This window comes from Rhodopseudomonas sp. G2_2311 (genome assembly GCF_047501505.1).
GTDB classification, from domain to species: Bacteria; Pseudomonadota; Alphaproteobacteria; order Rhizobiales; family Xanthobacteraceae; genus Rhodopseudomonas; species Rhodopseudomonas palustris_H.
On the sequence record NZ_JAZDRK010000003.1, the window covers coordinates 280,143 to 395,485 of the forward strand.

The following is a 115,343-nucleotide window of genomic DNA, read 5'->3' on the forward strand; positions in this document are numbered from 1 at the left end:
TCGGCACCTACGACGTGCTCGACGGCGGCGTGCGCCTGCTCGAAGGCGGCGGCGCCAAGACCGGCGCGGCCGAGCAGATCACCATCGAGGAACTCGGCAAGCGCCACCCCAATCTCGACGTCGCCGCGGTCAAGGAGGAGCTCGAGCTCGCCACCGAAGCCTGCAAGCCGTTCGACCTCGAGGCGTTTCGCGAAGGCCATCTGACGCCGGTGTATTTCGGCTCGGCGCTGCGCAATTTCGGCGTCGGCGATTTGCTGCAGGGCCTCGGCCGTTACGCGCCGCCGCCGCGCGCGCAGGAGAGCAGCGCCCGCAAGGTCGAAGCCGACGAGCCGAAGATGAGTGCCTTCGTGTTCAAGATCCAAGCCAACATGGATCCGAACCACCGCGACCGCATCGCGTTCGCGCGGCTGTGCTCCGGCAAGCTGACCCGCGGCATGAAGGCCAAGCTGGTGCGCACCGGCAAGGCGATGCCGCTGTCCAGCCCGCAGTTCTTCTTCGCCCAGGATCGCTCGGTGGCCGACGAAGCGTTCGCCGGCGACGTCGTCGGCATTCCCAACCACGGTAGCTTGCGGATCGGCGATACGCTGACCGAGGGCGAGGACGTCACCTTCGTCGGCGTGCCTTCCTTTGCGCCGGAAATCGTCCGCCGCGTCCGGCTGACCGATGCGATGAAGGCCAAGAAGCTGAAAGAGGCACTGCAGCAGATGTCGGAAGAGGGCGTCGTGCAGGTGTTCCGCCCGCGCGACGGCGCTCCGGCGCTGGTCGGCGTCGTCGGCCCGCTGCAGCTCGACGTGCTGAAAGCGCGGCTCGCCGCCGAGTATCAGCTGCCGGTCGATTTCGAAGTCTCCGAATTCCAGCTCGCACGCTGGATCTCGTCCGACGACCGCAAGAAGCTCGACTCCTTCATCGCCAACAACGGCTCGTCGATCGCCGACGACGTCGACGGCGATCCGGTGTACCTCGCCAAGAACGAATTCTATCTCGGCTACACCCGCGACCGCGCCGAAGGGATCGTGTTCTCGGAAATCAAGGACGTGAAGAAGACGGGGTGAGGCGACGTACTACGCGACATCACGCTGCGTCATTGCCGGGCTTGCCCGGCAATCCATCCTCTTCGCTTAGTCGCTGTCTTTGTTGCGCGCTAAGCGCGCGATGGATGCGCGGGTCAAGCCCGCGCATGACGACTTTCATATAATCAACCCTGTCAAACAGCCACACCTCCGCACCCTCGCGGCGCGTCGCGCCCGAGCCTTGCCCGAAGAGCCGCCCCAAAGTGAGGGGCGGCGGCGCGCCGCAAGACGCGGCGTTGGGAGTGTCGCGATCCGGCCTTCGCCCGCGCGAGGGACGAAGATCGCGAACCGCGCGTCGCCTTGCGGCGCGCCACCCCGGCGGTTTTTGGCTGAAGGACCGCTCTTCCGGGACCGAGCGAGCTTGCGGGCTTTCCCCGGCCTCTACTCGACCCGTCCAGCCTCTGAAGCGGCGGCCGCTCGTAGTAGCGGCGGACGGTGACCCTCAACCTCCCGGGCGCGTGGGTGCGAGCCACGACGCGCAGGACGCCGTATCCCGCTCCGCCTCGCAAGCGCCCTCGAGAAGCGCCCCTCGCGAACGAGACGAATAGGAATATAATCTATGTCGGCGGGGGCGTCAATCCGGTCGTGCGGATTTGGCGGACCTTGGCGATCGAAGAACACGACGCGGGCGAGCTGCACGATCGGCACGTGCATCGGCGAGTGGCGAAGCCGCGCAGCCGATCAGAGGCCGATACGAGCAGCGAAGCGCAACTTTCGGGTCCGGAGAGTGTACTTAAGTCGATGTCAGGTAATGACCCAGAGCGGACTGGAGCCATTCGATCGGGTCGTTCGATCAAGACTTGAGGAAATTTCCGCCGGAACTGCCACGCCGCCCATGAGAGGTGTTCAAGGACGGTCCGCCCCGAGCCAGACGGCTGAAAGACGCGTTTTTCGTCTTTTCCAACAATGCGCTCAAGCCCCGACAAGCAAGTCGTGAGTGGGGAGCCGCTGCTTTCCAAGTTCACATCGCCGAGTCAAGCATCGCCGATTTCCTTTCCGGCGTGAAACCTAACGGACCGCCCCGGAAATCAGCGCTACGGAGCTGGTGGAATTCGATCAATCCCCGCGTCGAAAACAATGGCCTTATCCTCAAATCTCTCCCTCCATCTTTCGAAAGTGGAGGGCAGCTTTGATTGATATTCACGTTCGGTCGTGAAATAGCGAAGGACGTCATCGTCAATATACGCCGCCCAAAGCTGGCCACGCTCGCCACGCATAATAATTCCCTCCATTATGGTGTGCAGACCGCGTATGCCACCTAAGGTAACATGCGCCACGAAGTCGTCATAGTTTTCTCCGTCGCTCAATCCTTGGAAGCAATTCATCATGGGATCGAAGTATTGCCCTGCAATGCTATAAAGACGCTGCAGATCGATTTCATCCAGTATCCCGCCCTCGAACAGCGCTAAGTGCTTCCACGTGTACCGGCCTGAGAACGTAGCTCCCATTCCACGGAAAAGATGACAGTCTCCAAGCTCTTCAATTAGTATCTGCCGTCCATGTTCCGCAATTGTTCGTCGAAATGCCAGCTCACACAACTGGTCAGCTTCGCTTGCCGGCATGCGAGCATAAGCAATATCCGGCGACACGATTCGAGCGAACCCGGAGACGGCCCCTGTATGCGCCCCATTCGATGTCATGAGGTCAAATACGAAACCAGCGGAGCCAACCTCGCGGATAAACAGGTTGCCGTCTCGTGCACCGTAACCGCTCTCGATAGTCCAGTTTCCCCACCACAAAGGTATTTGCGGTCCGGCATAGGCCTGCGATGCCATGATGTCGCCTAGCGCGCCTCGAAGCTCTGCCTCCAATCGTCCCTGAAGCAACCTGCGAGTTTCCGATTTATCCGTCGCATTAGATGAACAATAGCAAACGGCCCGGCGGCCACGCAGGTCGAAGGGCAAGCTCTCCGGGCCTCCGAAGGCTGTGTTCTGGACCAAGAGAATTCGGTGCCAGCCGAGTTGAGAAATTGCGTAACCGAGCTCCACGAGAACGTTTGGATTCGGCGCCTTTCTTCCTCCCGCGCCAGAGTTGATAATCGAAACGTCGGCTACAAAGACATCTGCAGTAGCGATCTTATTAAAGATTGTATCCGCTATGGCAGGCGATCCAGGCATCCCACAGGTGTCGCGGTCTAGGATTGGCTCGATAATTGCCGAGTCATCCCTCTTGATAGCCTTTAAAGCTCGCTCAAGGGCGTCCTCGATTAGATTGCGATTAAACTTGGATTCTAGGTCTGACTGCCACGAATAGAATACTGTCCGTCGCATGATCGCGCACCTCGTTCCTGAAACGTCGCGTTAGAAGTTGTCACGTTACTACAGTCAAATACACGATCCCCAGTTGCGGTGTCCTGACTCTCTATGGCGGATCAGCTGAGACTTAGGACCTGTCATTGAGCGCAGGCACCAAACCTCCGTGCAAGAAGCTTGCATCAGCTTTGATGTGACCGAATGTCTGCGCCGGCTGGTGCTCGCTCGGCTACACGAGCGCCTAGTCGAAGCCGGCGGCACCATCCATTTCGAAAATTGCGATAGAACAACAAATTGAGCTTTACGAACACGACGCCTTCACAGTGCCAAATGAAGCTGTTCTTATCTAGCTGTCCTCCTTGGTCACTTTTCACACATAGTCCTTATCCTCGAATTACATGCTGCCAGTGTCCGCTCCTGGCCCATAGCGGCCATTGGCGGTGTCGACCCTGTTGGCCACCGCTTCTCCGGTCGGCTCACCGCCGCTCCACAATTCGCTTGATATTCCCCAATCCCAGCTCCGCCTCCGCGCTCATCCGCTCGACCATCTCCGCGGTCGGCGGTTTCGGCCTCGCCGGGTTGCGCAGGATGCGGGTGAAGCGGGTGCCGCCGTCCAGCGCCTCGAACGTGTAGTGCACCACCACCGGCCCCATGAAGCTGGTCTGGGTCAGGCCGATCCACAGCAGCGGCCGGTCGCAGGCGATCACCAGCCAGTCGAGATCGACCGGTCCGCTGCGGGTCGACCAGTGCTCGTGGAAGGTGTCGCCGAAGCCCATCGGGCGGTCGTCGCATTCGAGCGCGTGGGAGGAGGGCAGCCATTGCGGCCAGGATTTCGGATTGGTGACGTAGTCGAACACGGCCTCGGGCGGCGCTGCGATCGTTACCGCATGGCGGATTTCGAACGGCGAGGTCGGGCTGCGGGCGGGTGCATCGGCCATGGAGATTCCCTCGGGCTGTGTTGCTCTGTTGCCGCAGTCGGATGGGCGGCAGGCGGTTCCAGGGGCAGTATCTCCAGTCGCGAAGCTCAGTTCTTGCGTGAACTGTCGGTTCCGTTCTGTTTCGGGACGATCCACGTGGCAAAAAGGCCACGTCGGCGTGCAATTGCGGACCTTTCGCGCAAAAAAGGATACCGCCGGCCGAACGCGTCCCGCAAAATCCCGACCAATTAGCTCGGCCAACGAGCAATCGGTTTCCAGACAGATCATTTCGGGGTGCGGCGTGCGATTGAAGGCGACATGGTTATGCGCTGTGGCGGCGACGGTGATCGCCGGCTCGGCCGCGTCCGCGCAGGAGCCGAAGGCGACACCCGCCGCGGTTGTGCAGCAGGGCTACGACGCGCTGTTCAACCAGATGTATCAGCAGCCGGCCAACCTCGACGTCAGCTTCAAATTCGCCCATGCGGCGGTCGAGCGCGGCGACTACGAGGCCGCGATCGGCGCGCTGGAGCGGATGCTGTTCTTCAATCCCGATCTGCCGCGGGTGAAGCTCGAACTCGGCGTGCTGTACTTCAAGCTCGCCTCTTACGAGATCGCGCGCGGCTATCTGCTCGACGCGATCAAAGGCGGCAACGTTCCGGACGAAATCCGCGGCCAGGTGATGGCGTATCTGTCCGAGATCGACCGGCGGCTGTCCAAGCACGAATACAGCGTGTTCATGCAGGGCGGCATGCGCTACCAAACCAACGCCAATATCGGGCCGAACTCGCTGCAGGTGCGCGCGCTCGGCCAGGATGCGATCCTCGATCCGCGGTTCGGCCGCAAGCCGGACTGGAACGCATTCCAGAGCATCACCGCCGCCTACGCCTACAAGCTCAACATGCGCGGCGACGCGATCGAAACCACCTTCCTCGGCTACAATTCGCGGCAGTTCACGCAGAGCCAGTTCAACCTCGGCCTGCTCGAAGGCACCATCGGCCACCGCGTCGGGATCGGCCAGAACGCCTCGTTCAAATACTACGCGATCGGCGACAAGGTCTGGCTCGGCGACTACAGCTATTTCGGCGCGCTCGGCGGCGGTTTGTCGGCGCGCTCGACGATCGGCGACAACGGCCTGATCGAAGGCTATGTCGAGACCCGGCACCGCAAGTTCACCGACTCGACCTACTACCCGACCGCCGGCACCCAGACCGGCGATCTGACCACCGCAGCGATCACCACCGACTTCCGGTTTGGTGCGGTGCACTGGACCACCCGCGGCGGTTATGACGTCAACAAGGCGGTCGCCGACTACAACAGCTACAAGCGCTACTCGATCGACATGGCGTTCCCGGTCGAATTCGTCGTGCCGGTGTTCGGCCAACCGCATCAGTTCGTGGTGGCGCCGACGATCGGCTACAGCCGCTCGACCTACGATGCGCCGAACTTCATCGTCGACCCGACGCTGGCGCGGCGCGAGGACGAGTATCGCTATGGCGCCATCCTGGATGCGCAGATCGCCGGCAATGTCGGCGTGCGGACCCAGGTGATGTACACCAAGATCGACTCCAACCTGCCGAACTATCGCACCAACAACCTGTCGGCCTCGCTCGGGCCGACGGTGCGTTTCTGAGGAGGCTCGCGATGCGTCTGTCGGGATGGATGATCGGAGCCGCCGCGCTGCTCGCGGCCGGGAGCGGGACGAACCTCGCGGTGGCGCAGGAGGTCGGCAAGGCATCGGCCGTGAACCCCGCCGCGACGGCAAACTTGCGGACGATTTCGATCGGCGAGTCGATCGCTCACAAGGAGCGGATCAAGACCACCGACAAGGGCTCGGTGCAGATCCTGTTCATCGACAAGACCTCGATGACGGTCGGGCCGAACAGCGATCTGACGATCGACGAATACGTCTATGATCCGAATTCCGGCACCGGCAAGCTGGCAGCCCGGCTCGGCAAGGGCGCGCTGCGGTTCGTCGGCGGCCAAATCAGCCACACCGGCGATGCCGAGATCAAAACCGCCGCGGCGACCGTCGGCATCCGCGGCGGCGTCGCGATGATCGGAACCGGCTTCGTGTTCGCGGGCTACGGCTCCTCGACGGTGACGACGCCCGGCGGCACGGTGACGCTCGGCGCCGGCGAATTCACCCAGACCCCCGGCGCCGGCGAGCCGCCGTCACCTCCGGGACCGCCGCCGCCGAACTTCGTGCAGAATCTCATTCAGTCGTTCCAGAGTGCTCCCGGCCAGAGCGGCGGCGCCGGGCAGGGCACCGCTTCGCGCGGCAACGTGCAACGCGCCGAGGCCCGCGCGACCGGCACTCCCAACGGCTCGGTCGCCGGCTCGCTCACGCCGCAGCCTCCTCCTTCGCCGCTGCCGCCGATCAATCAGACCGCGTCGACCCTGAACCAGACGATCCAGACCTCGACCCAGCAGACCGCGGTGGAAAAGACCGTCACACAGCAGGCGTCTGGCACGCTGTTCGGTTTCATCGGCGGTCTGATGACCACGTGGCTTTTGGACCCGGGCAGCAACTATCAGAACGGCGCCTCGGTCGGCCGCTATACCGGGACGGCGCAGATCGGCATCGACGGCAGCAGACGCCGTATTCAGGCGAATTTCGACGGTACCGTGTCGCACGATCAGCAGGGCCCGGCTCTGCCGAGTTCGTTCAGCTATCAGTTCGGCTTCCTCGACCCGAATGAGGACCCGCAAAGCGGTTATCGTGACTCCTCGAATTTCGTCGCCTTTCCCGCGATCCGCAGGAACGGCCAGATCGTGTCCAAGATCGACGATGCGCCGATCACCAATCAGGACGGCGTGATGGTCACGATGTCGCGCGACATGGCGCAGTACTACGTTTCGCTGTACGGCATGGGCAACGTGACGCCCTGCGACTGCGACTACACCAAATGGGGCTTCTGGAGCAGCGGCAGCAACCAGGGGCCTTACTATGATGTCGCCCAGGGCTTCTGGGTCGCCGGCCGGCCGCCCAGCGCCGGCGAGGTGCCGCTCAGCGGGCAGGCGAGCTATGTCGGCCACGCCGTCGCAGCGATCCAGAACGACGGCAGCAGGTATTACGCGGCCGGCGTCTTCAACAACACGGTCAATTTCGGTGCCCGGACCGGACAGGTGAGCGTCACCGGTCTCGACGGCACCAACTACGCTGGCCAGGTCTCGCTGCTCTCGGGAACGACAGGCTTCGTCGGATCGCTCGCGGGCGACGTCGGTTCGCGCAACATGGCGCTGGCTGGATCGTTCTTCCGCGGCGTATCGAGCCCGGTCGGCGAGATGGGCGGCAGCCTCGCGGTCAGCGGCCCGGGCTATCTCGGCGCCGGCATCTTCGCGGCGAAGATGAAGTAACGGCCGACGATCGCCTACATATGGCCGGGCGGGCCGGCGCGGCGGCCGATCGCTGCCGACTGCTGATCGATGCGGCCCGAGCTCGGCGGCACGTAGCGTGCGCTCGATCGCACCCGTTGCTGGGTGGCAGGATCGACGACCTCGACCGAGACTTCGAGTTCGTCCGCGGACAGTCTGCTGGCCTGCACCGTTGCATCGCGGTCACCGAGCACGCGGCGGGCGGCCGCGGTCGAGACTGCGGTGCTGCGCTCCTGAGAGATGGCCGCGCTGGCGGCCAGCGCGGTGACGGCTTGCAGGGCGGCCTCGTCGGCCAGCCGCTGCAGCGGCGGATCGGCGGGGTGGATCAGCGGGACCGCATAGACGGCGCCAAGGCCGACCGGAATGGCGAGCAAGACGGCCAGCGGGGTGGCGATGCGCATGCGAGAGCTGTGCGGTCCCATCGGGGCGCTCCTCCTGGCCGGACGGGCGTGCTCCCGAACCGGCCTGCGATCTGCTAACGTCGGCGTAATGCGCCAGTTCCCCGTTCCCCCGGCCGTGCTATGGCCGCTGTCCCGTTCGATCCGCCCGTTTGCGGAGCGGGAGGCCGTGCCGTGCGGCTGCTGAGCCGGGGGACGCATCCGCTGCTTGGCCGCGCCGCGCGCGGCTGGGTTCGGCTGCGGCGGCTGTTTCGCGGCAAGTACATGCGGGCGGTGCTCGCCGCGCTGGCGACACTGATCGCGCTGACGGCGCTGCGGACCTACGAGCCGCGCATCGTCACCGAAACCAAGGAGCGCGCCTTCGACGCGTATCAGCGGCTGGCGCCCCGGCCGCCGGGCAACGACCTGCCGGTGCGGATCGTCGATATCGACGACGCCTCACTCGCCGCGTTCGGCCAGTGGCCATGGCCGCGCACGCGGCTGGCGGCGCTGACCAAGCGGCTCGGCGAACTCGGCGCCGGCGTGATCGCCTACGACATCATCTTCTCCGAGCCGGACCGCACCACGCCCGAGCGGCTGATTGCCGATCTGAATGCCTCCGATCTGCCGGATCGCGATCGCGCGGTGGCGTTGCTGAAGAGCCTGCCCGATCACGACACCAGTTTTGCCGAAGCGATGCAGCAGACGCCGACCGTGCTCGGCTTCGCCGCCAGCCAGCGCCCGAACGACACCCGGCCCTCGGTAAAGACCGGCCTGGCATTCGTCGGCGTGGCGCCGGCCAACGTGCTGCCGCCGTTCCGCGGCGCGGTCTCCAATCTGCCGCAGCTCGACGCCGTCGCGGCCGGGATCGGCGCGATCAATCTGTCGGCAAGCGATCGCGGCGGCGTGGTGCGGCGGCTGCCGATGCTGATGTCCGACGGCGCTCGGGTGTATCCGAGCCTCGCGGTCGAAGCGCTGCGGGTGGCGCAGGGCCAGAAGGGCGTCATCATCCGCGGCACCGGCGCGTCCGGCGACGACGACGTCGGCGATGCCGCGCTGGTGGATATGCGGATCGGCCAGTTCAAGCTGCCGCTGACCCACGACGGCGAAGCCTGGCTGTATTTCAATCGCGACCGCGCGGACCGCTACGTGTCGGCCAAGGACGTGCTCGATCCGGCCCAAACCGAGCAGATGCGCGACCGGCTCGAAGGCACCATCGTGCTGATCGGCACCTCCGCATCCGGTCTCGGCGACGTCCGCGCCACGCCGATCGGGCAGGTGATGCCGGGCGTCGCGATCCAGGCGCAGATGATCGAGCAGATCGTCTCGCAGGAGTTTCTCGAGCGGCCGGACTGGGCGAACGGCTTCGAGATCGTGATGACGCTGCTGCTCGGCTCGCTGGTCGCAGCGCTGGTGCTGATCGCCGGCGCGCGGTTCTCGCTGGTCGCCTGCGCGCTGGTGTTCGTCGGCGCGATCGGCGGCTCGTGGATCGCGTTCTCGCACTTCCGGCTGCTGATCGATCCGGTGTATCCGTCGCTGGCGACGCTCTTGACCTACATCGCGGTCGAGCGTGTGCTGCACACCGCATCGGACCGCGAGAAGAAGTTCGTGCGCCAGGCGTTCGGCCAGTATCTGGCGCCGGATCTGCTCGCCCAGCTCGAACGCACGCCGGACGGCCTGCGGCTCGGCGGCGAGCAGCGCGAGCTGAGCGTGATGTTCATGGACGTCCGCGGCTTCACCCCGATTTCCGAGGCGCTGAGCGCGACCGAGCTGGTGGATTTCATCAACACGCTGCTGTCGCCGCTGTCGGATGCGATCCAGGACGAGCTCGGCACCATCGACAAGTATATCGGCGACTCGATCATGGCGTTCTGGAATGCGCCGGTCGACGTGCCGGATCACGCGCTACGTGCCTGCCACGCCGCGTTGAAGATGCGCAGCATCGTCGAACAGCTCAACGACAGCGACGCGTTCGGGTTCGCCGCCCGCGGCTTCGCCGATCCTGTGGTGCGGATCGGCATCGGCCTCAACACCGGCACGGCCTGCGTCGGCAACATGGGCTCGTCGCGGCGTTTCAACTATTCGGCGATGGGCGATGTGGTGAACGTCGCGGCGCGGATTGAGAGCGCCTCGAAGGAATTCGGTACCGATCTGTTGGTGTCCGAAGAGGTCGCACGCGCCGCGCCGAAGCTGGCGCTGCTCGAAGCCGGCGAGATCAGGCTGAAAGGCAAATCGCAAACGGCACGGCTGTTTGCGCTTGCCGGCGACGAGGCGTTCGCTGCATCGGACGCCTTCACCGAATTGCAGCGGTTGCATCGCGATCTGCTCGATGCGCTCGCCGCTGGTGACGGAGCACGTGCGCAGACGATGTTGGCCGCGTGCCGCGCCTTGGCGCCTCCGGCAGTGACCGGCTTGTACGATCACTTCGCCCGGCGCGTTGCGGCGTTGGCCGACGTGGCTCGGCCGGTGCTGGACCGCGCCGGCGGTTAGCAACGAAACGGCAACTACTCCGCCGCAGGGCTGAACGAGATCTGCTGGCGGATCGGGTCGGCGCAGGGCAGGGTGAAGCGGAACAGCGTGCCGCCGCCCGGCGCTGGCTCGGCCTTGATCGAGCCGCCATGCGCCTGGATGATGGTCTGCGAGATCGATAGGCCGACGCCCATGCCGTCCGGCTTGGTGGTGGCGAACGGCTGGAAGATCCGCTCGGCGATCAGCGAGTCGAGGCCGGGACCGCTGTCGGCGACCACGACCTCGACCATGTCGTCTTCGACCAGGCGGCTGCCGATCGTCAGCTTGCGCTCACGCTGTTCGCGCATCGCTTCGAACGCGTTGCGGATCAGGTTGAGAAACACCTGCTGCACCTGGACCTTGTCGACCAGCACGCGGTCGAACGCAGGATCGAGCGACAGCGCGACATCGACCGGCCGGTCTCTGGTCAGCACCGAGGCCAGCGCAAGGGCGTCCTCGGCGATCGCGCGCAGGCTTTCGATGGTCTTGTCGGTCTCGCCGCGGCCGACGAATTCGCGCAGACGCTGGATCACCGCCCCTGCGCGCAGCGTCTGCTGCGCGGCCTTGTCGAGCGCGGTGCTGATCTTGCTCTTGTCCGGATGGCTGCTGGCTTCGATCAGTCGCCGCGAGCCTTGGACGTAGTTGGTGACGGCGGCGAGCGGCTGATTGAGTTCGTGCGCCAGTGCGCTCGACATCTCACCCATGGTGCTGAGCCGCGCGACCCGCAGCAGCTCGGCCTGCAGCGCCTGCAGCCGCTGGTCGGCCTCTTGCTGCCGCGTCACTGCACGCTGATGTTCGAGCAGGAAGGCGGCGATCGCCGCGCTCCCCACCGCGAGGATCAGCAGACAGGCAGTGATGAGTGCCGCGGCGAGGCTTTCACGGTCGTGTTTCGACAGCCGCTGGATCAGCAGCAGTTGCTCGGCGCGCGTCAGCACCGACAGGCTGGTCTCGATCCGCTCGGTCAGCCGGTCGACCCGCGCCTGTTCCAGAATGTCCAGCGCCTCCCGCATCCGGTCGGGGCCGAGTTCGACCACGCGGCCGAGCTGGGCCATGCGCATATCAGTCAGCAGCCTGAGTTCGTCGATATGGGCGATCTGCTCGGGATTATCAGCGAGCACCGCGCGCAGCCCATCGAGCCGGGTGGCGAGGGCGTCGCGGGCGCGGATGTAACTGTCGCGATAGGTCTCGATGCCGGTGAGCAGGAAGCCGCGCTCGCTGGTCTCAGCTTCGAGCACGGCCTGCTGGATGGCGGAGATCGCCAGCAGCGCTTTGTTGGTTTGTTGCACCCAGGCGAAGCTGTCCCGGAGCCGCACCAGGTTGAGCACCAGCGCGCCGGCGATGACGATGAACAACAGCAAGGTCGCGCCGAGCAGCCACGGCGCGAGAAATGTTCTTGATAACGAGTTTCGAGTCATCGGCACTCACGCAATCACGACCGGGATACCCTAAAGCAAATCCGGCGCGGATTGAATCGCATCAGACTTGTAGATTTGGTCTAGGGACGCAGTTCTGGTGTGCGATTTCGTCGCTGATAACCCTGAATTAGACGAAAGACGAAAGTATTTTGCCGGTGGCAGTGCTGATCAGGAGGTGACCGGGCTCATAGCTCGCTGAGCAGTTCTGCGACTCGGTCCCAAGTTTGGTCGTGCAGCGTCCGGGTCCGCTCGAAGCTCGCCTTGATGGTTTTCAGCGCCTTGTCGCTCGTGGTCGAGAAGGTGCCGAGCCGGACCTGCTCCGAGGCGATCCGGCTGACGGTGATGTCGAGGTCGCGCTTGGCCTGATCGATCGCAGCGCGCGATTCCTGACGCAGCCGCTCCAGCGACGCCTGGATGGCATCGCGCTGTTGAGCCCGCTCGTCGTCACGCTCGGCCGAGCTGGGGCATGTGCCGCAGCGGGCGAACAGGAACGAGCGGATCTCGTCGTCTGCCTTGGCCCATTCGTCCGATAGACGGGCGAGGGTGATCTCGGCGATCTGCGGCGGGATCGTCGGATGGGTCGAGAGCGCGTCCAAACGCTCGGCGAACACGGTGCGGATCGACAGCAGCTCCGCGACCGCCCGATGCGCATCGGTGCGGCCGTCACGGTCGAGGTGGGCGGCCCAGCGCCCGAGCGAGGAGGCGAGCAGATCGATCTCGTCGCGCTTTTGCCGGATCCAAATGACCTCGTCGCTTTCGCTCGCACTCATAGACATGCTGCAGACCTTCGACCTTCACGAAGACGTCCAACCGCGGGCGGGGAGGCCGCGACCGCGCCGGAACTCCATCAAACTGCCTAATAGAACGATAACGTTTTGTTTTGTGGAAGTCGATAGGGTGTTTCCTGACAAAGCGGCGATGGTCGTGTAGATATAGGGCAGGGGCAGGTCATAGTGTTCCCAATTCAAGGCCACCGGAGGCACCGCAAGCAATGTTGAAGTCCGCAGCGAAAAACACCGCTGCAAAGGAACGCACCACCAAATCCCGCGGAGGGCGCCCGACACGCACCGCCGCTCTCCAACGCGACCTCAGGCTGCTCGATGTGGCTACCCGCTTGTTCATGGAACGCGGGTTCGATGCCACCACGATCGATGCCGTCGCTGAGGAAGCGCGGGTGTCCAAGCTCACCGTCTATTCGCGCTACACCGACAAGCGTGGCCTGTTCGAAGCGGCGCTGCGGCGGGAGATCGAGCGCTGGATGGCGCCGCTGTCGCATGGTGTCGAAGAGCGTCGCAACAATCCGTCGAATGGATCGCTGGAGAACTGGTTCCTCAACATCGGACGCCAGGTACAGGAGATCGGCATCAGGCCGGAAGTTATCGCGATCATGCGCACGCTGTCGTTCCAGGCGGCGAATTTCCCTGATTTGACGCGGCTTGCGCATGAGGAAGGGTGGGGGCGGGCGGTCGCGACTCTGGCGCGCCTGTTCGACCACCTGATCGAACAGGGCCTCGTTCGCGTCCCCGACAGCATGGTGGCGGCCGAGACGTTCCTCAACATCGTCGTGGGTCCGCTGACGCGGCTGACGATGTTCGGCATCCCGATCGACGAGAAGTACCGCGAGCGTCAGCTCCGTCTCGCGGTCAAACTGTTCGTCAACGGCATCAAGCCGGTCGATCCGTAAGGCTGCGAAGTTCGCGACGTCCTTCAAGAGCGGTGATGCAGCGCTCTCGCGAACTATACTGAATTACCATCGAATGAAGCGCCTGCTGCAGCGCTCGCCGTGGTGCGACGCTGATCACGCGGACGTGTGAGCGCGATCGGTGATCGGCCAGCGCCGTCCCTCCAAACTACCTAATCGCTTGAGATCGCCTGCCGAATCTCCGCCGCTCTTGGAGATCGCGCCGCTCTGATCATCGCTGATCTCGTGACGTGGTCCACATCGTTCCTCGGTCCGGTGTTTGACAAAACGAAACGAACTGGTACCGTATCGTTGTGGCGCCCCAGCGCCTCGTGGCTTGCAAGATGGCCGTACTCCCGCCGCCGTCGAGTGGCCGCGCGCGACCGATCACCTGCCGCCCCATGTGATCGGTCGCGTTTCATTCTTTCGTCCCGGCGGGCGTCATTCCCTGTACGGCCTGAGGGCCGGAGTCGAATTCCATGCGTCCCGCGTTGATCTCCGCGTTTGGTCTCATCCTGTGCTTGGCGCAGCCGCCGGCGGCCGGTTGGGCCGCAGCGTCCAGCGCACCGATGGCCGGCCCTGAAGCCGGCGTGGCAACCTCCGAGGAGGTGCAGGACGGGCATAAGCTCGATCTGGTGCGCGCCGCGCCGGTGACGCTGCGCCAAGCGCTCGGCATTGCGGAGCAGCGCCATCCTGGCACCAAGAGCCTGCGGATCGAGACCGACCTTGCGGCCGAGGGGCTGATCTATCGGGTTAGGGCCGCGCGCGACGGCCAAGTGTGGGAAAGCGTGGTCTCCGCCGACTCCGGCATGATCGTCAGCGACCATCCGTCGCCGCCGCGGAAGGACGCCGATGGAGATGAGCGGGCCGAGATGGCGACGCTGGACGCGGTCGGACCTGGAATGTCCGACGCGGTTGCGGTCGCCGAGCGTTCGGCGCGCGGCCGGGCCGTGCTCGGCGAGCTGCAGATCGAGCGGGGTCGGCTCAAATTCGTCATCGTGGTGCTGGCCGGGGACGACTTCAAAGAAGTGGTGCTCGAACCGCCCGGAGCGCGGTTGCGCCGGCCGGGGCCGATCCGCCCGGGCAGCTCTGATCAACCGCACGCGTCGGGAGCCAAGCAGCCGTCATGACTGGCGCCTCGATCTCAGCCCTGGCCGCGCTCGCCGGCTCGGCGATCGGCGGGTTGGCCTCATTGGCCACGGCGTGGCTGACGCAGAGCCATCAGGAGCAGACCGCGCGGATCGCGCAGGAGAACACCCGCCGCGAACGGATCTTCGGCGAGTTCATCGACCAGGCGTCCAAGCTTTATGTCGATGCGCTGGTGCACTCGCTCGACGATCCAACCAAGATGATCGGCATCTACGCGGTGATCGGCAAGCTGCGGCTGTTCGCTGCGGCTGACACGATCCAGGAGGCGGAGCGGGTGATCGAAGCGATCGTCGAGATCTACTTCCGGCCGCCGCTGGATCTGCACGATCGCAAGACGCTGGACGTCGACAAATACGATCTGCTGCAGCCCTTCGCCGAGGCCTGCCGTCGAGAGTTGTTCCTTGCATCGCCAGCGCGGCGCCCGCCGACCCGAACGGCCCGCGCGGCGTACTGATTGGGTACGCAAAGCCCGAGCTGACGATCTCGGTAGACTGTCGCGTCGCCGCGATCATCGCACAGGCGCGTAACTCGTCGATCTTTCATCCGTCGCCGAACAAGCGGTGCATTGCTTCGCAGTCATGAGCGTTTCCGCTCTTCGCGAAGCTCGCTTCCGATTGCGCATTTGCGCTTCCGACATCTCAGTCCGAGCCGTGCGTCACCCGTAAATCTCAGCTTACCGCCCATACGTCCGAATGGGTGAAGGCGACGTCCATCTGGACGTTTGGCGGTTCAACGATCCTTTCCGGCGCGAATTTGAAGATGCAGGGCCGACAGAAAAGTTCGGCGCAACGACACGCCATTGCCCAGAAAGGCAAACGTCCATGTCCGGTATCGTTCTTTCCAACGCCGTCCGCCAAAATCTTTCTTCGCTCCAGGCCACGGCTGACTTGCTCGCCACCACCCAAAGCCGTCTCTCGTCCGGCAAGAAGGTGAACACGGCGCTCGATAATCCGACCAACTTCTTCACCGCTGCTTCGCTCGACAGCCGCGCCAGCGACATCAACAACCTCCTCGATGGCATCGGCAACGGCATTCAGATTATCCAGGCTGCCAACACCGGCATCACCTCGCTGACCAAGCTGGTCGACAGCGCCAAGTCGATCGCCAACCAGGCGCTGCAGTCGGTTGCCGGCTACAGCAGCAAGTCCAGCATCTCCACCACCATCGCCGGCGCCACCGCGGACGACCTGCGCGGTACCTCGACCTACACCAACGGCCTTGCCCAGAGCATCGGCCTGCAGGACGGTCAGGCGACCCCTGGCGTCGTCAGTTCGACCACGTTGCTCGGCGGTGTTGCCGGCAGCAACACCGGTGCGGCGGTCACTGGTATCACCGCCGGTACGGCGCTCAGCACGCTCGGCTCGAACAAGCCGGTCGCGGGTGACAGCCTGACGGTGAACGGCCACACCATCACCTTCTCGAACGGCGACGCCCCGGGCGCAGCCACCCTGCCGACCGGCTCGGGTGTCAGCGGTCAGCTCGTCACCGACGGCAAGGGTAACTCCACTGTTTACCTGAACAGCGGTACGGTGGGTGACGTGCTGAAGGCGATCGACCTCGCCAGCGGCGTGCAGAAGGCGGCGATCTCCGGTGGTAACGCGACGCTGTCGAACAGCTCGGGTACTAACGCGGCGGTCAACGGTACTGACCAGATCGTGCTCTCGACCTCGACGGGTTCGGATCTGTCGATCTCCGGCAACAACACCCTGCTGTCGGCGTTCGGCTTGAACTCGGGCGCGACCGGCACGGGCACCTTCAAGGCTGATCGTACCGCCGACACCACTGCTGGTGCGGGCGTGAGCCGCGCCAACATGATCCAGGCCGGTTCGACCCTGACCGTCAACGGCAAGACCATCACCTTCAAGGATGCCGCGATCCCCGCGGCTGCCGATTACGGCTTCGGTAAGGTCGGCTCCAAGAACGTGATCACCGACGGCAACGGCAACTCGACCGTCTTCCTGCAGGGCGGCAAGATCGATGACGTGCTCACCGCCATCGATATCGCCAGCGGCGCCCAGACCGCTCCGGTCAGCAACGGCTCCGCGACTCTTGCGGTGACCACGGGAAGTGAAGCCTCCAAGGTGCTGAGCGGCGGTCAGCTGCAGATCAGCTCCGGTCTGTCGGCCGACTTGAACATCACTGGCACGGGCAATGCGCTGTCGGCGCTTGGCCTCGCCGGTAACCAGGGTACAGCGACCAGCTTCTCGGTGGCGCGTACCGCGACTGCCGGCGGCATCACCGGCAAGACCCTGTCGTTCGAATCGTTCAACGGCGGCACCGCGGTGACGGTGACCATCGGTGACGGCACCAACGGCACCGTGAAGTCGCTCGCTGACCTGAACTCGAAGCTGTCGGCCAACAACATGACCGCTTCGATTGACACTACCGGCAAACTGACGATCTCGGCCTCCAACGACTACGCCTCCTCGACCATCGGTTCGACCGAGGCGGGCGGCAAGATCGGCGGCACCGCGGCGTCGTTGTTCTCGACCCCTACGGCTCCGGTGGCGGACGTGAACGCGCAGACCACCCGCGCCAACCTGGTGTCGCAGTACAACAACATCATCGAGCAGATCAAAACCACTGCTCAGGATGCCTCGTTCAATGGCGTCAACCTGCTGAACGGCGACACGCTGAAGCTGGTGTTCAACGAAACCGGCAAGTCGACGATCTCGATCCAGGGCGTCACCTTCGACCCGGCGGGCCTCGGCCTGTCGAGCCTGAAATCGGGCAAGGACTTCATCGACAACGCCAGCACCAACAAGGTGATCTCGGCTCTGAGCACCGCGTCGACCACGCTGCGTTCGCAGGCCTCCGCCTTGGGTTCCAACCTGTCGATCGTGCAGACCCGTCAGGACTTCTCGAAGAACCTGATCAACGTGCTGCAGACCGGCTCGTCGAACCTGACGTTGGCTGACACCAACGAGGAAGCGGCGAACAGCCAGGCGCTGTCGACCCGCCAGTCGATCGCGGTGTCGGCGCTGTCGCTGGCCAACCAGTCGCAGCAGGGCGTCCTGCAGTTGCTGCGCTAACGACAACGAACGGGCCGGCGGCGGAAACGTCGCCGGCCTGTTCTTCTTCTAAATCGAGGAGAGACCAGATGCCGTTGACCGAGATGACCGAAATCCTCGCCGCCAAGTCGCCGCGGCGGAAGGGGGCATCCGGATTGAAGATCACGCTGAAGCCGTTCGAGCGGATCGAGATCGGCGGTCTGACGCTGATCAACGGATGGACCGAATCGTCGACGTTCTCGATCGAAGGCACCGCGCCGGTGCTGCGCCAGGCCAATACGATTCAGGAAGACCGCGCCGACACCGCTCTGAGGCAGGTGTATCTGCGGCTTCAGAAGCTTTATCTGCGCCGCGATGGCGCAACCATCGAATCCTATTCAGAAGCGACCGAGCGCCTGCTGGCGGAGATGCCGGCGGCTGCGCAGGCCGTCGACAGGGCTGGCAAGGCGATCGCTGAAGATCGGCTCTATGCCGCGCTGAAGGTGTATCGCGATCTGCTCGACGAGACCGATCCTGGTTGGTCGGCAGACGAGTCTGAACCGGCTCCGATCAAGCAGGGCACGCGCGAGGTTCAGCCCTCGGTCGAATTCGTCCGCGATCGTCGTCGCTATCGCGCGGGGCAGTCGCGCAGCCATGCAGGGTAGCCCTGCATCACCAAAAGTGGGGATGACGACTCTCTCGGGCTCGCTCTAGCTTCCCGTAAATTTACGAGGTCTCGCGCGATTCGGTTGTGCGCTGAGACGTTTCAACATCCGGTCAGACATTCGCACATCATGTTGGGATCGCAGCTATCGAAGATCATCAAAGGGGTCGGCATCAGCGCCCTCGTGATCGATCGCGACGGCAAGATTCTCGAGTCCAGCGAAGAGACCGGCGCGCCTGCCACGTCGAAGGCGAAGAGCAAGCTCGGCAAGAGCTATTTCGACGCCTGCATCCGGCCGGATCGGCATTCGCTGGAGCTGCTGCGCGGCTTCAAGAGCCTCGCCGAGAAGAGCATCGACTTCTTCTCGACCGTCAGCTGGCGCGAGGAAGCCGGCGAGCGGAAGCATTTTCTGATCGTCGCGACGCCGAGCGAAGATGATCCCGACGCGATCGTGGTGCTGCACATCGACGTGTCGGTGCTGCTCGGCGGCCGGCAGGAGCTGTCGGCGCTGATGATCGGGCAGGGCGCCGCCGCCGCAGCGCAAGCGGAAGCTGCGATGATCGGGGCGGTGCGCGGTGCGATCGTCGAGGCGCTCGCGGCCTCGCATGACCGCACGCCGACACTGACGATCGCCAAGCCGCCGGTCGAAGAGCACGACGTGTTCAGCGAACTGACGCCGTCGCAACTGGAGCTGCTGCCTTATCTCGCCAGCGGCAAGAGTAATCGCCAGATCGCCAAAGAACGCGACATGAGCGAGTTCACCATCAAGTCGCAGGTGGCCGGCATCATCCAGAAGCTCAACGTCGCCAACCGGACCCAGGCGGCGCTGCTGGCGATGCGCAACAGTGAAGCGCTCGGCATGCGCCGGCGCGCCTGAGCGCGCGACGCAACAGGCGCAGGCGAGCAGCGCTCTTCGTCTGTTGTCGTACAATTCTTCTTCTCACACACATCGACGATTCGAAGCGGCGGATGTCGGCGAGTTCGCATGATGCGACGCCGAGTCCTGGGTGTGGCAAATCGTCCGAGTTGATTTTCAATCGCGTCAGATGTTGTTCAACCGCGGAGTGCGGGCAGGCGTCGGTGGCGCGGCCCGGCGCAGTGGGGACGTGGTGACGATCGTGAGTGATGCTTCTCGGATCGACGACGCTGTTCGCGTCATGGTCGAGACGCTCGATGCGGTGTCGGTCCACACCGTGGTGCTCGGCGGCGATGGCCGCTGCATCAGCATCTCACCCTGCGCCGAGACGCTGCTGTCGAACGGATCGCCGCTCACCGTGCAGATGGAGCGGCTGCGCCGCAGCAAGACCTCGAGCGCGGTTACCGAATGTCCGCGGCTCGGCAGTGCCGTCGACATCGACTTTGATCTGCAGCCGTGCATCGACTGCGTCACGCGCCGCAATGTCAGTGCGCCGTGCCACGGCAGTTGCGCGATTTCGATCTCCGGCCCAAACGATGCCGCCATCCATCTGCGGCTGACATCGATCGCTGCCGAGGACCGGCAGGCGCTGACCGGTGCGGCCGCGATGGCGGTGATCCGCCCGTTGACGGTGCAGCATTCGGCGGAGTTGCTGCCCGACATCGCCGTGCTACTCACCGCGGCGGAGCGCGACGTCGCAACCGAACTCCTCAGCGGCCGCCGTCCGGCCGAAATCGCGCAGCTTCGCGGCGTGTCGATCGGCACCATCCGGTCGCAGATCAAGCGCATCTACGCCAAGCTCGGCGTTTCCGGCCTCGTCGAATTCATCGCCCGCGCTCGGCGGTGACTCGGCCGCCAGTTAGACGATCTCTCACCCGGCGCGGGTTTCGCGGCGGAAGGCGCCGGGGCTACGCGCCATCCATTTCCGGAATGCGCGGTGGAACGCGCTGGGCTCGGCGAAACCGAGATCGGCCGCGATATCGCCGACCGGTTTTTCGTTCTCGGCGAGCCAGCGGATCGCGAGCGCGCGGCGGATCTCGTCCTTGATGGTCTGATAGGTCTGGCCCTCGGCGCGTAGCCGCCGGCGCAGCGTCGAGGCCGGGATCTTCATCTGCTTCGCCAGCGTCTCGAAGTTGGGCCACGCGGTCGGCGGCTTGGCGCGCAGCGTGGTGCGGATCGCGGCGGTGAGGGTGGCGTCGTGGCGATAGCGCACCAGGATGTTGGCCGGCGCCAGCCGTAGAAACTCTTTCAGCGCCCGCTCGGTGCGCGTGGTGGGCAGATCGAGATAGCTGGCGTCGAACGCCAGCGCGCTTTGCGGCTGACCGAACCGCACCGGCGCGCCGAAGAACGAGCGATAGTCGGCGGCCACGGCCGGCGGGCCGCAGGCGAAATCGACCCGGCGCAGCGGCAGCCGACGGCCGACCAGCCAGCAGGCGATGCCATGCACCACGATCCAGAAGGTGCGATACGCGAAGGCCGAACGCGGCGCGGCTTTATCGTGCAGCACGATGCGGGCGAGGTCGCCTTCGACCCGCAGCTCGCCGTAAGGATCGTCCAGCGCCACCTTCAGAAACCGCAGCGCGCGGTTCAGCGCCTGCCGCAGCGTGCCGGCGTTCAGCACCGCGTGGCACAGCAGTGTGAACGAGCCCGGCCGCATCGGCCGCCCGCCGAGGCCGAAGAACTCGTCGTCCATCGCCGCCGCCACCGCCAGCCACAGCGCGCCGAACTGCGCCGCTGAGACGCGCTCCCGCACCACCTCGGGCAGCCCGGCGGCCGCGAACACCGGCCCGGGCGCAACGCCGGCCCGGCGCAGGCAGTCGGCGACCTCTTCCACGAACAGGGGCGCGATCGTCCGCCGCTCCATTCGTCCGCTCCTTCCTGAAAAGTGGCAAAACCGATCACAAATCTAGGTCAGTTTGGTCCTAGAAAGCCACAGGGCTCCGCCGCTTAATCCGCGGCCGTGAATCCATTCGCGTCAGCCCCTCGTGCCAACAACGAGGGCAGGGGAAGAAACACCATGAGCAACGCCCATCCTGCGGTCGCAGCCACTGAAGATTATGCCGACGTCCTGGCGCGGTTTCGCCGCGAGGACCTCGAAGCCCTGTTCGACGGCAATTTCGCGACCGGCATCAACGTCTGCATCGAATGCTGCGACCGTCACGTCGCCGGCGGCGGCACGGCGCTGGATTGGGAAAGCCAGGACGGCCGCACCGCGTCCTTCAGCTTTGCTGCGATGAAGGACTATGCGGCGCGGGTGGCCAATCTGCTGGTCGCGCAGGGCGTGAAGCCCGGCGACGTGGTGGCCGGCATGCTGCCGCGCACGCCCGAGCTGCTGGCGCTGATCCTCGGCACCTGGCGCGCCGGTGCGGTGTATCAGCCGCTGTTCACCGCGTTTGGTCCCAAGGCGATCGAGCACCGCGTCAAGATGAGCGCCGCCAAGCTGGTGGTCACTGATCTGGCCAACCGCGCCAAGCTCGCCGACGTCGCCGATTGCCCGACCGTGGCGATCGTACTGCGGCCCGGCGAGACCGCGCCGCTCGGCGACCTCGATTTCCATGCCGAGATCGCGGCGCAATCGACCGAGTTCGCGCCGGTGCTGCGCAAGGGCACCGATCTGTTCCTGATGATGTCGACCTCCGGCACCACCGGCCTGCCGAAGGGCGTGCCGGTGCCGATCAACGCGCTGCCGGCGTTCTATTCGTACATCCGCGACGCGGTCGACCTGCGCGCGGGCGACATCTTCTGGAACATCGCCGATCCCGGCTGGGCCTACGGCCTGTACTACGCGGTGACCGGCCCGCTGCTGCACGGCCACGCCACCACCTTCTACGACGGTCCGTTCACCGCCGAGAGCACCTACGGCCTGATCAAGCGCCGCGGCATCACCAATCTGGCCGGCGCGCCGACTGCGTATCGGCTGCTGATCGCGGCGGGACCGGAAGCCGCAGCGCCGGTGAAGGGCCAGCTCCGCGTCGTCAGCAGCGCCGGCGAGCCGCTCAATCCGGAAGTGATCCGCTGGTTCGCGGAGCATCTCGCCGCGCCGATCCACGATCACTACGGCCAGACCGAGCTCGGCATGGTGGTGAACAATCACCACCGCCTGCGCCACGCCGTGCATCCGGGCTCCGCGGGTCTGGCGATGCCGGGCTTCCGCGTCGCCGTGCTCGACGAGCAGAGCAACGAACTGCCGCCGAACGTGCCGGGCGTGCTGAGCGTCGATCTGAAGCGCTCGCCGCTGATGTGGTTCTCCGGCTATTGGCAGCAGGAGACGCCGGCGATCGAAGGCGGTTACTACCGCACCGGCGACACCGTCGAGCTGGAGCCGGATGGGTCGATCAGCTTCGTCGGCCGCGCCGACGACGTCATCACCTCGTCGGGCTATCGGATCGGCCCGTTCGACGTCGAGAGCGCGCTGATCGAGCATGCCGCGGTGATCGAGGCGGCGGTGATCGGCAAGCCCGATCCCGAGCGCACCGAGATCGTCAAAGCTTACGTGGTGCTCGCCAAGGACGTGACGCCGAGCGAGGCGCTGGCCGAGGAACTGCGCCAATACGTCAAGAAGCGGCTTTCGGCGCATGCCTATCCGCGCGAGATCGAATTCCTGGAGCAACTGCCGAAAACGCCGAGCGGCAAGCTGCAGCGCTTCATCCTGCGCAAGCGCGACACCGAACCGGCGGGCGCGGCCCAGGGCACTTCTTCTGCAGCTTGAGAGACGGATTAAATCGTCATGATCATTACTGATCGCGTTTTCCTGGTCACCGGCGCCGCCTCCGGTCTCGGCGCCGCCACCGCCCGCACGCTGGTTGCCGGCGGTGCCAAGGTGGTCGGCCTCGATCTGAACGCCGAGGCCGGCGCCAAGCTCGAGCAGGAGCTCGGTGCGAGCTTCCGCTTTCTCGCCACCGACGTCACCAAGGCCGAGGATGCCGAGGCCGCGGTGAAGCTGGCCCAGGACGTGTTCGGCCACGTCAACGGACTGGTGAACTGCGCCGGCGTGGCGCCGGGCGAGAAGGTGCTCGGCCGCAACGGCCCGCACAAGCTCGACAGCTTCGCCCGGGCGATTACCATCAACCTCGTCGGCAGCTTCAACATGATCCGGCTCGCCGCCGAGGCGATGAGCAAGGAACAGCCGGACGCCGAAGGCGAGCGCGGGGTGATCATCAACACCGCCTCGGTCGCGGCGTTCGACGGCCAGATCGGGCAGGCGGCTTACTCGGCCTCCAAGGGCGGTGTCGCCGCGATGACACTGCCGATTGCGCGCGAGCTGGCGCAGCACGGCATTCGCGTGGTGACGATCGCACCCGGCATCTTCGAAACCCCGATGATGGCCGGGATGCCGCAGCCGGTGCAGGATGCGCTCGGCAAGAGCGTGCCGTTCCCGCCGCGGCTCGGCCGTCCGGCCGAATACGCCGCGCTGGTGAAGGCGATCTGCGAGAATACGATGCTGAACGGCGAGGTGATCCGCCTCGACGGTGCACTGCGGATGGCGCCGCGCTGAGGCGCGGCGGTTACTACTCATTCGATCAAACAACCAAAATCCAGGGAGAACTCCCATGACCCACGATCCTATCGTTATCGTCGGCTCCGCCCGCACCCCGATGGGCGGCTTTCAGGGCGAAATGAAAGACGCCACCGCATCCCAGCTCGGCTCCGCCGCGATCTCGGCCGCGGTCGAGCGCGCCGGCCTGAAGCCGGACGCGATCGATGAAGTCGTGTTCGGTTGTGTGCTGCCGGCCGGTCAGGGCCAGGCACCCGCCCGGCAGGCTTCGCTCGGCGCCGGCCTGCCGCTGTCGGCGGGCTGCACCACCGTGAACAAAATGTGCGGCTCCGGCATGAAGGCGGCGATGCTCGCGCATGATCTGTTGATCGCCGGCAGCGCCACCGTCGCGGTGGCCGGCGGCATGGAGAGCATGACCAACGCGCCGTATCTGCTCGACCGCGCCCGCGGCGGCTACCGCATGGGCCACGGCCGGGTGCTCGATCACATGTTCCTCGACGGCCTCGAAGACGCCTACGACAAGGGCCGGCTGATGGGCACCTTCGCCGAGGACTGCGCGCAAAGCTATCAGTTCACCCGCGAGACCCAGGACAACTTCGCCATCACCTCGCTGACCCGCGCCCAGGCCGCCATCAAGGACGGCTCGTTCGCGCGCGAGATCACGCCGGTGACGCTGAAAGCCGGCAAGTCGGACATCACTGTCACCACCGACGAGCAACCGCTGAAGGCCAAGCTCGACAAGATCCCGACGCTGAAGCCGGCGTTCCGCGAAGGCGGCACCGTGACGGCGGCGAACTCCTCGTCGATTTCCGACGGCGCCGCCGCGCTGGTGCTGATGCGCCGTTCCGAAGCCGACAAGCGTGGCCTGAAGCCGCTCGCGGCGATCGTCGGCCATTCCACTCACGCGCACGAGCCGGCGCTGTTCGCCACCGCGCCGATCGGCGCGATCCGCAAGCTCAGCGAACGCACCGGCTGGAATCTCGCCGACGTCGATCTGTTCGAAGTCAATGAGGCGTTCGCGGTGGTGGCGCTGGCGGCGATGCACGATCTCGGCCTGCCGCACGACAAGGTCAACGTCCATGGCGGCGCCTGCGCGCTCGGCCATCCGATCGGCGCCTCGGGTGCGCGCGTGCTGGTGACGCTGCTGGCGGCGCTGGAGAAGTACGACCTCAAGCGCGGCATCGCCTCGCTGTGCATCGGCGGCGGCGAAGCCACCGCCGTCGCGGTCGAGCGGCTGTCGTGAGCGCATCATGATCCTCAACGAACTGCAGACCCAGATCCGCGACACCGCCCGCGACTTCGCGCGCGAGCGGCTCGCCCCAACCGCGGCGGCGCGCGACGCCGCGCATGCGTTTCCGCGCGCCGAACTGACCGAGATGGGCCAGCTCGGCTTTCTCGGCATGCTGGTGCCGGAAGCCTTTGGCGGCTCCGACACCGGCATGGTGGCCTACACCCTGGCGCTGGAAGAGATCGCCGCCGGCGACGGCGCGTGCTCGACCATCGTCAGCGTGCATTCCTCGGTGGCGTGCATGCCGATCCTGAAATTCGGCACCGACGAGCAGAAGCAGCGCTTCCTGCCCAAGCTCGCCAGCGGCGAGTGGATCGGCGGCTTTGCGCTGACCGAGCCGCAGGCCGGCTCGGACGCCTCGAACCTGCGCACCACCGCGCGCCGCGACGGCGATGCCTACGTCATCAATGGCGCCAAGCAGTTCATCACCTCGGGGCAGAACGGCCAGCTGATCATCCTGTTCGCCGTCACCGATCCGTCGGCCGGCAAGAAGGGCATCACCGCCTTCATCGTGCCGACCGATACGCCCGGCTACGAGGTGGTGCGGGTCGAGGACAAGCTCGGTCAGCATTCGTCCGACACCTGCCAGCTCGCCTTCAATGATATGCGGATTCCCGCCGACCTCCGGCTCGGTGCCGAAGGCGAGGGGCTCAAGATCGCGCTCTCGAATCTCGAAGGCGGCCGGATCGGCATCGCCTCGCAGGCGGTCGGCATGGCGCGCGCTGCGTTCGAGGCGGCCCGCGACTACGCGCGCGACCGCGTCACCTTCGGCAAGCCGATCATCGAGCATCAGGCGGTGGCGTTCCGGCTCGCCGACATGGCGACCCGCATCGCCGCCGCGCGGCAGATGGTGCTGCACGCCGCCAGCCTGCGCGAAGCCGGGCTGCCGTGCCTCACCGAAGCCTCGATGGCCAAGCTGTTCGCCTCCGAGACCGCCGAGGCGGTGTGCTCCTCGGCGATCCAGACGCTCGGCGGCTACGGTTACTTGAAGGACTTCCCGGTCGAGCGGATCTATCGCGACGTTCGCGTCTGCCAGATCTATGAAGGCACCAGCGACGTCCAGCGCATCGTGATCGCGCGCAATCTGTAAAGTAGTTCTGTTTCTGCCGACTACGAGCGGCATTCGGGAGACCCGCAAAGGGGGCAACATCATGGGGAGGAGGCGCAAAGCGCCTTCTCGCACCATGTGCCGCGCGCGATCGTCTTTTCATTTCGGCAGGCAACCATCGCATCTTGGTGTCGGCGGTTCACCGGACGCGGCCTGAATTCCCGTCGTACAGCATGAATTGACACTCCCGCGGACCCGCGCTAAACACAATATCAATACCGTACGTACGGTATTGATATTGTGTGACGGATTGAGGACTGCGATGGAGACGACAGCAGCCGCGCAGGAGCGCTACACGCGTACGGCGATCTTTCTGCACTGGTGCATGACAGCAATGATCGTCGGGCTGATCGGCCTTGGCTTCTACATGGGACAGCAGCCGCCTTCGCCGGAGAAGTATGCGCTCTACGAGCTGCACAAGTCGCTCGGTGTCGTGACGGTGCTGCTGCTGTCGGCACGCTTCATCTGGCGCGCCGCCAATACGCCGCCGGAGTTGCCGACAGCCTATTCGCAGCTACTCCGCACCGCCAGCCATCTCGGGCACTTTGCACTTTACGTGCTGATGTTCGCCGTGCCGGTCAGCGGCTGGGTGATGAGCGCTGCCTATGGTCGACCGGCGTCGCTGTTCGGCGTGCCGATTCCGCCGCCGGTCGCCAAGAGCGAGGATCTCGCCGAACTCTGGGGCACGATCCACTTCGCTCTCGGATCGGCGCTGGCGCTGGTGATCGCGGGGCACACGATGTTCGCGCTCAAGCATCACTTCATCGACAAGGATGGGCTGCTGTGGCGAATGTGGGTCCGATGCCCCTGAGGACCCGCAGCGGAGACGGACCGTCCAACGCCGCCGGACGGTCCGCCTCCCATCAGACGCGCCTTGTCGTCAGAAGGTGTGGGTGAGCCGGGCGGTGAAGTTGCGGCCGGGTTCGAGCAGCGGGTTGTACATCGACTGGCTGTAGGACCGGTTCACATAGGTCGACGCGCTCGCATACGAGGTGTCGAAGATGTTCTGCAGGCTGAGGTGCAGCTTGGTGTCGCCGAGGCGGCGCGAGACCAGCACGCCGAGATCGAACGAGGCGTAGATGCTCGGCACCGCATAGCCACCGGTCGGGTATTCCTGCGTGGTGTTGATGCGGGTCTTGGCCGACGCCCAATCCACCGCGGCACCGACCGCGTAGCCGGAGCCGACCGGCGCGTACTGCACGCCGACGCGTCCTTTCCAGGGCGCGATGAATGGCAGCGGCGCATCGGTGTCGGTGTTGGTCGCCTGTAGCCACGCGGCATTGCCGTGCAGGTTGAACGACGACGTCGCCTGCCAGCGCCACTCGGCCTCGACGCCATTCACGGTGGCATGGCCGACGTTCTGGCTCTGCGTCACCGAGGCGCCGTTATAGGTGACGAACACTGACTGCAGAAAATTCGCGTAGTGGCTGTCGAACGCCGTCAGCTTGAAGGTCGCGGTCGGGAAGTTGAGCTGGAATCCGTCCTCATAGGTGAGACCGGTCTCCGGCTTCAGCTCCGGATTTGGGATCGAGGTCGCCGAGAACGCGAACAGCTCGGAATTGGTCGGATAGCGATACGAGGTGCCGACCGAGGCGAGCAGATCGAGGATCGGCGTCACGTGAACGGTGGCGCCGATGCTTCCGGTCGGCGCGGTGGCGGTGACGTCGCTGTTCTGCCGAAGCACCGCGAGGGCGCGGGCCGAACTCACCGGAGATAGCTCCGATGTGGTGTTGAACCAGTCGAACCGGCCGCCGGCCGACAGCGTCAACAGATCAATCGGCTTCCACTCGTGCAGCATGAAGGCGCCGGCATTGGCCTGGGTGTTGTCTGGGCCGGTCTTGAACTCGGGCGTGATCGTCGAACTGGTCGCGGTCTGCCGAACCGACCACGACGTGCTGCCCGGCCGCCATTCCTGGAAACCGTCGAAGCCGAACGTCGTCTTGAGCAGGCCCCACGGCGCCGGATCCCACGGAATCACGCCTTGCACCCGGCCGCCGATCACCAGCGGGCCGCCCACGTGGCTGACCGAGGAGGTGACGACGCCCGGCGTCGCGGTGTTCACGGTGGAAAGCTTGGTGTCGAAGTAATTGGCGTAGAACGAGCCTTCGACGTGCTGGACCAGCTGATCGGTGAAGTCGCCGGCATAGGACAGCTTCGCCATGTGCACCTGGTTCGGCTGCTGCCGCACCTGCATATAGGGCCAGCCCGGTGCGCCGCCGACGCCGCCGGCGCGGCCGTCTTCTTCCCAATAGTCGCGCAGCGTCAATTCGAAGCGCTGGTTGCTGGTCGGCGACCAGCCGAGCCGTAGATTGCCGCCGATGCTCTCGTAGTCGCTGTTCAGCGCCGGTCCGCTCGGCGTGTGATAATTGCCGCCCTTGCGATAGCTGACGCCGCCGAGCACGTCGAAGCCCATGCCGGCCGCCTGCGCCCATTCATAAGTGCTGAAGCCGTTGTCGACCGAACTGTAACCGGCCGAAAAACCGCCATGGGTGACGCGCCACGGGCCGAACGGATCGACCTGGGGACGGCGGGTGACGACGTTGACGAGTCCGGTCATCGCCTCGGAACCGTAAACGACCGAGGCGGGGCCGCGCACCACCTCGACCCGTTCGATCTCTTCGGGAGCGAAGTAGTTGAGCTGCAGCGTGTTGCGGCCGCGGAAGCGGTCGCCGTCGATATACATCGGCGAGCGCCAGTTGTTCGACGAGAATCCGCGCAGATATATCTGGCCACCGATGCCGCCGGCGCGCGCGATCGACACACCCGGCACGTTCTGCAGGATATCGAGCAGGCTGGTCGGACTGGTCTGTTCGATCTGCGCGCGATCGACCACGGTGATGCTTTGCTGCGCGGTGTGTGGAATTCCGGGTTGCGGAAGCTTGCCACCCATCGGCTTGAGCGAATGATCTGAGGTCGCTACTGCGGCCTGCTGAGCCGGCGCAGGCTTGGGAGCTTGCGCCGCGGTGCGGCGGGCGCCGCGGCCATCGCTCGGCCGTGTTGCGCGCTGCGGCTTCGGTGGATTCGCCGATTCCACGCGCACTTCCGGCAACACATGGCGCGCGCGCGGCGTCGATGTGTCGGCGGTCTGCGCCCGCGTCGCAGTGCTCGATCCCGCCGTCATCGCGCAGGCCAGTGCAACGCTCAGTCCGCAGCTGGAAGCAAGAAGTCGGCTCCGTGCGGATTCGCGCGTGAATGCCCGTTGAATCATTTGGTGGCGTCCCCCAGTTCACGATTAGTGAACGGGTCCTTATCGAGTCGTCACTTCGATCACCACCATCCCCACGTTAGCGTCGCGCGTGATTACCACCGTGTGCAGGCAAACTTCGACACATTACAAAATGGGATGTCTGTTTCGTTACGCGCGCGATTAGTAACGCGCGCAACCGTACCAACCTAATCTTGAGAGATTCTAGTCTCGAAGACGTCGTTGCGCGCGTCATCGCGGTGTTTTGGTTTTGCGTTCTGAGATCGGCCGCCTATGAACGGCATGCCGTGTAGAGGCAGATCGGGAGGAGCGCAGTGAGGTCGTCAACGTGATGCTGTCGTCATTGCGAGGGATGAGACCGGCGATCGCCGTGGTGATTGGCGTCGCGGCAATGGCCGGTTCGTCTAGGGCCGCTGAGTTGACCGACCAGCGCGGACGGACCGTTGCCGTCACCACACCGGCGCAGCGTGTGGTGTTCTTGCCGATGCCGGCGCCGTCGACCTACATGGCGATCGATCGTTCGGCCGCGCATGTCGCCGGGATGAATCCGGCATCGGCCACAGCGATGCGCGCCGGGATTCTCAGCCGGATCTTTCCGTCGTTCGATCAGATCCCGACCGGGATTACGCGCGGTGCCGGCGTGGTGCCGAATGTCGAGGCGATCATGGCGCTGCATCCGGACGCGGTGCTGCAATGGGCGACGTCGGGCGACGAGCCGATTGCGATGCTCGATCGCGCCGGCCTCACGGTGCTGGGCCTGCGCTACGGCGGCCAGGACGAGGTCGAGGGCGCGATCCTGATGATGGGACGGCTCGCAGGGCAGGAGGCACGTGCGGACAGAATCGTCGAGCGATTGCGGCAGCGCCAGGACGTGCTCGCGACAACGTTCAGGGCAACGCCGGATGCTGAACGGCCGCGGGTGCTGCATTTGTCACGCGCCTCGGATTCGTTCGCTGTCGCCGGTCGCGACACCTATACGGACTTCGTCATCCGCACCGCCGGCGGACGCAATGCGGCCGGGGAGGTCGGCGGCAGCCGCACGGTGACGCTGGAGCAGCTGCTGGTGTGGAATCCGGATGTCATCCTGCTCGGCAATTTCGACACCGCGATGCCGGCCGACCTCTATGGCGATCCGCGTCTGCAGGGCATCGCCGCGATCAAGCAGCGCCGCGTGTATCGTGTACCGCTCGGCGGCTATCGCTGGGATCCGCCGAGCCACGAGTCGGCGCTGGCGTGGACATGGCTCGCGAAACTGCTGCACCCGGATCGGCTCACGACCGATCTGCGCACCGAGATGCGGGACTGGTACAGCTTCCTCTACAATCACATGCTGGCCGATGCGGAGATCGACGCCATTCTGCAGACACCGCAGAACAGCGGGTCTGCCGGCTACGCGCGGTTTGCGGCTGCGCGATGAGTACGCTCGACACTGCCGCCGTGCGGCCCGGACATCCTACCGCGACATCTTTGATAGCCGCCGCGCTCGTTGTGCTGCCGATCGTGACGGCGCTGCTCTGTCTGTCGGCGGGCCGCTACCACGTGCCGGCCGCGCATGTATTTGGCATTCTGCTGCACGAGCTGTTCGCTTCGTTCGGTTTCGATGCAGCGAACTGGCTGCCGGCGGGGTGGGGTACCGCGAGTTGGACGCCGACGGAGCGGATCGTCGTCACCACGGTGCGGCTGCCGCGGGTGCTGATGGCCGGCATTGCCGGGGCGGGGCTGGCGCTGTCCGGCGCGGTGCTGCAGGGCATGTTCCGCAACCTGCTGGTCGGTCCGCAAACCATCGGCGCCGCATCCGGCGCGTCACTCGGCGGCGTGGTTGCGATCCTGTTGTTCGGCTTCGGCCTGCCGGTGCATCTCGGCGCGTTCGCCGGTGCCGCGATCGCGCTCGCGGCGGTGCTGATCGTTCACCGCGGCGGCGGCGTCTCGCCGGTGCTGACGCTGGTGCTCGCCGGCGTGGTGATCGGGGCGTTCTGCAGCGCGCTGGTCGGGTTCGTGACCTTCATCGCCGATCCTGAAGTAAAACTGCCCGGCATCGTGTTCTGGCTGCTTGGCAGCTTTGCAGCGTCGAGCTGGCCGAACCTGGCGCTGCTGGCGACGTGTACCATCCTGGGCGGCGGCGTGATGCTGGCGATGCGCTGGCGCGTCAACGTGCTGTCGCTCGGCGACGAGGAGGCGCGAACGCTGGGCGTCGAGCCCGGACGCGACCGCGTGATCCTGCTCGGCGCTACGTGCCTCGCGGTCTCGGCGCAGGTCGCGGTCTCCGGAACGATCGGCTGGGTCGGCTTGGTGATCCCCAATCTGGTGCGCATGGTGGTTGGGGCTGATCATCGCCGGCTGCTGCCGGTGTCGGCGGTCGCGGGCGCCGCCTTCCTGATGGCGGCCGACACGCTGGCGCGCGACCTGTCGGCAGCGGAAATTCCGGTCGGCATAGTCACCGCGATTGTCGGCACGCCGGTGTTCGCCTGGCTGCTCCGCCGGCACGCAAGAGGACAGACGGCATGATCCAAGTGGAGCAGGCGGGGCATTGGTTTCGCCCGGAGCAATGGCTGTTTCGCAATCTGTCATTCGCGATCGCGGAAGGTGAAGCCGCCGCGATCCTCGGGCCGAACGGCTGCGGCAAGACCACGTTGCTGCGCGCGCTCGCGGCGACGCTGGCGTTGAAGCACGGCCGGATCAACGTCGACGGCATCGTCGGCGTGGTGCCGCAGGCGCTGCGCGGCGATGTCGGCTACCGGGTGATCGACATGGTGCTGCTGGGGCGCAGCCGTTATCTCGGCCGCTTCGGCGCGCCGGGTCGCCGCGATCTCGCCCGCGCCGAAGCCTGTCTCGAGGCTGTCGGCATCGCCGATCTCGCCGAACGTCGCTACGACCGGCTCAGCGGCGGCCAGCGCCAGCTCGTGCTGTTCGCCCGCGCGCTCGCTGGTGATTGCCGGGTGCTGCTGCTCGACGAGCCGGCGTCGGCGCTGGATCTTGCCAATCAGGGCGTGGTGCTGCGGCTGATCCGCCGCCTGGTGCGCGACGAAGGCATGACCGTGGTGTTCACCACGCATCATCCCGATCATGCGCTCGCGGTTGCCGACAAGGTACTGATGATGGCCGGCGAGCCGGTGTTCGGCCCCGCCGATCGCGTGCTCGACGAGGCCAATCTGGCGCGGCTTTACGGCGTGCCGGTGCGCCGCGTCACGATCGAAGCGGATGGCGAGCGCATCGAGGCGACCGTGCCGGTGCACCGGCTGACGGGCGTCGATGCGCCGCCTCCGCGGCTATGATCGCGCGGTGGCTTGCGCCCAACGCAGGAAGCCGTCGAGAAACCGCGTCGTCGCCGGCATGAACCGGCTGCCGTGGTGATAGAACGGGTCAAGCGTTGAGACGATCAGCCGGCCCGGCGTGGTGACGCGATCATCATAGAGCAGCGCGCCGCCGGGATCACGGCCGTCGCGATCGTCCGGCACGGTGACCAGCGGCTGCGCGCCGTCCGGCGGAAACAGCACGCCGTGGATGTGCCAGATCGTCGATTCCGCCGGGACGTAGCTGAAGATCTCGTGATTGGGCGCCGCGATCTGGTGCGGCGGCTTCTGCGCAGGATCAAGCCACCACCAGAAGTTGGTTGGCCGTCCGGCGCTGCGCACGCCCGGCGCCCAGGTCTCGGCCTCGCTCTCGCCGAGCACCACCAGCGTGTTGCCGCGGGCGAGAAAGTCGGTGAGCAGCGGCTGGTGACGGCGCATCACATCGGGATTGGTCCGATCGGGGATGATCAGCAGGGTCGGTTCGGCGAGATCGGCGGCGGTCAGCGCCGGCGCGTAGATCGCCCGGTCGAAGCGGTCGCGGAAACGGTCGCCGAAGATCGTCTCGTGATGATAGTACGTGCCGCTATCGAGCACTGCGACGGTCATGAGCGTGCCTCCACCAGCCAGGACATCAGCTGCGGCAGCAGGCGACGGCTCGAGTCGTCGCCGCCGAAGCTCCACAGATCATTGCCGCCGTGCATCAGCACCTCGCCGCGGCCGTGGCGATAGATGAAGTCGAGCGGACGAGCCTCCGGCCCCATCGTGTGGATCACGGTCGCGCCCTCCGGTGGGCTATGCCAGGCATGGCCGTAGAAGCCGGCGACGCCACGTCGGAAGATGAGATCCTCGAGCGCCACGCCGTCCCAGATCGGATGCGGCTGGGCGCGGGCGATGGTCAGATCAGCGAGGCTGCCGCCGCCGAGCGGCTGCACCGGCGACAGGCCGGGCAGGAACGGGTGGGCGATATGGCCGCTGACGACGGCGATGCCGCCGGCGGCGATGTAATCGCCGAGCAGCGCCGCGTTGGCCTGCAGGAAGCGCTGGTCCATATGCATGCCGATCAGCAGCGCGTCAGCGCCGTTCAGCAGCTCGGCGTCGAGCGCGTAGAGGTCGACGTCGCGAATGGCGCAGGGCAGGCCGGCGAGCCGTTCGGCCCAGCTTGCCGACGAGGTCTTGTGACCGCAGGAGAACCGGATGATGGTTTTCATCGCGTGGTCCGATCACAGCCGGTCGAACAGCGCATCGGGCGACGTGGCCAGAACGTCCGCCGCGACGCTGCGCTTCAGCGCGGAGAGCTCCACATTCTCTGCATCGGTCCGCGCCGCACCGCGGCCGATCAGCTCGAAGAACCGCTCAGGCACCACGCCCTGACGCAGCGCGACGCCGACAGTCTGCTCACCCGCCGAAACCCGCCAGCTGTAAGACATGTCGGCGCCCGGACACAGCCGCGCCTGCGGCAGCGAGCGGTCGACGGTGTAGACGCCGCGCGTCACCGCGCGGGTGACGAATTCGAAAGCGTCGCGTACGCCCGGGCCGGGATGACCGCTGATCACGCTGAGCTCGGAGCGTCGCAGCGGGCGCTGCGGCGACAGCGCCGGCAGTATCAGGCGCAACGCCTGAAACGTCACTGCGAGCATCGCTAGCGCGCTCTGGCCATGATACGCGGCGACCATATCGAAGTGAATGTCGATGAGATCTTCCTCGCCCTCGATGCTCAGCATCGGGCGGATCTCGGCAGGTGTCGTCATGATGAGGCTGTCTTCTCCGGCGTAAGTCACGCGAGATATCGCTTCGCGTAACAACAACGCCCGAGGGGCGGCAATCGCTGTCGCTCGCGCGCCGCGTGCACCGACGTCTGCGAACGAGCCTAACTACTTCGCCGGACACAACTCTTCGGCGCATTTAGAATTGCCAGAAAGTCGCAAGTGTCGAGAGCCGAGCGGCGTGTGTTGGTGCGTTACGTACCAAATGCGTGAATGTGCTCGACCTCGAGCGGCGCACGCCTGCGACAATGACGCACATGTGATCGTCGGATCAAAAGATCGACCGGGTTAGCGTAGTCTGATCGCGTGGGCTGCTGTCCCAATCTTTAGCCATTGCGTCCATGTCAGGGCAGGTGTTCGCAGTTGGTTCTTCCCGATCGTTTGCGGCGGCGATGTTGCATCGGCTAAGAGATCGGGTGGGGGCAGGAGAATCGCGGTCGCTGCACTCCCGGCTCTGTGACGTTGTCACCGCAACGTCAGGTTGATTGTGGGAGAACAGCCGCGATGGAAGCGACTCACCAGGATGGGTGAAGCTGCCGGTCGGCGCCTGCGGCGACCGGAACGATCGAAAGGACCTGCAAAGATGAAATTGAGAATTGCTACTATCGCCGGACTGGTTGTGCTGGGCAGCGGTTTCGCGGTCGCGCAGACCGACGCCATCGCGCAGCGCAAGGCGATCCTGAAGCAGATGGGCGAGGCCACCAAGCCGATCGCCGCGATGCTGAAGGGCGAGGCGAAGTTCGACCAGGCGGTGGTGCAGAAGTCGCTGGCCGCGATCGCAGACGACTCGAAGAAGCTGCCGGCGCTGTTCCCGGCCGATTCCAAGACCGGTGGCGACACCGCGGCGCTGCCGAAGATCTGGGAAGACAAGGCGAAGTTCGACGACCTGTTCGCCAAGCTGGCCGCTGCGGCCACCGCGGCGCAGGGCACGATCAAGGATGAAGCCTCGCTCAAGGCGAACATCGGCGGCGTGCTCGGCAACTGCAAGTCGTGCCACGACGACTTCCGCGCCAAGAAGAGCTAAGACATGAACGAAGCGAGCGTCGTCGCCTGGGACGGGCCCACGCGCGTCTTCAAGTGGGCGCTCGTCTTCGTCGTCCTCGATGGCTGGATCAGCAACACCTATGGCGGGGCCTATCCCGCCTGGCACAAGCTCAACGGCTATACCGCGCTGGTGCTGATCGTCTTCCGCATCCTGTGGGGCTTCGTCGGCGGCTCGACCGCACGGTTCGGCAGCTTCGTCGCGATGCCGGGCAAGGTGCTGGCCTACATCGCCGACAAGAAGAAGTTTCTCGGCCACAATCCGCTCGGCGGATGGATGGTGGTGGCGCTGCTGGCGCTGGTGTTCGCGATGGCGATCAGCGGGCTGTTCTCGGCCGATGAAGATCGTCTGATCATCGAAGGACCGCTCGCCAAGACCGTGGCTGATGCCACTGTCGACACCGCCGCGCTGTGGCACCGGCGGATCTTCACCGCGATCGAGGTGTTTGTCGCGGTCCACGTCGCCGCCAACGTGATCTACGCGGTCACCAGCCGAGAGCCGCTGATCCAGGCGATGATCACCGGCCGCAAGCCCGCCGACAGCTATGCGGATATGCCGGCCGCCGAGCCCGGCCCCTGGGGCAGAGCATTCGCCTGCCTGCTGGTGGCAGCGTTCGTGGTGCTGGCACCGATCTACGTGATCGCAGGACGGCTGCTGTAACGCGTGCGGAGCTTAAGCTCCGCGACGTCTCACCGCCCGCACCACACCGGCTGGCGCTTCCCAAGGAAGGCATCGATGCCTTCCTTGGCGTCTTCGGCCTGAAGGTTCTTCGCCATCACCTGACTGGTGTAAGCATAGGCATCCGCCAGCGACAGCTCCGCCTGGCGGTAGAACGCTTCTTTGCCGATCGCCAGCGTCAGCGGGGACTTGCTCGCGATCTGCCGCGCGAAGGCGAGGGTGCGCTGTTCGAGCTCGGCAGCGGGCACGACCTCGTTGATCAGGCCGAAGCGGAATGCGGTGTCAGCGTCGATCAGATCGCCCGACAGCAGCATCTGCATGGCGTGCTTGCGCGTCAGATTCCGCGACAGCGCCACCATCGGGGTCGAGCAGAACAGGCCGATGTTGACGCCCGGGGTTGCGAACCGCGCATCGTCCGCGGCGAAGGCGAGGTCGGCGCTGGCGACCAGCTGGGCGCCCGCAGCGGTGGCGACGCCGTGAACGCGCGCGATCACCGGCTTCGGCAAATGAACGATCGCCTGCATCACCTCGGCGCAGGCGGCGAACAGGCTGTCGACATAACCGGGGTCGTAGTTGCCAGCGCGCAGCTCTTTCAGGTCATGACCGGCGCAGAACGCCGGGCCCGAGCCGGCGATGATCAGCACCTGCACGCTGGCGTCGGCGGCGATCTCCGCCAGCGCCGCGCGCAGCGCCTCCAGCATGCCCTGCGACAGCGCGTTGCGCGCCTGCGGCCGGTTCAGCGTCAGCGTGGTGACGCCGTCATCGTCGGCGCGCAGCACGTAAGAAGTCTCAGTCATCGGAAGTCCTCGTTATCGCACGCGCTAGTGCTTGCGCAGCGCGCCGGTCTCATCGACCTTGCGCAGGTTCGCTAGCTCTTCGGCCGTCGGCTCGTCGATCATGTGGGCGGTGGGCGACACCTTCAGGTCCCAGCCGGTGTGAGCCTTGATCTCGTCGACGCTGGAAAACGCGAACCAGCCGTCGAGTTGGAATTCCTTGGTCTCCGGATCGGGACGCAGGATGCCCAGCGTGGTGATGATCGCCGATGGTCCGCCGCCGACAAAGCCGAACCGCTCGCGCGCGTTGCCGCCGTCGAGATAGCCCGGCGAACTCAGATAGGTGACCTTCTCGGCAAAGCGCTTGGGTTCGTGCGTCACCATGATGATGAAGCGCTTGGCGCCGCAGGCGATGTCATTGGCGCCGCCGGCTCCGGGCAGGCGGATCTTGGGCGGCCGATAGTGGGGGCCGATGTCGTCGTCCCAGATGCCGGTGGTGTTGACGTTGCCGAACTTGTCGACCTGCGCCGCGCCGATCACACCGACGTCGCATCGCCCGGAGGCGACCAGGAAGCCGAGCGCGTCGATCGCCGAGGTGAAGCTGGTCGCATTGGTCGAGATGCGGTTGCACTCGATGCCCCAGGGCAGGCCGCCGATCGGCGTCGCGCCATAGACGCCGCCTTCGGTCATGGTCCGCAGATGCGGCGCATGATTGGCCTGGGCGAAGTAACCGGCCAGCATCGACAGCCCGACGCCGAAGATCGCCAGCTCGCCGTCCTTCACTTCGCGCCCCGTGGCGATCGCCATCATCTCCTGGCGGGAATAGTCCAGTGTCTCGCTCATGCTGCGACCTCCTGGGCGGACAACGCGGCCACCTCGTCGGGCGGCAAGATCCAGCGCCGATACGGATCGAGCAGGAAGCTGGTGGTGCTGTTGCGCAGCTCCGCGATCTTGTCGCGGCCGATCATGTCGAGATAGCTGTCGATGTCGTGATAGCTGGTGACGAAATCCCGGATGTAGGCGGCGGTGCCGTCTTCGCTGCCGAGCGCCTTGTTCATGGACTTCATGTGTGCTTCGTCGACGTCGTACATGCCGGGCGAGCTCTGCGGCCAGGCCGCGAACGGCCAATGTACCACGGCCTCGACCACGAGGTCCGGAATTCGCACCAGGTTCGGATATTGCCGGATGCAAGCGGTGTCGACGATCGCATCCGCAATGATGATCACCTTCTTGGCTGCGCGGGACAGCTCGACCCGGCTCCATTCGGTGCCGAGCATGATCGCGTTGCCGTACGGATCGGCGAGGGTGACGTGGATCGCCGCCAGATCCGGCTTCAGCGGGCTGAACGCGCCGATCTCGCGGCCGGTGAAAGGATCGACCACGGTTGGGATCTTGTGCTTGCTGGGATAATCGTCGGGCGCGAACGCGCTGCGATACTGCAGATCGGAGCCGATGTTCACGGTGGCCGGGACGAACGGCCAGTTCAAAGCGCCGCCGAGCAGTCGCAGCGGCAATCCGAGGTTGGAGTAGTCTTCGAGCGCCATGTGGCCGCTCTCGACCGCACGGCGCAGGCCGTTGGCGAAGCCGAACACTTCCAGGGCCGAGAAGCCGCATTCCGCCTTGGTGACCACACCGGCTGCGGCCAGCAGGTTCAATTGCTGGCTGTTGCAGTGAAAGATCGCGTGCAGGTCGCGCCGGCCCTGGCGCAGCAATTCGCGTCCAAAGATGATGGCGTCGGATCCGATCGGCAACGCAGCGCCGCTGGCATACTGCATCCCGTCCCAGCTATAGCGTCGCACTGCCTGTTGCAGCGAGATCAGCCTTGTCTGCGCCATCTGCTCCCCGATGTGGTTCGTGTCGTTGCCGGTGTTATGTCGCAGTTGGGTCGTCGGTGGAAGCCATCGCCGCAGCATGCAGCTGCGGCGGATTTGACGTCCGCCGCAGCTGGCTCAGTGCCATCTCAATCGAGTTTGGCGCCGGACGCTTCGACGACCTTGCCCCAGCGGGCATAGTCTTCGTGAATGACCTTGGTGAAGGCCTCCGGCGTCGACGGGATCGCATCGAGGCCTTGCGCGGCGAGACGGTCGCGGACGTCCGGCAGTTTTGCCAGCGCGTTGATCTCGGTGTTCAGCCGCGCCACGATGTCCTTCGGCGTGCCCGCGGGAACGACGATGCCGAACCAGGACGACACCACGAATTCCGGCAGTCCGGCTTCCGCAGCGGTCGGCACGTCGGGCAGCAGCGGCGAGCGAGTGCGGCTGGTGATCACCAGTCCCTTGACCTTGCCGGACTTCACCTGCGGCGCGAGGATGGTCAGCGTGTCGAACGAGAGATTGACCTGGCCGCCGAGCAGGGCCTGGATCGCGGGCGCGCTGCCCTTGAACGGCACGTGCAACAGGTCGGTGCCGGTGAGGTTCTTGAACAGCTCGCCGCTGAGATGACACAGCGTGCCGTTGCCGCACGACGAGTAGCTGAGCTTGCCCGGCTCCTTCTTGGCCGCCGCGATCAGGTCTTTCAGCGAGGTGGCGGGCGTGTCGGCGCTGGCGCCGATCACGTAAGGCACTTCCGCCACCAGCGACACCGGCGCGAAGCTCTTGAACGGATCGTAAGAGAGCGACTTGTTCAGATGCGGCAGAATGGTGAGCTGGCCGGCGGGCGCGAGCGACAGGGTGTAGCCGTCGGTCGCAGCCTTGGCCGCCGCGTCGGCGGCGATCGCGGTGCCGGCGCCGGCCTTGTTCTCGACCACCACCGGCTGCTTCAACACTTCGCTGAGCTTCTCCGCGACGACGCGGCCGACCGCATCGGCGGCGCCGCCGGGCGGGAACGGCACGATCAGCTTCAGCGGCTTGTTCGGCCAATCAGCCGGCTGCGCCGCGGCGGGTAGGGCGGCGACGAGTGAAGCGGCAAACGTTGCGCACAGCAGGATGCGGCGGGAAACCGTGGTGGCTGTCATGGGCGTCCTTCATTCCGTGGTGGAGACATCGAAGAGGGTGGAGGGCGTCGTCGGATCATCGTGCGCGGTGCGTCGGTCAGTCTTCGTGGAAGGCGACTTCGCGCGTCTTCCGGACGCTCGGCAGCACCAGGATGACGATCAGCGCCAGCGCGATCAGCAGCAGCGCCAGGCTTAGTCCGCGGGTGACGAAGACGGTCGGGTCGCCATGCGCCAGCAGCAGCGCGCGCCGCAGGTTTTCTTCCATCAGCGGGCCGAGCACGAAGCCGAGCAGCAGCGGCGCCGGCTCGCAGTGCAGCTTGATGAACATCCAGCCGAGCAGGCCGAAGCCGACCGCGAACGCGACTTCGATCGTGCTTTGATTGACGCTGTAGATGCCGATGCAGCAGAACACCAGGATCGCCGGATACAGCACGTGATAGGGGACGCGTAGCAGCCGGATCCAGATTCCGATCAGCGGCATGTTGAGCAGCACCAGCAGCAGATTGCCGATCCACATCGAGGCGATCAGGCCCCAGAACAGTTCCGGCTTTTCGGTCATCACCTGCGGCCCCGGCACGATGCCGTGGATCATCATTGCGCCGACCATCAGCGCCATCACCGCGTTGGGCGGAATGCCGAGCGTCAATAGCGGAATGAACGAGGTCTGCGCACCGGCATTGTTGGCGGATTCCGGTGCAGCGACGCCTTCGATCGCGCCCTGGCCGAACCGGCTGGGATCCGTCGCCAGCTTTTTCTCGATGGTGTAAGCCGCAAACGAACTCAGGATCGCGCCGCCGCCGGGCAGCACGCCGAGCAGCGAGCCGAGAAACGTGCCACGCAGCACCGGCTTCCAGGCCGCCTTGAAGTCCGCGCGGGTCGGCCAGATGCCGCCGACCGAGGTCGCAAACACGTTGCGCTCGATGCCTTTTTCGAGATTGTGGATGATCTCGGCGATGCCGAACAATCCCATCGACACGACGACGAAGCCGAAGCCATCCGACAATTCCGGGATGCCGAAGCTGTAGCGTTCGGTGCCGGAGTTGACGTCTGTGCCGATCAGGCCGAGCAGCAGCCCGAGCACGGTCATCGCCACCGCTTTCACGAGCGAGCCGTTCGCCAGCACAACGGCCGCGACCAGGCCGAGCACCATCAGCGAGAAGTACTCGGCGGGGCCGAACTTCAGCGCTAGGTTCGACAGCGGCTCGGCGAGCGCAGCGATCAGCAGCGTCGCTACGGTGCCGGCGAAGAACGAGCCGAGCGCCGCGATGCCGAGAGCGGCCCCGGCGCGGCCCTTTCGCGCCATCGCGTGACCATCGAGGCAGGTGACGACCGAGGAGGATTCGCCTGGCAGGTTGACCAGGATTGCCGATGTCGAGCCGCCATACTGCGCGCCATAATAGATGCCGGCGAGCATGATCAGCGCGGACAGCGGCGGCTGGCCGTAAGTGGCGGGCAGCAGCATGGCGATGGTGGCGACGGGGCCGAGCCCCGGCAGCACGCCGACCAGCGTGCCCAGCGTCACGCCGAGCAGGCAGTAGCCGAGATTGCTGAGCGTCAGCGCTGCTTCGAAGCCGTGGCCGAGTTGACTGAACAGCTCCATCAGAACGGCGTGACCCTGAACGGCAGGCGCAGCCCATAGGCGAAGATCGCGACCGAAGCCGATGCCAGAACGAGGCCGGAGGCCGTGACCGAACGCCAGCGTACCTTGGAATTGGCGAGGCTGCTGACGGCGACCACGCCGAATGTCGCAAGCGCGAGGCCAACCGATTCAATCGCCACGGCGAACACCAGAACGCTGGCGGAGATCAGCAGCGCGGGCCGGAGCTTCGGGATCGAAAGGGAGGTGGAGCCTGCCGCTTGCTCCGCGACCGAGTGACGGCGGAATGCGCCGAGGCCGACGACGAGGCCAAGGCCCGCCAGGATCAGACCGAGCACAACCGGGAAATACCCGGGTCCCATCCGCATCGTCGTGCCGAGCGGGTAGTTGAGCGCGACAACCGCGAACGCAATCCCGAAAACAAAGAACGCCGCTCCAGCGGCACCATCGCGATGATCGAGGCGGCGCCGAACCGACATGGGTGCTCCTACAATGTTCGCAGTCAACTAATCACCGGCGATCGGCAGTATAGATACCGCAAACCTCCAGCCCGAGAGGCCCGCAATGTGTCGTCAAACGGTGCCAGCAGCAATGAAATGCTGTTGTAAAGACTTGGTCGCGACGGGAGGATTTTGATCGTTTCGTCGGGCTGGCGTGGAAGATCTTTGCGGGCTCTGCCGCACGATGCGCGCCGGCCTCGCGAGTCAACTTTCAGCGCAAATCTGAGGATGCGCCGAGTGAGGCTGGCGAAGCTCCTGCGGAGACGGCCTCCTGTTCGGTGAGCTCGAGTTCGCGAACTAATTGACGTCAGGAGCGATCGCCTCAAGGCAATTTCGGTTGGGCGCAGACTCGGCCAACCAAGCAATGGGCATCGCCGTGCTGCGCGCTTCCGCACAAGACCGCCGAAGACGGGATGTGCCGGGCGTGGTTGCAGTTGTCCGACTGGACCACTCCTGGCCGCGATCTGGTTCTTGATGCGCTCCATCCGCCGTTGCGTGATGGTGCACTGGTCTGTCCCCAGGAGCCACGCACGCCCTGATCGGCCAGGAGCGTCCTGGAATCGTTCAAAATTGAACGAAATCGCATGGCGGGCAGCAGGCATGCGGTCCGACAGGACGGCGCGAATTTGTGACGGTTGCTTCGCCGTGCCACAAGAGAGAAGAGTTTTGCCGCAGATCGAGGTCGATCGGGGGTGATCATCTCGGTCGGCGCGTGTGAGGAGGCGATAAGTCTATAATGTCCAAGCGTCGTTACAGCGATCCGGCGATACGGCCCTCATGATGCGCCGTCGTTTGCCGTCGCTGATCGCGCTCCGCGCCTTCGAGGCCGTCGGGCGCACCGGCAGCGTTCGCGCCGCCGGAGATGAACTCGCCGTCAGCCACACCGTCGTCTCCCGCCATCTGCAGAACTTGCAGAAGTTTCTCGGCGTGGCGCTGGTCCGCGGCGAAGGGCGCGGCGTCATCCTGACCGAGGCTGGCGTGAGCTTTCACGCACAGATCTCGCAGGCATTCGACATCATCGCGCGCGCCACCACCAGCGCGCGGCCGTCGTCGCTGCCGACGCTGAACATCTGGTGCATTCCTGGCATCGCCAACCGCCTGCTGCTGTCCCGCCTGCCGGAATTGACTGGGCCTCCACGCAACTGGGAGGTGAATCTGCAGCCGACTCTCACCCATCCGGATTTGTCGCGGGCGGAAGCCGACGCCGAGATCGTCTATGCCGACGTGATCGATTCTCGTGGGCCGCTGATGTCGGAAATCCTGGTGCGGCCGCGGGTCTTCCCGGTCGCCAGCCCGGCCTATCTGGCGCGCTATCCGGCAATCACCAGCCTCGAAGATCTGTCGCAGATTGCGCTGATCCACGAAGAATCCACCATGCAATGGACCCGCTGGTTCGAACTCGCGGGGCTCGACGATCTGCCGCCGCTGCGCGGCCAGCGGCTGTGGCACGCCCATCTGGCGATAGAAGCGGCACGGCTCGGACAGGGCGTCGCGCTCGCCAACGACGTGCTGGTCGAAGAAGACCTGCGCTCCGGCGCGCTGGTCGAGGTGATCACATCGTCGGTTTATATGGAGACTTATCAGCTCGTCGCGCTGAAAGAGCGCTGGGACGATCCCGCGATCGTTGCACTGCGCAATTGGCTGAAGCAGGTGCTCGCTGAACTCGAGTGATGGCGTGTGGCTGCGTGTTGAGCGGATCGCTCAACAATGCGCCAGTGTTTGCACGTTATGGTGCAGCATTTTTCGATTGGTGCATGGAAGTGACCAGACCGAACTTACAAGCTGATTGATTGTCCGAACCGTCACATTAGCGTTGTCATCAGTTCAGGAGAGAGCTGATGACGAATAGTGAATTGCTGACGCGCAGGCAGACGGCTGTCGTGCGGGGCGTCAGCCAAGCGACGCCGGTGTTTGCAGAGCGTGCGCTGAATAGCGAGATCTGGGACGTCGAGGGCAAGCGTTACGTCGATTTTGCCGGCGGCATCGCGGTGCTCAACACCGGCCATTGCCATCCGCGCATCGTCGCGGCGATCCGTGAGCAGCTCGATCGCTTCACCCACACTTGTTTCCAAGTCGCGCCTTATGAGGGTTACATCCGGCTCGCCGAGCGGCTGAATCAGTTAGCGCCGATCAACGGGCCGCTGAAGTCGATCCTGCTCAGCACCGGTGCGGAAGCGACCGAAAATGCTGTCAAGATCGCGCGCGCTGCGACCGGACGCAGCGGCGTCATCGCATTCACCGGTGGTTTCCACGGCCGCACCGCATTTGCTTCGGCGATGACTGGCAAGGTCATCCCTTACAAGAAGGCGCTGGGTCCACCGCTGCCGGGCGTCTGGCATGTGCCGTTCCCGGTCGTCGGCGGCGACGTCTCGGTCGAGGATGCGCTGCGCTGCGTACAGTTCGTATTCAAGGCCGATATCGATGCGTCGCAGGTGGCGGCGATCATCATTGAGCCGGTGCAGGGTGAGGGCGGCTTCCATCAGGCGCCGCCCGAACTGATGCGCGGCCTGCGCAGGCTGTGCGACGAGAACGGCATCGTGTTGATCGCGGACGAAGTGCAGACTGGCTTCGGTCGCACCGGCAAGATGTTCGCGATGGAGCACTACGACGTTCAGGCCGACATCGTCTGCGTCGCCAAGAGCCTTGCCGGCGGTTTGCCGCTGTCGGGCGTGATCGGCCGCGCCGCCATCATGGATGCGGCCGAGCCGGGCGGCCTCGGTGGTACCTATGCGGGCAATCCGCTGGCCTGCGCCGCAGCGCTCGCAGTGCTCGATGTGTTCGAGGAAGAGAACCTGATCGCGCGGGCGAACCAAATCGGCGAGCGGCTGCGCAGTGCGATCGATCGCTTCGCGCTGTCGAACACGCTGGTGCCGACCTCGGTCGCACGTGGGCCCGGTGCGATGGTGGCATTCGACATTCTCAAGCAGCGCGGCAGCAATGAGCCGGATGCCGAGGCGACCAAGCGGGTGACGCGGCTGGCGTACGAAAATGGCCTGATCCTGCTGTCGTGCGGCACCGCCGCCAACACCATTCGCATCCTTGTGCCGCTGACGGCCTCCGATGCGATCGTCGACGAGGGATTGGCGATCCTGGAGCGCTGCCTCGCCGCTTAGCACAGGGCGCGTCCGCGCCGAGACGGGAATGATCGAGATGCTGATGCCGAGTGATCCCGGCCTGCTGGCCGAGCGCTGCCTTATTGGCGGCAAGTGGTGTGGTGAGCCGGTCGATGCCGTGTTCAATCCGGCGACCGGTGAGCGCATCGGCGCAGTGCCGCGCTTCGGCACCGACGAGGCCGAGGAGGCGGTGCGCGCCGCCGACATCGCGTTCCGGCAGTGGTCGAAGCTGCTCGCCAAGCAGCGCGCCACGATGCTGCGCGCGTGGTTCGACCAGATCATCGCCAATCGCGACGATCTGGCGCTGCTGCTGACGCGCGAGCAGGGCAAGCCGCTCGCCGAAGCACTCGGTGAAATCGACTACGCGGCCTCGTTCGTCGAATTTTACGCCGAGGAGGCGCGGCGCATCTACGGCGAGACGATTCCGTCGCACCGCGCCGATGCCCGCACGATGGTGATCCGCCAGCCGGTCGGTGTCGTCGCTGCGATCACGCCGTGGAATTTCCCGGCCGCGATGATCACCCGCAAGGTCGCGCCGGCGCTCGCCGCCGGCTGCACCGTGGTGATCAAGCCGGCGCCTGAAACGCCGCTCACCGCACTGGCGCTCGGCGTGCTGGCGCAGCGCGCCGGGTTTCCGCCGGGCGTGCTCAACATCATCACCGGCGATGCGCCGGCGATCGGCAAGGCTTGGACCGAGCACCCGACGGTGCGGGCGATCAGCTTCACCGGCTCGACCGAGGTCGGTAAGATCCTGATGCGTCAGGCCGCCTCGACTGTGAAGAAGGTCGCGCTCGAGCTCGGCGGCAACGCGCCGTTCATCGTGTTCGACGATGCCGATCTCGATGCTGCGGTCGAAGGCGTGATCGCCTCGAAGTTCCGCAACATGGGGCAGACCTGCGTCTGCGCCAACCGCATCTACGCCCAGGATGGGATCTACGACGCGTTCGTCGAGAAGCTCACCGCAAAGGTGGCGACGCTGCAAGTCGGTAACGGTGTCGACGCTGGCGTGACCCAGGGGCCGCTGATCACCGCCGAGGCGATCGCCAAGGTGGAGCGTCATGTGTCCGACGCGGTCGCCAAGGGGGCCAAGGTCGTGCTTGGCGGCAAGCGGCACGCGCTCGGGCGCACCTTCTTTGAGCCGACCGTGCTCGCCGGCGTCACCACCGCGATGCTGATCACGCGCGAAGAGACCTTCGGCCCGGTCGCGCCGGTGTATCGCTTCAAAGACGAAGCCGATGTCATCGCACAGGCGAACGACTCGCCGTTCGGCTTGGCGTCCTACTTCTACGCGCGCGACCTCGGACGCGTGTTCCGCGTCGCCGAGGCACTGGAGTCCGGCATGGTCGGCGTCAACTCGGCGCTGCTCGGCGCCGACGTGGTGCCGTTCGGTGGCGTCAAACAGTCCGGCCTCGGCCGCGAAGGTTCGCGCCACGGCATCGAGGAATACGTCGAGACCAAATACATCCTGCTCGGCGGTCTCGATCGCTGATGCTGCCGTCTGCGTAACGACAACTATCAGATCCAGGGGAGACCGAGACGTGGCGACTGAGACATTGACCAAATCGGATGCGATCACAGAAAGCTTGCGGGCAGCGGTCGATCGCAATTTCGACGACCAGGTCGCGTTTCTCCAGCGCATGGTGCAGTTCCGCAGCGTGCGCGGCGAAGAGGCGCCGCAGCAGGCGTGGCTGGCGCAGCAGTTCGCCGATCGTGGCTACAAGGTCGACACCTTCAGTCTCGCCGACGTCGATATCGCCAGCCATCCCAAGGCGGCGCCGATGGACACGATTGATCCCGCAGGCTCGATGCAGGTCGTCGCTACTCCGGATTACGACGGCAAAGGCCGCAGCCTGATCCTGCAGGGCCATATCGACGTGGTGCCGGAAGGCCCGGTCGATCTGTGGAGCGATCCGCCCTATGCGGCGACGGTCCGTGACGGCTGGATGATCGGCCGCGGTGCGCAGGACATGAAGGGCGGCGTGTCGGCGATGATCTTCGCACTCGATGCGATCCGCACCGCCGGCTACGCACCCGACGCGCGTGTCCATGTGCAGACGGTGACCGAAGAGGAGAGCACCGGCAACGGCGCGTTGTCGACGCTGATGCGCGGTTATCGGGCCGACGCCTGCCTGATCCCTGAACCGACCGGCCACACCCTGACGCGCGCCCAGGTCGGCGCAGTCTGGTTCCGGTTGCGCGTGCGCGGCACGCCGGTGCACGTCGCTTACTCCGAGACCGGCACCAGCGCGATCCTGTCGGCGATGCATCTGATCCGCGCCTTCGAAGAATACACCAAGGAGCTGAATGCCCAGGCGGTGCGCGATCCGTGGTTCGGCCAGGTCAAGAACCCGATCAAATTCAACGTCGGCATCATCAAGGGCGGCGATTGGGCGAGCTCGACCGCTGCCTGGTGCGAGCTCGACTGCCGGCTCGGCCTGCTCACCGGCGATACGCCGCAGGAGGCGATGCGCGGCATCGAGAAGTGTCTCGCCGATGCGCAGGCGACCGACAGCTTCCTGTCCGAGAACCCGGCCGAATTGATCTGGAGCGGCTTCCAGGCGGATCCGGCGGTGTGCGAGCCGGGCGGGGCGGCGGAAGACGTTCTCATAGCTGCGCACAAGGCTGCGTTCAACGCGCCGCTCGACGCGCGGCTGTCGACGGCGGTCAACGATACCCGCTACTACTCGGTCGACTACGGCATTCCGGCGCTGTGCTACGGTCCCTACGGCCAGGGACCGCACGCGTTCGATGAGCGCATCGACCTGGAAAGCCTGCGCAAGACGACGCTGAGCATCGCGCTGTTCGTTGCCGAGTGGTGCGGGCTGAGGAAGCTGTGATGACAGTCGCGGCTCCGGCGGCGTCCGCCGTGCAATCGATGACGGGAGCGGATCGGCTCTGTGATGCGCTGCTGGCGCACGAGGTCGACGTCTGCTTCGCCAATCCCGGCACGTCGGAGATGCATTTCGTGGCGGCGCTCGACCGGCAGCCGCGGATGAAGTGTATCCTCGGGCTGTTCGAAGGCGTCGTCACCGGCGCCGCCGATGGCTACGCGCGGATGACCGACCGGCCGGCCGTGACGCTGCTGCATCTCGGCCCCGGCCTCGCCAACGGCCTCGCGAACATGCACAACGCGCGACGCGCGCATTCGCCGATGATCAACATCGTTGGCGATCACGCGGTCGAGCATTTGCCGCTCGATGCACCGCTGACCAGCGACATCGACTCGTTGGCGCGGCCGATGTCGCGATGGGTCAAGCGGATCGCCGATCCGGTGCGGATCGATCAGGACGTCGCGGACGCGTGGTCGCAGAGCATGGCGCCCGGCATCTCGACGCTGATCCTGCCCGCCGACATGGCGTGGAATGAGCACAGCTATCGTTCGCCGCCGGTGCGCGGCAAACGTCTGGCGCAGACGCCGCTGGTGCAGGAGACGGTGGTGCGCATCGGCGCCGCGATCCGTACCAAACGCAAGGTGGTGCTGATGCTCTCCGGCGGCGCGCTGCGCGAGCGCCCGCTCCGGATCGCCGACAACATCCGCCGCAGCGCCGGTGTGGAGATCTACGCGCAGGGCGCCAATGGCCGGATCGCGCGCGGCTGCGGCCGGGCGCCAATCGCCAAGCTGCCGATGACCCACGAGATCGGTCTCGAGATGCTGCGCGGCGCCGACATGGTGGTGCTGATCGGCGCCAAGGAGCCGGTGTCTTTCTTCGCCTATCCGAACCGGCCGGGCCGGCTGGCGCCGCCGAATTGTGAGATCGTCCAGCTCGCCGGGCCCGATCAGGATCTGGTGCAGGCGCTGGAATGGCTCGCCGACGAAGTCAATGCACCGAACGAACCGGTTGCGATTGCGCCGTTCGCCGTTCCGGCGCCGACGGCGGGGGCCAATGCCGCTCTCACCGTCGACATGGTCAATCGCCTGGTTGCCGCGCGGCTGCCGGACCAAGCGATTGTCTGCGATGAGGCGCTGACCTCATCTGGCTTCTTCGACTATTCGTATGACGCGGCGCCGCACGATTACCTGCAGATCACCGGCGGCGCGATCGGGATCGGCATTCCGATGGCGGCCGGCGCCGCGGTGGCGTGCCCGGGTCGCAAGGTGATCAACCTGCAGGCCGACGGTAGCGGCATGTACACGGTGCAGGGGCTCTGGACCCATGCCCGCGAAAATCTCGACGTCGTCACCATCGTGTTCTCGAACCGCTCCTACGCCACGTTGTGGGGCGAGATGAGCAAGGTTGGCGCGCAGACACCGGGCCGCAATGCGCAGCGGATGCTGCAGCTCGACCAGCCCGAACTCGACTGGACCAAGATGTCGCAAGGCCTCGGTGTCGAGGCCAGCCGCGCGACCACGCTGTCGGAATTTTCGCGTGCGCTCGATGCGGCGCTCGCGCGGCGTGGTCCGTATCTCATCGAGGTGATGGTCTGATGCACGGACCACCTTCGCCGCAATCATCAACGTCCTGAACGACCGACCAGTCCAACATCTCGTAACGCGGGGGCTAGCATGAACAGACGTGAATTCGCCAAACTCGGCCTGATGGCCGGCGCGCTCGGCATCGGCGGCATCCCGCTCGGCATCACGCGGGCTGTGGGACAAACCCGCGGCGGCACGCTCAACACCATCATTCAGCCGGAGCCGCCGATCCTGGTCACCGCGCTCAACCAGCAGCAGCCGACGCTGACGCTGGGCGGCAAGATCTACGAGAGCCTGCTGCGCTACGATTTCGATCTCAAGCCGCTGCCGGGTCTGGCGCAGTCCTGGGAAGTGTCGCCCGACAAGCTGACCTACACGTTCAAGCTGTTCCCCAACATCACCTTCCACGACGGCACGCCGCTGACGTCGGAAGACGTGGTGTTCTCGGTGACGAAGATTCTGATGGAGAACCACGCGCGGGCGCGCAACACCTTCTCGCGTATCGATAAGGCCGAAGCGCCGGACCCGCTCACGGTGGTCTTCACCTTGAAGAAGCCGTTCGCGCCGTTCCTCACCGCGTTCGACTGCACCACGGCGCCGATCGTGCCGAAACACATCTATGACGGCACTGATTATCGCAAGAACCCGGCCAACGCGAAGGCGATCGGCTCGGGCCCGTTCAAGCTGAAGGAATGGGTGCGCGGTTCGCACGTCCATCTGGTCAAGCACGAGGGTTACTATCGTCCGGGCGAGCCGTTCCTCGACGAGATCATCTATCGGGTGATCCCGGATTCCGCTTCGCGCTCGGTGGCGCTGGAGCAGGGGACGGTCCAGCTCACGCAGTGGACCGACGTCGAACTGTTCGAGGTGCCGCGGCTGTCGAAGCTACCGCATCTGACCATGACCACCAAGGGCTACGAGTTCTTCGCGCCGCATACCTGGCTGGAGATCAACAACCGCATCGCGCCGATGAACGACAAGCGGTTCCGCCAGGCGGTGATGTATGCGATCGACCGCAAGGCGCTGCTGAACAGGATCTATTTCGGCCTCGGCAAGGTCGCCACCGGCCCGGTGTCGTCGAAGACCAAGTTCTACGAGAAGAACGTCAAGGCCTACGACTTCTCGCCCGAGAAGGCGAAGGCGTTGCTCGACGAAATGGGGCTGAAGCCTGGTCCCGACGGCAAGCGCGTGACGATTCCCTTCATGGTGTCGCCCTATGGTGAAACCCATCAGCGCACCGCCGAATTCCTGCGGCAGTCGCTGGCCCGAGTCGGCATCGATCTGCAGTTGCAAGGCATCGATGTCGGCGGCTGGGCCGAGAAGTTCAGCAACTGGGACTTCTCGATGACCACGACGACGGTCTATCAGTTCGGCGATCCGGCGCTCGGCGTGTCGCGGAGCTATGTCTCGTCGAATATCCGCAAGGGCATCCTGTTCTCCAACACCTGCGGCTATTCCAATCCGGAAGTCGACCGGCTGTTCGAGGAAGCCGCGACCGCGACCTCCGACGACAAGCGCCAGGAGCACTACAGCGCGTTGCAGAAGATCATGGTCGAGGAGGTGCCGGTCGCCTGGCTGCTCGAGATCGAATACCCGAACTTCATGGACAAGCGGCTGAAGAACGTGGTGACGTCGGCGATCGGCGTGCACGACACCTTCGGGACGGTTTCGTTCGGATGATGGCGCTGGCGCAGTCGATCGGCAGCAGCCGCGGTGTGGCGATCGCTTTGGCGGTCGTCCGCTGGGCGGTCCGCTTCGTGGCGGTGGTCCTGGTGATCGCCACCTTCAACTTCATGCTGGTGCATGCGGCGCCCGGTGACCCCGCGCAGGTGATGGCCGGGCAGAGCGGGGCAGCCGACGAGCAGATGCTGACCAAGCTGCGTGCCGAATACGGCCTCGATCAGCCGTATCCGGTGCAGCTCGCGATCTACCTGAAACGGATCGTGACGCTGGACCTCGGCTATTCCTACCGGCAGCAGCGGACCGTGCTGTCGCTGATCGCCGAGCGCCTGCCGGCGACGCTGCTGCTCACCTGCAGTGCGTTCCTGCTGTCGCTCGCGGTCGGCGTTTCGCTCGGCACACTCGCCGGCGTCCGCGCCGGCAAATGGTCGGACACGGCGCTGACCGTGGTGTCGCTGTTCCTCTATGCGATGCCGGTGTTCTGGCTTGGCCTGATGCTGGTGCTGCTGTTCTCGGTGCACCTCGATTGGCTGCCGGCGTTCGGCTACGTCACCATCGGCGTGCAGATGACGCCGTTCGAACGGATCCGGGACATTGCCGCGCACCTCGTGCTGCCGGTGGTCTCGCTCGGCGCCGTGCATCTGGCGATCTATGCGCGGTTGATGCGCTCCGCGGTGATCGACGTCGCCCACCAGGATTTCATCAAGACGGCGCGCGCCAAGGGGCTCAAGCGCGGCCAGATCATCGTTCGCCACATGCTGCGCAATGCTGTGCTGCCGGTCGTCACCGTCGCCGGCATGCAGGCCGGCACGCTGGTCGGCGGCGCGGTGGTGATCGAGACCGTGTTCGCCTGGCCGGGTCTTGGCCGGCTCACCTTCGATGCGGTGCTGCAGCGGGACTATCCGCTGATGCTCGGCATCTTCCTGGTGATGTCGGTGATCGTGATCTCGCTGAATCTGATCACTGACGCGATCTACCGGATCGTCGATCCGCGCGTCTCCTTGCGTGCAGCGGCCTAAGCGGAGGTTGCGATGGAAAGGCTGAAGACGTTCCTGCGCCACCCGACCGGAGTGATCGGGCTGATCATTCTGATCGCCGTGGTGATCCTGGCGATCTGTGCGCCGATGCTGTTTCCGGACGATCCGTGGGAGATGGTGGCGGCGCCGTTCCAGCCGCCGGCCAGCGAGGGACTGCCGCTTGGCTCGGACATGCTCGGACGCAACGTCGCGGCGGGCATTGCCTACGGCGCGCGGGTGTCGCTGACGATCGGCGTTGCCTCGACGCTCGCGGCGCTGTGCATCGGCGTCACGATCGGCGCGATCGCCGGCTATTTCGGCGGCCGGGTCGATGATTTCATGATGCGGCTGACCGAGCTGTTCCAGACCATCCCCGGCTTTATTCTCGCCATCCTGCTGGTGGCGACGATCGGACCGACGCTGACCAACGTCATCATCTCGATCGGCGCGGTGAGCTGGCCGCCGCTGGCCCGGCTGACGCGGGCCGAATTCATGCGGCTGCGCGGCCGCGAGTTCGTGCAGGCGGCTGTCTGTCAGGGACAGGCACCGTTGATCGTGGCGCTGCGTCACATCCTGCCCAACGCGATCTCGCCGATCATCGTCACCGGCTCGCTGACGATCGCCACCGCGATCCTGATCGAGAGTGCGCTGAGCTTCATGGGGCTCGGCGATCCCAACCTGATGTCGTGGGGCCTGATGATCGGCGCCTCGCGCACGGTGATCCGTCAGGCGTGGTGGATGAGCGTGTTTCCCGGCATCGCCATCCTGCTCACCGTGCTGGCGATCAATCTGGTCGGCGAAGGCCTCAACGACATGCTCAACCCGCGCATCGCGCGAAAGGTGCGCAACGCATGAGCGACGATATCCTGCTGTCCGTCGAGCATCTGTCGGTCGAGCTGCCGCATGGCGGCGATCGCAGCCACGCCGTCTCGGACGTATCGCTGAGCGTCCGGCGCAATGAGATCGTCTGTCTGGTCGGGGAGTCCGGCTCCGGCAAGTCGATCACCGCGCATGCAGTGCTACAGCTGCTGCCGCCGAGTCTGGAGATCGGCGGCGGCGCCGTCCGGTTCTGCGGCGATGATCTCGCCCATGCGGACGAGGACACGATGCGTCGTCTGCGCGGCGGCGCGATCTCGATGATCTTTCAGGAGCCGCTGAGCGCGCTCAATCCGCTGGCGCGGGTCGGTCATCAGATTGCCGAGGCGATCCTGGTTCATGCCGCGCCGCGGCCGAGCCGCGCCGAGCTCGATGCACGGGTGCTGGAACTGATCGCCGCGGTCGGCCTGCCGGACCCCGCAACTCTGGTGCGCAGCTATCCGTTCCAGCTCTCCGGTGGCCAGCGCCAGCGGGTGATGATCGCGATGGCGATGGCCAACAATCCGGCGCTGCTGCTGGCCGACGAGCCGACCACCGCGCTCGACGTCACCACGCAGAAGCAGATCCTCGCACTGATCCGGCGGCTGCAGGCCGAGCGTGGCATGGGCGTGTTGTTCATCACCCATGACTTCGGCGTGGTCGCCGATATCGCGGACCGCGTCGTGGTAATGCGCAATGGTCGCGTGGTCGAGCAGGGCACGGTCGACGAGGTGCTGCGGCGGCCGAAGGACGACTACACCAAGGCGCTGATCGCCGCGGTGCCGGGCTCGCGTCCGGCCGCAGCCGGCGATCGCGGCATCGAGGGCGAGCCGCTGCTCGACGCGCATGGACTGAACAAGACGTTCGTGACCGGGCAGGGGATGTTCCGGCCGGATCGCACCGTGGTGGCGGTGCGCGACGTCGCGCTCAGTCTGCGGCCGCGCGAGACCGTCGCGGTCGTTGGCGAGTCCGGCTCCGGCAAATCGACGCTCGGCCGCATCATCATGCGCCTGATCGAGCCTGACACCGGGGCGATCGAATTCGCCGGTGCAGATTTCCTGCAGCTTCGCGGCGAACAGCTTCGGGCGATGCGCCGCAAGGTGCAGATCGTGTTTCAAGATCCGTTTGCGGCGCTCGATCCTCGCCAGAAGGTCGGCGACGCGATTGCGCGTGGTCCGATGGCCTATGGCGTGCCGCCCGCCGAGGCGATGGCCGACGCCAAGCGTCTGCTGGCGCGGGTCGGCCTCGAGGCCAGCGCCGCCGGGCGCTATCCGCACGAGTTCTCCGGGGGGCAGCGCCAGCGCATCTGCATTGCGCGCGCCCTGGCGCTGAAGCCGATGGTGCTGGTTGCCGACGAGGCGGTGTCGGCACTCGACGTGTCGGTGCAGGCGCAAATCCTCGACCTGCTGGCGGAACTGCGTGAGGAAATGAACCTCGCAATGCTGTTCATCACCCACGATTTGCGGGTCGCGGCGGAGATCGCCGACCGCATCGTGGTGATGCGCCGCGGCGAAATCGTCGAGCAGGGTGATACCAAATCGGTGTTCACCTCGCCGCAGCACCCCTACACTCGGGCGCTGCTGGACGCCATTCCAGGTCGTAGCCTGTTCGCGGGCCCCGAGGCGGCGGCGGCGCTGGACGTGATGACGGCATAATCGCGCGTGTGTCTGCGGGCAGCGGAGCTTGCTGGCAGACAAAACTGCGATCAGGAATCCAACAGGGAACCAAGCATGCGCGATTTTCACAAGACCGGCCGCTCGCTCGCGGTCGCACAGAACGGCATGGCGGCGACGTCGCATCCGCGCGCGACCCTGGCGGCGATCGACATTTTGCGCCGCGGCGGCAATGCGATCGACGCCGCTGTGGCCGCGGTCGCGATCCAGGGTGTGGTCGAGCCGCAGATGACCGGCATCGGTGGTGATTGCTTCGCGCTGGTCTCGCTGGGCGGTGGCCGGCCGATCGCGCTGAACGGCTCCGGCCGCACCCCGGCCGGTACTGATGCGGAGAAGTATGCAGGCGGCGAGGCCCGGGACATTCCACCGACCTCGCCCGAGGCCGTCACCATTCCGGGCGCGATCGATGCGTGGTGTACGTTGATCGAACGCCACGGCAGCCTGCCGCTGGCAGACGTGCTGGCGCCGGCGATCGAAGCCGCGGAGCAGGGCTTCTGCGTCACGCCGCGCGTTGCTTCCGACTGGCGCCGGTTTCGCGCGCGCGTCGAGATCGACCCGAACGCCGCGGCGCAGTTTCTGCCCGGCGGACGCGTGCCTGAGATTGGCGATGTTCGCGCCCAGCCGCGTCTCGGCGCGACGCTGCGCAAGATCGCACGCGAGGGGCGGGCCGGGTTCTATGAGGGCGAAGTTGCCGAAGAGATTGTCGCGGTGTTGCGGAAGCTCGGCGGTGCGCACAGCATGGATGATTTTGCGGCGCATCGCTGCGAGCATGTGACGCCGATCTCGGCCCATTATCGCGGCTTCACCGTGATGGAATGTCCGCCGAACGGGCAGGGGCTCGCGGCGCTGATGATCCTGCGTGTGCTCGAAGGCTTCGACGTCGGCAAGCTGAACGACGCCGACCGGATTCATCTGCTCGCAGAGGCGACCAAGGCGGCTTATGCGATCCGTGATGCGTATTTCTGCGATCCGGCAATCACTCCGCTCGAGCCCGCGCGGTTCTTGTCGGACGCCGTGATCGGCAAGATCCGACAGAGCATCAGGATGGATCGCGCCGGTGAGGCGCAGCCGTGGCTCGACACCGAACATCGTGACACGGTCTATGTCACCGTGGTCGACCGCGATCTCAACGCGGTGTCGCTGATCAACTCGATCTTCTCGCCGTTCGGCAGCGGCATCTACGCGCCGAATTCGGGCGTGCTGCTGCACAATCGCGGCTGGAGCTTCCGCGCCAAGCCCGGCCATCCCAACTCGCTCGCGCCCAGCAAGCGGCCGATGCACACGATCATTCCCGGCATGCTGATGCAGGACGATCAGGCGGTGATGCCGTTCGGTGTGATGGGCGGCCACTATCAGGCAGCGGGGCACGCCAACTTCATCTCCAACGTGTTGGACTTCGGTCTCGACATCCAGGCTGCGGCCGAGCGCCCGCGCAGTTTCTGCTTCGACGGCGCGCTGTCGCTCGAGACCACGATCGGCCAGGACATCCACGACGAGATGCAGCGCCGTGGCCACACCGTGCGCTGGACCGAGGAAGCGATCGGAGGCTGCCAGGCGATCCGCATCGATCGCGCGCGCGGCGTCCTGCTCGGCGCTTCCGATCACCGCAAGGACGGCGTGGCACTCGGCTACTAAGACCGCCGGACGCGGAAAGCACGATGGATCGAGCCGAATTGCGCCGGCTCGATCACTGGGCCTGACGCACAGTAGCCGAAGGAATATGCACGACGGTTCGGAACGCATCGACGTTCCTTACACTTGTGCCACGTCGCTCCGAGACGTCACATTCACAGCCCTACAATTTTGACGCTCCCACTAGGAAGATCCAAGCGCAAGTGGCTGCCGCGCTGCACAAAATTGTACCCGCGTCGCTATCCACTTTGCGCGAACCAGAAGGTGCGAATCGACCTGGCCGACATGAGGATCCAAAGTCCTCGATATCAGTCTTTATTTGAAGCAGTGTCGGGTGTTTAGAGTCAGCCAGTGATGGTGGAGAAATACCGTAAACTGATAATATTCGCGAGACTCACGGGGACGTCCTGACTGTCTCGGGTAGGTAATTGCAGTGGAGATCGTTCGCACAAGACGACCTAGAACGCGGCGGCTCAGCGAGAAGCGTTGATCGGTTAGAACCAGTCGCGAATGAAGGCAAATGGTCTAACGGGGGCATTGTGTCGCTCGGGTATATGTTTACGCAATCCATATGAAGCGGGAAGCCAGCTGCGATAGACTAATGATTGCTCGATCTCAAAAGATCTAGGAACTAATTATCGAATTACATGATCAATTATTTGGTGGATCTGAGTTCTGCTGATGCTAACGAAAATCTCGACGTGAACCAGAATCTCTAAGGGCGATTAGGCCATGTTGATTGACCTGAGTCGAAGCGCTGATCGGACTGCTGAGTTTCGTTCCGACATCTGCATTATCGGAGGAGGGCCCGCCGGGATCACGATCGCTCGCGAATTGATCGATTGCGGGAAGACTGTCATTCTTGCAGAGTCAGGTGGGCTCAAGCAAGATCGAAAAGCTCTCTCGTTGTACGAAGGCGTCAGTGTTGGGCATCCGGTTGAACTAACGGTTGGACGATACCGGGTGCTTGGAGGCTCGTCTATCATGTGGGGCGGACGCTGTGCACGGCTCGACCCGATGGACTTCGAGTGTCGCGACTGGATACCCCGATCTGGCTGGCCCATTTCATACGATGAACTCACACCCTACTATGAAAGAGCCATCAGAACATGCAATTTCCACGAGGAATGGAAGGAGTTATCTGATGTCAAGGACGTCCTGCAGTTAACATTACCGCTTCTGGAGGCGGGGAACCTCAGTCCATTTGTCTGGCGGGTTGCGCCACCCGACCCCAATCGGTCCCTTTGGAACTGGCTTACGCTCGGTTATCGAGCGTCGTTTAAATTCGGCTCGGCATATCTCCATGAGCTGAAGTCGGCGAACACCGTCAAAGTCCTCCTGCACGCCAATTTGGTAAAGTTGATCGGGGCCCCCGGGGATAGATCGATCCAGGAGGCAATATTCACAACGCTGGATGGTCGCTCGACGCGGGTGGTTTCCAAGGAATTTGTCGTCGCCTGCAGCGGCATCGAAAACCCTCGAATATTGCTCAACATGCCCGACCAGCTGTTGAAAAACGCTAACCCGCATGGGCAGATCGGGCGGTGCTTCGCCCAACATCCAAGGGGAATCATTGGTGTTGTGGAAGCTAGCGAAGAGCAGGCGCTGCGACTACAAAAGACGTTCAACAATTTTATGAGACCAAAGTACGTACCGGTCCAATACGAAGTTGGTCTTGCCTTGACTGAACAAGCGCAGAGAATGCACAAATTGCTTAATGCAAGCCTTTGTCTGTACTACGAGGCAGACGATTACAGCATATGGAAGGCTGGGCGCCGAGTACGTGAAGCAATTAGGGGGCGTACATTCGATCGACGATTTCTCAATGACGTTCTAACTGTCACCTTCGGTATTCATTCCGTTGGCATGAACGTCATTCGTCGCTGGATTTTAGGTCGGGAGGTGATCCATAAGAAGCCGATTATTCGTGCGGTTATCGACCTGGAGCAGGTCCCGCGGCCCGACAGTCGAATTACCTTGGCTTCAGAGATGGATTCCGTCGGCATGCGGAAATGTGTTGTCGATTGGAAGCTTGGTGAATTGGAGCTTCGTACAGCAAGAATGTTTGCCGAGTTTCTCGATCAAGAATTGAAGTTGGCGGGATTAGGTGCGCTTCGGCGGAGTGAATGGCTTGCTCGTGGACTACCTTTTGAGCAGAATGATCTGCAGTCCAATCTTCATTTCATCGGAGCCACCCGTATGGCGGACCGAGCTGAGGATGGCGTGGTCGACAGGAATTGTAAGGTCTTTGGTCTCGATAACGTCTACATGGCGGGCGCATCGGTGTTCCCGATTGGAGGACATGCCAATCCGATGGTGACGATCGTGGCTCTCGCTACGAGGCTGGGGGAGTTGCTCCGAAATAGTGATAGTTCCAGCCGATAGGTCGGGCCTAATCGACAGGAGTTGCTATTGATAAGAGTGCTGGTGATCGGTGCGAGCGGCTTCATCGGATCTGCAATAGTTGAACAGCTGCAGAACGACCCTCGTTTCGAAGTAATTCCTTCGGGGCGGGCACAGCCGAAGGTGTCATCGGGGGCTTGGATTAGATATCGTTCGATCGAGCTCACTGATCCGGAGGGAATCGCCGTCGCTTTCCAGGGGTGCGATGCGATCGTTAATTGTGCTCGGTTTCCGCCCGGCGAGGCCCAAAACCGGAGGATCATGGGCGATATCATTGATGGAGCCAAGCGCGCGGGGGTGAGGACGCTTATCCATTTCAGCTCCATCGCCGTTTATGGAAGCGCCACTGGTGAGGTCAAAGAAGAAACCCGCGCGGTATCCCCAGTCAACAGTTATGGTATCGACAAATCGGCAGCAGAATCCGTATGCGGCGCCAAAGCCGAAGCCGGATTGAACATTGTCGTTCTGCGTCCGACCCTAGTCTATGGAAATGGCGGCCAGGAATGGACGGAGCGCTATATGGACGCTCTCCAGCGTGGAAATCTGAAATATCTAGTCCGAAATGGAGATGGTATTGCCAATCTCGTCTACGTCAAAGACGTGGCCCGATTTTGCAGTGACCTTCTGCAAGCGTCGCTCCCTCAATTATCCACGATGATTGTGAATGGGGCTGATCTGGTGCGTTTTAATGAGTACTTTTCTTTGATTGCGCGCGTCTTTTCCGGGGTGAGCTTAGAGCGTGTCGATATTCCAAAGTGGAAATGGGACGTGCGGCGGCATTTCTTGCGAGGGCTGCGGAAAATCACTCGCGCGGTGCCGAGCGTCTCCCTGGCGATCAATTTCAAGGGAGTCATGTTCATTGATGAATCTTACAATGCGTACTCCGGAACTGCACGCTATTTGACCGACGAAGCGCGTCGGTATGGCTTTACGCCTGCGTATACAGTACTCCAGGGGCTGGACGACATGGCTCGTACCCGAGCGCGTTGATTGTCGTGCTTTCCATGCCTGGCGAACTGTCGGTGAGGAGAGGCAGTCCGGTGACGTGTTCCCTGAGGCTGGCCTTATGTGCGCGTAGTGTCGCTACTGTGTTCTGTATTGTTCAAGCTGTAGCCGGAGGACGTGACCTGTAATTCCAGGTCGGTGAGGCGCGAGATCGTGGTGCTGGCGGCTGTAGATATCTGAGCATGCAGCTTAGTGTTATCAATGCCAGAAGTGACTACTCGGTTGCGATTCAATTTCTTAGTGAAATTGTGGCCGGCTCGTAAAATCCGTTTCTCTATCTGTAGGTAGATAAGGATGCTGGCTGCAATGGCGACGGCAGAAGCTGATAGAGCGGCAAGAATTGGGGATAGATCGGAATTTGAAGGCAGCAAGCGTGCTGTTATTTTGACGGTGGATTGCAGAAGAATAGGGTGGAAAAGGTATAGCGAATAGCTTGCGGCGCCTAAGAGAAGTGCGATGCGATTTGTTCCACGGAGACCAATTCGTTCATACAGAAGTGCTGCGCTCACGATCAGAAGCGCCGGTATACCAAAATAGACAACTCGCCATTCGTCAAGACGTTCCTGGTGGAAGGCGGCGCCCTGTATCGAAAGGGCGATACCGAGTACCAATGTCCCCGTGGCGACGATAAGCATCGATCGCGATCGCATGGGCTTCCACATAAGGTAAAGGCTCGCTAAGGCGCATCCGAACCAGAATTCAAAGAGAATTGTACTGCAAAGAAGAGGTGGGGGTTCTGAAAATAGCGTAAATGCAAATCGCGTGGTTACGGCTACCGAGAGGAGGGTGGTGATAATCAGTAGACGGAAGGTGGTTGAAGAGACTGCGAGAGTGGTCGCAAAGAGTGTGTAGAAGAAGAGTTCATAGATCAGAGTCCATCCGAGCGAGAGGACTAGATCTGTTCGTCCGTCCGGAAAATCGCTGCGGATGAACATCAAAGAGCGGATGAATATCTCGGGCGTGAGGTGGTGCAGTCCGTTTGGGTGAAAGCCGAGAACGAACAATACTGCGATGCATCCCGTCGCTAGCCAATATAGAGGTGCGATCCGTATGAATCGGTTGGCGAGAAACTCGGTCGCCGTCCGATCGCTGCGGTGGTTGGTATAAAACATGATGAAGCCAGAAATGACAAAGAAGATGTCCACGCCCATGGCTCCGACGGGCAGCTTCAGATCGGTTCCGAAGCTGGCGTTGATCATCGGTTGCAAATGATAGGTCGCGACTGATTGGGCGGCGACTGCTCTTAAAATCTGAATGTTCGAAACAACGGTGTTCATGATTGGAGCGCTCAGGTAATCCGGTCTGGCGGCGGAATTGATCGGAATGTTAGTTGCGTCTGCGTCAGGGGGCACTGAGGGCACTAAAGTAGAGAACAACAATGGAGAGTGGTGTTGTTGTTGAGTTATATCTCTGATGTGTCGCTATAAATAACGGTCGCGTGACAGTGAGGGTCTGTTGCTGTGGCCATTGTCTAGAATAACTTTAATGCTATCAAATCTGTAAGACGGCGCAAAGAGGGAAGTTAGATAGGTCGTCTGGTAGGAAAAGTGGGCGTCGGCGTGGCGGGTAGCTCAATTTCGATCCTGTCGGAAGAAGCTCTGACGAGGTCTTTCATGCTCGCCGGAAGGGTGTACGCAGCTTGAAGGGATGTGTGTGGTATTTGGGTCGGTCGCTGGTGCTTGCTTAGAAGGGGCATGTAGCGAGGTCGCTAGTCGCTGGTCGCGTGCGACGAAACGGCGGAAGCGAAGTGATCGGCATCCGTTGCCGGTCTCCGGTGAACTCGTGGTGGTGTCGATCAGCGGCGCGCGCCAGCCACTAGCGTGGTGCCACAACTCATGGTTGAGTGGTGTGGTGTATTGCCAAGTTGCTTGCTTGTTGACACGTTTCATAACCCTCGCAGTTCTAGCGCGGCGCTTAGTGTTCGGTGATGTCGAAGAAAGCGGTAGCAACCTGGATTTAGTGCTGCATAAGCTGTGCGGCAGTGGTCGAGGGCGGCGGGCGTTGCATCGTTCGCAGCGAACGTTCAAAGGTCGACCTCGCGCGACGTCGATGTAGTGGTATCGTGGATATTGCCAACTTGTGCGGCGGCTCGGATCCGCGAGGTGCCTAACTCCGTTCACGTGGTCCCGTCCGCGGTGCGGAGAGGTCGCTGCCCCCTCGATCCAATTTTCGCCCAGAAGGGCGGCGAATTCTGCCCGGGCACTGGCGCGGGCAAGGCCGTTTGGCGCCCGGCAGCAGAGGTGGCATGGCTCCTGATCGGGTGCCGCGGCTTCAATCGCCGGGCGCCTATGCTAAGTCGCGCCATCGGAGGCAATGGGTTGGAATGCGATTCTTCTCGAAAATGACGATCGGCATGGCGGCCGCAGCCGCGATCGCGCTCGCCTCCAGTGGGGCGTATGCACGGGGTTGGGACACCGTGCACCGCTTTGTGCATAAGACAGGCAAGTGCGGTGCGGGTAAAGAGGTCCTGGCGTCGCTGTATACGATCGGTTCGCGGACGAGCAGCGGCGAGCCAATGAAACATGACGGCTTGACCGCCGCCTCCCACGAATATCCGCTCGGCACCACCGTCGTGGTCACCAATCCGGCGAACGGCCGAAGCTGCAGCATTCGGGTCAACGACCGCGGCCCCTACGGCAAGCCGCGCGATCTCGGCGTGAAGATCGACTTCACCCTCGGCTCAGCCCGGTGTCTCGGCATGCGTGGCACCCAGTATGTCTGTCTGCCCGGCGAGGAGCCGATCGAGATCGCCGGGATGGCGCTGGTGATCGACGGCAACACGGTCGAGATCAGCGGCACGAAGATTCGGCTACAGGGGATCGACGCGCCGGAAACCGACCAACTGTGCGTCGATGAGAAGGGCACCGGCTGGACCTGCGGCCTTGCCGCACGCGATGAACTCGCCAAGCGCTTCGGTGACAAGCCATGGACCTGCCAGGTCGCGGGTCATGACAAATACGGCAGGTCACTCGGAAGCTGCGCGGTGAATGCGGAGAGCGTTGAAGAGTGGATGGTACGCTCCGGCTGGGCCGTCTCGCTCGTCCGCTCGGCAAGCACCTATGAGGCCTCCGAGGTCATCGCCCGGGACGCGCAATCCGGCCTGTGGTCAGGCGCGTTCATCATGCCGTCGGATTGGCGGAATCGAAACCAGAAGACCACCATCGTCGGGGCTGCCAATGTGCCGAGCAGCGCCCTGGAAATCCTGCGCGGCGCAGCCTCAGTTGCCGAAGCGCCGTCGCCGGAATGCGCCATCAAAGGCACTATCGCCAAGGGCGGCCAATGCACGTACCAGCAGCCAGGCAGTCAACTGTACGCGAAGCTGAAGATGGGCCCGAGTAAGCGCTGGTTCTGCAGCGTCAAGGAAGCCGAGACGGCGGGGTGCCGGGCTGTCAAGAAGTGAGCCGTCCCTAACCGGTCGGGCTTTAAGGCTTAGCGGTCTCCAACTCGCGGGGCCGCGACCCTCGGCAGGGTATTCCTGAGTGCGTTCAGCAGGATTCCGATCGTCGTGCCGTTGTGCAGGACTGCGGTGGTGATCGGGGCCAGCACGCCCATCGCTGCGAGCCCGAGGATCGTGGTGTTGAGGCCGACCGTCAGTTTGTAGTTGCTGGCGATCCGCGCCATCGCGCGGTTGGCGAGTTCCTTGGCGTCGGCGACGCGATCGACGCCGTCTTCGAGCAGGGCGATGTCGGCGGTGAGCCGCGCGATATCCGCACCCTTGTGCATGGCGATGCCGACATGGGCGCCGGCCAGCGCCGGCGCGTCGTTGATGCCGTCGCCGACGAACGCAATCTTGGCGCCCCTGGCATTCAGGTCGGCGATGATCGCGGCCTTGTCGGTCGGCAGCAGCTCGGCATGAAAGCCGTCGAGCCCGAGCTCCTGCGCCATTTCGGCCGCGCGGTCGCGGTGATCGCCGGTCAGCAGCAGGATGCGTTTGGCGCCGGCGCGGCGCAGCCGTGCGATGGTCGCAGCGCTGGTCGGGCGGATGGTGTCTTTCAGTCCGAGGACGCCGAGCAGACGACCGCCGAAGCCGATGAACAGCAGCGTTTTGCCTTCGCGATATAGTCGATCGATTGGATCTCGATGCAGCGAGATATCGATGCCTTCGTCCTCTTCGACGAAATGGCGCGAGCCGACGACGATGCGCTCACCATTGATGACGCTGGCGACGCCGTGGGCCACGATGAATTCGACCTCCGCATGATCGAAATGATGGCCGTGCCGCGCCTTGGCGGCATTCACGACTGCGAGCGCCAAGGGATGAAAGTAGTGTTCTTCGACCGAGGCGGCCATGTAGATCAGGTCGTCGGCGCTGTAGGCGGAGTCGAAGGTGATCGAGTCCGTCACCTCCAAGGTGCCGCTGGTCAGCGTGCCGGTTTTGTCGAAGATGAAGGTGTCTGCCTGGGCGAGGCGTTCCAGCGCGCTCGCGCCCTTGACCAGAATGCCGATCCGGCCGGCATGATACATCGCGGATTTGAACGCGACCGGCGTCGCCAGCTTCAGGGCGCAGGAATAGTCCGCCTGCAGCACCGAGGCGGCCGAGCGCCAGTCACCGGTGAGCAGCACGGAGAAACCGGCGAGCTTCAGGACGGTGGGGACGAGACGATCGGCGAGGCGGGCGGCTTCGATCTGTGCCTCGCTTTTCGCCGTCAGCGATTGCTCGACATAGTCGGCGATCCGCGCGGCGGCGGTCCGGCGACCGACCTGCTCGGCATAGATCGTCAGGCGACCGTCCTCGAGCATGGTGCCGGACAGAACTTTGCAGCCGCGGCTCTTGACCACCGGCGCGCTCTCGCCGGTCATCGCCGCCTCATTGACCGTGGCTTCGCCGGACAGAACGGTGCCGTCGACCGGAACGACCGCGCCGGCGCCGACCACCACGGCATCACCGGCCGCCACTTCGTCGGCGGAGATCTGCACTTCGACGCCGTCGCGCAGAACCCAGACGCCTTCGCCGGTCGGGCGCAGCAGGTGCTTGAGCAGATCGTCGGAACGGCGCGCGATGGAGTCTTCGATGGCTTCGCCGAGCGCCAGGATGAACGTCGTGGTGTTGGCGGCGACGAAGTCGGAGCGCGCCAATGAGATCGACACCGCCATCGCCTCCAGCACGTGGCTGGTGACACCATGGGTTCGAAGATCGGCCGCCGCGTGACGTAGCAGCGGCAGCGCTGCGGCGAGGCTGACCGGAAGGCGGGCCGGCATCGGCAGCGTGCTCGTTCCGAGCAGGACGGCGAGTGTCGCGGCGACGTCCGAACCGCCGTCGTCGTTTCGCGGATTTGTGCCTGCCTCCGACGCCCCAAGGTTCGCGATGGTCGCGACGATGGTGTCGGCGTCTGTGCGGGCCGGATCGAAACACACGATCAGCGACGCGGCGCGCGGATTGACGCGCGCCGATGTCACGCCGTCGATCAGCCTTACGATGCCGGCGAGCAGAGCGGGGTCAGATGTCTTGGAGCGGCGCCGATAGCGCAGGCGGATGCGGCCGGGCAGGCGGTGAACGACCTCGACTGCCGACAGCCACCGGTTATCGGTCATACGGTGCCGCTCTGCTCGGCCTCGACTTCCGCACTGAGGTCGGCGAACTGTTCCTTCAGCTCGGCGACGCTTCCCATCATATTGGCGTAGGCTTTGATCGCGCCCTTGAACAGCTTGCTGCGTAGTTCCTCTTCGGAGAGCACGTAGGCCGCGAGGCCGCCGATCAGCAGGCCGAGCAGAAACTGCTCGTTGCGGCCTTTGGGCAGCAGCCCGCCGAGATTGCCGAGCATTCCTTGCCGCTGGCGGTTGCCGGCGAGGGTGAGTTGTCCGGCGAGCAACTGCTCGATCTCGCGACGCTTCAGGCCCTTGCCGCGCTTTCCCTTCTTCTTAGCCAAGTCCAATCTCCTCGGAAGTTTCGGTCGCGGCCGCCAATTCGGTCGCCAAGAGAGTCTCCAACGCTAGGGCGCCGAGCGCCCCGCCAGCGAGCGCGCTGAGCGCGCCGAAATAGTCCTGATCGCGCATGCTTTCGGCGACGGCCGCGCCGGCTGCCAGCGCGACGCCGCCCTGCAACGCCTGGCGCAGCAGCTTGCGGCCATGAGGTTTGCCGGAGGTGCGGCTGTCCTGGATCGCTGCGAGCAGGCCCGCGGCGATCATGCCACGGGTGAAGTTGGTGGCGATTTCCTCGGCAGCGAGCGGCGCCGCGCGCTGCTTCGCTTTACGCTTTTTCATTAGGGGCAGTCTCGTCGGCGGACGGCGCCGATGCGGCGTCGGTTGTCGCCACGCTCGGCGCAGCGTCTGTCGCTGCTTCGCTGCTATCCGCGGTGGTGGACAGTTTCGACCGAAGCGCGGCGCTGGATTTCTCGACGGCGCTGAGGCCGGAGACGGTCGCTTCGCGCAGTTCCTCGCCGGCCTTGTCCAGTCCGCTGCGGGCCTTCTGGGCGAACGACTTGACGGCTTCCGGCGCTTTGGCCTGCTTCAGCAGGTGCACGCCGACGACGCCGACGAGAATGCCGGATGCAAATCGCAGAAGTGGGAGCATGATGAAATCCTTCCGAACTATGAGCCGGCCAGCAGGCCGTGCAGATTGTTGCGCAGCGTTTCGCCCTCCGGCGTCGCGTCGCCCGAGACGAAGTCGCGCCAGGCGGAGGGCGGAATTCCGGATGGGTCGTATTCGACCACGCAGGATCGCGCGAGCGGGTTCAGGCTGATCGAGCGGATGCCGTCCATCTTCGCCAGCGCTTTGCCGAACCGCTTCGCTTCGTCCGCCATCGCGATCAGCTCGCCGTCGAGCGGGACCTTCAGTTTGAGGCGGATGCGACCGGGCAGGTGGTGCGCAATCTCGAGATGATGCGTGAAGCGCAGAAGGCCTGCGGCGGAACGATCGGACACGGAGAACCTAACGGAATGTGCGGCGCCAATGCACCGCGAGGTGGGTGAGGGTCGCCGCGATGGCGACGATCCCCATCTGAGCATGGAGTTTGCGGCTGACGCCGAGTGCCGCGACGGTGCCGGCCATGCCGGCGAGCGCGCCGACTTTGGCGACGCGATTGATCGTCGACCGGGTCTGTGCCCGGCGTCGCAGACGGTCGATCGGATCGCGCGCGGTGAGCGCGGCCTCTGGATCGGCGGTTGGTGATTCCGGTGGCCCGGCCGGCGCCATCGTCGCCCACACCGCTGCGACCTCGGCACGGATGCGCGCTTCCATCGCCGTATCGGCTGGATCATACCGCAGCAGGAACGAGCCGACCGCTGGATCGCCATCGACCGCCACCAGCGTGCGCAATCGTGCGTCGAGCACAGTATAACGGGAGCGATCCCGCAGCATCCGATGCCGCAACCGAATCCGCCCCGGTAGCACCGAGACGAATGCAGAAGTGTGATCGTTCGGGCGGGTCATCGCCGTACCAGACCCTGCCGGCTGGCGTGCTTGGTTGCGGTGTGGCGCGGTAAGAAGGCGTTCGGTGCGATTGATGGGAGGCGAGAGGGGTGCCCGCTCAGGCCGCGTGCGCAATCGGAGACGCAGGGGCCATCGAAGGCGAAATCAGATCGACAGCAGGCAGTCAAAGGCGCTCCTTCGCGTCACCCAGGTGTAGAGTTTGCCAACCTCGATAGTCCGCAAAAGCGCTGATGAGGTTGAGTAGTGCGGTATCTTTGTAGTGAGTATGTTGCTTGTGACTATTAGTCTGGATCGTAAAAGTCGGCAGTTTCCTTGATGCGCGTCAAATACGGAGGTGCCTCAGTCCAGTGCACGAATACAATTGGTACTGGGATGATCCTCGGGAGGCGGTACGGCCCGATCATCGGCGAATGCGACCCGTTTCCAAGATTTGACTGCGGTCAATTCGCAAAAGCGAATTGTTCCGTATGGTGGTCTTCGAAACGAGGATTCTCAGAGTGAATTTCAGACCCGACAGCCGCCGCTTTGACTCGGCCGACATCCGGCCGGTCGACATCAATCAGCTTGCCCCGGGGCCCGCGCGTCCCTGCGCGGTCGATCTTTTGCAAACAGTCGGACTGCGCCCAACGGCTCAGCGCTTGGTTCTGACGCAGCTTCTGTTCGGCAGCGGCGACCGTCATGTCACGGCGGAAATGCTGTACGAGGAGGCGTCCGGCGCTTCGGTCCAGATCTCACTCGCGACGGTGTACAACACGCTCAATCACTTCGCCGAGCTCGGCTTGGTGCGCCGTGTCAGCGTCGATGGCAGCAAGACGTATTTCGACACCAACATCAGCGACCACCATCACGTCTATCTGGAAAACCGGCACGAGCTGATCGACATCCCGGCCTCGCTCATTCAGCTCGGCGAGCTGCCTCAAATTCCTGAGGGCTACGAGGTCAGCCGGGTCGATCTGGTGGTACGTCTCCGGCGGAAGGGGCGCGGCTAGGATCGTCAGCGTCCTTTGCTTCGCCGGCCTAACTCAGCAATGGGCGTCGGGCTGTTGCAGAGGTTTTGAACTCGCCGGCAAGAAACGCGAGCACGAATGGCTCACGTTTCGATATCACCGAATTATCAAAGAGCGCTGCCGGCTTTCTTCATCCGTTCGGCAATCGCAGCCGGCTCGAGCAGATGCAGCGGAGTGTCGTCCGAGATCGACAGGGCTGCGGCAACGCCGGCGGCATGGCCGTATTCGAAGCACTGAGCGGTGACGCGCGCCGAGGCGAGAGCTTCGTGTTCGGCTGACAGGCAGCGGCCTGCAACGACGATGTCTTCGCCGGCCGCAGGGATGAGCGCTCCAAACGGGACATCATAGTAGTCGTCGAGCAGCCAGTGCAGCTTCGGCTTGTCGCCGGCGTGCAGCTCGATCGGCCAGGGGGAGCGGCAGATCGAATCCGGCCGTTTGGTCCCCGCGACGACATCCTCATTCGTCAACGTCTGAAGGCCCTCGATGGAGCGGGTCTGCCGAACGCCGCACTCCACGCCGGTATCGATGACGAAGCTGCGTTCACACCCCTCCACATGAGCGGCTAGAAAGCGTGCGTACTCCCGAACCTGGCGGCGTCCATCGATCTCGGCGACTGTCCAATCCTCCGGATTGATGACGTTGAGCATCGAGCCGTCACGCGCCGACAGCCGGGTCGCGTTGACGAGCAGTTCACCGGGCTGCGTGGTCGGGAAGATCCAGATCTTCTTCCGGGGAAGATCGTAGTTCCTTCGATCGGCCGCTGTGAGCGCCTCCACGATCTCCGGCGGAGAGATCGTGTCTTCGCCCCAATGCGCGACAAAACGGTCGACGTCGACGCCGCCGAGCCGGAAGAACATTGTCGGGTTCTGAATGCGGCCCTGATCGCCAAACCGCCACGGGTGACCGGCGCGGGCCACGACCGCCGCATCTCCGGATGCATCGATGGTGCGTTTGGCAAGGATGACCGAGCGGCCGGCATTGGATTCGATCACCACGCCGAGGTGGCGGTTGCCGTCCATGATCACCGCGACCACCACGGTGTGGAACAGCACCCTGACGCCCGAGACGGTCAGCAGGGAGTCGGCAGTCTCACGCCATTTGAGAGGATCGTGGGTGACGACGAACGTCTTGCCGTACTTCTGCGGCGGGGTGACGCCGCCACGTCTGGCGAGCTCGGATCTGAATCGTTCGGAAAACCCGAAGACAACCTGCTTCGGCTTGCTCTGCTCGCTGGCCAGAAACAGACCGCAGATCGTCCCCGATAGTCCTGCAACGGCTGCGCCGCCGCAGAATCCGTAGCGCTCGACCAGGATGGTCGAGCAATTGGACTCTGCCGCAACCGTGGCCGCAGCTACGCCGGATGCGCCGCCGCCGACGACGAGAACATCGACCTCCGCAAGGCACGGAAGCGAGCTGGCCTCATCAAGGGAAATCCGGTGCCGGATTTCCCAAGCCGGAATGTTGACGCATGTGGAGTCCATCAAAATAACCTCGCTTATGACTAGCGGCTCGGGGGCGCGGCTGCGGCTGCGTTATCAGCGCCGGCTTCGATCGCCGAGCACGGCTCCCTTCGAGAGCGGCTGGACGAGCTGGGCGTACTGCGCGAGCCAGCCATATTCGGCCGGCAACGTCCGCGGTTTCCATTCGGCTAGTCTGGTCGCGAGTTCCTGTTCGGTGATCATCAGCTCGATCGTTTCGGCGGTCAGGTCGATCGCGATACGGTCGCCATCAGCCACAACGGCGAGCGGGCCGCCTTCGGCAGCCTCCGGCATGATCTGGCCAACGGTGATGCCGGAGTTGAGACCCGACAACTCACCGTCGGTTAGAACCGCGACACCGCTCGACAGGCCGGCGCCGACCAGCGCCGCCATGAACGAACACGCGAACACCGTGCCCGGGCCGCCCTTCGGACCCATGTGCCGGAGGATGATCGCCTGTCCCTTTTGAATTGAGCCGTCGCTGAGGCCGGCGATCGCCTTGTCCTCGTCTTCGAAAACCTTCGCCACGCCCTCGAAACGCCGGACCGAGGTCGGGACGGCGGACAGCTTCACCACCGCGCCGTCCGGCGCGAGATTGCCGCGGATGATGATGAGGCCGGGTTCGTTGCGGAATGGGTTGGACAGCGGCCGGATCACGCGTTCGTCCGGCGCGGGCGCCTCGGCGAGATTTTCTCCGAGGGTCTTGCCGGTGACCGTCATCGTGGAGAGATCGAGTTTGCTGGCGAGCTGCTTCATCGCGCCTCGCACGCCACCTGCAGCGTCCAGCATCTCGATCCGATGCGGACCGTTGGGACGCACTTGCGTGATCTGAACCGCGTCCTTCGACAGAGCCTCGTATTCTGCCACGACGTCCATTTCGATGCGGCTTTCGATGGCGATCGCCGTCAGATGCCGCACCGTGTTGACGGACAGCCCCAGCGCTTGCGCGATACGAATTCCGTTCTGGATCGACGCCTTGGTCAGGATCTGCCGCGGCCTCAGGTCTTGCTGGATGAGCCGCACTATGGCCTGGCCGACCTGCACCGCGTAGTCGGACAGCCGCTCGCCTCCAGCGCGGATCGGCGCATTGCCGGGCAGGGCCATGCCGAGCGCCTCTGCGAGGCAGTGCATGGAATTGGCGGTTGCGAGACCGGCGCAAACGCCGGGTCCCTTGATCGCGGCACACGACATGTCGGTCAGATCCTGCAAGCTGATCTGGCCGGACTTGTAGGTTCCGACGCCGTTGTAGAGATCTTCGATATCGACGTCTTTGCCGCCGCAATGGCCGCCGAGCTGATAGCCGCAGGCCAGGACGATCGACGGGATGTTCAAGCGACCGGCGGCCATCAACTGGCCGGGCGTGGTCTTGTCGCAGGAGGCGAGCAGGACCATGCCGTCCAATTCCGCACCTTCGACCTGGACCTCGACGTCGTTCACGAGGAGATCGCGGGACGGCATCAGATAGCGCGCCTTGCGGCCTGCGGAGGTGACGAAATCAGACGGGGCAACGGTGCGGATTTCGAATGGGAGCCCGCCGGCGTCGCGGATCGCCTGCTGCACCTTCCGGGAGATCTCGTCCAGGTGCTGGTAACAGACCGAGAGCCCGCTGGATGAATTGACCACCGCGATCTTGGGCTTGTGGAAGTCCTCCTCCTTGATGCCCATCGCCAGCCATTGCGCGCGACGCACGGCCCACCGGGTCGAACCCGGCTCAAAGTTGCTTCTGAGTTCGTTCATCGGCCATCTCCAAAGATGCGGGAGCAATGAGCGTTCCGGCTCGGCGCCGGAACGCTCCTCGACTTATCCGAGTTTCTTGCTGACGGTTTCCGGCCCAAGCTTAAGGCCGATCAAAGTGATGATGCCGAGCACCCACATGTAGGCGACGATCGGCCACCAATGATGGGCCCATGCGGCCAGCGCCGTCGCGATGAAGGGTGCGACGCCGCCGGCAAGCAACGAGCCGAGCTCTCGGGAGAAGGCGAAGCCTGAGAGCCGGAACTGGGTGTCGAACAGTTCGGCGTACCACGAAGCCTGCGGTGCGAGCATCGCCGGATACGCAATGCCGAGGCCGATGCCAAATCCCAGGATGATGGCGGCAGGGGCGCCGGTGTCGAGCAGGAGGAAGAACGGCACCAGCCACGCCATCGAAAGCAGCGCTCCCGCAATATACACCGTCTTGCGACCGAGCCGGTCGGACAGCACGCCGAAGAACGGGATGGTGGCGACCTGGACCATCGAGGCGATGATGACGGCCCACAGCGCGGTCGATCGTGGCTGCCCGAGCGTCGTGATCACATAGGAGACGCAGAACACCGGATAGAGATACGCAAAGCCGTTCTCTCCCATCCGCGTCAGAAGCACGATGACGAAGCTGCGCGGGTTGCGTTTGATCGACGTGAACAGACCGATCTTCTGGGTCTTCGCCTGCTCGACGGCACGTTCATAGACCGGCGGCTCTTCGACACCGCGGCGAATGAAGTAACCGACCAGCACGCACACGCCGCCGAACAGGAAGGGAATGCGCCAGCCCCACTGCAGGAACTGGTCTTCGGGCATCGAGGCAATGACGGAGAAGAACACGGCGTTGGCGAGCAAGGTTGCCAGCGCAAAGCCCATCGGAGCCCAGGCGCCTGCAGCGCCGCGCTTGCCCTCCTGGGCGTGTTCGACGGACAGCACCACCGCGCCGGCGTACTCACCACCTGCGCCGAATCCCTGCAGCAGACGCAATCCGACAAGCAGGATCGGCGCCCAGATTCCAATTTGCGCGTAGGACGGCAGACAGCCCAGCAGGAACGTGGCGGCGCCCATGATCACGAGCGTGAGCACGAGAACGCGCTTTCTGCCGTATCGGTCGCCGAGGTAGCCGAGGTACAGGCCGCCCAAGGGGCGGGCGAGGAAGCCGACCGCGTAGGTCGCAAACACGGCGAGCGTTCCGACGTAGGGGTCTGTCGAGGGAAAGAAGACCTTGTTCAGGACGACGGCGGCGGCCGTGCCGTAGATGATGAAGTCGTACCACTCCAGCACCGTGCCGATCAGAGCGGCCCAGGCCGCTCTGCGGGATTTCTGGTTTCCGCCGACCGCGCGTTGGTCCTGTAAAACCTCAGCCATGAATGTTTCCCCGTTTTCAACGAATTATAGCCTCATCGACCATTGATATATCGATGATATATGCTGATATATTACAGGTATGGCAGTAGAGTCCAGTGGCTTGAAGCCGACGGTCCGCGGTTTTGCGCACGCGTGAAAATTGGGATGGGGTAGGGGATGCGGTGGAACTGACAATGAGCGCGGGCCGAAACGGCCTTCCGACGAGAGGCCCGGTCCACCGTCCGCATCCATGAACGTGCCAGCGGTATGCGGACGGGTGTTCATCCGGTCAGCGATCTGGTGGCCGCCAATGATCGGCCCGGCGCCAGAGCGAGTCCGCGAACGCAGTCCATCGGATGCCGAAGACGATGGCCTCGGCTCTCTTGGAGGCCAAATTTAAGCGACAGATTTTTACCGGACAGCAGATAGATGCCCGAGCACACTAATAAGTCTGAGCAGGTCTACGACGTGATCGAGAGAATGATCACGTTTCAAGAGCTGAAGCCCGGCCAAATGGTCAGCGAAGTCACGTTGATGGAGGCGACGGGTTTCGGCCGCACGCCTGTGCGCGAAGCGCTGCAGCGTCTCGCTTGGGAGCGGATGGTCGAGATTCATCCGCGAAAGGGAGCCTTCATTCCGTTGATCTCGGTCGAGGTCCAACTCAAGCTGCTCGAACTGCGCAGAGTGGTCGAAGAGTTCGCGGTGCGAACCTGCGTTCATCGCGCCACCTCGGTTCAGAAGCGGATGATGCTCGAATTGGCGCGGGAGTTTGACGAAGTCGCAAAGTCCGACGACATCGTTCTGTATGGTGATCTGCTGAAGCGGGTTCATCAGATCATCGTTGCGGCGGCGCAGAACGAATATCTGACCTCGAGCATGGCTCCGCTTCAGGGCCTGTCGCGACGGTTCTGGTTCGCCAACATTTCTGATCGCCCCACAGAGTTGATGGTGGCGTCCGAGAAGCACTCGGCGACGCTGAGAGCGATTAACCAGGGCGACGAGCAGGCCGCCGCCGCCGCATCGCTCGCGCTGAACGATTACCTCACCGACTTTGCGTACCGCACCCTCCGCGGAGCCGATGCCAGGATCGCGCTCCAGCAGCGATGAACCTTGCCTATTTTGGCGAAGATCCTTCCCGCGAGCTGTCACACCCACCGCGACGGGGTGTCGACGTCGCCGGTCCATGAGTAGATCGCCAGCAGCGGCTCGTCGTCGGCGCGCATCGCGTGGACGACGTCGCTGGCGTGCAGGATGGCATCGCCCGGCCGGCGCAGTGCGGTGTCGGTGGTGACTGTCCAGTGGGGATGGCCGACCACGATCCGATACAGCTCGACCGCGGGATGGCGGTGCGGCGGGTAGTAAGTTCGCGGGCCGATCAAGGTGAGACCGAAGCAGACCTCGCGGCTGACGATCGGCGCCAGCGGGCCGATCAGCTCGGCCCAGCCCATGGCGCCTTCGAGGCCGGGCGCATCGTCACGCGGCGTATAGCCGTAGCGCCAGGGGAGCTGCTGCGCGATCGGGCGGAGGGCGGCCGCGACCTCGGGCGCTGTGGCCTCGGCGAGATCGAGCACTGCCGGTAGGTGCCGCGTCAACGGGTGATGCGTCGGCTGCAGAACCGCAGCCTCCAGAGGGGCCGCGGCGAGCAGCGCCTCGACACGGCGGATCTCGACCCTGGCCGCGTCATCGGCTCCGTTCGAATCGGCGAAGGAACGCCGCAGCGCTGCGACCAGCGATCGCAGCTGGCCGGCTTGATCGGAGGCGGTCATTCAGCGCAGGCCCGATTGCAGCACCACGTAGGTGTGGCCGATCCGCAGACCGTTGCGATGCGCCTCCCACGCCGCCACTGCGCCGAGCTGTTCGCCGGCGAGGCTGGCCTCGATCGTCGCGGCATTGGCGCCGGCCTCGCCGGGATCGAGATCTGCGAACGCAGCCTCCAGCGCATCCGCTGCGTAGAATCGGAACGGGCCGAGGCCTTGGCGTTCCCAATTCGCGTAGGTGGAGATAACGTCGTCGGCGTCGGCCTGCACCTTCCAGCCATAAGTGAGCACGCGCGGCACCAACCCGGCGGCGCGCGACATCTGCGCCAGAATGTCGAGCGGCACACGCGCGCCGACCGTCGACAGCACGACGCCATCCGGCGTCAGCGCGTCGCGCGCCTGCACCAGCGCGAGGTAGTGCATCGTCAGCAGCCAGTCGGTGATGAAGGCCGGGATGTCTTCGCTACGCGGCGCAAGGAAAGCGGCGCTGGTCTTGTCGGCTTCGATCTTGCGGCTGTCGTCGACCGGCAGATTGGGCAGGTTCTCGTAGATCACGTCGAACTTCACACCCGCGGAAGCGAGCGGGATGAGCAGGTCGCCCGCGCCCGCGTGCAACGTGATGGCCGCGTCGGGGCGGACATTGCCGCGCACGTTGCGCGCCGCGGTGGCGACCACCTCGTCGAACAGGTCGGTGATGCCGACGATTTCGGCGCCGAGCAATTCGATTGCCGCCAGCGCATCGACGCCGGAGCCGGTGCCGATCGAGGCGAATGCGCGCGGCGGTGTGGCGAGGTTGCGCGCGAGCACCCGGAACGCCGGTGCGGCGACGCTCGCCACCCAGTCGCGCTTCAGGTCGTTCAGGTCGGGCAGATAAGCGCGGTCGGCGAGTTCGATCTCGACCTCGTCCTTGATCCGCCGAAGGGGCGTCGTGCCGAGATACCGGCGGGCATCGAAGCGCAGCTTGGGCGCTGCTTCGGGAGCGGGGGCCGATGTTCGGCCGGTGTTCAGTGCCGTCGCCATATTGTCACTCGCAGTCGGATTGTGGATTCGGTGTCGATCGAATGACTCAGGCAAGGCGTCAATGCGCCACTGACGGTCGTCGATGATGGCACCACTCATACGTCAAGGTTGCCAGCAGGAGTTTTCCTTGTCGGCAGCGAAGCGAGAATGCCATTCGCCTCCGCGACGCGAGCATGGTTGATCATGTGCGTTCGCTGCAGGCTCGCGAGAAGGGGCCGAGGCCCGAGTCTCACCGATGCGAGGTCAATGGCAAAGGCCGTAGCCGCCGGCGATGATCGCCTGGACCGGCGCAGCGCCGATCGAGATCGACGCCGTGCGCTGGCGCAGATGGGTGTCGATTACTGCGACCGTGCCCTGATCCTCGATCGGCAAGTAGAGCTTATCGCCGTCGGGTGTGACCACGCCGGTACCCGGCACGCCTTCGAGAGCGATCGAGCCTGCGGCCTTGCGGCGCTCGAGGTCGAAGATCAGCAGCTTGCGCGCGGCGGGCGCCGGCACGAACGCCACCGTATCGAACCAGGCCGCATAGGCGGTCGATGCCGCGGCCGGCAGCGTGACGCCGCCCGGCTGCAGCGGCTCCGACGGCAGGATCGAGAGCGTGCCCGCATGCTGATCGATCGCCAGCAACTGGATGCCGGTGCCGGTTGCGAACAGAACGGGATGGTCGGAGGTGGGCACGCTCGCCAGCACCTGCCGCGAGCGCAGATCGAGGTGCAGCACGCGGCGCGGAGTCTCGGCCGTCAACGCAAAGCCTTCGCGGCCGTTCGGCGCGCGCAGCAGCGCGTGCAGCGGTGGCCCCTCGACCGGCGGAACAGGCTGCGCGGCCGCGATGTCATACGTCGATAGACCGCCGACGCTCGCAGCTGCCACCAGCAGGGATGAACTATCGCCGGAGAAGATCGCCTCGCGGATCTCGCGCGGACCGTCGATCCGGCTGCGTTCGCGGCCGTCGGTGCTGTCGAGCAGCACGATTGTGCCGCGCGCATCGTCGAATGCCGCCAGCCGCTGGCCGTCGGGGCTGATCCGCAGCCGCGACGGGATAAATGGCAGCGGTACGTCGCGGCGGCTCTGCGCTGCCAGATCGACACTGACGAGACGTGGACTGCGCAAGTCGATCGCGGCCAGGCGGCCGCCGCGCTGGGAGATCTGCAGCTCGCGCGGTTCAAGACCAAGTTCAAGCGTACCGGTCACCGTGTCGGAATCGACATCGATCGCTTCGAGTGCGGCAATGCCGCGCCGCGCGACGAAGATCGTGCGCCGGTAGTCACGGTAAGCCTCGGCACGAGCAGGGGCGACGGCGAGCAGCGATGCCGCCCCGACCAGCGCTGTTCCCAAAAGACGCCGACGGGTGATGCCGGCACGGGAGCGTGCTCCGGTGGGCTTCGTTGGATCGTATGGCGGGTGGGAATTGAACGTCACGATGTCTCGTCGGGAAGTGCTCAGGCGCTACGGCTGATGGCGGTGGTGTAGATGCGCTCGATCAAGGTGAGAGCGCCGCGATAGCCGGCATAGCCGCGCGACAGCACGACTTCGTAAGAGGCCGGGAAACCGACTTCGAGAATGAAGCCGCGCAGCTCCTTGGCGAGGTCGCGCTCCCAGGTTGTGCCGAAGATCAGCGGCGGCTTGCGGCCGAAATCGGCGCTGCGGAGTGCGGTATGCACCGCGTAGCTGTCTTCGGCGAACACCGGTTCGATGCCGACGTCGTGGTCGAGCTTGGCGAACGCTGCCCGGATCGCGTCGCGGTGCTCGGGCGGGGTGTTGTCGGTGATCACCACCGAGGCCGGCACCAGGCCGAGCTGACGGACCGCGAAACTGCTCAGCGACAGTGTGGTGGCGGCATCGCCGACGGCGGCGAACCGCGCCGGCAGGCCCCAGCGATACTGTGAATAGAATTCCGAAAACGCCTCGATGTAGCCGTAGTAGTCGCGCTCTTCCGCAGCGATGAAAGCACCGGCCTGCGAGTCCGGAATGCCGGCAAAGGCGGCGACTTGGCGGAGGAATTCGGAGGTCTGCCGGCCGCCGATCGGCGGCACGGGCAGATGAAGATACGGCTGGCCGTATTTGCTTTCCAGATGCTGCGCGGTGGCGAGGCCGAGCCAGGGCGATGCCACCAGATTGAACTGCGCCCGCGGAATTGCGCGCCATTCCGACACGCCGGCCGAACCGGGGCCGAACAGCACGTTGACGCGCAGCCCGATGCCTTGCAGCAGCCGTTTCAATTCGGCGAGATCGCCGCGCCAGAACGGGTCCTGGTAGGGCAGCGGTGCCCACAGATTGACGAGGCCGTGTTCCCGCGGCCCTGCATCCGCACTGGCGAATTGGTCGATGATGGCGCGGGTGACGACCTCGTGGCCGGTGTAGTTGTTGCCACGAAAACCGCCGGTGCCAGCATAAACCACCGGAGCGCCCTTGGCCTGGAATTCCTTGACCACGGCCGGCACGTCATCGCCGATCAGATCCGGGATGCAGCCAGTGAGCACGACGAACAGATCGGCTTCCATCAGCTCCAGTGTGTGGCTGATCAGCTCGCGCAGCCGCTCTTCGCCGCCGAAGATCACTTCGCGCTGGGTGGCGTTGGTACTCGGCGCGACGCCGAGACCGCCCCAGCCGCCACCCTGATAGGCGTTGTTGAAGGCGAGTGCGCCGCATTGCTTGTCGGCGCAGCCCGGACCGCAATGGGTGATCGGGATCGCGCGCGGGATCGCCGCCACGGTCTGCATGGCGCCGAGTGCGCAGGCGTAACGAACCTGCTCGATCGGGCCTTCTTCGGGGACGTCGGCAACGACAGGGACAGGACCGGAGCGACGGACTTGAAGCGGGGTGATACTCATCAGACGCGACTTCCGGCGGCTTGCGGGGCGTTCTGCCGGGCGAGCAGATACGGATCGGCCTGATCCAGCCACCATTGCTTGTAGGGCAGGCTGGTATGACCGGCGAGATCCTGGTGGAATTTGCGCTGCGCCAGCGCATCGACGATCTCCTCGCCGAGATCGATCATGCCTTGATAGCCGATTGCCGTCGAAGCATCGCCGAGCGCGATCGCCGGCACGCCGAGGCGCGAGGCGAGACCGGCGAGGCCCCCGTGGCGGATGATGATGAAATCCGGATCGGAGCGCTTCAGCAGATTGTAGAACTGATAGGGCTGGCGATTGGAGATGCTGAAGTGCTCGACGTCGCCATAGGCGTCGATCATGTGACCAAGCGAGTCCTGGCGGACGTCGTGGCTGTCATAGACCGGGTCGTGATGGAATACGAGCGAGCCGGGCACCTCGACGCCGAGTTCGCGCAGCACGCCGATGACGCCGTGTGCATAGGCCGCGCCCATCGCGACGTAGCCGCGCACGCCCTTGAGCCGTTCGCGCAGCCGCTCGATCTGCGGGCGGACGCGGGCGTGCTCGCGGGCGATATAGGCTTCGGCCAGCTCCTCCCGGTGGGTGGCTGTCGCGAGCGCGCGCAGCCAGGCGTCGGTGCCGGCGAAGCCATAAGGCTGCGGCGCCTTGATCTCCTGCACGCCGTATTGCTGCTCAAGCGCAGCGCCGAGATAACCGCCGACCGAATAGCAGAAGGTGGCCGATGCGGCGGCTTCTGAGGCGCGGGCGATCTCGTCGACCGACGCGACGGTGAGGATGTTGTTGGCTTCGAGGCCCAGCTCCGCCAGCATCGGCGTGAACACGTCGCTGCCCCACAGCACGATGATGTTGACGAGGTTGTCCTGCCGCGGGCCCGGTTTCGGCTTGACGACGTGGCGCAGCACGCCGTGCTGGATGGCGTCGAAGCCTGAGCTCCAATGCTTGGACTTGAAGCCCTCGCAGTACATTGCCACCACAGGGACGCCGAGCTCGTCCTCGCAATCGCGCACCACGCTCTCGACGTCGTCGCCGATGATGCCGGTGGCGCAAGAGGTGGCGACGAACACCGCCTTGGGCTGGTGCCGCTCGACCGCGGCCTTGATAGTGGCGCGCAGCTTCTCGGCGCCGCCATAGATCATGTCGCGTTCGATCAGATTGCTCGACAAGCCGGTGACGTTGCGCGGAGCCAAGCCGCGGCGCATCAGGCCGTTGCGAAAGAACGCGTTGCTGTTGATGTGACCGGCGGCGCAACCGATCGGGGAATGCTGCACCAGCACTGCGTCGCGAACGTTGCTGGCTTGGCTTTCAGCAATCTGCTCGGAGCAGGTCGAGCCCTGCGAGAACGGCGAATCCAATTCGCAGATGCGCTGGCCCTTGCCGCCGCAGCCGGGGCCGCAATCGCCGCGGGAGAAGGCGGACTCGTTGGCAAGGCGGGAGGCGGGGCCATCCCATGAGGTGATGGTACCAAGACGCTGCTCGCGGGTCTCGGCGGACGGACTACGAAGATTAATGGCCATCGGCGCGCAACGCCTTCAAAGAACGAAACTGTGAGGATGATCAGTTGCGCGCGAAGATGGCCATGAGGAAACGGTGTTCGCAAGCGCGAAAGCGCGGTGCGTTGCGATTTGAAAGAACTAACTGCGCCGCGTCGTGCGAGGAGAAGCAATCCAGTGTCGACGAGGCGCCGTGCGATGACGCTCGGCTACCAGCTTGCGGTATGCCCCGTCCGCCGCGGTCACGATCAGGCGTCAGCGAGCGCGGAGTCGAGATCAGCGAGGAGGTCCCCGGCGTGCTCGAGCCCGATCGACAATACGACGCGCGGCGAGGCCGCAGCCCGGTCGAGGATGGCGCTACGGACACCACCGTAGGTCGCGGCAGGATCAAACAGCGTCAATGCGTCGGTGAAGCGCGCCGCAGCGGTTGCGCTGGGCAGATCGAAGGCGATCAACGCAGCGCCGGTGGCGAGGCCGGACACCTTTGGATGCGCGCCCAGATAGGTCGCGACCTCGCGCGCACTGGCGGTCTGCCGACGCAGCCGCAGCGGCAACGTCTCGACACCTTGGATGATCTGGAACACCGCCAGTGGGTTGATCGCCGCGCCGAGATCGCGCAGCAGATGCGCCCGCGTCCGCGCCACGAACGGGCTGGCGTTCCATTTCTTCACCAGCTCGGTCCAGACCACGCCGTGATACGACGCATCTGGCTCGCTGAGGGTCGGCAGCCGGGTGGCATGAGCCTCCCAGGAAAACTGGCCGCCATCGATGATCAGGCCGCCTTGGGCACCATCGTGGCCGCCGAGATATTCGGCCGCCGAATAGATCACCAGCGCTGCGCCGTGCTCGAACGGCCTCAATGACAGCGGCAGTGCGGTATTGTCGACGATCAGCGGTACGCCGGCCTGCTGCGCCGCCTCCGCCGCGCCGGCGAGCGGGAAGGCACGGAGCTGCGGCACGCTGAGGCTTTCGACATAATACGCACGGGTACGTGCATCGGTCGCCGCGGCGAACGACTCCGCCGATCCCGTCTCGGCAGCGAAACGGACGTCGACCCCGAACTGGCGCAGCGATGCGACCAAACCGGCATTGCGTCCCGTCCCGATGTCGGGCGACAGCACGACGTTGTCGCCGCTGTGGGTGATGTTGAGCAGCGCGTACAGCGATGCGCTCTCGCCGGTGGCAAGCGCAAGGGCCCCGACGCCGCCTTCGAGCGCAGAGACACGGCGCTCCAGGAACTCGCGGGTGGGATTGACGGTGCGTGTATAGGTGTAGCCGATCTCTTCGAGCGCGAAGATACGGCGCGCGTGCTCGGTGTCCTGAAATTGGTACGAGGTGGTCAGATAGATCGGAGGCACCACCGCCCCGGTGACCGGATCGGCGCGGAACGAACCACCATGGACCGCGAGCGTTTCGAAGTTGGCGGCGTGTGGCTGGGTCATGACGGTGCGCTCCTCGGCGATAGAGGTGAAGAGAGGGAGTCGATCGGTGGAAGTCCAGCGACGGACATATCGTTCAGTGGCGCTGCTGCCGTTGCAAAGAGGCGTACGCAAGAGGCGGCGCTGCGTCGGCGCAATGCGGCGCGATATAGATGTGTCGCGACGCCTGAGACTTCCGACAACGGAATAGCAAGTGTGTTCGAACGCAGCTTGTTCACAGCACCTGCAGAGAATACGGTTAGCACATGAAGTCAAGTAATCGTGCTGGAAAGTGAAATGTTCGCGCAAGCCTCGACTCTCGATGATAATCATGCTGTTCAACCGCTGCATCCCAGCACATTCGTTCTCCGTGGCGCGCGTGGCCGTGCTGGTGTGAGTCGCCGTCCTTCGCCGCGCATCGACGAAAGTGCCGCCGCGCCGCTGCAGTTCGGCAATGAGAGGCTGGATGCGCGGTATCGGGCGGTGAGCCATCCGGTGCTGCGCGAGTTGGAGAGCAGGCTGGCCGCGTTCGAAGGTGGCGCTTCGGCTCTGGCGGTCGCGTCGGGGCAGGCGGCGTCGACGTTCTCGGTCCTGAACCTGGCGCAGGCGGGGGACAATTTCGTCACCTCCACCGGCCTTTATGGTGGCACCTGGATCTTGTTCGACAACACGTTGCGCGAGCTCGGCATCGAGGCACGGTTTGTCGATCCGTCTGACCCGGAGAACTTCCGACGCGCCACCGATGCGCGGACGCGGCTGTATTATGCGGAGACGCTACCCAACCCGAAGCTGGAGGTGTTTCCGATCCGCGAAGTGGCTGCGATCGGTCGTTCGCTCGGGGTGCCGCTGGTGATGGACAACACCGCCGTTCCCGGCGTGGTGCGCCCGCTCGATCATGGCGCGGCGATCGTGATGTACTCGACCACCAAATATATCGGCGGTCATGGCACCACGCTCGGCGGCGCGATCATCGACGGCGGCAACTTCCCCTGGCAGCAGCACGCCGAACGGTTTCCGCTGCTGACGGCGCCCGATGCGGCCGATCCGCAAGTCGTCTGGACTGATGTTGCTCGGCCGTTCGGCCCGATCGCGTTTTCGCTCCGCGCGCGGCTGAAGCTGCTCGGTGATCTCGGCGCCGGCATGGCGCCGCTCGCCGCGTCGCAGATCTTGCAGGGGCTGGAGACGCTTCCGATCCGGATGGAGCAGCACAACGCCAATGCGCTTGTTGTCGCCGACTATCTGAAGGACCATCCGAAAGTCGCGGCGGTGCATTTCCCTGGCCTGCAGAGCGGTGAGCTCCGCCGTCGCGCCGACGCGTCGATGCGGGGAGGGTACGGCGCGCTGATCGGGTTCGAATTGCGCGACGGGCAGGCGGCCGGCCAGCGCTTCATCGAGGCGCTGAAGCTGTTCTATCACGTCGCCAATATCGGTGACGCGCGGTCGCTGGCGATCCAGCCCTCCGCCACCACTCATTCGCAGCTCAGTGAGGAGGATCAGCTGGCGGCCGGCGTGACGCCGGGCTTCATCCGGCTATCGATCGGGATCGAGCATCCGGACGACATTCTGGCCGACCTGGCGCAGGCGCTGGACGCTGCATGATGCGGTCGTTCCAAGGGGCTGCCCTGGCGCCCCTTGGAACTCGGTCAACTTGATTGGGAGGCGGCGAAGCGTTCGGGGACTTCTGGATCGCCTTGCCGTTTTGCCCTTCGCAAGGCCGCGAACGACATTTGGCGGGGAGCGATACGTTCCAGTGTGGCTAGCCGTTATGGCGAGGCTTGCGGCGGCGGTGGGACCACCGGGAGCGCGGTGATCGCCTTGATCTTTTCCATCGCAAACCGCGAGGTGACGTTCTTCAGCTCGGCGGTTTTGATCAGCCGACGGTAGAACCGGTCGAACGACTTCATGTCGGCGACAACGACGCGCAGGACGTAGTCATAGTCACCAGCAAGCCGGTACACTTCGACCACTTCGGGCATACCGCGGAGCGTTGTGGCGAATGAGGCTTGCCATTCCTTGGTCTGTTCGCCGGCTTCGATGAAGACAAACACTGACAGCCCGAGCCCGATCTTTTCCTGATCAACCAGTGCGACGCGGCCGGTGATGACCCCGTCCATCTGCAGGCGCTGAATACGCTTCCAGCACGGAGTCGACGACAGCCCCACCTTGGAGGCGATGTCCGCGACCGAGTGGGTGGCGTTCTCCTGCAGCAGCCGGAGGATCTTGATATCGAGATGATCGAGAGGTCGTGACATACCGAACTGACGACGGAGTGATCCTGATCGAGGATGGTCTGCTCGCGCGCCGGGCGTGACGAACGGACGAATGCCGTCAGTGACGTGTTCGGCGGAACGAACTACTCCGCGATCTAAGGACGTTCTCCGATCGAACACAACATCCGCCAAACAGTTTGAAAGATGCTGCTGCGCTATTAGTTGGGTGGAGAACAAATCGCTCGCGGAGTGGCGTTCTCCGGAGCGATCGTTCTTGCCGGCGGCTGGTCGTCCCCGGCGGAAAGTCCGTCGCGTTCCGAGTCAGGCCGCTCGACCGGTGAACTCGGCCGACCAACCCTCGGCATCGCTGAGATAGCGCACGGCTTTGATACGGCGGGCGGCGGTGAGGCGGAAATTGTGCTCGAGGCCCGCCGGGACCACGATGAAATCGCCTGGCCCAACGTGAAGATCGGCGCGCTGCCCCTCGACAATGACGCCGAAGATGCCGGCCCCATCGAGGATGTGGCGGATCTCGTCGCCAGCGTGGCGATGCCAGTTTTCGAATTTGGTGGCGAGCTGCTCGTTATCCGGCCGCTCCGGATGCAGCACGATCAGGTCGCGCGAGGGAAACTCCGGGCGCGGCGGCAGTGCGTCAAGCACGGTCGCGGCCGCGGTGTCGTCGAGCAGCGGTCGCGCCAGTGTTTCCGCCAGCGCCGTCGGCACCGGGCGATGCTCCACCACGATGCGATGCGCGCGTGCGATTGTTTCGATCTCCGCGGCGGTCGCCTCGCGTCCGTCGGCGAACAGGAGAGTTGCCATCGTTGTCCTCTTCAAAGCTGCCAGGGGTGGAGTGAGGGTGCGTCAGGCGACCGCGCGGTCGCGCTCGGCTTCGGTGCGCTCCGCAGCGACCAGTCGATCCGCCCAGCTGCTCGACCATTCGCGAAGTTGCTGCGGATCGAGCGGCGTCGGCACCTTGGACTCGGTGTGCTCGGCGATGCGGCGCGCCAACTGGCGATAGATGTCGGCTTGCGCCGATTGCGGCGCCGCCTCGATGGTGGTGCGGCCGCTGAGTTCGGCCTGGGTGACGGTCAGTGAGCGTGGCACGTATTGCACGATTGGCGTCGCGGTGCGCGCAGCGAAATCGTCGATCACGTCGCGCTGGAAGTCGGTGTTGATCGAATTGGCGATGATGCCGCCGAGCAGAGCGCCGCCCGAGTTGGAGAACCGTTCGATGCCGCGGAACAGGTTGTTGGCGGCATAGACCGCCATGAAGTCGGACGACGACACCGTGAACACGTGTTCGGCGATGCCCTCGCGCACAGGCACGGCGAAGCCGCCGCACACCACGTCCCCCAGCACGTCGTAGATCACGTAATCGAGGTCGAGTTCTTCGAAGACTCGCTGCTGCTTCAAGAGTTCGACCGCGGTGATGATGCCGCGGCCGGCACAACCGACGCCGGGCTGCGGACCGCCGGCCTCGACGCAATAGATGCCGCCGAACCCTTGAAAGATCGCCTCGTAGGCATCGACGCGGCGGCGTTCCGCCAGCAGGTCGAGCACCGACGGGATGTAGGCGCCGCCGCGCAGCGTGTTGGTGGAGTCGGCCTTCGGGTCGGCGCCGAACTGCATCACCTTGTAACCTGCTTCAGCCAGGGCCGCGCTGATGTTGGAGGTGGTGGTGGACTTGCCGATCCCGCCTTTCCCGTAGATGGCGATTTGCTTCAGTTTGTTGGCCATGGTCGGCTCCTATCCAGAATTGTCCAATGAGTGTGGGGGACGGCGTCAGCCGTGCGAAAAGGTCGGCTCGGCAAGGAGATCGTCGCCGTAAAGCGCGGCGGCGTAATCGCTGAGCCCGAGTGCGCCGCAGGTGTCGGCGCGGCAGGGTTGGCAATCGTGGAACACGCGCAAATGACGCTCGGCGTCGGCGCGGGCGACGTAGCGCCGCATCAGGCTCGGGGCCGGCAGATTGGCGAAACGATGCTGCGGGATCAGCGGGATGATGTTGATCATCCGCGCGCCGGCGGCTGCGACCTCGGCTGCGATGTCCCCGATGTGATCCTCGTTGACGGTGGGGATCAGCACGGTATTCACCTTGATGGTGAGGCCGAGCGCGGCGGCAAGCGCGATGCCTTCGAGCTGGTTGCCGATCAGACGCTCGGCCGCGGCGCGGCCATCGAGGCGTCTTCGTTGCCACGCGATCTTGGGCGTGATCGTGGCCTGGATGTCGGGATCGACGGCGTTGACCGTCACCGTGAGGGTTTCGATCCCCACCGCGGCGATCTCCTCGATCCGTGATGGCAGCATCAGCCCGTTGGTCGAGAGGCACAGCGTCAGTTGCGGCCAACGGGCGCGAATTCGCACGAAAGTATCGAGCGCATGATCGGTTGCCAGCGGTTCGCCGGGGCCCGAGATCCCGACCACGGCAAGGGAGGGGCAGAGTTCGAGCGCGCGTTCGACCACTGCCTCGGCGTCCTCCGGGGACAACAGCCGCGTCGCGACGCCCGAGCGGTGATCGCGGTGGTCAAAGTCGCGTTTGCAGAACGAGCAGTCGATATTGCAACCGGGGCTGACCGGAAGGTGGAGCCGCTCCGCGGCGGCATGGCCTTCCGACGTGGTGCTGAAACATGGATGCCGGCCTTCCAGCGCCGGGAACGCAGGTGTCGCGTGCTGCAAAGCATCGGCATTTGCGTTCAACGATATCGTCATGCGGGGCAGCGCTCCCGCAGCAAACTGCTCTCCGCCAGTTCGCGCACCACGCTGTCGACGGTGTCATCGGTCTCGAACGCGAGGATGTTGAGTTCAGCAAGGCGATTGACACCGCATTCGCCGATCTTGGCGACCACGACCGCACGGCAGTCGGCTACGAGATCGACCGAGACGTCGAGCGGATCGCGCTGCTGCGCCGCACTGCGGTCGGCACCGCAGCCGGGGATGTTGCGGCGGGTCTCGAGCAACCGGGGAGTCGATGTCGAGACATCCCAGATCTGGAAGTCGGTCGCATAGCCGAAATGCTCGGTGACGCCGACACCGTTGCCGGTGGCAATTGCAACCTTGATCGGTTCGGACTCCGATGATGGCGATCCCATATGGCCCCACGCAGCTCATCAGCGTATATCCGCGCGCAATGCGGATGATCGATTACGTAGCTGATCGGCCGGAGCAATGGCTTTCGTTGTCGCTCGCCGAAGATGATACACGTTCTGTCGAAATCACCCGGCAATCAAATCGATGCTACGTCGCGTCGTGGCCGGTACGGCGTTGCCTCTGTGGCACGCGCTTGTTCCAGCTTGGTACGGCAGACTGATTCCGGAACGCGATCCATCGCGGATCGTTGCTGTCAGCAAGCGACGTGTCGCTGAGCAGCGGCAGAAGCAAGATCTCCGTCAGTGCGGCTACGCGATACAAATTTGCTGCCGATGCTGTGGTGGGGATCGCGTTCTTACTGAAATGTGTTGCCCATATTGACGCCGCAGAGTCGTGCGGCTCACTTTGATCTGCATCCGCGGCGGTGACGAAGTTCCCCAGCTGCAATCGCGGAAGATCGAGAGAATACATCGTGAGCCTGGCCCGTCTTGCCACACCCAAGGATCGCTCGCCCAAGGCGTTGATCGATCTGATTGGGAACACGCCCCTGGTGCAACTGACCCGGCTGGATGCCGGCCCGTGCCGGTTGTTCGCCAAACTCGAAGGCCAGAATCCAGGGGGGTCGATCAAGGATCGCCCGGCGCTGGCGATGATCGAGGCGTTCGAGCGCAGCGGCGAGCTGCGGCCGGGAGGGACCCTGGTCGAAGCCACCGCCGGCAACACCGGCCTCGGTCTGGCACTGATCGCCGCGCTCAAAGGCTATCGTCTGGTTCTGGTCATCCCGGACAAAATGAGCCGCGAAAAGGTTCTGCACCTGAAGGCGATGGGCGCCGAGGTGGTGATGACCCGCTCCGACGTCGGCAAGGGACACCCGGCTTACTATCAGGATCTCGCCGAGAAGATCACCGCGGAAACCCCGGGCGCGGTGTTCGTCAATCAGTTCGCCAATCCGGCCAATCCGCTGGCCCACGAATACGGCACGGCGCCGGAAATCTGGGAGCAGATGGATCGCCGCGTCGACGCGGTGGTGTGCGGCATCGGATCCGGTGGCACGCTGACCGGAATCGGGCGGTTCTTTCAGCGCGCCTCGCCGACGACCGAGATCATTCTGGCTGATCCGAAAGGCTCGGTGCTGGTCGACGTTGTCGAAGGGCGTGAGCCCGGCCCGGTCGGAAGCTGGCTGGTCGAAGGCATCGGCGAGGATTTCGTACCGAGCAATGCCGAGCTGAAGCTGGTGGCGCGTGGCTACACGGTCACCGATGCCGAATCCTTCCACGCCGCGCGTGAACTGCTGCGACGAGAGGGGATTCTCGCCGGCTCGTCGTCCGGCACGCTGCTGGCGGCTGCACTACGCTATTGCCGCGAGCAGACCAGGCCGAAGCGAGTGGTGACGCTGCTGCCGGACGGCGGCAACAAATATCTGTCGAAGATGTTCAACGACACCTGGATGGCCGATCAAGGCTTCGTTCCACGTCGGCACGACGGCGATCTGCGCGACCTGATCGTACGCCGCCACGACGAAGGCGCTTCGATCACGGTCGCTCCCGAGGATACGCTGAACTTCGCCTATTCGCGGATGAAGCTCTACGAGGTGTCGCAACTGCCGGTGCTGGTCGACGACCGCGTCGTCGGCATTATCGACGAGTCCGATCTGCTGATGGCGACGATCGGGGATCCGGCCAAATTCGCCGAGCCGGTGCATTCGGCGATGAGCAAGCGGGTCGAGACCGTCGAGGCGTCGGCACCATTCGAAAGCCTGATGCCGGTGTTCGACCGTGGTCACGTCGTCGTGGTCGTCGACGGCTCGCGCTTCCTCGGTCTGATCACCCGGATCGACCTGATCAACCATTTGCGTAGCAAGGTGCACTGATATGGATAAGACCACCAACCTGCGGCAGCGCGGGGCCAACACCCGTGCGGTGCACGGCGGCCAGCATTTCGATCCGTCCACCGGCGCGGTGACGACGCCGATCTACGCCACGTCGACCTTCGTTCAGTCGGCGCCGGGCGTGCACAAGGGCTACGAATACGCGCGCTCGCAGAACCCGACGCGCGCCGCGTTCGAGGCCGCGATCGCCGACGCCGAGCGCGGCCACGCCGGCTTCGCTTTTGCCTCGGGCCTTGCGGCCGAGGCGGCGCTGTTGGAAATCGCCGGGCAGGGCAGTCACATCGTCGCGTCGGACGATCTCTATGGCGGAAGCTGGCGGCTGTTCCATCGGGTGCGCAGCCATTCGGCCGGGCTGACCATCACCCATGTCGATCCGGCCAATCTCGATGCGCTGCGCGACGCCATCCAGCCGAACACCGCCTTCATCTGGATCGAGACGCCCAGCAATCCGACGCTGCGCTTGGCTGATCTGGAAGCGATCGCCGCGATCGGCCGCGAGCGCGGCGTCCTCACCGTGGTCGACAACACCTTCGCGTCGCCGGCGGTGCAGCGCCCGCTGGAGCACGGCATCGACATCGTGGTGCATTCGGTGACCAAGTACATCGGCGGCCATTCCGACATCGTTGGCGGTGCGATTGTCGTTCGCGATCCGGAGCTGGCGCAGAAGCTGCAGTTCCTGCAGAACGCCACCGGCGGCATCCTCGATCCGTTCTCCAGCTTCCTGGCGCTGCGCGGCATCAAGACGTTGCCGCTGCGAGTGCACCGCCACAGTTCGAATGCACTGGCGGTGGCGCGCTGGCTCGATGCCCATCCGAAGATCGAGCGGGTAGTCTATCCCGGGCTCAACAGCCATCCGCAGCACGCCCTCGCGGTGCGCCAGATGGACGGCGGCGGTGGCATGGTGGCCGCCTATCTGAAGGCCGACGAACAGCAGGTCGTCGACGTGCTGAGCCGCTTCAGGCTGTTCGCGTTAGCGGAGAGCCTGGGAGCCGTGGAGAGCCTTGTCGGGCAGCCGTGGACCATGAGCCACGGCTCGCTGCCGGAAGAAGATCGGCTCGCGCGCCAGATCACACCCAATCTGATCCGGCTGTCGATCGGCATCGAAGATGTCGAGGACCTGACCGACGATCTCGAGCAGGCGCTGTCCATCTTGTGACGGGCCCGCTGGACAGCGAGATCTGAGCAAAGCAAATCAGAGATGCCCGGCATGTGCCGGGCATCTCTGTTGTCATCGGCGATCCAGTGAGACGGAACGACTGTGGCGGCCTAATAGGCCGCCGCGAGGCCGGGCTTGATCGCATATTCCTCCAGCAGATCGGCATGGTGACGTTCGGCCACGTCCGGGTGCGAGCGCAGCCGGCCCTTGAGATAGTTGCGTCCGACGTCGCGGAACAACGGGTTCTGCGGATCCTGCGTGACGCCGCGGGCGTAGTCGGCGAGCTCCGGCGGCAGCGTCAGCACCGGCACGGTGGCGTCCAGCCGTGCGCCGAGGAAAAACGCGACCGATAGCCGGTCGGTGTCCGGCGGCGGAGATACCACCCGGTGCACATTGGCGCGTAGGGCACCGTTCGAGGCCAGCTCGAGGATCTCGCCGATATTGACGACGAACGATCCCGGCAGCGGCGGCGCATCGATCCAGCCGTCGGCGGTTTCAACCTGCAAGCCGGCCACGGTGTCCTGCAGCAGGATCGTGACGAAGCCGGAATCCTTGTGGGCGCCGACGCCCTGGTCGCTCTCGTCCGCTGCTCGCCCGGGATAGCGGATGATCTTGATCAGCTGGTTGGGCGAGGGCACGTAGATTGGCTCGAACACGTCTTCGGATTGTCCGAGCGCGGCCGCGAACACCCGCAGCACTTTGATCGCCAGCTCCGTCACCTCCTGCTGATACCGTAGCAGCAGCGGCTTCAACTCCGGCAGTGCATCGGGCCATTGGTTCGGTCCCTGCAGCCGGGTCCAGGCCGGCGCCGACCGGCTGAGCGGGAACGCCTCGCGTTCGGCCCCAACATCGAGCTGTTCGCGCCAATCCGGCTGGCCGCGGGTGAATTCCCGGCCGGCGCGGGTGTAGCCGCGGAAATGCGGCGAGTTGATCATCTCGATCGCGAGCTTGTCCGCCTCCGGAAGTGCAAAAAAGTTGCGCGAGGCAAACAGCACGTCGCGGATCAGCCGGTCAGAGATGCCGTGACCGACAAGGTAAAAGAATCCGGGACCGAAGGCGGCGTTGCGGACATCGCGGAGAAATTCCGCCCGCGCGGCGGTGTCGCTGCGAAACCGGCTGAGGTCGAGGACGGGAAGCTGTGAGGGCGAGGCTGTCATCGATTGGCTCCAACTATAGCGGCTGCTTCGAATGATGCGTGCGTGCCGACATGCTGTCGAGGCTTCGGCGAAAATAGCATCGGTCGTGCTGCCGATCAGTGTTGGTCCGTTGGGTTTATTTCCTCGCTGATGCGCTTCATAGTTGGTCCTACTTCCGAAAGCATCGGTGTTCTCGAAGCCGAGGCGGCGCGCATCGCCTGCGGGCCGATGTCGATCGTTGGCAGCTTAGTTGTGATCAAAATTACCGATTGGATGCCTGATGTCGAATCTCGCGTGGATTTCGAAGAAGCTTATCTGCAGAGTAGCTAATTTGGATGGCTTTACTACTGACGAAAATTGAAAACGCAGGGAGCGCCATCTAGCATCGGTGATGATCGACGGGACGCCGCAGTTGATGTTGGCGGCCACGTGATCGGTTGGGCTGACCTCGGTCGCGGGCATCGCCATGCCCGCAGACCTGCAGGCATCTTTGAAATTGGGAAGGGAATTATCTTGATGCGACCGCTCGTATTCTCCGTCATTCTCGCCGCCGCGATCGGGGCCGGAAATCCTGCCGGCGCCGAGACCATCCGCGTTGGCGTCACCAGCGGTCCGCATGCACAGATCACCGAGGCTCTGGTTCCGATCGCCAAGGCCAAGGGGCTCGACGTCAAGCTGGTGGAGTTCTCCGACGGTGCGCTGATCGATGTTGCCACCCATAATGGCGAGCTCGACGCTAACGCCTTCCAGCATACGCCCTATCTCGATCAGCAAAACCGCGACCGCGGGCTCGACATCGTCTCGGTCGGCCGCACTATCCTGCTGCCGATGGCCGGCTATTCCCGCAAGCATAAGTCGCTGGCGGATCTGCCGGTCGGCGCCAAGATCTCGATTCCGAACGATCCCACCAATGGCGGGCGGGCGCTCAAGTTGCTGGAGGCGGGCGGCGTGATCAAGCTCGCGCCGGGCAGCAATTTCAGCGCGACCGAACTCGACATCGTCGACAATCCGAAGAAGGTGAAGATTCTGGCGATGGAAACCGCGCAGCTGCCGCGGTCGCTCGAAGACGTCGACTTTTCGGTCATCACCTCGTTCTTCGCCCTGAGTGCGGGTCTTGTTCCCAATCGGGATTCACTGCTGATTGAAAGCCAGCAGTCCGATTACGTCTGCCTGATCGGGGTCGCTCGCAAGGATGCGGACAAGCCTTGGGTCAAGACCTTGGTCGAGAGCTATCAGTCGCCCGAGGTAAAGCAATTCATCGCGACGAAATTCAACGGCAATATCCTGGCGGCGTGGTGACCGATCGGATGAACGCGCTCCCGCCACCATCCGAATTTCACCTCGTCGCCGGCGGAGCCGACGCCTCCCGGGATGCGGTGATCCGGATCGAGCATCTCAGCAAGACATTTTCGGATGCCGCCGGACCGGTGCTCGACGACGTCTCGCTCACGATCCGTCGCGGCGAAATCCACGGCATCATCGGCAGGTCGGGAGCTGGCAAAAGCACGCTGGTCCGCTGCATCAATCTGCTGGAGCGGCCGACCGCAGGGCGGGTGATCGTCTCGGGCCGAGAGATCACCAGCCTGCGCGGCCGTGCTCTGCGCAATGCGCGACGTGATATCGGCATGATCTTCCAGCACTTCAACGTGCTGTCGTCGCACACCGTCGCCGGCAACGTCGCGCTGCCGTTCAAGGTGGCGGGGCTGCCGCGCGCGGAGATTGCGCGGCGGATTCCGCCGTTGCTTGATCTTGTCGGGCTCGCACATAAGGCTGACGCCTATCCGTCTGAATTGTCAGGCGGTCAGAAACAGCGAGTCGGAATTGCCCGGGCGCTTGCGCTCGATCCGTCGGTGCTGCTGTGCGACGAAGCAACCTCGGCGCTCGATCCAGAGACCACCGACCAAATCTTGGCGCTGCTGCGCGACATCAATCGCAAGCTCGGCCTCACCATCGTGCTGATCACCCACGAGATGCACGTGGTGCGTGACATCGCCACCCGCGTGGCGGTGCTCGATCATGGCCGGGTGGTGGAGGAGGGCGCGACATTCGACGTGCTGGCGTTTCCGAAATCAGCGGTGGCGCGGTCGTTCCTGTCCGGCCTCGTGGCGCACGAATTGCCGCCGCCGGTGGCGGCGCAGCTCCTGCCGGAGGCCGTGCCCGGCAGCGATCCGGTGCTGCGCATCGTGTTCACTGGCACTGCGGCGCACGACCCGATCGTTGCTGATCTCGTGTCGGTGTTCGGCATCCAGCCCAATATTCTGCACGGGCGGATTGATTATGTCGGCGACCGGCCGCTCGGCGTGCTGACGCTGGTGGCGGGCGGGGCCGGCGACAAGCTGCCCGCCGTGCTGTCGCATCTTTCCTCCCTCGGATTAGTCGTGGAAGTCATCGGTCATGCCGTTCGATCTGCTGTCGCCCGCCGTCACAGCGCTGCTCGTTGAGTCGCTTAAACAGACCGCCTACATGGTCTCGGTCGCGGCCGTGGTTTCGACTGCGCTCGGCCTGCCGCTTGGCGTCCTGCTTGTGGTGACGTCGCCGGGCCACATTCTGCCGCTGCCGATCTTCAATCGGGTGCTCGGCACGGTGGTCAACCTGGTCCGGTCGACGCCCTTCATCATTCTGATGGTAGCGATCATCCCGTTCACGCGCTTCGTCGCCGGCAGCTCGGTCGGCACCAGTGCCGCGATCGTTCCGCTCACTGTGGCGATCACGCCGCTGTTCGCGCGGCTTGCCGAGACCGCGATGCGTGAGGTCGATCGGGGGCTGATTGAAGCAGCCGAGGCGATCGGCGCCTCGCCGCTGCAGATCATCGTGCGCGTGATTATCCCGGAAGCACTGCCGAGCATCGTCGCCGGGCAGACCGTCGCGCTGGTCAGCCTGATCGGCTACTCGGCGATGGCGGGCACCGTCGGCGGCGGTGGCCTCGGCGACCTCGGCGTGCGGTTCGGCTATCAGCGCTTCATGCCCGAGGTGATGGCTGCGGTCGTGATCGTGCTCGTCGCCATCGTGCAGTCCGTCCAGTTGCTCGGCGACGCGGCTGCGCGCGCCGTCAATCACCGCATCGCCCGCGGCAAGCGATCGGCATCCCGCGCTTAATTTCAGGCCGTAGCTCTATTTCGAAGGAAGACCTCATGTCGCTGCAAACTGTGCAACCACTTCTTCCTGGCAATATCGATACGCTCGCTCTCCACGGCGGCTCGTTTCGCGCCGATCCTGCCACCGGCGCCACGCAGGTGCCGATCTATCAGAGCACCTCGTTCGATTTGCAGACCACCGAACGCGCCGACCGGCTGGTCAATTTCGAGGAGTTCGGGTTTGTCTATTCGCGGATCGGCAACCCGACCGCGCATGTGCTGGAGGAGAGGCTGGCCGCAATCGAGGGTGGCGCGGCCGCGCTGGCGCTGGCTTCGGGGCAGGCGGCGGTCGCGCTGTCGGTGCTGACGCTGGTGCAGGCCGGCGACAACATCGTCACCGGTACGGATCTCTACGGCGGCACCTGGAATTTCTTCGCCAACCGGCTGAAGCAGTTCGGCATCGAGGCGCGCTTCGTCGATCCGTCCGATCCGGAGGCTTTCCGCGCAGCGACCGACGATCGCACCCGGCTGTATTTCGGCGAGACGCTGCCGAACCCGAAGCTCAACGTGTTTCCGATCCGCGAAGTCGCCGACATCGGCCGCAGCTTCGGCATTCCACTGATCATCGACAACACCGCGGCGCCGCTGCTGGCGCGGCCGATCGAGCATGGCGCGGCGATCGTGGTACATTCGGCCACCAAATACATCGGCGGGCACGGCACCACGATCGGCGGCGTCATCATCGATAGCGGCCAGTTCCCGTGGGAGGAGTTCGCCGACCGCCACCGCCTGATCACAGGCCCCGATCCCTCCTACAACGGCCGCAACTGGCCGGACATCGCCCGGCCGTTCGGTCCGGTTGCCTATGCGTTTGCGGCGCGCGCCGGCCTGTTGCGCGACCTCGGCCCGGCATTGTCGCCGCAGAACGCGTTTCAGTTGATTCAGGGCGTTGAGACGCTGCCGCTGCGGATCCGCCAGCAGACTGCCAATGCGGCGCGGATCGCGGACTATCTGGCGCAGAATCCCAAGGTCGCGAACGTGATCTATCCCGGCCTGCAGAGCGGCGAGGCGCGGCGCCGCGCCGACACCTATCTGAAAGGCGGCTACGGCGCGCTGGTCGGCTTCGAACTTCCGGGCGGCTTCACGGCGGGCCGACGCTTCATCGACTCGCTGAAGCTGTTGTTTCACGTCGCCAATATCGGCGACGCCCATAGTCTGGCGATCCACCCGTCGTCGACGACGCATGCCCAGCTCGCGCCGGACAAGCAGCTCGCCGCCGGTGTCACGCCGGGCTACGTGCGGCTTTCGATCGGTATCGAAAGCGTCGACGACATCATCGCCGACATCGCCCAGGCGCTCGACGCCACCTGAATTTGCGAGGCGCACATGGCGCTCAATCTGAAGACTCCGCAGGTCGAAACCCGCGACCAGCGGCTCGGCACCATCACCCAATGGGACGGCCGCGCCGAGCAATTGGTCAAGGACTCGGCCTTCACCTACGGCTGTTCGAAGGGGTGCGAGAACGGGGGGCGCCGGCTGTGCGAACAGTCGACGCCGTTCGCCCAGGCGTCGATGTGCGCCGAGCACATCGCCGTCACCAACGCCACCATCATCCAGGATTCGGTGGTGGTGCAGCATTCGCCGATCGGCTGCGCTGCCAGCCAGTCGTTCACCGCGCGCTACTACCGCGATCTTGCCGCTCGCCGCGGCTGGAAGCTGGAAGACCCGAAGTCGATCTGCACCAATCTCGGCGAGCAGGACATGGTGTTCGGCGGCGTCACGCGGCTGGAGGACACCATCCGCGACGCCTATGAGCGCCACAAGCCGCGGGTGATTTTCGTGGCGACCTCGTGCGCCACCGGCATCATCGGCGACGATGTCGATGGCGCAGCCAAGCGGGTCGAGGACGAGATCGGTATCCCGGTCGTCACCCTGCATTGCGAAGGGTTCAAATCGAAGCACTGGTCGAGCGGCTGGGATGTGATCGAGCACGGCATCCTGCGCCGGCTGGTGCCATATCCGCGAACCAAGCAGCCGGACCTGATCAACGTGATCCATCTCGGCGGCCCCGACGTGTTCTCGCCGCTACTGAGTCCGCTCGGGTTGCGGGTCAATCTGGTGATGGGCGGCAATACGCTGGAGCGGCTGGCGCAGATGTCGGAAGCCGCGGCGACGGTGACGATGTGTTTCGTGCTGTCGTATCTCGCCACCGGACTCGAACAGGAGTTCGGCGTGCCGGAGGTGAGGGCGCCGCTGCCCTATGGGCTGGACGCCACCGACAACTGGCTGCGCGACATCGCGCGGCTGACCGGCACCTCCGACAAGGTCGAGGCGGTGATCGAAAGCGAACGGGCTCGCATCGCGCCGGAACTGGCACGCTTGCGCAAGGCGCTGACTGGCAAGCGTGGCTTCGTGGCGGCCGGTGCCGCATTCGCGCACGGGCTGATCACGGATCTGCGCGAACTCGGCGTCACCGTCGACGATGCGTTCTCGTTCCACCACGATCCGACCACCGACTCTGGTGACCCGCAGCAGGATTCGCTCGGCCACCTGGTCGACGCCTGGGGCGACATTCCGAACTATACGGTGAGCCCGGATCAGCATTTCCAGGCCCACGCCGCACTGCTGCGGGCCAAGCCTGACTTCGTGATCTGCCGACACACCGGCACGCTGGCGGTGCTGGCCGGCCGAATGGGCATTCCGGTGCTGCCGATTTTCTATTCCAATGACGGCCTCGGTTACGAAGGCCTGCTGACGATCGGCCGCGCGATCCTGCGCGTGCTGCCGCGCAAGCGGTTCTACGAAGACGTCGCCGCGCACAGCTCGTTTCCGTATCAGCCTTGGTGGTTGGCAGAGACCGATCCCTACGCGCCGATCACCGAGCCGGCCTGAAAGAGTTCATCGATGCTGTCTCCCGTCACCAACGCCCAAGATCCCACCGGTGCGTTCTGCTCTTCGCCGGGCGCGATCGAGCAGGTGCGCTACGGCTGCAGCCTCGGCGCGCTCGCGAGCGTGATCGCCATTCCCGGCGCGATCCCGATCACCCATTGCGGGCCTGGCTGCGCCACCAAACAGTTTCATGCGCTATCCGGCATCAACGCCTATCAGGGCGGCGAATTCCACGTGCCGAGCACCAATCTCGGCAATCAGGAAGTGATCTTCGGCGGCGCCGACCGGCTCGACGAGCTGATCGCCTCGACGCTGAAGGTGATGGAGGCCGATCTGTTCGTGGTGCAGACCGGCTGCATTCCCGGCCTGGTCGGCGACGACGTCGGCAGCGTGGTGCGTCGCTATCAGAAGCGCGGCGTGCCGATCGTGGTGGCCGAGACCAGCGGCTATCGCGGCAATAATTTCACCGGCCATGAGACGGTGATCCGCGCCATCATCGATCAGTTCGTCGACGCCGGCGATGCGCCGCTGCAGCACGGCCTGGTCAATGTTTGGTCGCTGCTGCCCTATCAGAACCCGTTCTGGCGCGGGGATCTCGCCGAGATCCGCCGCATCCTCGAAGGCATCGGCCTCCAGGTGAACATTCTGTTCGGCCCGGCATCGGCCGGCGTCGCGGAATGGCGCGCGATTCCGAAGGCGCAGTTCAATCTGGTGCTGTCGCCCTGGCTCGGGCTCTCGACCGCGGCGCATCTCGAGGATCTCTATGGCCAGCCGTTCCTGCACGAGCCGACGATCCCGATCGGCGCCAAGGCGACCAGCGCGTTCCTGCGCCGGGTGGTGGAGTTCGCGGGCCTCGATCGGGTACGCGCCGAAGCGTTCATCGCGCAGGAGGAAAAGGAGCACTACGTCTACTTGCGCGACTTCGCCTGCTTCTATGCCGGCTCGACCAGCCAGTACCGGCTGCCGTCGCAGGCGATCGTGGTCAGCGAAAGCGCCTATAATCTCGCGGTGGCGAGCTTCCTGGTCGAGCAACTCGGGCTCAATCCGGGGCCGTTCGTGATCAGCGAAAATCCACCGGAGGAGCTGCGCGAGACGATCCAGAAGCAGTACCGCGCGCTCGCCGAGCATTCCGGCGCCGAGGCCGTGTTTGAGCAGGATGGCAAGCGCATCCATCAGATCGTGCGCGCGACCGATTTCACCGGCCAACTGCCGATCGTGTTCGGCTCGACCTGGGAGGCGGCGCTGGCCGATGAGATCGGCGCGCCGCTGGTCGAGATCGGCTATCCGTGCACCGACGAGGTGGTGCTGTCGCGCGCTTATGTCGGCTATCGCGGCGCGCTGCAGTTGATCGAGCGGACCTACACCACGGTGGTGCGCGCCAGCACGATGGCCTGACGGCTCAGACCTGTGCGCGGCGGCCGATCCGGGCCGCCGTGTCGCCTTCCACCACGTTGCGGATCACCTTGAGCGCCTCTTGGATCATGGCGGGCGTGACGTCGAGATGCGTGCAGGCCCGCAGCCGGCCGCCGAGGATCGAGATCAGCACTCCATCGGCGCGCAGCGCGTCGACGAATGCCTGATTCGACAATGCCGCGTCTGAGATATCGAAATAGACTAGGTTGGTCTCGGGAGGTTCAGCCGTCACGCCGCCAATCTGCGACAAACCCGCTGCGAGCAGCCTGGCATTGGCGTGATCGTCAGCGAGCCGATCGACATTGTGGTCGAGCGCATAGAGGCAAGCGGCCGCGCAAATGCCGGCCTGGCGCAGCGAGCCGCCGAGCCGTTGTTTCCACAGCCAAACCTGGTCGATGAAGTCGTTCGAGCCGGCCAATACTGCACCGAGTGGCGCGCCGAGACCTTTGCTGAAATCGATCCATACCGAGTCCCAACCCGCGGCGATCTGCCGGGGCGATGCACCGCTGGCGACGCTTGCGTTCATCAGGCGGGCGCCGTCCATGTGGGTGGCGAGCCCGTTGGCGCGAGCCAGCGCCGCGATGTCGCCGAGCGCCGACGTCCGCCACACCGTGCCGCCGCCGAGATTGGTGGTTTGCTCGACGCACACCAAGCTCTGCCTTGCCTGATGCCGGTCAGGCCGATGCAGTGCCGCTCGCAGCGTGTCGGCCGAGAACTGACCGCCTGTGCCCGCCAGCGGGTGAATCTGAAAGCCGCCGAGCGCCGCGTGTGTGCAGCCCTCCAGCGAGACCACATGCGACGTTTCGTGCGCGAGGATTTCGTCACCGGCTCGGCAATGCGCCAGCGTCGCTGCGATATTGCAGATCGTGCCGGACGCCATGAACACCGCGGCTTCCTTGCCGAGCAGATCGGCAACCCGGGCACACAGCGCGTTCACGGTCGGATCGGCGCCGATCTGTTCGTCCCCCACCGGTGCCCGCGCCATCGCCTCTCGCATCGCCGCGCTGGGCTGGGTCTGGGTGTCCGACAGCAGATTGATCCGCACCGGCGGCAGTCGGGCATCTTCAGGGGCGGGGGTGTAGATCACGGTGCGATGTCACGCTCACGTTAACAGCACACGGTTCCGTAACTAATTAGCATACTCCATTATTGCCCTATTTCCAGATGAAGCAAAGCTCTTCACGGAACGCGAAGCGTTCGATGTGGCTGATGACGACCTGCTGGAAGGTCGTCATGTTGGCCGCATTGGTCGCGGTCAGATCGATCATCAAAGCGTCGGACGTGGCGGTCAGCCGAGCCTCTCCCAGCGGCAAAGAAATCCGGCCCTGGGTCCAATCGAATTCGGTTTCGAATTTGTGCGCCCAGTGCTTGCAGAGCTGCTGCAGATAACGGCTGGCGTGGGCCGTGGGCACGGAGGCGCGGGTCGTTTGTGGGCCGGAGGGCGGGGATGAGTTCATGCACGATCTCGATGTTGCTTGATTGATGAACGGCTCAGGCGGGGCGCTGCCTGAGCCGTTTCGTTTTGTTTGCACGGCGTCGCTGAACCGCGCGCCGCACGATCGGCGATCAGAAGTTGAAGGTTGCCGACACCATGTAGGTGCGAGGTGCGCCGACGGCCAGATAGCCGCGCGCAGCCGACAGATAATAGGCGGTATCTGCGACGTTCTCGATGGTGGCGCGCAGGACCGCCGGTTTGCCGTTCGGGGCCACGAAGGTGTAGCGGGCGCCGAGGTCGACCCGCGTCCAGTCGGACACGGTTTGCGTGTTGGCCTGATCATAGAACACATCGGCCGTGTGGATGACGCGGCCGGTGAGGGTGACGCCCGGAGCCATCCAGGCTGGCAGATCGTATTCGCCGTAGAGGGTCAGCGAGGTGGTCGGTACGCCCGGCACGTCGTTGCCGTTGTAGCGGCCACCGATACTGGATACCTGCTTGGCATCGATCAGGGCGATACCGCCCAGCAGTCGGACGCCCTTAAAGGGCTCGCCGAAGATGTTGAATTCGGCACCGCGGTTGCGCTGCAGCCCGTCCACCGAGAAGATGTTGGTGGTGGGATCGGTGTAGGCACTGGGCTGCTCGATCTGGAACAGTGAGGCCGTCAGCGCCACGAAGCCGAAATCATACTTGGCGCCGACCTCTTGTTGCTTGCTGACCATTGGTGGAAACACCGTGTTGGGGTTTCGCGCCGTCCCGGGCGCCGTCGGTCCGGCGTCGAGCGCTTCGATATAGTTTCCATAGATCGACAGTTCATCTGTCGCGCGGATCACGGCGCCCACAGCAGGGCTGAAGCGGGCTTCGTTATAGTAGGACGATCGGGTTCCCTGCGTTGGCCCTGCCGCGGTCACGAAGCCGCTGAGTGCGATGTCCTGCCAACGGCCGCCGAGGGTCAGAAGCAGCCGGTCGTTGAACAATGAAAGCGTGTCGGAGACCGCGACGCTGCGAGCGGTCAGCCGCGACAGCAGCGGCCGGTCGTCGGACTGCGCGAATCCGCTGGTCTGAAAAGCCCCGGGCAATGGGCGGACCGGATTGTAGATGTTGGTCGCGTAACTGTACGACTTAAAGCCGAGCGTTCCGCCGCGATACAGCTCGTTGTTGGCCTCCACTGCCGAGATGTTGAGCTGGTGGCCGATCACGCCGGTCCTGAACTTCGACCGCAGCCCGATCTCACCCGTATAGCCCTGCAGCTCCTGCGGCTGGATTGCGAGCGTGTTGGTCGCCGTCCCGTTGTAATTGGTGATCCGGTAGGACGAGGTGAGAAAATCTTCATTGTAGATGCTGCCGCCACCGGCAAGATACAGCGTGGTGTCCGGCAGAATGTCGTATTCGGCGCGTCCGGCGATCATCTTGTAGCGGCTGTCGATGTACTCGTCCTTGCTCGCGGTGTTGATGCGGCCGTTCGGCGCGGGCGGGATGACGATGTTCGGCGCCGCCGAGTTGAACAGCGACGTTGGGGCATTGATGTGCTGGACCGAGCTGTTGAGGTCCAGCGAGGCGCGGAAGTCCTCGCTGCGATAATCGAGGCCGAGCGAGGCGACGCCGACCTCGACCGAATTGAGCTCCAGCGGCGTATCGCCATTGCGGTAGGAGCCGTTGAAGCGAACGCCCCATTCCTTGAAGTCGCCGAAACGGCGACCGACATCGATGTGGTTCCAGAACTGAGAGTCGCTCATCCAGCCGGTCGTCAGGCGCGTCAGCGGTTCGTCACCGGCCCGCTTCGGGATCAGGTTGATCGTGCCGCCGACGCGGGCGGTGCCGCCGCTGAGCAGCGCGCTCGGGCCTTTGAGGATCTCGACCCGCTCGATGCCCTCGAGGAAGCTCCGCCGCGGATTGGCCAGATAGAACAGCCCGTCATAGGCGGTGTCGAGGTTGGTCACCGAGAATCCGCGGATGAAGAACGAGTCGCGCTCGCTGAACGGGGGGGCGTCGTTGCGAACCGACGGATCGTTCGACACGACATCGGCGATGCTCCGTGCCTGCTGATCCTCCATCAGTTTGGAGGTGAAGCTGGTGATGTTGAACGGCGCCGAGAAGATCGAGGTGTTGCCGAGCAGGCCGAGGCGCGCACCGCTGGCGACCTGGCCACCGGCATAGGGGACCGGCGGCTGTCCGACCGTTCCGGTCTGCGGCACCCCGGGGGTGGGGAAGACTGACGGGGGCGCCTCGGCTTGCCGCGCGCGAGGACGGGACGCCACCCGGCGCGGATTTGTGGCTGTGCTCGCAGGCCGGCTCGCTGCGCGCTGACGCGCTTGCGGTTCGAGGATCTCGATCGGAGGCAGGTTCGTCGAGCGCGACGACGAAGTTTGCGCCAAGGCGCCATCGGCAAGCGGCATCACGCCGAAGCCCGAAACGACCAGAGCGACCTGACCAACTTTCTTTCTCATCAATATCTCCGAGATGTTCTTTGTGGAATGTCGTGGAGGGCTATCGTCGCGCTGCGGAAGTTCGCGGGCGATCAGCTGTGATCTGGGGCCACGTTTCGCTGCCGCGTTGAGCAGCGGGTCGAGGCCGAATGCGAGGGAGGGAGCGGCGGTTCATCGCAGCCGCGCCATGCAATGGGCGTCGACGAACTCACCGTCTCTAAAGCTGGCGGCCTTGTGGGTGCCCTCGATCGTGAAGCCGAACTTCGCGTACAGCGCCAACGCAGCGACATTGTCGGTTAACACCGTCATCTCCAGCCGTTTGATGTTCAGCCAGTTGTCGGCGGTGTCGATCATCGCGGCGAGCAGCTTCGAGCCGACGCCGATGCGCGCGTAGTTCTCATGAACGCCGATCCAGAATTCCGCGGCGTGGGCGCGGCGCCCAAGAAACGGGCGCAACGCGGACGCACCGACGACGCGTCCATCCAACTCGGCCGAGTAGTGCAGGTCGCGCGGGGACTGCGGCTCCAGCCATTTGGCGATGGTTTCGAACGACTCGAAGGGAAGGGCGAGAGTCCAGAACCGAAAGGCGTGTTGATTGACGATGTCGTAGATGTCGGCCGTGTCTTCCCGGCGCATCGCTCGAATGATCACATGCATGTCGTTGTCCATGGCGCGGGCCAGCTAGAACGTCAGCTTGGCGCTGACGAGGTAGGAGCGGCCGGGGTCATAGAGTGGCCGCACGACGCCGCTGCCGTATTCGAGGCCGTAGGTGCCACGTGCCGCATAAGTCTGGTTCAACAGATTGCGAACCTCGCCGCGCAGCGTGAGCGAGGGCAGTGCGAACGGATGGTGTTCGGCAAAGACGTTGACGACTTCGTAGCCGTCGAGCCGTCCGATCCCGGTGAAAGGGTTCAGCAGGCTGTCGTCCTCGAACGCGATCTCCACATCACCGCCGATCGTCAGGCTCGATGACGCGAAGCTGTGCGCGACCTGGACCGTCAGGATGTCGCCAATCGGAGCGGTCAGGTACTTGCCGAGGTAGCTGTCGGCCGGCCGGCCATTGATCGTCGCATCGGTGCGAACGAACTGCAGGCGAACAAAGCCATCGTCCCAAGAGTAGGCGCCGCCGACGTGGAAGCCCTGACTCTGCACATCGAAGGCGCGCAGCGCCATGTCGGCGCCCCACAGCGGGACGCGGGCATCCCGGATTCGAGTCCGGAATACGCCGCCCTCGATCCGGAAGCTCGTAAAGTGCGCCACTAGGCCGGCGGTGGCGTTGTCCGAGGTGACCGAACGCGGCCCGGTGCCGTAGTTCCAGGCCGGGTTCTGGACGTAGTTTTCTGCAAGCGGAACGCCGGCCCAGACGTTGGAGTAACCGGCCTTCGCGGTCAGGTGACTGGTCAGGGCGTAGTCGCCCGATACGTTGCTGCTTAACCCTTGGTCGCTGGAGCGGAAGCCATTGATGCCACCGAACTGTTGATGGTCGCCGCGGAGCCCGAACGACAGCTTGGCGCTCTCTGCGAATGTCAGGCGGGCTTGGGCATAGGCGCCGATATTGTCGGCGGTTTCGGCGGTTCGATAGGTCCGTTCAATCGATCTGGCGCGGTCGCGATAGAAATCGATGCCGGCCACGATATCGCCGATCGGTAGTGCGAACTTGTTCTCCAGCTTGCCGTTGAGACTGTCGGTGACGCCTTCGCTGGTGTAGTTGTAGGTCTCAGGTGTGGCTCCGGCGTACTGATCGACCGCGACCTGAGTGCGGTTGTAGCCAAGCACGACATTCGGATTCCACCACCCCTCCGGAGAGACATTAGAGTAGCTGACGACGGTGTTCTGCCGGTCGAGCTTGTAGGGGCGGACGAGCGGCGTGGTCTGCGAGCCGTAGATCTGCACCGCGTTGGCGCGGAACGGCCGGATGGCGTCGTCGCGGATCTGCTCGTGGCTGACGGACAAGCGATGTCCGTCGGCGTTCTGATAGGCGAGCTTACCGAGCCCGCTCAAGATATTGGTGGCGCTGCCGAGCACCTGTTCGCCGTTACCGGCTCGAAACTCGCTGCCTTTGCCGTAAGTGAACGAGCCCAGCGCCTCGAATTCGCCCTGGCGGCTGTAGCTGGTGAGGTTGGTGGTCGAGACGTTGCCGTTGAAATTGAACGTCGACTTGATCGAGCCCCCGAAACCGTCCGCGGAGAGGAAGTCTCGTGCGTCCTTGGTGAAGTAAGCAATCGCGCCGCCGAGCGCGCCGGGGCCGGCATCGGCTGGTGCCACACCGGCATCGACGCGGACCGCCCTGAGCAAGCTGGGGTCGATCATCGTGGTGGCGTTGTGGTGGAATACCTTGTTGTTTTGGCGTGAGCCGTCGATCGAGATCGCCAGATTGGTTTCCTCGATGCCCTGGACATAGAGCTTCTGGGACATCGGCAAGGATGATCCGACCACGATGCTTGGTTCGCCGCGGAACACGCCTCTCAGGTCGGTCGCATTTCGGCGTTCGATATCGGCGCTGGTGATATCGATCTCGCTGATGCCGCCGCGCCCGATGCTGACCTCAGTCACGCTGATTGTTTCGAGCGCGATGGCGGCGTCGGGCGCCGACTCGATGGTGACGGTGCGGGGGCCGGTGAAGCGATAGGCGAGGTTCGACCCGGCGAGAATCTCGCGCAGCGCGGTCTCGGCGGCGAGGCGGCCGCTGACGGCGGGCGAGGCACCACTGATTGCACCTTCGCCGAGCCGAACGACCTGAATACCCGTTGTCGTCGTGAAGTCGGCCAGCGCCGACAGGCGCGGCTTGGGCTCGATCCGGAAGTCGAACGTCGCGTCCGCTTGTGGCCGGGCTTCGGACGCGGTCACGAGAAGTGCCAACGCACAGAGGGAGGTCCCGCACCTCGATCCGGCGATACTGGCAAATCTTCGCATGGTCTTGACGTCCCCCACGACAGTCGAGGGGTACGCGTTCAGAGCCCTCGCTGATCAACGTGCGTGCGAGGCAAAACCCGTAAAAATACTGAGAAGCATTACCGGTAGATCAGCGTGGCCACGCCGGGCACCGACAGGGTACGCACGCCAAGGGTGGCGCGCAGCGCCTCCAGGACGGACTCCCGATCGTCGGCGCGAAAAGTACCGGACAGCGTCGTCCTTTCGAGTTGCCGATCGACGATCAGCACGTGACCGGGCGCCATCTTGTCGAGTTCTTTGACGACCTGCGACAGTGGTGCGCGGTCGACGATGATCAGGCCGCGCCGCCACGCGAAAGCTTGGTCCGGTTCGATCGCGGTTGGAGTGCCCAGGCGCCCGTTCTGGAACGCGACCCGTTGCCAATCGGTCAGATCGACTTGAAGATCTGTCGTCTGAGGGTCTGAGACAGCAACCCGGCCGTGCTCGACAGTCACCGCCGCAGCATCGCGGTCGACCTCGAAGGCGGTGCCGCGGACCTGGACGTCCACCTGTCCAGCGTGGACGGTGAAAGGACGTGCGGAGTCGGCAACGACGTCGAACCAAGCGCGGCCGCGCAGCAGGGTCACGACGCGGCGACCGCCCGCCATGTCGCTGTTCAGCGCCGTGTCGCCGTCGAGCACCGCCAACGAGCCATCGGCGAGGCGCACGTCGCGCCGTTCACCAGGGCGCGTGGCCGCATCGGCAAAGGCCCGGTCGATGAGGCCGGGATCGCGCCACATGAAGATCGCCGCCACCAGCGCCAGCACCGCCGAAGCGGCGGCGAACTTCACGCCGATTTTTGCTGGCTGGCGAGGGCGCGGAGTCGCGATTGGGGCAGGGGCGTCGCGGTGCCATCCGGAAGCGGCGAGCTGCGCCGCCGGCTGATCCAGCGCACCCCAGAGCTCCGAGACTTCGTGCATCGCCGCAGGATGCGCTGCATCCGCCGCGAGCCAGGTCTGGTAAGCGCGGCGGGTCTCGTCCGATACGAGCGGATTGTTGAGGCGGACGAACCACTCGGTCGCCTCCTGGAGCGCCCGCTGACGGTCGTCGTCATTCGATGCGGTGTTCATCTCCACGCCATCTCTCGCGCTGTGCGGGGGCATGATCGAGGTCGCGCGTCTCCAACGCGCGGCCGTCGCCGCATTCTCGCGTGGGATCGTAGGATGCCGTGTTTCAATGCATCAAGACTTCATAGGTGGTTCAGAACGATCGGCTTGCCGTGATAGCTTTCGACCGGCATCTCATAGCCGAAGATCCGCTGCAAGCTGGTTGTGTTTGCGATCAGCGCCGGAGGGCCGCTCGCGACCACCGCGCCGTGCTTCAGGGCGACGATGTAATCGGCGTAAGTCACCGCCTGATTGATATCGTGCAAAACGATCACGATGGCCCGACGTTCGCTGTCGGCGATCTGGCGCAGGGCGCGCATCAGCTCGCGGGCATAAAACATGTCGAGATTGTTGAGCGGCTCATCCAGCAGCAACCATCGCGTGCCCTGACAGAACGTCATCGCCACCAATACGAGTTGCCGCTGTCCGCCGGACAGCGTGTCGATGAAGCGGCCGGCGAATGACGTCAGATCGAAGCGTTCGAGCGCGGCCTGGGTCAGTGCCCGATCCTCGTCGGTGATGCGGCCGCCATTGTGCGGGAACCGGCCGAAGGCGACCAGCTCACGCACGCGCAGCCGGCTGGCAATCGCCGGATCCTGCCGCAGGATCGCGAGCGTGCGGGCGAGTACGCGGCTCGGCGTCGCGCCGACGGTCAAGCCGTCAACCGTGATGGTGCCTTGCTGCAATGGCTGAAGCCGGGCGATCAGCGATAATAGGCTCGATTTGCCGGCTCCGTTCGGCCCGATCAACGCGGTGACGCCGGTCTCCGGGATTTCCAGATTGATGTCTTTGAGTATCGGCGCGCCCTGATGGGCGAGCGAGACGTTGTTCACGACGATCATCGCCGGACTCCGTGCAGAAGCATTACGAGGAACACCAGACCGCCGACGAACTCGATGACGACGCCAAGTGTTGAGGCGCCGCCGAGAACATGCTGCAGGATCGTTTGGCCGCCGACCAGCACGATCACGGCGACCAGCGCCGCGGCCGGAAGCAGGATTGCGTGGCGCCGCGTATCGATCAGCCGTTCGCCGAGGGCGACGACCAGCAGGCCGAAGAACGCCACCGGCCCGACGAGCGCGGTCGAGACCGCGACCAGCGCCGCGACCAGCATAATCATGCCCGCAACGACGCGCGGCCATTCCAGGCCAAGGCCGGTCGAGACATCGCGGCCGAGCGCCAATACGTCGAGGACGTGGCGCATCCGCCAGACGATGGCGATGCCGACCAGCGTCAGCGCGCAGGCGGCGATCAGAAGCTCGCCGTGGATCTTGCTGAAATTGGCGTAGCTGGCGCCCTGCAGCACCACGAAGTCGTTGGGATCGATCAGCCGGGCGAGCAGCGACGACAGGCTGCGGAACAGCACGCCGACGGTGACGCCGGTGAGCAGCATCAGGATCAGGTCCATTCGGGCCTTCAGCAGCGGCAGAAACAGCAGCGCCGCGAGGATCACCATCACGGTGGCCTCGCCGGCGAACTTGAGCCGCGGGTCCAGCACCGCGAAGCCAAGCCCGCCGACGGCGAATACCAGCAGCGACTGGCTGAACACGTAGAGCGCGTCGAGTCCCATGATCGACGGCGTCAGGATCCGGTTGGTCGTCACCGTCTGAAACACCACCGTCGAGACTGCGATCGAGACCGCAACTACGATCAGCGCGGCCAGGCGGATGGCGCGCAGTTCGAGCGCGAACCAGACGTTTCCACGCAGCCCGACCGTCATGTAGGCTGCGATGCAAGCGAGCGCGACCACGCCAAGCGAGGCCAGGACGATCGTCGATCTGTCACGCATGGGACGGACGGCGCAACAGAAGCCACAGGAATGACGCTGCGCCGACGACGCCCAGCACGGTGCCGACGGGGATCTCGTAGGGGAAGTGCAGCAGCCGGCCGATGATGTCGCAGGCGAGCACCAGCGCGGCGCCGCTCCCCGCGACCCAGGGGATCAGCGATCGCATATTGTCGCCGATCAGCCGCGAGACCATGTTGGGGACCACGAGACCCACGAACGGGATCATCCCGACGATCACCACGGTCAGCGCGGTGACGATCGAGATGATCAGCAGCCCGATTTGCATCATACGGGCATAGTCCAGCCCCAGCCCGACACTGACGTTGCGTCCGAGCGACATCAAAGTGAGGCGGTCGGCGAACGCCCAGGTTACGGCGAGGACAGCGGCCGAGACCCAGAGGAGTTCGTAGCGACCGCGCAGCACGCCGGAGAACTCGCCGTTGGTCCAGATCTCGATGAACTGCAGCAGATCGGTGTGCCAGGCGACGAAGGTAACCGCGGCGCCGACCACGCCGCCGTAGACCAGCCCGAACAGCGGCACCAGAAACGGCTGCGTCGGCGGCAGCCGATGGGCGATCGCCAGGAACAGCGATGTGCCGGCGAGGGCGGTCAGGCTTGCGACCAGTGTCTTGGTGGCGATCGAGGCCGAAGGGAGCAACAGCGCCACCAACAGGATGCCGAGCGCGGCGCTCTGGCCGGTCCCCGCCGTGGTCGGCTCGACAAACCGGTTGCGAGCCAGCGTCTGCATCACCAGGCCAGCAATCGCGAGGCCGGCACCGGTCAGTACGGCGGCCAGCGTGCGTGGCAGCCGGCTCGCGGCGACGAGATAAAGCGTATCGGGATTGGTCAACACGTCGCGCGGCGCGACGTCGCCGACGCCGACGAATATGCTGACGGCGAACAGGGCGACCAGCGCCAGCAGCGCGGTCGTCCCGGCGGAGCGCGAAGCGGCTCGCTCGACTGCGATCATCGCGGCTCCGAGAAGCCGCGGGTGAGAGCCGCCAGAACGCGGGTCATCGCCTGGATGCCACCGCCGGCAATGTACAGATCGGCAGAGGGAAGATAGATCACGCGGCCGCTCTTCCAGGCCTTGGTGTCACGCACCAGCTCGTTGTCGAGTGTGGCTCGCGCTTGATTGTCGCCGGCCCCGATCGCCATCGCGCGGTCGACCACGATCAGCCAGTCCGGATCGGCCTTGCGGACGAACTCGAAGGAGACAGCTTCGCCGTGGATCGAGGGGGCCATGGTGGTTACCGCCGGCTCGATCTGAAGCGTGCTGTGAATCCAGCCGAACCGCGAGCCGAGGCCAAAGGCGGAGATCTTCGGCCCGTTGGTCATCACGATCAGCGCGCGTCCTTTACCCTTGGCCGCATCGCGCGCCGCGACGATTGCGGCGCTGAACTTCTGCCTTTCTTGCTCGGCGGTCTGCTCGCGGCCGAACAGCCGGCCGTAGGCCTGAAGCCGGGCTTCGGCGTCCCGGACCAGTTCCTGTCCGTCGATCGTCATGTCGATCGTGGGCGCAATACGCGAAGTGAACTTCGCCTTGGGCGATGAACGACCACCGAGAATGATCAGATCCGGGTCGAGCGCGCTAAGGGCTTCGAGATTAGGTTCAAACAGAGTGCCGACGACCTCGCCGCCGGCAGCGGCTGATTTCAGTTCGGGCAGGAATACCCGATCCGGTACGCCGGCGGCCTTGACGCCGAGCAGGTCGAGCGTGTCGAGCGCTGCCATGTCGAATACGGCAACGCGAGACGGTTTGGCCTGCACTCTGACCATACCTTGGGCGGTCTGGATCTCGATGGTTTCCGCGGAGGCCAGCGCAGGCAGAGCAAACGCGGCGAGCATGGCGATCATACGGATCAAATACATGAAGGTCCTTTGGAAGAGGCGACGTGCCCGGCGGCACGCGACACTGGCCGCCGCGCCTGCTGCATGGCCGCCGAGCCGCGGCGGCCTCTCGTCGATATCGAGCGGGCGAGTATGGCTAGCCGATCCCGGGCCAGGGTTTCGAAGCAATCGTGACCGAACCATTCGAGCGACGCTTCCGCATCGGTCTCGCCCGCCAAGGCCGCAAGGAAGCTATCGTAGTCCATCGCGCCGTCGAACAGTGGCACCATGCCGTCACGGCAACCGGCTGCGGAATAGACGTTCTCAGGGGCGAACACACCGAGCTCGGCGCGCGATCGAACGTTCTTGAGATGATAGTGCCCGATGAACTCGGCGAGCGTCCGGCGCGCCAGGACCGGATCATCGCCTGCTTCCCAGACATGCAAAGCATCGAAATTGATACCGAGGCTTGGGTGATCCGCATCGGCCAACAGGCACAGCGTCGACTCGACACTGTCGGCCAGCGTGTTCGGGTGTGTTTCGACCAGCAGGCGGGTGCCGTGATCTTGGACGATGCCGGCAATCTCGCCGATCCGGCGGGCCAGGGCTCTGCGCTCGTCGCGCGAAAGTGCGGCACTCGGCCTGTTACCGGCGAAGGTGCGGATCTTTGGCGCCGACCAATCCTGTGCGATCCGGCAGAGCTGCATGGTCCGGTGGCGAATGTCAGCAAAGTCGCCGTCTGTCGGCAGGTAATCGCTCAACATCGGCACCGACAGACCGTAATTGCGAATCCAGTCTGCACCGTATTCCGGGTGCGTCCGCATCAAGCCGCGCGCGTGAGCGCCCCACAGTTCGACGCCGTCGAAGCCGTTGCGTTGTGCCCACTCCACGATCTCGCTGAAGCAGAGCAGGTGATGGCGGAACGTGATGGTGCAGACCGAGAGTTTCATCACCGTGCACCGACACGTTCACGGGGCATCGCCTGGGTCAGACCTTTTAGGGTGCACCAGGCGATGAAGACCTCGTGCAGCTTGGCCTTGATCGCGGTCTCCAGAGCATCCAGGTGATCCAGCGCCTGATTGATGTCGGCGGCGCAGGCGCGATCCTCGGTCTGGGCCAACCGCAGGATCTTCAGATGAAACGCCGGGAGGCCGAGCGCGAGCTCTTCGATCCGGTCGCACCACGTCAGGAATGCGTCGTTCGGCAGCTCCAGTTCGCGCCAGAAAAAGGCGAAGCCGTGCTCGTAAGCCCATTTCCGGATCGACAGCACAGGAAGCTCACGTACCGCATCGCCGAGCGCCTGAAGGCGTAGGCCGTCGCGGCAGCCGAGATGGGCATCGACGACTTCGCGGATGCGGCGGATCAGCGGATTGTCGTCGGATATGATGCACGCCAGAAAATAGTCGCCGATGTCGGCGGCGGTTGGCAGCCGCATCGAGCGGCGATCGAATACGTAACCGCCGGCGACGCTCGGCTGAGCGACTGCGTTGAGGATACGGTCTTTTGCGATCGGTCCCTCCCAGCGGAAGTCGGGATCGCGAATCTGCCAGATCTCCGGATCCTCCGTCGCTTCGACCATCAGATAGTGCGGAAATGGGTTCTGATTGAACTTGTTCTCCCGCTCCGGCAGATGGAACATGTCCAACATCACCATCACGCTCTCGGTCGGTTGTCGGGCGGCGACCAAAGCCATCAGCCTGTCGAGATTGGCCTGTTTGGGTGCCGAGTGATCGTACCATTCGGTGACATGCACGCCGTAGAGTTGCTCGAACCATTGGCAGAAGAAGCCGTGGCTGATCTGATCGGTGTGATAGCGCAGTTGAAGCTTATCCGAGACGGCGAAGTCGGCGTCCCAAAGACCGAAATACATCGGGCGATGATCGAGGCCAGCGGCCTTCACAGCGTCGCAGAGACACGACACGACGCAATGCACTTTGATGTCCGGATAGACGTCGGCATGGACGTCGGGAGGGTCCGCGACTGCGGTATCACTGGCGCTCGAGGCAGCCGGGGAAGAACCGGCCAGCAACTCCACCAGATCGCTCACTGTCTCGATCGCCGTCGCTGCGACGGCCGCTTCGGGGACGGGGATGCCGTGATCGAGCTCAAGATGCAAAAGCAGGTCCAGCATCAATACCGAGTCGAGATAGAGGTCGGCATTCAGCCGCGATTGTGGGCCAAAGCCGTCGAGATGAAGGTTGTTCATCCGCTCGGCAAGCACTTGGTGGATCGCGGCCGTAATCTGCTCGCGAGTCACGCGGCGGTCTCCTCTGCCAAAAACGCGAGGCGTCCTTCGGCATGCAGGGCGGCGATCTCTCGCCGGTTGATCTTGCCGTTCGCCTGCCGTGGCAGCCGGGGCAGGCGCACCGTCTCCATTGGGACCTGATGGGGAGCCAGGTTCTTGATACACCAGTCGCGCAGGTCCGCCGGCGCAATGCTGCGGTCGGCGCTGAACGCCACAGCGACCCGCTCGCCCGCGAGGGAATCCAGACGTCGGAATACGACCGCGTCGGTCACACCCGGGATCGCCATCACCACGTCCTCGACCTCCTTTGGATAGACGTTGAGGCCAGAGACGTTGATGGTGTCGTCGAGGCGACCGACGAACACCAATGTGCCATCGTCCTTGGTGTAGCCGAGGTCGGCCGTCCGGATTTCGCGGTCGCCGACGTGGACCACGATCTCCCGCGGCTGCCCGGCATCTCCGGTCTCGACACGGAGATGGGGAAGCGGCACGCCCATGTCGCCTGATGCGGCCAGGTTTGGATTGATCGCCACGCATCCGGCTTCCGAGCAGCCATATTGCTGAAACAGATGCGTCGTCCGGGCCCGGATTGTCATCAGCCACTGATCGGGCAGCAGGGTGCCGGACGTCATCGCAGCATGGATCGTCTCGCCTGCGGGCAGCAGGCGGGCGATGGTGTGGAGCATGGCGGGCGATGAATACAGCAGCGGCCGGTTGATCTGGCGCAGGCGAGCGATGAGATATTTTGGATTGGCCGTGCCGAGAATGTGCGGAATCTGGCCGCGGCGGAGCCCGACTAGAACGCCGCAGATCAGTCCGTAGGAATGGGTGACCGGACATGCGATCAGCGGCGTCATGTCCTGCGGTGCGGTGAAAGTCGTAACATAGCTATCGATCTCGCGATCGATCTCAGCCCAACTGCGGGCGACCCGCTTCGGTTCGCCAGTGGTGCCGGATGTGGTCTGCATCAGCCCGCCGGGACCGGGAGCTTCGCCGCCGAGATCCTCGATGGCGAGCCCATCGGTCACCAGCCGGTGGCAGCCGAGATCGATTGCCAGCCGGCGCGCTGCAGCACGCGGCGTCGACGGATGGATCGGCAGCACGCTGGCGCCGGCATCGCGGATGGCGAGCAGCAGGGCCAGGAATTCTGCCGGATCGGACAGGCAGATTGCAAAGCTCAGCTTGGACCGATCATTGAGGCCGACTGCGTCAGCGGCGCGGGCGCCCATCGCCTGCAGCAGGGCCTGATCGTAGAATTTGTCGCCGACCTGAATCATGCGTACTCCCGCGCGATCGGCGCGACGGCCGCAAGTGGATTGGGGACTCTGTGTTGGAGAGCGTCGCCCGGCAGGCCGAGCTTTCGGGCGAGCAGGCTTTCGATCACGATCTCAGGTGTGCCGAAGCCGAGACGGGCGACGCGTTCACCGAGGCTGTGTTCGGCGATGTCGGCGGCCAGACGCAACGACACCCGATGCCAGAAAGCGCCCTCGCTGATCCCGTAGAAGCTCTGCACCAGATGCGAGATCTCGGACAGATTGAACACGAACAGGCAATCCACGAACAGATCGCGCAGGTCCTCCGGCCGTTCCATCCAATAGTACTGGTTCGGCAGCGCGCGACGATAACGAGGATCGAGAGCTGGAAAATCCGGCGCCAGGTTGGGATCGGCGAGAAAGTCCGGCACGAACTCCAGGCTGTCGTGGAAATCCCGCAGGATCAGGCGTTCGGGCCAGCCGTCGCGGTGGACCAGCACCATGTTTTGGCCGTGCGCTTCGGTGGCGATGCCATGGACGACGAGCAGCCGCCACACCGGCAGCACTGCGACGTCGATCAATCGTTCGAGCCATGGCTTGATGCCGTAGCGCTGCAGCCACGGATCGATGAAGGGCAGGCCATCTACTTCGATCGCCATCAGCGCATTGAACGGTACTGCGCGCTCGCCGTCCGCAAGCTTACTCTCGACGCTCTCCCGCCAGATCGCCGCGACGTCTCCCCCGAGTGGACCATCCCGATCGACGATCGCGCCGGCAAATTCGCGGACGATGTCGAGCCCATAGCGGGTTTTGAACAGCGGGTCGCCGTCGAGAACTGCGTCGAGCCAGCGCGACAGCAGTGGGGCGGTCGCGACCGAATGCGCCTCGATGTTGCGGCGAGTCGAAGTGTTGACGATGCCGAGCGACAGCTTCACGCTGCTCCGGCATGGGCTCTGAGCGTTACTGAGCGTTCGCACGGACTGGCTGGCGCGATACGCGTCACCGGCGACTCCGAGATCGTGAATTCGGCCGGACTCGAGCAGGGGACGCAGCCGGTCGGCCGATAGATCATGCCATTGCCACGGATGGATCGGCATCAGGCCGAAACGATTCTGTTCGAGACCGAGAGCAGCAGCGCGCGTTACGATCTTCGCAAGACCCGCGGCGCCGAGTTCACATTTCCAGAACGTCTCTTCCGCTTCCGGCAACGACAGATGGAGCAGATCCCGCGTGACCGCGAGCCAGACCAACTGGAATGAGCCACCCGCTTCTGGTCCGTAGGAGCGATGGTCCTGCTCATCGAAGCCGATGCGCGATTTGAAGCAGGGATGGTAGGGGTGCCCTTCGTCGATCGCCGCGTCGAGTGCAGAGAACGACATCAGTCGCCGGTCGCCGAGCGGAGCATGGAGCCAATTCCAACGCACCAGTGCTTCGGTCTGACCGAGTTCCTGAGCGAGCCGCGCTCGCTCTCGCGAGCCACCGGGAAGGGCCGCAACCGCATCGCCGATCGACGCCGGACGCCACGCGCTGCCGGATCGGCACTCGACCGTTCCCGGCTCGAGTCGAGGCCGTCCGAACGCGCCGAGGCGGCCGCGCGCTCGCCAAGCTTGCGCGCCACTGCGCCACTCGAAGGGCCGCGCCGGGTCGGACGCCGGCGTCAAAGGACCGAACAGATTTTCGTACAAGGCCGCTGCAATGAGCTGGCGCACGATCCGCTCATCCGGTCGGGCAGGGATGTCACCGGGAAGCGACACGAGCTTCTCCCCGTCGCGCCGCACGGCGATTGCCGAACAGCGGATTTGCTAACTGCACATAGATCGCGCGGCCGTCCTCGGACTCCAGCTCGTCGATGTCGAACATCCGTGTCAGCAGATTGGCCTTCGCGGCGACGGTCGGGCGCTCGACAAGGCCGATGGCGAAGTCGCGTCCGACGCCGCCGAGTTCGTGCGCCAAGTCGTCGAGCCGCTCGCGCAACATAATCAGCAATGCTTCTTCGTCGATCAGTCGATCCTGCCCCATGCGGGCGATTACCGAGCAGATCTGATTGACTATCAGGTAATAGGCGAACCGCTCCTCGATCACGCGATCGTCGAAATACAAGCCGCCGATCTCGGCGGTGTCCGGCACGAGCGCGACCAGCCGATCGCGATGGGCATTCGACAGGTAGAAGCCCTGATTGTCACGATAATAGGAGGCGGTCGGCAGGCCGGAGGAGACATCGAGC

Annotated in this window: 99 protein-coding genes (2 of these 99 cut by a window edge); 45 read left to right on the forward strand and 54 right to left on the reverse strand. The window is 64.5% G+C overall.

The features are described 5' to 3' along the window. Nucleotides 1-1,052, forward strand: partial view of a peptide chain release factor 3 gene (locus tag VRZ08_RS06765; RefSeq protein ID WP_414532051.1) — the 3' portion only. 574 nt of this gene lie to the left of the window's left edge; the window shows 1,052 of its 1,626 coding nt (coding positions 575-1,626); its start codon lies beyond the left edge, outside the window; it ends in the stop codon at nt 1,050-1,052. A gap of 1,052 nt (nt 1,053-2,104) precedes the next feature. Here VRZ08_RS06765 and VRZ08_RS06770 read toward each other — a convergent pair. Both VRZ08_RS06770 and VRZ08_RS06775 read right to left on the reverse strand, forming a co-directional pair. Beyond that, a complete protein-coding gene (locus tag VRZ08_RS06770; RefSeq protein WP_414532052.1) occupies nt 2,105-3,340 on the reverse strand; it encodes a hypothetical protein in 1,236 nt (411 codons plus the stop codon). A gap of 458 nt (nt 3,341-3,798) precedes the next feature. Then, nucleotides 3,799-4,260 (reverse strand): SRPBCC family protein, encoded by a 462-nt coding sequence (locus tag VRZ08_RS06775; protein ID WP_414532053.1) that lies wholly within the window; start codon nt 4,258-4,260, stop codon nt 3,799-3,801. Between the two features lie 280 nt (nt 4,261-4,540). On the opposite strand from VRZ08_RS06775, the gene VRZ08_RS06780 reads away from it, so the two are divergent. Both VRZ08_RS06780 and VRZ08_RS06785 read left to right on the forward strand, forming a co-directional pair. Further along, the gene (locus VRZ08_RS06780) at nt 4,541-5,869 is read left to right on the forward strand and encodes a hypothetical protein (RefSeq protein WP_414532054.1); all 1,329 of its coding nucleotides are present in this window, start codon (nt 4,541-4,543) and stop codon (nt 5,867-5,869) included. 11 nt (nt 5,870-5,880) lie between these two features. Continuing rightward, complete coding sequence (locus tag VRZ08_RS06785; RefSeq protein WP_414532055.1) at nt 5,881-7,596, forward strand: FecR domain-containing protein; 1,716 nt, start codon at nt 5,881-5,883, stop codon at nt 7,594-7,596. A 14-nt stretch (nt 7,597-7,610) separates the two neighbouring features. On the opposite strand, the gene VRZ08_RS06790 is transcribed toward VRZ08_RS06785, so the two are convergent. Beyond that, on the reverse strand, nt 7,611-8,036 hold the full coding sequence (locus tag VRZ08_RS06790) for a hypothetical protein (protein WP_414532056.1): 426 nt from the start codon (nt 8,034-8,036) through the stop codon (nt 7,611-7,613). 150 nt (nt 8,037-8,186) lie between these two features. On the opposite strand from VRZ08_RS06790, the gene VRZ08_RS06795 reads away from it, so the two are divergent. After that, nucleotides 8,187-10,481 carry a CHASE2 domain-containing protein gene (locus VRZ08_RS06795; RefSeq protein ID WP_414532057.1) on the forward strand — a complete coding sequence of 765 codons (2,295 nt, stop codon included), beginning with the start codon at nt 8,187-8,189 and terminating at the stop codon, nt 10,479-10,481. Between the two features lie 14 nt (nt 10,482-10,495). On the opposite strand, the gene VRZ08_RS06800 is transcribed toward VRZ08_RS06795, so the two are convergent. Continuing rightward, a complete protein-coding gene (locus tag VRZ08_RS06800; protein ID WP_107344195.1) occupies nt 10,496-11,914 on the reverse strand; it encodes a sensor histidine kinase in 1,419 nt (472 codons plus the stop codon). 185 nt (nt 11,915-12,099) lie between these two features. Then, nucleotides 12,100-12,690 carry a hypothetical protein gene (locus VRZ08_RS06805; RefSeq protein ID WP_414532058.1) on the reverse strand — a complete coding sequence of 197 codons (591 nt, stop codon included), beginning with the start codon at nt 12,688-12,690 and terminating at the stop codon, nt 12,100-12,102. A gap of 326 nt (nt 12,691-13,016) precedes the next feature. Between VRZ08_RS06805 and VRZ08_RS06810 the strand changes: the two genes are divergently transcribed. From VRZ08_RS06810 to VRZ08_RS06840, 7 genes are all read left to right on the forward strand, one after another. Beyond that, nucleotides 13,017-13,598 carry a TetR/AcrR family transcriptional regulator gene (locus VRZ08_RS06810; RefSeq protein ID WP_414532059.1) on the forward strand — a complete coding sequence of 194 codons (582 nt, stop codon included), beginning with the start codon at nt 13,017-13,019 and terminating at the stop codon, nt 13,596-13,598. A gap of 476 nt (nt 13,599-14,074) precedes the next feature. Then, complete coding sequence (locus VRZ08_RS06815) at nt 14,075-14,725, forward strand: PepSY domain-containing protein (protein WP_414532060.1); 651 nt, start codon at nt 14,075-14,077, stop codon at nt 14,723-14,725. After that, the gene (locus VRZ08_RS06820; protein WP_107344200.1) at nt 14,722-15,198 is read left to right on the forward strand and encodes a hypothetical protein; all 477 of its coding nucleotides are present in this window, start codon (nt 14,722-14,724) and stop codon (nt 15,196-15,198) included. Before VRZ08_RS06815 ends, VRZ08_RS06820 begins: the two co-directional genes overlap by 4 nt. A 367-nt stretch (nt 15,199-15,565) precedes the next feature. Beyond that, nucleotides 15,566-17,776: a DUF1522 domain-containing protein gene (locus VRZ08_RS06825; RefSeq protein WP_414532061.1), complete on the forward strand. Its 2,211-nt coding sequence runs from the start codon at nt 15,566-15,568 to the stop codon at nt 17,774-17,776. 68 nt (nt 17,777-17,844) lie between these two features. Further along, a complete protein-coding gene (locus VRZ08_RS06830; RefSeq protein WP_414532062.1) occupies nt 17,845-18,399 on the forward strand; it encodes a flagellar biosynthesis repressor FlbT in 555 nt (184 codons plus the stop codon). Nucleotides 18,400-18,528: 129 nt separating this feature from the next. Further along, nucleotides 18,529-19,275 carry a helix-turn-helix transcriptional regulator gene (locus tag VRZ08_RS06835; protein WP_107344204.1) on the forward strand — a complete coding sequence of 249 codons (747 nt, stop codon included), beginning with the start codon at nt 18,529-18,531 and terminating at the stop codon, nt 19,273-19,275. A 241-nt stretch (nt 19,276-19,516) separates the two neighbouring features. Continuing rightward, the gene (locus VRZ08_RS06840) at nt 19,517-20,161 is read left to right on the forward strand and encodes a helix-turn-helix transcriptional regulator (RefSeq protein WP_414532063.1); all 645 of its coding nucleotides are present in this window, start codon (nt 19,517-19,519) and stop codon (nt 20,159-20,161) included. 24 nt (nt 20,162-20,185) lie between these two features. On the opposite strand, the gene VRZ08_RS06845 is transcribed toward VRZ08_RS06840, so the two are convergent. After that, on the reverse strand, nt 20,186-21,178 hold the full coding sequence (locus VRZ08_RS06845; RefSeq protein ID WP_414532064.1) for an AraC family transcriptional regulator: 993 nt from the start codon (nt 21,176-21,178) through the stop codon (nt 20,186-20,188). Nucleotides 21,179-21,331: 153 nt separating this feature from the next. On the opposite strand from VRZ08_RS06845, the gene VRZ08_RS06850 reads away from it, so the two are divergent. From VRZ08_RS06850 to VRZ08_RS06870, 5 genes are all read left to right on the forward strand, one after another. Further along, nucleotides 21,332-23,023: an AMP-binding protein gene (locus tag VRZ08_RS06850; protein ID WP_414532065.1), complete on the forward strand. Its 1,692-nt coding sequence runs from the start codon at nt 21,332-21,334 to the stop codon at nt 23,021-23,023. Between the two features lie 18 nt (nt 23,024-23,041). Further along, the gene (locus VRZ08_RS06855; protein ID WP_414532066.1) at nt 23,042-23,809 is read left to right on the forward strand and encodes a 3-hydroxyacyl-CoA dehydrogenase; all 768 of its coding nucleotides are present in this window, start codon (nt 23,042-23,044) and stop codon (nt 23,807-23,809) included. 55 nt (nt 23,810-23,864) lie between these two features. Next, entirely contained in the window at nt 23,865-25,052 is a 1,188-nt protein-coding gene (locus tag VRZ08_RS06860) for an acetyl-CoA C-acetyltransferase (RefSeq protein ID WP_414532067.1), read from the forward strand. Between the two features lie 7 nt (nt 25,053-25,059). Further along, nucleotides 25,060-26,187 carry an acyl-CoA dehydrogenase family protein gene (locus VRZ08_RS06865; RefSeq protein WP_414532068.1) on the forward strand — a complete coding sequence of 376 codons (1,128 nt, stop codon included), beginning with the start codon at nt 25,060-25,062 and terminating at the stop codon, nt 26,185-26,187. Nucleotides 26,188-26,467: 280 nt separating this feature from the next. Further along, complete coding sequence (locus VRZ08_RS06870) at nt 26,468-27,016, forward strand: cytochrome b (RefSeq protein WP_414532069.1); 549 nt, start codon at nt 26,468-26,470, stop codon at nt 27,014-27,016. 69 nt (nt 27,017-27,085) lie between these two features. Here the strand turns inward: VRZ08_RS06870 and VRZ08_RS06875 are convergent, their stop codons facing one another. Further along, nucleotides 27,086-29,095 carry a TonB-dependent receptor gene (locus VRZ08_RS06875; RefSeq protein WP_414532070.1) on the reverse strand — a complete coding sequence of 670 codons (2,010 nt, stop codon included), beginning with the start codon at nt 29,093-29,095 and terminating at the stop codon, nt 27,086-27,088. 733 nt (nt 29,096-29,828) lie between these two features. On the opposite strand from VRZ08_RS06875, the gene VRZ08_RS06880 reads away from it, so the two are divergent. From VRZ08_RS06880 to VRZ08_RS06890, 3 genes are read left to right on the forward strand one after another with little or no spacing between them, the layout of a single operon-like run. After that, nucleotides 29,829-30,827, forward strand: coding sequence for an ABC transporter substrate-binding protein (locus tag VRZ08_RS06880; protein ID WP_414532071.1), 999 nt, complete (start codon nt 29,829-29,831; stop codon nt 30,825-30,827). After that, entirely contained in the window at nt 30,824-31,915 is a 1,092-nt protein-coding gene (locus VRZ08_RS06885) for a FecCD family ABC transporter permease (protein WP_414532072.1), read from the forward strand. The genes VRZ08_RS06880 and VRZ08_RS06885 overlap by 4 nt, the downstream gene beginning before the upstream one ends. Next, entirely contained in the window at nt 31,912-32,682 is a 771-nt protein-coding gene (locus tag VRZ08_RS06890; RefSeq protein ID WP_414532073.1) for an ABC transporter ATP-binding protein, read from the forward strand. Before VRZ08_RS06885 ends, VRZ08_RS06890 begins: the two co-directional genes overlap by 4 nt. Here the strand turns inward: VRZ08_RS06890 and VRZ08_RS06895 are convergent. Genes VRZ08_RS06895 through VRZ08_RS06905 form a run of 3 tightly spaced genes read right to left on the reverse strand, consistent with a single transcriptional unit; the run spans nt 32,677 to nt 34,448 of the window. Next, nucleotides 32,677-33,306 (reverse strand): hypothetical protein, encoded by a 630-nt coding sequence (locus tag VRZ08_RS06895; RefSeq protein ID WP_414532074.1) that lies wholly within the window; start codon nt 33,304-33,306, stop codon nt 32,677-32,679. The two genes, VRZ08_RS06890 and VRZ08_RS06895, sit on opposite strands and share 6 nt — an antisense overlap. Continuing rightward, nucleotides 33,303-33,908: a hypothetical protein gene (locus tag VRZ08_RS06900; protein ID WP_107355408.1), complete on the reverse strand. Its 606-nt coding sequence runs from the start codon at nt 33,906-33,908 to the stop codon at nt 33,303-33,305. The genes VRZ08_RS06895 and VRZ08_RS06900 overlap by 4 nt, the downstream gene beginning before the upstream one ends. A gap of 12 nt (nt 33,909-33,920) precedes the next feature. Next, complete coding sequence (locus tag VRZ08_RS06905; protein ID WP_414532075.1) at nt 33,921-34,448, reverse strand: hypothetical protein; 528 nt, start codon at nt 34,446-34,448, stop codon at nt 33,921-33,923. 598 nt (nt 34,449-35,046) lie between these two features. Between VRZ08_RS06905 and VRZ08_RS06910 the strand changes: the two genes are divergently transcribed. After that, entirely contained in the window at nt 35,047-35,487 is a 441-nt protein-coding gene (locus VRZ08_RS06910) for a c-type cytochrome (RefSeq protein ID WP_107355410.1), read from the forward strand. A 3-nt stretch (nt 35,488-35,490) separates the two neighbouring features. Then, nucleotides 35,491-36,165, forward strand: coding sequence for a cytochrome b/b6 domain-containing protein (locus VRZ08_RS06915; RefSeq protein ID WP_107344225.1), 675 nt, complete (start codon nt 35,491-35,493; stop codon nt 36,163-36,165). Nucleotides 36,166-36,194: 29 nt separating this feature from the next. Here the strand turns inward: VRZ08_RS06915 and VRZ08_RS06920 are convergent, their stop codons facing one another. From VRZ08_RS06920 to VRZ08_RS06945, 6 genes are all read right to left on the reverse strand, one after another. Further along, nucleotides 36,195-36,980 carry an enoyl-CoA hydratase gene (locus VRZ08_RS06920; RefSeq protein ID WP_414532076.1) on the reverse strand — a complete coding sequence of 262 codons (786 nt, stop codon included), beginning with the start codon at nt 36,978-36,980 and terminating at the stop codon, nt 36,195-36,197. A 24-nt stretch (nt 36,981-37,004) separates the two neighbouring features. Beyond that, a complete protein-coding gene (locus VRZ08_RS06925) occupies nt 37,005-37,799 on the reverse strand; it encodes a CoA-transferase subunit beta (RefSeq protein ID WP_414532077.1) in 795 nt (264 codons plus the stop codon). Next, complete coding sequence (locus VRZ08_RS06930) at nt 37,796-38,791, reverse strand: CoA transferase subunit A (RefSeq protein WP_414532078.1); 996 nt, start codon at nt 38,789-38,791, stop codon at nt 37,796-37,798. Before VRZ08_RS06930 ends, VRZ08_RS06925 begins: the two co-directional genes overlap by 4 nt. Before the next feature lie 125 nt (nt 38,792-38,916). After that, nucleotides 38,917-39,909: a tripartite tricarboxylate transporter substrate binding protein gene (locus tag VRZ08_RS06935; protein ID WP_414532079.1), complete on the reverse strand. Its 993-nt coding sequence runs from the start codon at nt 39,907-39,909 to the stop codon at nt 38,917-38,919. A gap of 76 nt (nt 39,910-39,985) precedes the next feature. Further along, nucleotides 39,986-41,488, reverse strand: coding sequence for a tripartite tricarboxylate transporter permease (locus VRZ08_RS06940; protein ID WP_414532080.1), 1,503 nt, complete (start codon nt 41,486-41,488; stop codon nt 39,986-39,988). Next, nucleotides 41,488-41,964, reverse strand: a complete 477-nt coding sequence (locus VRZ08_RS06945) for a tripartite tricarboxylate transporter TctB family protein (RefSeq protein ID WP_414532081.1) — start codon at nt 41,962-41,964, stop codon at nt 41,488-41,490. Before VRZ08_RS06945 ends, VRZ08_RS06940 begins: the two co-directional genes overlap by 1 nt. A 798-nt stretch (nt 41,965-42,762) precedes the next feature. Here VRZ08_RS06945 and VRZ08_RS06950 point away from each other — a divergent pair. The 12 genes from VRZ08_RS06950 (at nt 42,763) to VRZ08_RS07005 (ending at nt 59,761) form a co-directional block, all read left to right on the forward strand. Then, complete coding sequence (locus VRZ08_RS06950; RefSeq protein ID WP_264055349.1) at nt 42,763-43,656, forward strand: LysR substrate-binding domain-containing protein; 894 nt, start codon at nt 42,763-42,765, stop codon at nt 43,654-43,656. Nucleotides 43,657-43,823: 167 nt separating this feature from the next. After that, nucleotides 43,824-45,098 carry a 4-aminobutyrate--2-oxoglutarate transaminase gene (gabT, locus tag VRZ08_RS06955; protein WP_107344239.1) on the forward strand — a complete coding sequence of 425 codons (1,275 nt, stop codon included), beginning with the start codon at nt 43,824-43,826 and terminating at the stop codon, nt 45,096-45,098. Between the two features lie 37 nt (nt 45,099-45,135). Next, nucleotides 45,136-46,587, forward strand: a complete 1,452-nt coding sequence (locus tag VRZ08_RS06960; RefSeq protein WP_414532182.1) for an NAD-dependent succinate-semialdehyde dehydrogenase — start codon at nt 45,136-45,138, stop codon at nt 46,585-46,587. 49 nt (nt 46,588-46,636) lie between these two features. Then, a complete protein-coding gene (locus VRZ08_RS06965) occupies nt 46,637-47,935 on the forward strand; it encodes an ArgE/DapE family deacylase (RefSeq protein WP_414532082.1) in 1,299 nt (432 codons plus the stop codon). Further along, nucleotides 47,935-49,524: an acetolactate synthase large subunit gene (locus VRZ08_RS06970; protein WP_414532083.1), complete on the forward strand. Its 1,590-nt coding sequence runs from the start codon at nt 47,935-47,937 to the stop codon at nt 49,522-49,524. The genes VRZ08_RS06965 and VRZ08_RS06970 overlap by 1 nt, the downstream gene beginning before the upstream one ends. A 78-nt stretch (nt 49,525-49,602) precedes the next feature. After that, a complete protein-coding gene (locus VRZ08_RS06975; RefSeq protein WP_414532084.1) occupies nt 49,603-51,192 on the forward strand; it encodes an ABC transporter substrate-binding protein in 1,590 nt (529 codons plus the stop codon). After that, nucleotides 51,189-52,211, forward strand: a complete 1,023-nt coding sequence (locus VRZ08_RS06980; RefSeq protein ID WP_414532085.1) for an ABC transporter permease — start codon at nt 51,189-51,191, stop codon at nt 52,209-52,211. The genes VRZ08_RS06975 and VRZ08_RS06980 overlap by 4 nt, the downstream gene beginning before the upstream one ends. A gap of 12 nt (nt 52,212-52,223) precedes the next feature. Further along, nucleotides 52,224-53,063: an ABC transporter permease gene (locus VRZ08_RS06985; protein WP_107344251.1), complete on the forward strand. Its 840-nt coding sequence runs from the start codon at nt 52,224-52,226 to the stop codon at nt 53,061-53,063. Continuing rightward, nucleotides 53,060-54,718, forward strand: coding sequence for an ABC transporter ATP-binding protein (locus VRZ08_RS06990; protein WP_414532086.1), 1,659 nt, complete (start codon nt 53,060-53,062; stop codon nt 54,716-54,718). The genes VRZ08_RS06985 and VRZ08_RS06990 overlap by 4 nt, the downstream gene beginning before the upstream one ends. A gap of 75 nt (nt 54,719-54,793) precedes the next feature. Next, nucleotides 54,794-56,371 carry a gamma-glutamyltransferase gene (gene ggt, locus VRZ08_RS06995; RefSeq protein ID WP_414532087.1) on the forward strand — a complete coding sequence of 526 codons (1,578 nt, stop codon included), beginning with the start codon at nt 54,794-54,796 and terminating at the stop codon, nt 56,369-56,371. A 729-nt stretch (nt 56,372-57,100) separates the two neighbouring features. After that, complete coding sequence (locus tag VRZ08_RS07000; protein ID WP_414532088.1) at nt 57,101-58,753, forward strand: GMC oxidoreductase; 1,653 nt, start codon at nt 57,101-57,103, stop codon at nt 58,751-58,753. 42 nt (nt 58,754-58,795) lie between these two features. Further along, a complete protein-coding gene (locus tag VRZ08_RS07005) occupies nt 58,796-59,761 on the forward strand; it encodes an NAD-dependent epimerase/dehydratase family protein (protein WP_414532183.1) in 966 nt (321 codons plus the stop codon). Nucleotides 59,762-59,835: 74 nt separating this feature from the next. On the opposite strand, the gene VRZ08_RS07010 is transcribed toward VRZ08_RS07005, so the two are convergent. Next, a complete protein-coding gene (locus VRZ08_RS07010) occupies nt 59,836-61,053 on the reverse strand; it encodes an acyltransferase family protein (RefSeq protein ID WP_414532089.1) in 1,218 nt (405 codons plus the stop codon). Nucleotides 61,054-62,117: 1,064 nt separating this feature from the next. Here VRZ08_RS07010 and VRZ08_RS07015 point away from each other — a divergent pair. Beyond that, nucleotides 62,118-63,176, forward strand: coding sequence for a thermonuclease family protein (locus VRZ08_RS07015; RefSeq protein ID WP_414532090.1), 1,059 nt, complete (start codon nt 62,118-62,120; stop codon nt 63,174-63,176). Between the two features lie 29 nt (nt 63,177-63,205). On the opposite strand, the gene VRZ08_RS07020 is transcribed toward VRZ08_RS07015, so the two are convergent. From VRZ08_RS07020 to VRZ08_RS07045, 6 genes are read right to left on the reverse strand one after another with little or no spacing between them, the layout of a single operon-like run. Beyond that, nucleotides 63,206-65,308 carry a heavy metal translocating P-type ATPase gene (locus VRZ08_RS07020; protein WP_414532091.1) on the reverse strand — a complete coding sequence of 701 codons (2,103 nt, stop codon included), beginning with the start codon at nt 65,306-65,308 and terminating at the stop codon, nt 63,206-63,208. Then, complete coding sequence (locus VRZ08_RS07025) at nt 65,305-65,643, reverse strand: hypothetical protein (RefSeq protein ID WP_011157887.1); 339 nt, start codon at nt 65,641-65,643, stop codon at nt 65,305-65,307. The genes VRZ08_RS07020 and VRZ08_RS07025 overlap by 4 nt, the downstream gene beginning before the upstream one ends. Then, the gene (locus VRZ08_RS07030) at nt 65,636-65,977 is read right to left on the reverse strand and encodes a hypothetical protein (RefSeq protein ID WP_414532092.1); all 342 of its coding nucleotides are present in this window, start codon (nt 65,975-65,977) and stop codon (nt 65,636-65,638) included. The genes VRZ08_RS07025 and VRZ08_RS07030 overlap by 8 nt, the downstream gene beginning before the upstream one ends. Next, entirely contained in the window at nt 65,964-66,287 is a 324-nt protein-coding gene (locus VRZ08_RS07035; protein WP_414532093.1) for a hypothetical protein, read from the reverse strand. The genes VRZ08_RS07030 and VRZ08_RS07035 overlap by 14 nt, the downstream gene beginning before the upstream one ends. Nucleotides 66,288-66,304: 17 nt before the next feature. Then, complete coding sequence (locus VRZ08_RS07040) at nt 66,305-66,637, reverse strand: HMA2 domain-containing protein (protein WP_107355432.1); 333 nt, start codon at nt 66,635-66,637, stop codon at nt 66,305-66,307. A 7-nt stretch (nt 66,638-66,644) separates the two neighbouring features. After that, nucleotides 66,645-67,145 (reverse strand): hypothetical protein, encoded by a 501-nt coding sequence (locus VRZ08_RS07045; RefSeq protein ID WP_414532094.1) that lies wholly within the window; start codon nt 67,143-67,145, stop codon nt 66,645-66,647. Between the two features lie 497 nt (nt 67,146-67,642). Here VRZ08_RS07045 and irrA point away from each other — a divergent pair, with 497 nt between their 5' ends. Further along, nucleotides 67,643-68,134: an iron response transcriptional regulator IrrA gene (irrA, locus tag VRZ08_RS07050; protein ID WP_414532184.1), complete on the forward strand. Its 492-nt coding sequence runs from the start codon at nt 67,643-67,645 to the stop codon at nt 68,132-68,134. A 125-nt stretch (nt 68,135-68,259) separates the two neighbouring features. Here the strand turns inward: irrA and VRZ08_RS07055 are convergent, their stop codons facing one another. The 3 genes from VRZ08_RS07055 to VRZ08_RS07065 all read right to left on the reverse strand — a co-directional run bounded on the left by VRZ08_RS07055 (nt 68,260) and on the right by VRZ08_RS07065 (nt 72,738). Further along, nucleotides 68,260-69,633, reverse strand: coding sequence for an FAD-dependent oxidoreductase (locus VRZ08_RS07055; RefSeq protein WP_414532095.1), 1,374 nt, complete (start codon nt 69,631-69,633; stop codon nt 68,260-68,262). A gap of 54 nt (nt 69,634-69,687) precedes the next feature. Continuing rightward, a complete protein-coding gene (locus tag VRZ08_RS07060; protein ID WP_230759784.1) occupies nt 69,688-71,367 on the reverse strand; it encodes a dihydroxy-acid dehydratase in 1,680 nt (559 codons plus the stop codon). Nucleotides 71,368-71,430: 63 nt separating this feature from the next. Beyond that, on the reverse strand, nt 71,431-72,738 hold the full coding sequence (locus VRZ08_RS07065; protein ID WP_230759786.1) for an MFS transporter: 1,308 nt from the start codon (nt 72,736-72,738) through the stop codon (nt 71,431-71,433). A gap of 408 nt (nt 72,739-73,146) precedes the next feature. Here VRZ08_RS07065 and VRZ08_RS07070 point away from each other — a divergent pair, with 408 nt between their 5' ends. Continuing rightward, nucleotides 73,147-73,824 carry a GntR family transcriptional regulator gene (locus tag VRZ08_RS07070; RefSeq protein ID WP_107355437.1) on the forward strand — a complete coding sequence of 226 codons (678 nt, stop codon included), beginning with the start codon at nt 73,147-73,149 and terminating at the stop codon, nt 73,822-73,824. A 38-nt stretch (nt 73,825-73,862) separates the two neighbouring features. Here VRZ08_RS07070 and VRZ08_RS07075 read toward each other — a convergent pair whose 3' ends face one another. From VRZ08_RS07075 to VRZ08_RS07100, 6 genes are all read right to left on the reverse strand, one after another. Next, on the reverse strand, nt 73,863-74,483 hold the full coding sequence (locus tag VRZ08_RS07075) for a dimethylsulfonioproprionate lyase family protein (protein WP_414532096.1): 621 nt from the start codon (nt 74,481-74,483) through the stop codon (nt 73,863-73,865). Next, nucleotides 74,484-75,494, reverse strand: a complete 1,011-nt coding sequence (locus VRZ08_RS07080; protein ID WP_414532097.1) for a hypothetical protein — start codon at nt 75,492-75,494, stop codon at nt 74,484-74,486. Nucleotides 75,495-75,737: 243 nt separating this feature from the next. Beyond that, entirely contained in the window at nt 75,738-76,913 is a 1,176-nt protein-coding gene (locus tag VRZ08_RS07085) for a hypothetical protein (RefSeq protein WP_414532098.1), read from the reverse strand. Nucleotides 76,914-76,933: 20 nt separating this feature from the next. Further along, nucleotides 76,934-78,325 (reverse strand): nitrogenase component 1, encoded by a 1,392-nt coding sequence (locus VRZ08_RS07090; RefSeq protein WP_414532099.1) that lies wholly within the window; start codon nt 78,323-78,325, stop codon nt 76,934-76,936. Continuing rightward, nucleotides 78,325-79,860 carry a nitrogenase component 1 gene (locus VRZ08_RS07095; protein WP_414532100.1) on the reverse strand — a complete coding sequence of 512 codons (1,536 nt, stop codon included), beginning with the start codon at nt 79,858-79,860 and terminating at the stop codon, nt 78,325-78,327. The genes VRZ08_RS07090 and VRZ08_RS07095 overlap by 1 nt, the downstream gene beginning before the upstream one ends. Before the next feature lie 224 nt (nt 79,861-80,084). After that, nucleotides 80,085-81,278 (reverse strand): PLP-dependent transferase, encoded by a 1,194-nt coding sequence (locus VRZ08_RS07100; RefSeq protein ID WP_414532101.1) that lies wholly within the window; start codon nt 81,276-81,278, stop codon nt 80,085-80,087. Between the two features lie 273 nt (nt 81,279-81,551). On the opposite strand from VRZ08_RS07100, the gene VRZ08_RS07105 reads away from it, so the two are divergent. Beyond that, nucleotides 81,552-82,853: an O-acetylhomoserine aminocarboxypropyltransferase/cysteine synthase family protein gene (locus tag VRZ08_RS07105; RefSeq protein ID WP_414532102.1), complete on the forward strand. Its 1,302-nt coding sequence runs from the start codon at nt 81,552-81,554 to the stop codon at nt 82,851-82,853. Between the two features lie 164 nt (nt 82,854-83,017). Here VRZ08_RS07105 and VRZ08_RS07110 read toward each other — a convergent pair whose 3' ends face one another. The 6 genes from VRZ08_RS07110 to VRZ08_RS07135 form a co-directional block, all read right to left on the reverse strand. Then, nucleotides 83,018-83,506 (reverse strand): Lrp/AsnC family transcriptional regulator, encoded by a 489-nt coding sequence (locus tag VRZ08_RS07110; protein WP_107344275.1) that lies wholly within the window; start codon nt 83,504-83,506, stop codon nt 83,018-83,020. Nucleotides 83,507-83,785: 279 nt separating this feature from the next. Next, nucleotides 83,786-84,283 (reverse strand): cupin domain-containing protein, encoded by a 498-nt coding sequence (locus tag VRZ08_RS07115; RefSeq protein ID WP_346297397.1) that lies wholly within the window; start codon nt 84,281-84,283, stop codon nt 83,786-83,788. Between the two features lie 42 nt (nt 84,284-84,325). Next, a complete protein-coding gene (locus tag VRZ08_RS07120; RefSeq protein WP_346297398.1) occupies nt 84,326-85,201 on the reverse strand; it encodes an AAA family ATPase in 876 nt (291 codons plus the stop codon). A 45-nt stretch (nt 85,202-85,246) separates the two neighbouring features. Next, nucleotides 85,247-86,170: a radical SAM protein gene (locus tag VRZ08_RS07125; protein ID WP_414532103.1), complete on the reverse strand. Its 924-nt coding sequence runs from the start codon at nt 86,168-86,170 to the stop codon at nt 85,247-85,249. Then, nucleotides 86,167-86,550 (reverse strand): NifB/NifX family molybdenum-iron cluster-binding protein, encoded by a 384-nt coding sequence (locus tag VRZ08_RS07130; RefSeq protein WP_107344279.1) that lies wholly within the window; start codon nt 86,548-86,550, stop codon nt 86,167-86,169. Before VRZ08_RS07130 ends, VRZ08_RS07125 begins: the two co-directional genes overlap by 4 nt. Nucleotides 86,551-86,695: 145 nt before the next feature. Continuing rightward, complete coding sequence (locus VRZ08_RS07135) at nt 86,696-87,019, reverse strand: hypothetical protein (RefSeq protein WP_414532104.1); 324 nt, start codon at nt 87,017-87,019, stop codon at nt 86,696-86,698. Between the two features lies 1 nt (nt 87,020). On the opposite strand from VRZ08_RS07135, the gene VRZ08_RS07140 reads away from it, so the two are divergent. Then, the gene (locus tag VRZ08_RS07140; RefSeq protein WP_107344280.1) at nt 87,021-88,418 is read left to right on the forward strand and encodes a pyridoxal-phosphate dependent enzyme; all 1,398 of its coding nucleotides are present in this window, start codon (nt 87,021-87,023) and stop codon (nt 88,416-88,418) included. Between the two features lies 1 nt (nt 88,419). Further along, complete coding sequence (locus tag VRZ08_RS07145; protein WP_164636995.1) at nt 88,420-89,592, forward strand: trans-sulfuration enzyme family protein; 1,173 nt, start codon at nt 88,420-88,422, stop codon at nt 89,590-89,592. Nucleotides 89,593-89,702: 110 nt separating this feature from the next. On the opposite strand, the gene VRZ08_RS07150 is transcribed toward VRZ08_RS07145, so the two are convergent. Continuing rightward, nucleotides 89,703-90,749 carry an isopenicillin N synthase family dioxygenase gene (locus VRZ08_RS07150; RefSeq protein WP_414532105.1) on the reverse strand — a complete coding sequence of 349 codons (1,047 nt, stop codon included), beginning with the start codon at nt 90,747-90,749 and terminating at the stop codon, nt 89,703-89,705. A gap of 495 nt (nt 90,750-91,244) precedes the next feature. On the opposite strand from VRZ08_RS07150, the gene VRZ08_RS07155 reads away from it, so the two are divergent. From VRZ08_RS07155 to VRZ08_RS07180, 6 genes are read left to right on the forward strand one after another with little or no spacing between them, the layout of a single operon-like run. After that, the gene (locus VRZ08_RS07155; protein ID WP_414532106.1) at nt 91,245-92,027 is read left to right on the forward strand and encodes a MetQ/NlpA family ABC transporter substrate-binding protein; all 783 of its coding nucleotides are present in this window, start codon (nt 91,245-91,247) and stop codon (nt 92,025-92,027) included. 8 nt (nt 92,028-92,035) lie between these two features. Next, nucleotides 92,036-93,169 (forward strand): methionine ABC transporter ATP-binding protein, encoded by a 1,134-nt coding sequence (locus VRZ08_RS07160; RefSeq protein ID WP_319942057.1) that lies wholly within the window; start codon nt 92,036-92,038, stop codon nt 93,167-93,169. Then, entirely contained in the window at nt 93,123-93,824 is a 702-nt protein-coding gene (locus tag VRZ08_RS07165; RefSeq protein WP_011157914.1) for a methionine ABC transporter permease, read from the forward strand. The genes VRZ08_RS07160 and VRZ08_RS07165 overlap by 47 nt, the downstream gene beginning before the upstream one ends. Nucleotides 93,825-93,859: 35 nt before the next feature. Next, on the forward strand, nt 93,860-95,173 hold the full coding sequence (locus VRZ08_RS07170) for an O-acetylhomoserine aminocarboxypropyltransferase/cysteine synthase family protein (protein WP_107355453.1): 1,314 nt from the start codon (nt 93,860-93,862) through the stop codon (nt 95,171-95,173). A 15-nt stretch (nt 95,174-95,188) separates the two neighbouring features. Next, nucleotides 95,189-96,694 (forward strand): nitrogenase component 1, encoded by a 1,506-nt coding sequence (locus tag VRZ08_RS07175; RefSeq protein WP_414532107.1) that lies wholly within the window; start codon nt 95,189-95,191, stop codon nt 96,692-96,694. 12 nt (nt 96,695-96,706) lie between these two features. Beyond that, a complete protein-coding gene (locus VRZ08_RS07180) occupies nt 96,707-98,086 on the forward strand; it encodes a nitrogenase component 1 (protein ID WP_414532108.1) in 1,380 nt (459 codons plus the stop codon). A 4-nt stretch (nt 98,087-98,090) separates the two neighbouring features. On the opposite strand, the gene VRZ08_RS07185 is transcribed toward VRZ08_RS07180, so the two are convergent. The 15 genes from VRZ08_RS07185 to VRZ08_RS07255 form a co-directional block, all read right to left on the reverse strand. Beyond that, nucleotides 98,091-99,191 (reverse strand): threonine aldolase family protein, encoded by a 1,101-nt coding sequence (locus VRZ08_RS07185; RefSeq protein WP_414532109.1) that lies wholly within the window; start codon nt 99,189-99,191, stop codon nt 98,091-98,093. Between the two features lie 67 nt (nt 99,192-99,258). Next, nucleotides 99,259-99,561, reverse strand: coding sequence for a DUF2218 domain-containing protein (locus VRZ08_RS07190; RefSeq protein ID WP_414532110.1), 303 nt, complete (start codon nt 99,559-99,561; stop codon nt 99,259-99,261). Nucleotides 99,562-99,670: 109 nt separating this feature from the next. After that, complete coding sequence (locus VRZ08_RS07195) at nt 99,671-101,986, reverse strand: TonB-dependent siderophore receptor (protein ID WP_414532111.1); 2,316 nt, start codon at nt 101,984-101,986, stop codon at nt 99,671-99,673. A 150-nt stretch (nt 101,987-102,136) separates the two neighbouring features. After that, nucleotides 102,137-102,634: a GNAT family N-acetyltransferase gene (locus VRZ08_RS07200; protein WP_414532112.1), complete on the reverse strand. Its 498-nt coding sequence runs from the start codon at nt 102,632-102,634 to the stop codon at nt 102,137-102,139. A gap of 12 nt (nt 102,635-102,646) precedes the next feature. Then, complete coding sequence (locus tag VRZ08_RS07205) at nt 102,647-104,812, reverse strand: TonB-dependent receptor domain-containing protein (RefSeq protein ID WP_414532113.1); 2,166 nt, start codon at nt 104,810-104,812, stop codon at nt 102,647-102,649. A gap of 164 nt (nt 104,813-104,976) precedes the next feature. Then, nucleotides 104,977-105,966 carry a FecR family protein gene (locus tag VRZ08_RS07210; protein ID WP_414532114.1) on the reverse strand — a complete coding sequence of 330 codons (990 nt, stop codon included), beginning with the start codon at nt 105,964-105,966 and terminating at the stop codon, nt 104,977-104,979. Between the two features lie 119 nt (nt 105,967-106,085). Beyond that, the gene (locus tag VRZ08_RS07215; RefSeq protein ID WP_414532115.1) at nt 106,086-106,844 is read right to left on the reverse strand and encodes an ABC transporter ATP-binding protein; all 759 of its coding nucleotides are present in this window, start codon (nt 106,842-106,844) and stop codon (nt 106,086-106,088) included. Beyond that, the gene (locus VRZ08_RS07220) at nt 106,841-107,791 is read right to left on the reverse strand and encodes an iron chelate uptake ABC transporter family permease subunit (RefSeq protein WP_414532116.1); all 951 of its coding nucleotides are present in this window, start codon (nt 107,789-107,791) and stop codon (nt 106,841-106,843) included. The genes VRZ08_RS07215 and VRZ08_RS07220 overlap by 4 nt, the downstream gene beginning before the upstream one ends. Next, entirely contained in the window at nt 107,784-108,761 is a 978-nt protein-coding gene (locus tag VRZ08_RS07225) for an ABC transporter permease (protein ID WP_414532117.1), read from the reverse strand. Before VRZ08_RS07225 ends, VRZ08_RS07220 begins: the two co-directional genes overlap by 8 nt. After that, entirely contained in the window at nt 108,758-109,663 is a 906-nt protein-coding gene (locus VRZ08_RS07230; RefSeq protein WP_414532118.1) for a siderophore ABC transporter substrate-binding protein, read from the reverse strand. Before VRZ08_RS07230 ends, VRZ08_RS07225 begins: the two co-directional genes overlap by 4 nt. Then, entirely contained in the window at nt 109,654-110,571 is a 918-nt protein-coding gene (locus tag VRZ08_RS07235) for a sugar phosphate isomerase/epimerase family protein (protein ID WP_414532119.1), read from the reverse strand. The genes VRZ08_RS07230 and VRZ08_RS07235 overlap by 10 nt, the downstream gene beginning before the upstream one ends. Further along, nucleotides 110,571-111,878, reverse strand: a complete 1,308-nt coding sequence (locus VRZ08_RS07240) for a DUF6005 family protein (RefSeq protein ID WP_414532185.1) — start codon at nt 111,876-111,878, stop codon at nt 110,571-110,573. The genes VRZ08_RS07235 and VRZ08_RS07240 overlap by 1 nt, the downstream gene beginning before the upstream one ends. After that, entirely contained in the window at nt 111,875-113,143 is a 1,269-nt protein-coding gene (locus tag VRZ08_RS07245; protein WP_414532120.1) for an AMP-binding protein, read from the reverse strand. The genes VRZ08_RS07240 and VRZ08_RS07245 overlap by 4 nt, the downstream gene beginning before the upstream one ends. Beyond that, on the reverse strand, nt 113,140-114,498 hold the full coding sequence (locus tag VRZ08_RS07250) for an IucA/IucC family protein (RefSeq protein ID WP_414532121.1): 1,359 nt from the start codon (nt 114,496-114,498) through the stop codon (nt 113,140-113,142). Before VRZ08_RS07250 ends, VRZ08_RS07245 begins: the two co-directional genes overlap by 4 nt. Nucleotides 114,499-114,856: 358 nt before the next feature. Further along, a protein-coding gene (locus VRZ08_RS07255; protein WP_414532122.1) for an IucA/IucC family protein crosses the window boundary here: on the reverse strand, nt 114,857-115,343 show its end. Its footprint extends 1,295 nt past the window's final position; 487 of the gene's 1,782 nt are visible here — the last part of the coding sequence; its start codon lies beyond the right edge, outside the window; the stop codon is at nt 114,857-114,859.

What these genes read in the sequence shown, in the direction of transcription:
- VRZ08_RS06770 (WP_414532052.1), bottom strand. Translation starts at nt 3,340, where the DNA reads ATGCGACGGACAGTATTCTATTCGTGGCAGTCAGACCTAGAATCCAAG.
- VRZ08_RS06775 (WP_414532053.1), bottom strand. Translation starts at nt 4,260, where the DNA reads ATGGCCGATGCACCCGCCCGCAGCCCGACCTCGCCGTTCGAAATCCGC.
- VRZ08_RS06785 (WP_414532055.1), top strand. Translation starts at nt 5,881, where the DNA reads ATGCGTCTGTCGGGATGGATGATCGGAGCCGCCGCGCTGCTCGCGGCC.
- VRZ08_RS06790 (WP_414532056.1), bottom strand. Translation starts at nt 8,036, where the DNA reads ATGGGACCGCACAGCTCTCGCATGCGCATCGCCACCCCGCTGGCCGTC.
- VRZ08_RS06800 (WP_107344195.1), bottom strand. Translation starts at nt 11,914, where the DNA reads ATGACTCGAAACTCGTTATCAAGAACATTTCTCGCGCCGTGGCTGCTC.
- VRZ08_RS06805 (WP_414532058.1), bottom strand. Translation starts at nt 12,690, where the DNA reads ATGTCTATGAGTGCGAGCGAAAGCGACGAGGTCATTTGGATCCGGCAA.
- VRZ08_RS06815 (WP_414532060.1), top strand. Translation starts at nt 14,075, where the DNA reads ATGCGTCCCGCGTTGATCTCCGCGTTTGGTCTCATCCTGTGCTTGGCG.
- VRZ08_RS06820 (WP_107344200.1), top strand. Translation starts at nt 14,722, where the DNA reads ATGACTGGCGCCTCGATCTCAGCCCTGGCCGCGCTCGCCGGCTCGGCG.
- VRZ08_RS06825 (WP_414532061.1), top strand. Translation starts at nt 15,566, where the DNA reads ATGTCCGGTATCGTTCTTTCCAACGCCGTCCGCCAAAATCTTTCTTCG.
- VRZ08_RS06830 (WP_414532062.1), top strand. Translation starts at nt 17,845, where the DNA reads ATGCCGTTGACCGAGATGACCGAAATCCTCGCCGCCAAGTCGCCGCGG.
- VRZ08_RS06835 (WP_107344204.1), top strand. Translation starts at nt 18,529, where the DNA reads ATGTTGGGATCGCAGCTATCGAAGATCATCAAAGGGGTCGGCATCAGC.
- VRZ08_RS06845 (WP_414532064.1), bottom strand. Translation starts at nt 21,178, where the DNA reads ATGGAGCGGCGGACGATCGCGCCCCTGTTCGTGGAAGAGGTCGCCGAC.
- VRZ08_RS06850 (WP_414532065.1), top strand. Translation starts at nt 21,332, where the DNA reads ATGAGCAACGCCCATCCTGCGGTCGCAGCCACTGAAGATTATGCCGAC.
- VRZ08_RS06855 (WP_414532066.1), top strand. Translation starts at nt 23,042, where the DNA reads ATGATCATTACTGATCGCGTTTTCCTGGTCACCGGCGCCGCCTCCGGT.
- VRZ08_RS06860 (WP_414532067.1), top strand. Translation starts at nt 23,865, where the DNA reads ATGACCCACGATCCTATCGTTATCGTCGGCTCCGCCCGCACCCCGATG.
- VRZ08_RS06865 (WP_414532068.1), top strand. Translation starts at nt 25,060, where the DNA reads ATGATCCTCAACGAACTGCAGACCCAGATCCGCGACACCGCCCGCGAC.
- VRZ08_RS06870 (WP_414532069.1), top strand. Translation starts at nt 26,468, where the DNA reads ATGGAGACGACAGCAGCCGCGCAGGAGCGCTACACGCGTACGGCGATC.
- VRZ08_RS06875 (WP_414532070.1), bottom strand. Translation starts at nt 29,095, where the DNA reads ATGGGTGGCAAGCTTCCGCAACCCGGAATTCCACACACCGCGCAGCAA.
- VRZ08_RS06885 (WP_414532072.1), top strand. Translation starts at nt 30,824, where the DNA reads ATGAGTACGCTCGACACTGCCGCCGTGCGGCCCGGACATCCTACCGCG.
- VRZ08_RS06890 (WP_414532073.1), top strand. Translation starts at nt 31,912, where the DNA reads ATGATCCAAGTGGAGCAGGCGGGGCATTGGTTTCGCCCGGAGCAATGG.
- VRZ08_RS06895 (WP_414532074.1), bottom strand. Translation starts at nt 33,306, where the DNA reads ATGACCGTCGCAGTGCTCGATAGCGGCACGTACTATCATCACGAGACG.
- VRZ08_RS06900 (WP_107355408.1), bottom strand. Translation starts at nt 33,908, where the DNA reads ATGAAAACCATCATCCGGTTCTCCTGCGGTCACAAGACCTCGTCGGCA.
- VRZ08_RS06905 (WP_414532075.1), bottom strand. Translation starts at nt 34,448, where the DNA reads ATGACGACACCTGCCGAGATCCGCCCGATGCTGAGCATCGAGGGCGAG.
- VRZ08_RS06910 (WP_107355410.1), top strand. Translation starts at nt 35,047, where the DNA reads ATGAAATTGAGAATTGCTACTATCGCCGGACTGGTTGTGCTGGGCAGC.
- VRZ08_RS06915 (WP_107344225.1), top strand. Translation starts at nt 35,491, where the DNA reads ATGAACGAAGCGAGCGTCGTCGCCTGGGACGGGCCCACGCGCGTCTTC.
- VRZ08_RS06920 (WP_414532076.1), bottom strand. Translation starts at nt 36,980, where the DNA reads ATGACTGAGACTTCTTACGTGCTGCGCGCCGACGATGACGGCGTCACC.
- VRZ08_RS06925 (WP_414532077.1), bottom strand. Translation starts at nt 37,799, where the DNA reads ATGAGCGAGACACTGGACTATTCCCGCCAGGAGATGATGGCGATCGCC.
- VRZ08_RS06930 (WP_414532078.1), bottom strand. Translation starts at nt 38,791, where the DNA reads ATGGCGCAGACAAGGCTGATCTCGCTGCAACAGGCAGTGCGACGCTAT.
- VRZ08_RS06935 (WP_414532079.1), bottom strand. Translation starts at nt 39,909, where the DNA reads ATGACAGCCACCACGGTTTCCCGCCGCATCCTGCTGTGCGCAACGTTT.
- VRZ08_RS06940 (WP_414532080.1), bottom strand. Translation starts at nt 41,488, where the DNA reads ATGGAGCTGTTCAGTCAACTCGGCCACGGCTTCGAAGCAGCGCTGACG.
- VRZ08_RS06945 (WP_414532081.1), bottom strand. Translation starts at nt 41,964, where the DNA reads ATGTCGGTTCGGCGCCGCCTCGATCATCGCGATGGTGCCGCTGGAGCG.
- VRZ08_RS06950 (WP_264055349.1), top strand. Translation starts at nt 42,763, where the DNA reads ATGATGCGCCGTCGTTTGCCGTCGCTGATCGCGCTCCGCGCCTTCGAG.
- gabT (WP_107344239.1), top strand. Translation starts at nt 43,824, where the DNA reads ATGACGAATAGTGAATTGCTGACGCGCAGGCAGACGGCTGTCGTGCGG.
- VRZ08_RS06960 (WP_414532182.1), top strand. Translation starts at nt 45,136, where the DNA reads ATGCTGATGCCGAGTGATCCCGGCCTGCTGGCCGAGCGCTGCCTTATT.
- VRZ08_RS06970 (WP_414532083.1), top strand. Translation starts at nt 47,935, where the DNA reads ATGACAGTCGCGGCTCCGGCGGCGTCCGCCGTGCAATCGATGACGGGA.
- VRZ08_RS06975 (WP_414532084.1), top strand. Translation starts at nt 49,603, where the DNA reads ATGAACAGACGTGAATTCGCCAAACTCGGCCTGATGGCCGGCGCGCTC.
- VRZ08_RS06980 (WP_414532085.1), top strand. Translation starts at nt 51,189, where the DNA reads ATGATGGCGCTGGCGCAGTCGATCGGCAGCAGCCGCGGTGTGGCGATC.
- VRZ08_RS06985 (WP_107344251.1), top strand. Translation starts at nt 52,224, where the DNA reads ATGGAAAGGCTGAAGACGTTCCTGCGCCACCCGACCGGAGTGATCGGG.
- VRZ08_RS06990 (WP_414532086.1), top strand. Translation starts at nt 53,060, where the DNA reads ATGAGCGACGATATCCTGCTGTCCGTCGAGCATCTGTCGGTCGAGCTG.
- ggt (WP_414532087.1), top strand. Translation starts at nt 54,794, where the DNA reads ATGCGCGATTTTCACAAGACCGGCCGCTCGCTCGCGGTCGCACAGAAC.
- VRZ08_RS07000 (WP_414532088.1), top strand. Translation starts at nt 57,101, where the DNA reads ATGTTGATTGACCTGAGTCGAAGCGCTGATCGGACTGCTGAGTTTCGT.
- VRZ08_RS07010 (WP_414532089.1), bottom strand. Translation starts at nt 61,053, where the DNA reads ATGAACACCGTTGTTTCGAACATTCAGATTTTAAGAGCAGTCGCCGCC.
- VRZ08_RS07015 (WP_414532090.1), top strand. Translation starts at nt 62,118, where the DNA reads ATGACGATCGGCATGGCGGCCGCAGCCGCGATCGCGCTCGCCTCCAGT.
- VRZ08_RS07020 (WP_414532091.1), bottom strand. Translation starts at nt 65,308, where the DNA reads ATGACCGATAACCGGTGGCTGTCGGCAGTCGAGGTCGTTCACCGCCTG.
- VRZ08_RS07030 (WP_414532092.1), bottom strand. Translation starts at nt 65,977, where the DNA reads ATGAAAAAGCGTAAAGCGAAGCAGCGCGCGGCGCCGCTCGCTGCCGAG.
- VRZ08_RS07035 (WP_414532093.1), bottom strand. Translation starts at nt 66,287, where the DNA reads ATGCTCCCACTTCTGCGATTTGCATCCGGCATTCTCGTCGGCGTCGTC.
- VRZ08_RS07045 (WP_414532094.1), bottom strand. Translation starts at nt 67,145, where the DNA reads ATGACCCGCCCGAACGATCACACTTCTGCATTCGTCTCGGTGCTACCG.
- VRZ08_RS07055 (WP_414532095.1), bottom strand. Translation starts at nt 69,633, where the DNA reads ATGGACTCCACATGCGTCAACATTCCGGCTTGGGAAATCCGGCACCGG.
- VRZ08_RS07060 (WP_230759784.1), bottom strand. Translation starts at nt 71,367, where the DNA reads ATGAACGAACTCAGAAGCAACTTTGAGCCGGGTTCGACCCGGTGGGCC.
- VRZ08_RS07065 (WP_230759786.1), bottom strand. Translation starts at nt 72,738, where the DNA reads ATGGCTGAGGTTTTACAGGACCAACGCGCGGTCGGCGGAAACCAGAAA.
- VRZ08_RS07070 (WP_107355437.1), top strand. Translation starts at nt 73,147, where the DNA reads ATGCCCGAGCACACTAATAAGTCTGAGCAGGTCTACGACGTGATCGAG.
- VRZ08_RS07075 (WP_414532096.1), bottom strand. Translation starts at nt 74,483, where the DNA reads ATGACCGCCTCCGATCAAGCCGGCCAGCTGCGATCGCTGGTCGCAGCG.
- VRZ08_RS07080 (WP_414532097.1), bottom strand. Translation starts at nt 75,494, where the DNA reads ATGGCGACGGCACTGAACACCGGCCGAACATCGGCCCCCGCTCCCGAA.
- VRZ08_RS07090 (WP_414532099.1), bottom strand. Translation starts at nt 78,325, where the DNA reads ATGAGTATCACCCCGCTTCAAGTCCGTCGCTCCGGTCCTGTCCCTGTC.
- VRZ08_RS07095 (WP_414532100.1), bottom strand. Translation starts at nt 79,860, where the DNA reads ATGGCCATTAATCTTCGTAGTCCGTCCGCCGAGACCCGCGAGCAGCGT.
- VRZ08_RS07100 (WP_414532101.1), bottom strand. Translation starts at nt 81,278, where the DNA reads ATGACCCAGCCACACGCCGCCAACTTCGAAACGCTCGCGGTCCATGGT.
- VRZ08_RS07105 (WP_414532102.1), top strand. Translation starts at nt 81,552, where the DNA reads ATGTTCGCGCAAGCCTCGACTCTCGATGATAATCATGCTGTTCAACCG.
- VRZ08_RS07110 (WP_107344275.1), bottom strand. Translation starts at nt 83,506, where the DNA reads ATGTCACGACCTCTCGATCATCTCGATATCAAGATCCTCCGGCTGCTG.
- VRZ08_RS07115 (WP_346297397.1), bottom strand. Translation starts at nt 84,283, where the DNA reads ATGGCAACTCTCCTGTTCGCCGACGGACGCGAGGCGACCGCCGCGGAG.
- VRZ08_RS07120 (WP_346297398.1), bottom strand. Translation starts at nt 85,201, where the DNA reads ATGGCCAACAAACTGAAGCAAATCGCCATCTACGGGAAAGGCGGGATC.
- VRZ08_RS07125 (WP_414532103.1), bottom strand. Translation starts at nt 86,170, where the DNA reads ATGACGATATCGTTGAACGCAAATGCCGATGCTTTGCAGCACGCGACA.
- VRZ08_RS07130 (WP_107344279.1), bottom strand. Translation starts at nt 86,550, where the DNA reads ATGGGATCGCCATCATCGGAGTCCGAACCGATCAAGGTTGCAATTGCC.
- VRZ08_RS07135 (WP_414532104.1), bottom strand. Translation starts at nt 87,019, where the DNA reads ATGTATTCTCTCGATCTTCCGCGATTGCAGCTGGGGAACTTCGTCACC.
- VRZ08_RS07145 (WP_164636995.1), top strand. Translation starts at nt 88,420, where the DNA reads ATGGATAAGACCACCAACCTGCGGCAGCGCGGGGCCAACACCCGTGCG.
- VRZ08_RS07150 (WP_414532105.1), bottom strand. Translation starts at nt 90,749, where the DNA reads ATGACAGCCTCGCCCTCACAGCTTCCCGTCCTCGACCTCAGCCGGTTT.
- VRZ08_RS07155 (WP_414532106.1), top strand. Translation starts at nt 91,245, where the DNA reads ATGCGACCGCTCGTATTCTCCGTCATTCTCGCCGCCGCGATCGGGGCC.
- VRZ08_RS07160 (WP_319942057.1), top strand. Translation starts at nt 92,036, where the DNA reads ATGAACGCGCTCCCGCCACCATCCGAATTTCACCTCGTCGCCGGCGGA.
- VRZ08_RS07165 (WP_011157914.1), top strand. Translation starts at nt 93,123, where the DNA reads ATGCCGTTCGATCTGCTGTCGCCCGCCGTCACAGCGCTGCTCGTTGAG.
- VRZ08_RS07170 (WP_107355453.1), top strand. Translation starts at nt 93,860, where the DNA reads ATGTCGCTGCAAACTGTGCAACCACTTCTTCCTGGCAATATCGATACG.
- VRZ08_RS07175 (WP_414532107.1), top strand. Translation starts at nt 95,189, where the DNA reads ATGGCGCTCAATCTGAAGACTCCGCAGGTCGAAACCCGCGACCAGCGG.
- VRZ08_RS07180 (WP_414532108.1), top strand. Translation starts at nt 96,707, where the DNA reads ATGCTGTCTCCCGTCACCAACGCCCAAGATCCCACCGGTGCGTTCTGC.
- VRZ08_RS07190 (WP_414532110.1), bottom strand. Translation starts at nt 99,561, where the DNA reads ATGAACTCATCCCCGCCCTCCGGCCCACAAACGACCCGCGCCTCCGTG.
- VRZ08_RS07195 (WP_414532111.1), bottom strand. Translation starts at nt 101,986, where the DNA reads ATGAGAAAGAAAGTTGGTCAGGTCGCTCTGGTCGTTTCGGGCTTCGGC.
- VRZ08_RS07200 (WP_414532112.1), bottom strand. Translation starts at nt 102,634, where the DNA reads ATGGACAACGACATGCATGTGATCATTCGAGCGATGCGCCGGGAAGAC.
- VRZ08_RS07210 (WP_414532114.1), bottom strand. Translation starts at nt 105,966, where the DNA reads ATGAACACCGCATCGAATGACGACGACCGTCAGCGGGCGCTCCAGGAG.
- VRZ08_RS07215 (WP_414532115.1), bottom strand. Translation starts at nt 106,844, where the DNA reads ATGATCGTCGTGAACAACGTCTCGCTCGCCCATCAGGGCGCGCCGATA.
- VRZ08_RS07220 (WP_414532116.1), bottom strand. Translation starts at nt 107,791, where the DNA reads ATGCGTGACAGATCGACGATCGTCCTGGCCTCGCTTGGCGTGGTCGCG.
- VRZ08_RS07225 (WP_414532117.1), bottom strand. Translation starts at nt 108,761, where the DNA reads ATGATCGCAGTCGAGCGAGCCGCTTCGCGCTCCGCCGGGACGACCGCG.
- VRZ08_RS07230 (WP_414532118.1), bottom strand. Translation starts at nt 109,663, where the DNA reads ATGTATTTGATCCGTATGATCGCCATGCTCGCCGCGTTTGCTCTGCCT.
- VRZ08_RS07235 (WP_414532119.1), bottom strand. Translation starts at nt 110,571, where the DNA reads ATGAAACTCTCGGTCTGCACCATCACGTTCCGCCATCACCTGCTCTGC.
- VRZ08_RS07245 (WP_414532120.1), bottom strand. Translation starts at nt 113,143, where the DNA reads ATGATTCAGGTCGGCGACAAATTCTACGATCAGGCCCTGCTGCAGGCG.
- VRZ08_RS07250 (WP_414532121.1), bottom strand. Translation starts at nt 114,498, where the DNA reads ATGTCGTTCTCTGCACTCGACGCGGCGATCGACGAAGGGCACCCCTAC.